Raw genomic sequence first — 115343 nt, 5'->3', positions numbered from 1 at the left:
GTCAAGGCCCTGGAGTGGATCGCCGGGCAACTGCCCTCGCTCGACACCGGGAACCGGGAGGAATACCGGACGATCAAGGAACTCGCCGGTCTGCTCGAAATGAACGACCGCGAAGCCGACGAGCTGATCGGGGTGCACTTCCCGGAACTCGCCGAGGTGCGTACCACCGACGCGGTCCGGTTGCAGACCCGGGAGCGGCTGGCGGAGCTCCTGATCCGCGCGCGGCTCAGCCAGCAGGTCGCGGCCGCCGTCGTCCGGCTGAGCCTGTTCGAAGAGCCGTACCGCAGGCTCGTCGCGATCATCGGGCCGACCTGGCTCACCCTCGACGAGACCGCCGGCCTCCGGGTGTCCGGCGATCCGCCGTCATCGCCGCGGATCCCGGCGGTCAAGAGCCACCAGAACGCCAAGCGCAAACAGATCGCCAAGGACCACCTCGCCCGCGCGTTCCACAGCCGCGGCGGGTACAACCTCGTCGAGTTCGACCCGATCGCCAACGGCGGGCAGAACGCGATAGCCGCTCAGGTCGCCCGGCTGTTCCTGGACTTCGAGGACGACGACGGGGACAACCCGGCCGGGAAGCTGGCCTGCGTGCACGGGGCCGGGACCGAATGCGAGCAGGTGGATCCCCAGTACGTCCTGACGGTGGTGGATTCCCTGCACCCCACCATCGACGCCGTCCGGGAGATCCACAACCGGTGCCGGAAGGTCATCGTCGTCCTGGCGCTGGGCACCGAGGTCACGCTCGACACCGGCCTTTCGGACCGGCTGGGCCCCCGGTACCTGCCGATCCCGCTGATCCCGTTCCAGCGGCAGCTCGAAGCGCAATCCACGATGTCCCGGATCGAGAACGACATGAGGAAGCGGGGAGTCCGTTGACCGGCCACCTGACCGAGAATTCCCTGAGCGAGGCCGGTGTGCGCTATCTGCCGTCGGACCGGCTGCGACTCGCCGTCAGGGTCGCTCGTGCCACCGAACGGCCGTTGCTGCTCTACGGCGATCCCGGTTCCGGGAAGTCCAGCCTGGCCCGGTACATCGCCGCGACGGGTGGTTACCGCTACTACGAACACGTGACGACCGCCCGCACCCAGGCGCGCGATCTCCTGTGGTCGTTCGACAGCGTCCGGCGGCTGGGCGACGCCCAGGCACGCGGCGGCCAGGACGGACTTCCGCCTGACAGCGACTACGTGGTGCCAGGCGTGTTCTGGTGGGCGTTCGACCGGACGTCGGCGCTGGAAGCCAAGCGGGCCAAGGAACCGGTGGGGGAGTGGAACGAGCGCCACCGGGACCGGCCCGCCGTGCTGCTGATCGACGAGATCGACAAGGCCGACCCCGACCTGCCCAACGGCCTGCTGTCGCCCTTGGCCGACCGCAGGTTCACCGTGTCCGATGTGACGGGCGGCCTCGAAGTGACCGAAAACCGGGCGGCCAGGACCCTCATCGTCGTCACGTCGAACCGCGAACGCGATCTGCCGCCCGCCTTCGAACGCCGTTGTGTGGTGCATTGCCTGCCGGGGCACGAAGAGGCCGACCTGCGTCGGATCGTCGATCGGCACCTCGACCAAGACGGCCTGGAGCGCGCGCCGGAGGAACTGATCAGCCTGCTGCTCGACCGGCTGACCACGGCGAAGGCGGCGGCCGGCGCCAAACACCGGCGGGCCCCGAGCACGGCCGAATTCCTCGACGCCGTCCGCGCCTGCGTCCGGCTGCCCGACGATGTCCGCGACGATTTCACCGGGCTGATCGGCATGATCTTCGACAAGGACCCGGACAGGCCCGCCGGGAACTCCCGGTGAGCGAGGTCTGGTGGGGTGACTTCGTCCGGGCGGTGCACCTGCTCGCACCGGAGCCCGCCGACGTGACGGGGATCAAGGAACTGTTGTGCCTGCCCACTTCCGGCCCGGCGCCCGGTTCGCCGGGGAGGGATCGGGAGGACGTCGCCACGGCCGCGGCGACCTGTCCGGCTCCCAGCGTCATCCCGCCCGCCGCCCAAGCCGAGGGCCCCGAACCCGCGCCTGTGCCCGCGCGGGATGCGAAGCACTCCCTCGCCGCACCGGAAGCCACGCCCTCACAGGGTTATGTGGCCAGGCTGCGCACGACCTACCGCGACCTCGGCGATCAGCCGCCGCCGTGGCATGACGCGGTCTGGCTCCAGCAGCCCGGATACGAACCGCCTCCGCCCTCGCTGCCGCACGAACCCCTTCTCGCGCACCGCACCGCGCGCGACATCCTCCAGGCCGCGCTGAGCAGGCCCGAACGCTGCGGGGACATCGATCTCCCCGCGCTGATCGACCGGATCTGCGCCAACCGGCCGGTCGGAGTGCTTCCGCGCCGTCCCGTGCCCACCACGCGGTTCGGCGTCCGGCTGCTGCTCGACAGGGGAGAGGCGATGGCGCCGTTCCACCGGGACCAGACCGACCTGATCGCCGCCGTCCGGGCGCTCACCGGCAGGACCACGGCGGTGACGTGGTTCTTCGCCGGCTCACCGGATCCCGCCCGCGAACTGCGCTGCCCGCCGGGAACCCGGATCCTGGTCGTCTCGGGGTTCGACGTCCTCCCGCACACGTTCTGCGATCGCCGGGCCTGGCGACGGCTCGTCGGACGGTGGCGTGAGCGGGACGTTTCGCCCGTGGCGTTGCTGCCTTTCCCGGAGAACCGGGTACCGGGCTGGCTGAGCGAGCTGATGCCCACCCTCTCGTGGGACCGCCCGACCACCGCGGCCGCCGTGCGCGGCGTCGTGGGTGCGGGGGTGCGATGACCGAGCTTTCGGACCTCCTCGCCGACGCGCTCGCGGAAGACCCTTGGTCCGGCGACGTGGAACTCGCGGTCGCCCTGAGCATCGCGACCACGATCGAACCGGAACTGGTCCGCGCCGTCCGGTTGGGCGTGCTGACCTCGCTCGACGTGGGGGCCGAGGCCGACTTCTGGTTCAGCGACTGGATCGGCCGGCGGCAGCCGGACACGGTACTGCTGGCCGAGGAACTGTTGCCGGATCTGCGCGAGGCGCTGGCGGGCCGCCTGAGGCGGGCTGCCCCGGGGGACCCGATCCGGCGGCTTCGCGGTGTCATCGCGGCGGTGCACCGCTCGCTGCCGTCCGCGCTGCGGCTGGAGGAAAGCGTCACCTGGCTGGCTTTCTCGGAGTCGGCAACCGCGCTGAACCGCGCGGCGAAGATGCTCTACCGGCCGCTGAGGTCCCTGGCCGAAGGGGAGAACGATCCGCTCGCGGACTGGGTGATCGAAGCCCGCCGCAGGCTGCCCGCGTCGATCCTCGAACGCGAAGAGGCGTGGCACCTCACGCTGATGGCGAAGGCCAAGCGGCCCTACGACGTGATTCCCGCGCCCTGCGTGGAAGACCTGCTGTCGGACAACGACAACGGCACCGACGTGGCGGGCCGCCGGGTGCGGACCCTCCTCGGACCGGTGGCCCGGGAGTTCCCGGAACGGCGGATCGCCCTGCGCTGGGACGGCGACGACCTGCTCGTCGGAGGCACGGTGAAGGACGCCGCCCTCTACATCGAAACGCACGACGTCACCCCCTTGATGCTGAAGATCAGCTCGCCCGGTCTCCCCGGCCGGTGGTACGACGTGAGCGGTGGCCCGCCCCTGCGGCATCGGTCGGCGGGCCGGGAGGTCGTCGTCCACACCGTCGACGGCGAGTGCTTCGAAATCCCCCGGCCGGTCGGCACGACCGTGCAGGCCTCCCCGGTGCTGGTGACCATCACGGTGGCCGAAGGGCGCAGCGGGTCCTACTGGCTCCAGCCCGTCAGCTTCCGGAACAGCCCTTCGCCGCGACGCGGACAGCCCTCGGTCCTGCTGAGCCGGGCGCTGCGGGCGGCGACGTCCCGGCCGTACGTCCACCAGGAACTGCGGACCTGGCAGCAGGGCACCACCCCGGCCGCGGTGATGTTGCTGAGCGGAGGCGACCACTCGACCCGGATCCAGCTCGCCGACCAGTTCGCCGCCGAATGCGAAGCCGGGGGCTGGACGGTCTTCCGCGCCCGGCAGGATCCCGAAACCGCGCCGTCGCTGATCGAACACCTGCCCTACGGCGGCCAGCGGGGCATCCTCGTCGTGGTGGACCGCGCCGACACCTGGCATCCGCAGCATCTGGTCAGCCTGGTCGAGGTGCTCCGCCGTCCCGGCGCGGGACCGGTCCGCGTGCTCACCATCGCCCCCACCGCGGGCGCCTGGTGGCAGGAGTGCCACACCCGGTGGGCCCAGCGCCGGATCTACGCGACGCGCAAGGTCATCGCCACGAGGGACGTCCTCGACCCGACGCCGGAAATGGTGTTCTCGCGCTGTTACGACGTCCTGCGGGAGGAACTGCCCGGTCCGCTTCCGCTCGCCACGGCGAGACGTGACATCAGAAATCTCAAGGTCGCGGAGGTCCCCGTGATCGCGGTCGCCGCCGTGCTCGCCCCGGCCGGAGCCCTGCCGGACGCCCGGCGGGCGACCGGCGCGGTCCTCGACCACGAGGCGCGATTCCGGGAAGGGGAGACGCCGGGCGAGGCCGACGTCGCCCTCTCCCGGCTGTGCTTCGTCACGGCACTGGTCGGGCCCTGCACGCATCAGGTGGCGCAGAAGCTCGCGCTGGACCACGGGCTCATCCGGGAACCCGCCGAGTGGACCGCGCTCTCCGACCGTTACCGCTCGTTCTATCCCGGCGAGAACGGGTTCCTGCCCCGGCCCGGTCCACCGCCGCTGGCCGACGCGCTCGTCCTGCACTCGCTGAGCGGGTTTCCGGAAGTGTCCGGCGAGCCGGATCCGGCCTGGGCGACCGGGTTGCTGCGCAGGCTGCCCGCCATGGGGCAGCGGAACGACGGCATGAGCACCGCGATGGCCAACGCGCTGGTGATGCTGGCCCGGCTCTCGACGGATTCCTACCCGTTCTACCTCGGCTGGGTGAAGCCGTTGCTCCAGGACGACCCGGGCTTCGCCTGCCGTCACGGCGGGGAAGGCCTGGGCGCGGTCGTCGGGCTCGCGGAGGACGAAGTCATGGATCTCGCCCTGCTCGACCGGATCCGCGCGGCCCTGCCCGCGCCGTCGGCCTGCGACGTCAGTCTCGACCAGGCCATCCTCCGGCTCGAAACACTGCTCGTGACCAGCGCGCTCCGGCGAACGGGGCGCACCGACCCGGCCCTTCAGCTACGGCTCGGCGTCGCCCAGCACCGCGCCGGGTATCTGCGGGCGGCACAGGCCGCCGTGACGCAGGCTGTCGAGGGTTACCAATGGCAGTACGCCGCCAAGGCGGCGGAACACGCCGACGCGCTCTGCGAGGCCCTCATCACCAGCAGCCGCATCCACGGCGAACTCGGTGAGACCGGGAAGGCCTACGCGCTCGCCGAAGAGGCCGAGCGACGCGTGCGGGAGCTCAAGGAGTCGACGGTCGGGGTCAACTCGGGGACGGCACTGGCCAACCTGGCGGCCAGGAAGATCGAGATCCGCGGCGAACACGGCGCCCCGGCGCTGGCCGACGCGCGCAAAGCCGTCGACATCCTGACCCGGCTGGTGGACAACGACCTGAACTACCGGCCCGACCTCGCCGCGGCGCTGCCGGTGCTCAGCGACGTCCTGGCCGCTTCCGGCGCTCATACCGAGGCACTGGCGCAGGCCGACGAGGCGGTGACCCACTGCCGTCAGCTGACGGAGGTGAATCCGTGGGCGCACCAGCACTTGCTGGCCAGCGCCCATGAATGCCGTTCCGCGCGGCTGGCCGAGACGGGCTACGTCCAGCAGGCTCTCGTCGATTCGCACCGGGCGGTGGAGCTGTTCGACCGGGTGGCCCAGGCGTCACCGGGCCGGTTCCGGCCCGCGGTGGCCGAGGCCCGGCTCCGGCACGCCGAACTCCTGTACCGGGCCGACAGCGACGAAGCGGATCGACGTGCCGCGGCCGAAGCGGCGGTGTCGGTGCTGCGGACGCTCTCGGAAGGCACCTCCACGGCGACCACACTCCAGCGGGAACGGGTCGCCGCTCTCGGCGTCGAATGGTGAGCGCGCCGGTAGGATTCCTTGCCGTGAAACGGATTTCCGTGGACAGCCTCGCCGAATTGCCCGCGGTGCCGAAGAAAGCCGGCTTCCAGCACGGCTCACGGGTCTTGGTGGTCGTCGGGGGCGCCGCCAAGATGTCGGCGGCCCACCGCGAAACGAGCGACGCGGCCTTGCGCAACGTCGTGATCCCGCTCGTGGCCGCGGCGGGGATCGCGGTCGTCGACGGCGGTACCGATTCCGGGGTGATGCGCGCGCTGGGGCTGGCCCGTGCCGCCGTCCGCGCGGAGTTCCCGCTCGTCGGCGTGGCGGCCGAGGGGACGCTGGCGGATTCCGATCCGCCCGCTCCCGGTTCGGCGCTCCCCGAACCGCGTCACACGCATCTGGTGTCGGTGCCGGGAACGCACTGGGGCGACGAATCGCCGTGGCTGTTCGGCGTGGCGGGCGCGATCGCGAAAGGGCTGCCCGTGGCGACGCTCGTCATCAACGGGGGAGAGGTGACGCTCGGCGACGTCCGGCACAGCCTTCGCCGCAGGATGCCGATCGTCGTGCTGAGCGGGACCGGTCGCGTCGCGGATCGGATCGCCGGCGCGCGAACCGGTTTGGCGGATCCTCCGGTCGCCTTGGTCGCCCGTTCCTCGTTGACGCATGTCGTGGACGTCAGGCGCCCGGACGAACTCCGGCGCGTGCTGCGCGGCGTGCTCGGGCTCGACTGAAGTCAGGCGGCCCATTCCGGCAGGGTGCGGGCGATCTCGTCGGGCGAAGGCATCCGTGCGATCTCCTCCGCGATCGCACGGGCCGCCTCGCGGTGTGCGGTGTTTCCGTGCCGCGGCAACAGCTTCCGGGTGTGCTCGGCGACGGCTTCCGCGCTCAGTCCTTCGGACCGGAGAGTCAGCCCGGCGCCCGCGGCGCCGAGGGCTTCGGCGTTGGCGAACTGGTCGGCCCCCTGGGGCAGGATCAGCTGCGGCACGCCCGCGCCCAGCGCGCCGAGCATCGTGCCGCTGCCGCCGTGATGCACGACCGCGTCGACGTGCGGCATCAGTTCCGCCTGCGGGAGCCACGCCCGCGCCGTGACGTCGTCCGGTAGCGCGCCGAGTTCCTCCGGGCGGACCCGGCCGGTGGCGACGACCACCCGTGCGTCCAAAGTGGACAATCCCTGGATCGCCGTGGCGAGGACTTCCGGCGTGCCGAACGCGGTGCCGAGCGTCAGGTAGATCAGCGGCCGCGAGGTCTTCTCCAGGCGCCACGGATCCGGTTCGGAATAGGGGACGGGTCGCAGTGCGATACGCGCCGCTGTCGCGATAAAGTGCTTGTCCTGCAACGAAGGCGGGCAGATGTCGAGATGGTGTCGGTCGGGCGTCGCAGGGCGCTGGAGCCCGATCCCCTCGGGGAACATGCGGCCGAAACCATGCCAGAGAGCGGGAATCCCGGCGCGCTCCGCGGCGACGGCCGCCCCGGGTTGTCCCCATTCGTGCACGACGAGGTCGGGCCGGAGCCTGGTCAGTTCCGGCTCGAGGTCCTCGGCATAGATCTCGTAGAACGCGTCCGCCGGGCGAAAGGGTCGCAGTCCGTTGCGGCGCAAGGGCGGATGGACGTGCTCGCCCGCGGCGAAACGCACTTCGTGACCGGCGTCCCGGGCGGCGACGGCGAGCGGGATCAGGGGATAGGTATGGCCGGCCGAGGCCAGGGCGGTGAAGAGTACTCGCATGGGATCCAGTTCCATCCGGAGCGCGGGTGCTTCAGATGTTTATATCAGATGTTCGGAACATCTGGATTCCGGCTGCTCGTGAACCCGACCGCGATGTGGTTATGATCGGCTCGTGGTGCGATTCCACGGTGTGGCCGTACAGCCGGCCGGTTCCGCCGACGGGGCGGAACGACCCGGTGCGATTCCGGGGCCAGGCGGTGAGACCCCGCGTCCCCTGTGTCCGGCGTGCGCCGGGCAGTGCCGGGGTACGGCGTCAAAACGGGGTGTCTATTCATGTTCACCGGACGAATCGGCGAGCTCGGTTCCATCGAACAGATCAAGGGCGACGTGCTGCGGGTGCGCGCGCCGAAGAGCGCGGATCACGTCGAGGACGGCGGATCGGCGTGTGTCAACGGAGTACGGCTGACGGTGCGGCCGGCCGACGGCGTCCTGGAGGCGGTGCTGTCCGCGGAGACCCGTCGCCGCTCGACGTTCGACGCGATCGAGGCCGGGGCCGCGGTCAACGTCGAAACGCCGCTTCAGGTCGGCGACCCGCTGGACGGCCACCTGGTCCAGGGGTATGTCGACGCGGTCGGCAAGGTGCTGCGGATCGACGACGAAGGCGGTGCCCGCCGGATCTGGATCCGGCCGCCGGAGCGCCTGCTGGACCGGCTGATCGCGAAGTCGCCGATCGCCCTCGACGGCGTCAGCGTGACCATCGCCGAGGTCCTGCGTGACCGGATTTCGGTGGTGCTGCTGCCGATGACCCGTTCGGCCACCACACTCGGCGGGCTGGCGACCGGCGACCGGGTCAACCTGGAACTCGACCTGGTCTGCCGCCTGGTGGAGAAGTCGCCGCCGTCGTCGGTGGGGAAGGTGCTGCCCCGGTTGCCGTGGGCCGGTCATGTCGAAGGACGCGTCGGCGTGGAGAAGGTGCTGCGCCAGCTCGCCGCGGGTGGCGGCGTCGTCGTCTGGGATCCGGAAACCGAGGGTGAGGGCGACGTGATCTTCGCCGGTGCCCGGCTCCGGCCCGAGTCGTTCACCTTCCTGCTGACCCGGGTCTGTGGTTTCCCGGCGGTACCGTGCGCGCCGGAAGTGTTGCGGCGGCTGGAGATCGCGCCGATGCCCGGCGAGGGCGACCGGCAGGGGACGGCCTGGTCGATACCGGTCGACCTGGCGGCGGGAACCGGGACGGGCGTGTCCGCGGCCGAACGTGCCGCCACCGTGAGGAAACTGGCCGATCCGGCCGCGACCGCGGAGGACTTTCTGCGCCCTGGTCACGTTTTCCCGCTCGCCGCGCGGCCGGGACTGCTCGCCGAACGGTCCGGGCACACCGAGGCGACGGTCGCGTTGTGCGCCGCCGCCGGGCTCCCGCCGGTCGGGGTGTGCTGCGAGGTGATGAATCCCGACGGCACGATGGCGGGCAGCGCCGACCTCGAGGTGGCGGCGCTGACGTGGGGGATGCCGGTGGTGGATCTGGCCGATCTGCAGGCGTGGCTCTGAGTCCGCACACGAAAACCGGCGGCCGGGTGATTCCCGGCCGCCGGCCTCCCGTGCGAGGGATCAGGGGTGGTAGATCTCCTTGACCGAGGCGATCCGGTCGTCACCGTTCACGCTGATCTGCGCGCGCACCGGGTTGCCCTCCGTCAGCTGCTGGATCAGCTTGTCCTGGCTGCACGGCCCGTTGCCGAGGCCCGCGTCGTCGATGGTGACCGTGCCCGACTCGCTCGGGCACAGGGTGGCCGCGCTGAACACCTTGCCGCCCGGCTGCAACGGGAGCCGGTAGGTCTTGCCGTCGACCGGCCTGGCGTCGCCGCCCTTGCCCGGGACGGTCAGCTGGAAGCGGGCCATCCGCACATCGGCGTCGTAGCCGGTGAACTGCACCGAGTGGGTCGAGTTCGGGAACTTGCGGACCTGCTTGTCGGGAGCCTGCCCGGTGCCGCCCGCAGGCCGGGTCTCCAGCTGCAGGGAGTCGTTGGGCACGCCGCAGACGACCGCGCCCTGGGCACCCGCGGCGTCCGCCTGGCGGGCGCAGGTCCAGCGGCCCCGGACATCGAGCACTCGCTCGCCCGGACCTTCGGCCTGCGGCAGCTTGTCGTAGTACTCGGCGATCACGGTGAACGCCTCGGTGCAGCCCGGCGTGGTGCCGTCGGTGGCGGCCACCGCGATCAGGTCCATCTTCTGCCTGCCGGGTGCGCCGACCTGGCCGCCGTGCTCGCTGCAGTTGACGTCACCGTTCGACGTGGCGCCGGATCCGCCGGTCCCGCCGGAGGCCGCCCCCTGGCCCGCGCCTTCCGGAACCTGCTCGGCAGCCGCCGCCGTCTCCGCCGCGTTCCGCACCGGAGAACCATTTCCCGCGACGCCGTTCCCACTGCATGCGGAAAGGAGTGCGGTGGCGGCGACCGCTCCGCCCACAACGGCCATTTTGATCGTCTTCTTCGCGGTGAATTTCATTTCTGCGCCCCTCTCGCGTCCTTTGTTGAAGCTTTGTCCGGAAGACGCGAGAACCGCGATCGGGTTGCTCTTGGAGGCCCGCGCGGCGCAGGGTTGCCCGAACGTCCCAGTCGTCCTGCCTCCACGGGCAGGTCTCGATCCGAGGAGCAACCTCCCAGGTCGGCGCTGCCGATAAGCCCTTTATGTCCGGCTTTCCGTGGCCGACCGGAGCCGGTGCGCCGCCTGGGCGACGCACCGGCGACCGTGGAGCTACGGAATGACGCGGTTACGCAGGTTGTTCGGGTACGGGCCTTCGCCGTGAATGTTCAGCTCGTTGCCCACCTCGAAACTGTAATAAGGATGCGAGGTGAAGTAGCTGTCCAGATTGGTGCCGCCGAAACAGATCAAATCCGCGCCGCCACCCGAATTCGGGCCGTTGCACAGACTCAACGTCGGATATCGGAACGAATCCAGCGGCCGGAATCCGGCGCCGCCGGGTCCGGGTACCGGCAGGTGCCCGATCAGCCCGCCCGGGTCACCCGGCCAGTTCGACTCGACCGGCTGCCGCCGCCCGTCGGCGAACAGCACGCCCTGGATGTTCCGCCCGGGCGGCTCGGTCTCCAGCACCGTGCCCGCGACGAGCGCCCCGAGGCTGAACCCGACGATGTACACCTTGGTGTCGAGGTCGCAGCCGTAGGTGACGTACAGGTTGTAGAGCGCGGTCCTGAGGTTGGCGACGCCGGCGTCGACGTCGGTGTAGAGGTTGATGTCCGCTTCGGCGTTCGGATACGGGATGCGCACCGGGTTGGCGCCGCCCGGCGCGAGCCCCGGGTCCAGGAGTTTCTGGGCCCCGCCGTCCCGATAGCCCGGGACGACGAACATGACCGGCCCGCACGCGCCGTCCGCCCGGGCGGGAGCCGCCTGCGCCGCGCCCGAACCGGCGATCGCGCCGGCCAAGGTGACGACGGACAGGACGGCGGTCGCGAGCAGGCGCGCCTTGAGTCTTCTCATCGGTCTCTCCCCACACTGTTGATCTTTCTTGTCGAACGGTAGGGAGAGGTGATGAAAAATCGATGAAACGCCGATTCTGGTTACCGGTTGACAGGTCGGCGGGCTCGGCGATGCCCGACGATCCGGTCGTATGTTCGTGGCTGAAAGGCGCTTCCGGAACGGAACGCGACGACTCCGGCGGCCAGCGATCCGGACTCCGCGAGCCGCGTCACCCGTTCGGGCAGGTCCCGGTCGCCGACGAGGTCGCTTCCGATCAGCAGCAACCCGACCCGCTGGGTGACCGCGAGCTGTTGCCACCGTTGAGGAAGGTCGACGTCGGCGTGGCTGAGCAACGGGCTGACGCGCGGCCAGTGCACGGTAAGGCGCGTCTGCCTGCCGCGACTCGTCTCCTCGGAGGTCACCTCGATCCGCCAGCCGGGAACGGGCGCCAGCGGAACGCGCCGGATGTCCGTGGTCAGCGGTAATCCGCGGGATCGCGCCGCCTGCGGCAAGGCGTCGGGTTCGTGCGGCGAGTGCCCGTCCATCAGCAGCGCCGCGAAGTCGCGCTCCCCGAATGTCCAGACAACGGCTTGGAAGCGGATCTGGGTCCCGTGCATCGACAACCCCCCGGTTTTCGAAAGTGACACGATCACCTGAGGGTAGGCCCGGATCGCCGGTGTCCCAGGGGGCCGGAGGGAAGATCACCTCAAGCGACCAAGGTGACTACCGAGTGGGTAGGGCAAATGCGGCGTATGCCTGGCTCGCTCACCAATCCGTGAAGGCCTCCTTCCCTACCTTGAAGGTAGGGAAGGAGGCCTTCACGGATTGCGCACCCGGGCTGCTTTGCCGGGTAGCGCGGTCTTTGGTCAGGGAAGGGTCTATACGGCTACGCGGTGGTCATCTGGATGATGGTCCATCGCTGGTTGATCGAGCTCGTGCCGTCGTACTGTGAGATTCCCGAGCCGTTGGCGGTTTGCCAGCCGGTGACGTCGGCGAATTTGCCGGTCAGCGCGCTGGCGAGGCCGAGGGTGTTGTTGTCGCCCTGGACGAACACCCACTGCTGGGCGCCACCGTAGTAACAGCCGAACTGGATCAGCGGCGTGCCGTTGGCGACCTCGGAGTGGCGGACGTCAAGGCACTTGCCGGAGTTCTTGTTCTTCAGGCCGTATTTCTTGTCGCCGAGCGGGACCAGTTCCCAGATTTGTTTGACTCCGCCTTGGCAGTCCCAGAGTTCCGTGCCGGCGAAATCCGCGTTGGCACCTTGGTTCGGTGTACCCCACAAGCCCGCCACCTGGATGCAGCGGCCCGAGTTGACGCCCTTGATCTGGATGGTGCCGGGAGTCATCTGGACGGTCCAGGAGACGTGGGTCGGGTCGATGAGGCGCCATCGCTGGTCGATCGAGTTGGTGTTGGTGTACTGCACGATCAAGGTCGCGTTGCCGGTGCCCGAGTCGGCCGCGGTGGCGAACCGGCCGGAACCGACGTTCTTCAGCTGGAACGTACCGTCGGCGTTCTCCAGGAACTCCCAACGCTGGTTCGGATGCTCGTTGCACGGGTTCTGGATCACGTTGTCGCCGCTGATGTCCAGGCACATCTTGGACGCGAGATTCAGCAGGCGGTATCCGCCGCCGGTGGCCTGCAGCTCCCAGACCTGTTTCGGGCTGCGGAAGCAGTCCCACAGTTCCGTCCTCGCGCCGTTGGCCAGCGCGCCCTCGCCCGGGGTGTCCCACTGGCCCGCGACCCCGAGGCAGCGGCCGGACTGGATGCCCTGGAGCTCGATGACCCGTTTGTCGGCGGGTTTGATCAGGTCGAGTTTGGCCGCGGCGTGCTGGCCGGTGAGCAGGAACTCGTTGCGCTGAGCGGTGGTGCCGGCGAGCGCGGCACGGGCGGCGGCGACCAGATTCGGCTGGTAGCCATCGCGTTCGGCCTTGTCCAGGATCACCCGGATCTGACGTTCGGTCTCGATCGCGTCGAGCCGTTCCTGCTCCTCGATGTCCGCCTTGTGTGCCTCGTGGACGCCGGTGAAGATGAACGTCTTCCACACCGCCGCGTCGCGGCTGTCGTAGGCGGCCTGGGCTGCGGCCTTGACCTTGGGGCCGACGGCGCGCTTGATCACCTCGTAGATGAATTCGTGATCAGGCAGATTCTTGAGCTCCTCGGTGGCCGTCGCTCTCGTCGCGGCGGCCCAGGCGAGTTCCTTGGCCTTACGGTTCGCCTCGCGTTCGAGACGTTCACGTTCGCGTTGCTCGGCTTCGTCGATCTTGCGCTTCTTGTCGGCGGCGGACGCGGTGTAGATGCCGGCGACCACGAACTCCTGGCGCTGGTCGTCCGTGGAACCCGTCTTCAGGACGGCCGCCGCACCCTTCTTGACGTCACTGCCCTCTTCGGCCACCTCCCACAGCTTGAAGACGAAGTTCTCCAGCGAGCCGTCGAGCAGCGCCTGCGGAACGTTCGTCCAGCCGATCTCGGCCGCGGCGGCGAGTCGCTGGCGGTCGCGCTCCGCCTTTTTCTCCAACTCGATCTGGTCGCGACGGACAGCCTCGAAGATGCCGGTCCTGATGAAGTTGTAGCAGGCGAGCTCATCGGTCGTGTCGGTGAACGCCTTGAGCGCGGCGGCCTTGACCTGGCTGCCCTCCCGGGCCTTCTGCCACAACGTGATCACGAAGTTCTTGTCGCTCATCACCGCCATCTCCGGGGTGAGGAGGAGGTTGAGCTCGCGCGCGGCCGCAGCTTTCTCGTCGGTGGTCGACTCCGGCGCTGCCTGCGTGGACGCCGCCGGGGTCGTGCCGGTCGTCTCCGCTTGCGCCGGTGTGGCTGCGAGGCCGCCCACCAAGGTGACAGCGACGGTCAGCGCGGCGATTCCGCGCACGCCGCGACCGACCAGACTGAATCTGGACAAAGAATTCTCCCCCTCTGGGACTAACGAAATGCGCCTTATGGAGTAGGCGGAAGCCAGTTTTTCGGCGCTATTAGTCGATGTTTCCCGAACTTTGGCATGGTCGCGCGAAGGCGGCAACCGCGAGTGGTCTAGATCACTCGTCGTCCACGCTCGGGCCGTGCTAAGAATTAGTCGGGCATTCGCCCGTCAGCCTGTTTGTTCGGGGGATTCATTCTAGGGGGAACAAATTGGTTCGTCATACACTCCTGTGTGCGGCAGTAGCTGTCGTGGTCGCGGCCGGAGGGATCGTTTCGGTCGGCTCATCCGCGGCTGCCGCCGAGGGTATCGTCGCCGCGGTCGACCCGGCTGAGCAGCAGGAACAGGCAGAACTTGCTCGCGTCAGGCGAATCGCGCTCAGGGATTACCGGCCCGAAGTAACGGCGGAGGCCTGGCACGCGATACTCAGTTCCAGAAGAGCCGAAGCGATCAGGGAATTCCTGGATTCCGGGTATCAGAAGGCGAAGAATCGAGCGGCAGACACGGTCGCCCGGAATACTCGATACATCGAGGATGTCAACCGGTTTTCGATTTCAGGTAGCGCGGTTCGCGCTACTTCTTCGCGTGTTCTGCGGGGCTCCGACAGCGAAAAGGGCGAGTACGTCCAGAGTGGTCTCACGAAAGCGCAGGAACTCGATCGGATCAACGACAACCGGTACGAGGAGAAGATCGCCGCGCAGACGCGCGCAGACCGCGATTACGTGGCCGAGCTGGCCGCCCACGATCCCGGCCCGCAGGTACGCGCGGCCGCAGAACGCGCGTTGTCGGTCGGTGACGACGTCGCGATCGGACTGTTCTTCAAGTACTACTGGGCGAGTGCCGCGAAGCTGGACGACGAGGCGTTCCGTCGTGACGCGGCCGATCTGAACGCTCTGTGGCAGAGCAAGATCCGCATGCTGACCGAGGCCGCACTGGCCGCCGAGAAGGCGGAACGCGAGTCGAGCGGTGAGCTCGCGCGGAAGGCACGTGCCGACGCGATCGCCGCGTGGCGTTCGATCGACGATCAGGCAAGCCAATCCTCCGTGGACTGGGCGGCGGAACGGGACAAGGCAGCCACTCAAGCCGCGGCCTGGGCCGAAGTCGCCGCGCACGCGCGCACCGCGACGACGGAACAGGACTGGGCGACGGTCATCGCCCGCGCGGAGCAGGGCAACACGTCGTGGGCCGATGAGGCCGAGTGGGCCGTCCAGCAGGCAGGCGCCTGGCAGGCGATCGCCGAACAAGCACGAGCGAACGCCGCCGCGGCCACCGATCGAGACAGAGGGGATCAGTAGTCGCATGAGCAACAGATCAGCGAGCGCCGCCGCGATGTGGCGCAGGTCCGTCGTGGCCGTGGTCCTCACGATGATCATGGCTTTGCTGGGTGGCCTCGTCCCCGCGGGTGCGGCCGCTAGGCCCGCTACGGCGCCCACACCCGCGGCCACCGTGTCGGAAGACCCGCCCGTCCTCGACGACGAGGATCAGTTCAACCGTGAGCTGGTCGAGGACATCGCCAAACACGCTCCCGACATCGAAGTCCGGGAGGCCGCGCAGGCGGCGCTGGACACGAACGACCCGGCGAGGATCATCTGGTTCCTCGACTACGGCGAGGCCGAGGCCAAGGCCAAAGCCGCGGAACGCAAACGCGTCACCGCGGCCAAGAACCGGGAACTGGTGCAGGGCTGGGCGCGAACCGGCGGCCCGCACGTGCGAGCCGGCGCGCAGGCCGCCCTCGATTCCGGCGACGACACGGTGATCGCCGACTTCGTGTCCTATGGCAAGGAAATCGCCGAGAAGCAGGACCAGAAGGACGCCGAAGACTCGAAGGCGGAACAGGATCGCATCATCGGCCGTGTCCAGGACATGGTCGCGCACGGCGGACCGCAGGTGCAGGTCGAAGGCGAAGCGATCCTACTCACCGGCGACTACGCCCGCATCCGAGAGTTCTACCTGACCGGTTACGCCGAAGCGAACCAGCGCGACCACGACTTCCAAGAGGTCATCGAGAAGGCGCTGGAAGATCGCAACAAGGCGATCACCGAGCTCAATGCCCTGGCACGACGCGCGGAAGCCGCCGCGAGCGCCCGGGCCGAGATCACGCGCGCGAACATCAACGCGGTCAAGGTCATGGAAGACGGCCTGTTCGCGATGCAGATGGCCGTGAAGGCGGCGCACAAGGCCGACAAGATCTTCCAGGAAGACAAACCCGGCCGCGCGAACGGCGCCAAGGGGCGAAACCAGGATATCGACGCGTTGCGCGCCGAGGCGACGGAGTACGCCTCACGCGGTGGCCGCATCGCCGAGGAGGCCCGGGGCATCAGCACCCAGGTCCACAACGCCGCGGCCCGCCTCGTCGAGACGGGTCTGACCAACGGTCTGGACTGGGCCAAGGTCACCATCGGCATCACTCACGCCGTCGAGGCGACCGCGCTCGCCGCGGAAACCTCACAGCACGCGATCGAGGCGACGCTCGCCGACAGCCGGGCACTCGACGCGGATCGCAACGCCCAGGAGCACGCGAACAACGCCCACAAGTACCGCGCGGAAGCCGAACGCCAGGCGCAGCAGGCGGTCGACTTGGCCGCGGCGGCCAGGGTCCAGCGTGACATCGCCGTCGAGGCCCGCGATCGCGCCGAACAGCAGAAGAACCTCGCCGCCCAGAAGGCGGTGCAGGCCAAGCAGCACGCCGCGAACGCCCGCACCGCCCGGGTGAACGCGCAGGGTGCGGCCAAGAACGCGATCTCCAAGTCCAAGGACGCCACCACCGCCTACAACAACGCGGTCAAGTACAAGTCCGACATGGACGCGACGGTCCAGAAGGCCGCACAGCTCGGGCAAGAGCTCGAGGTCGCCGAGAGCGTCCACGGTCAGAACGTCCAGCTCTACCAGCAGTACGAGGTACGACTGGTGGACGCGCGGAACGAGGCCGAGCGGCTCGGCGGCGAGGCGTGGGAGGCCTACCGGCGCATCGAGGGCGAGACCAATCAGGCCAAGGCCGCGGCCGCTCAGTCTGAAGCGTGGGCGAGCCGTGCCAGGGCCGCGGCGGCCACCGCTCGTGCAGAGGCTCAGAAGGCGACTAACGCGGCGAACGAGGCGCAGCAGGCGGCGCTGCGTGCGAACCAGGAGGCGGTGACGGCCCGCCGCGCCGCCGACGAGACGAACCGTCTCGCGGTGGAGGCCGCCAACGCGGCCGTCGCCTCCAACGCGGCGGCCGAAATGGTGCAGCGCGAGGCCGAGTCGGCGGTGCGTGAGGCCAACCAGTCCGTGTACCAGTCCATGATCGCGGACCGGGCGGCAGCCGCAGCGGCCGCTTCGGCCGAACTGGTCATCGACCCCGTGCGGGCGGCGGAGAGCATTCTCAAACCGCTCGCCGGGATCAACGCCGACGCACGAAGGGCGCTGGCAGGCGCTGCTGAAGCGCTGCTCATCAGCGAAGAGCAGTCCCGCCTCGCGCGGGAGAAGGCGGCCGAGGCGGCGGCGGCCGCGATTCGCGCGCAGAAGGCGGCGGACGAGGCCGTCGCCGACGTCAAGCCGGCGTACGAGGCGGCGGCTCGCGCCGTCGACGCGGCGAACGCCGCCGCGCAGGACGCACTCACCGCCAACGATGCGGCGAACACGGCGGCACAGCACGCGGACGCCGCGTCAGGTTCGGCGGCCACGGCCGCGCAGTGGGCGAACTCCGCTCGGTCGGACGCGACGCTGGCGACCCGGTCCGCCAACGCGGCGACCTCCGCAGCGGCGGCAGCGGGGCAAGCGGCGGGAGCGGCGGAAAGGCTCCGCAGCGCCGCACTGGAAGTCGCCAAGGGTTTCGACGCCTTCGAGAATTCGATCGTCGATCGCCTGAAGCAGGTCACCGACGTCCGCAAGCGGTACGACGAGGCCGTGAGTTTGGCCAAAGCCGAGGCCGAACGCAAGCGGCAGGAGCTGAACAAGCTGACGCTGGAAGGCCTGGCCGGCGCTTTCGTCTGCAAGGTGGCCACTTCCCTCCCGCCTTGCCAGCAGCAACTGCTCAAGATCAAGGACCAGCTCGGCCCGGCGCTCGAGGCTTTGGGCAACTATGTCGAGGACTGGTTCTGGTGCACCTCCGGTGTCGATGAAGGCGCCTGCCAGCGGTATCTGGACAAGTCGAAGAAGGTCTTCGAGTTCTCCTGGGAGGCGATCAAGGGGTTCGCCGCGGCCGCGGTCAGTCCGTTCGTCACCGTGTGGGAGGTCGGCGGCTGCGTCGTCTCGGGCGTGGACACAGGCAACTGGTCCAAGTGCAAGCAGATCCTCGACAACGCCATCTACGTCATCGAGAACCCCTACATGTGGATCAACCTGCCCGAGTGGCAGACCAACCCCGGCAAGGCGTTCGGCGGGCTTCTGTTCGATGCCACCGCCGCCGCGGCCACGATCTACGCGGGCGGCACCGGCGGCGCGGCGTGGAAGACCGTCCGGACGTTGTCCAAGAAGCTCGACGGAGGCTCAGGCCCGCTGTCGAAGATGGTGGCCGGCTTGGAGCGCTACGCGGTCAAGCTGCACGAGTCCGTCCGCGACAAGCTGCCGAACGCGGTCGGTGAGCTCCTCAACCTGAAAGCGCGTTTCGACAACGGCGACGCCAAGTTCGACGGTGCCATCGCGGTCGTCGACGAGCGGCTGTACCGGATGGAGTCGTTCACGATCCGGCCTGAGGGCACGCCGAACCTCGTCGACGGGGCGACCATCCGCCTTGAAGGCGGCACGCTGCGGATCGAGAACGGCCTGGCGAAACTCGACGGTGCCAAGCTGAAGGTCGAGCCGCCGAAACGCTGTCTCGTAGCGAGGGCGGCGGTGGCCGCGAATTGCGAACCGGCGAAAGACGAAGACAAGCCGAGGACCAATCCGGACAATTCCTACGAGCACGACATCGACCTCGGAATCACCAGCGACGGCAGGTCGCTCGGGCAGCTGAAGGTCCGGCTTTCACCGGCGGAGAACACCTGGGCCAACCGAAAGATGGACGAAGCCAAAGCGCGGGAACCGGCGATCACCCCCAAGGTCGAGGAGGTGGCGAAGAAGATCCCGACGGGGGAGCGTGTCGGGCAAGGGTTCGAGCTGAAGGACAAGGGAGTCTTTCCCTATCCGTCGTTCAAGCGCAAGCTGTTCGACGAGATGAACCCGAGGCCGGAGAAGCCCGGAGAGCCGACGCCGCCGAAGCGATCTCCGGACGAGGTCGCGGGCAAGATGAACGACCTGGTCCGGTACACGATCAACTTCCCGGAGGGCACTTACACCCTCGGCGTGCAGAACGCGCTGGCGGAGTTCGCCAAGATCTTCGATGTGATCGAAGTCAAGAACTTCTGGGCGAGGAAGGCAGCGGGCAAGGGCAACTACCCTGGTATCAACGTCACCTACAAGACGAAGGACGGGCAGCTGTTCGAGGTCCAGTTCCACACCCCGGAGAGCTTCCACGCCAAGGGTGACGTCGAACACTGGGGTTACGAACGGAAGCGTGCTCTCGAAGCGGTCGACTTCGACAAGATCCCGGAAGAGGAGCGGGATGCGTTGAGGGCCGAGATCCGTGCCGAGATCGATGAACTGAAGAGCCAGTCCGCGCTCATCTTCGGCGAGGTGAAGACGCCGGTGAGTGCGATCGACATCCCGTCCACCAAGCCTTAGCGGCAGCCACAATGGACGCGCCCCCGGAGCTCGCGGCCGGGGGTGCGTCCCTTTTGCGGAAGAGGAACCGATGAACCGTCAGTACCAGTACTTCGCGATCGTGACCAAGGCGTTCCCGCACGTGGAGGAACCCGCGCTGATGTCCCGTCGGTGGGTCGACGAGCACGGTGTCGTACGTCAGGAATCGTTCACCGACAAGCTCGTTTGGGAGCCGGAGGATGTGCTGAGCAGGATCGAGTCCGGAGAGTCGGCAGCCAAAGCGCATCCCGTCACGGAGGAGGCCGGGCTCCGGTTCGAGGCGATCAGGCATGCCCGTGTCCACATGTTCGACCCGGCCGATGGCAGGTACGAGTACTTCAAGCTCATCGAGCTCGGCAAGACGGTTCTGGCGATCCGGACGTGGATCAGTCCCCAGGGGTACGACCTGGAGGAGACGCACACGGCCTCGGGATGGCTGAGCAGCCATGTCCGCAGCAAGCTCGAACGCGACAGCATGGGCGGCGACCTCATCCCGATCACCAAGGAAGAAGCCGAGAGCCTGTGACCTCCCGGCCGTCACCTGGTCGGATAGGCGCCGCCGTTCACACCGAAGGTCTGCCCGGTGATGTGCCGGGCGCCGGCGGAAGCAAGGAAGTACACCGTTTCGGCGATGTCGGCGGGAATCCCGGCGCGGCCGGTGCTGGTCGCGTCGACCAGTTGCTCGGCTCGCTCGGCGGGGAGTTTGTCGCGGAAGAATTCGGTTTCGCGGATGTAGCCCGGTGACACCACGTTCGCGGTGATCTTGCGGGCGCCGAGTTGCTTGGCCAGGTCGACGTTCCACGACGCGAGCCCGGCCTTGGCCGCGCCGTACGATCCGGCGCCCTGATCCGCGGCGATGGAGCCGATGTGGATCACCGATCCGCCTTCGGCCAGGTCGTCCTCGACCGCGGTGGTGGTCAGCACCGCGCTGATCAGGTTGGCGTCCAGATTGGCCCGCCAGCGTGCGAGGACCCCGGCGAGCCCGTCCTGCTCGGGGAGATCGAAGTCGGTGTTGCCACCGGCGTTGTTGACCAGCACGTCGATCGGCCCGTCCAGTCCGGCCAGCGCGGCGGTCACCTGCTCGGGATCGGTGCTGTCGCAGACGAGCGGCCGGACCGACGGGCCCAGCTCGGCCGCCGCCGAGACCAGCACGTCCTTGCGACGTCCGGTGACGTACACGACCGCGCCGGACGTCGCGAATTTCGCCGCCACGGCCTTGCCGATGCCCGTGCCCCCACCGGTGACCAGGATCGTCCGAGTCATCCATCCTCCTTCGTACGCGTCGGTTCAGGCTCACGTTTAGACCTAAATGATAGGCTGAGCGCAGCGTGGACGACAACCACCGTGGAGGTCTGGGATGAGTGCAGCGTCCGAAAAGGACGCCGTGGACGAGATCGAGGCGGCGTGGCGGCGCGAACGGCCCGGCACCTCGACCGCGTCCATCGGCATCGTGACCCGGGTGTGGCAGCTGGCCAAGCTGTTCGGTGAGGACCGGCGCCGCGTCCTTGCCGACTCGGACGTCGATCCGGCCACCCTCGACCTGCTCAGCGTCCTTCGGCGCAGCTCGCCCCCGTACTCGCTGACGACCAGGGAACTGGCGAAGCTGACCTTGGTCACGGCGGGGGCGATCTCGCAGCGAGTGGCCCGCGCCGAACGCGACGGGCTGGTCGAGCGGCACTCCGAACCACCCAGTCGTACCGTGTACGTGACGCTGACCCCGGCCGGGCACGCGCTGGTGGAACAGACCGTCGATCGCGTGCTGGAGCGGGAATTCGGCCTGGTTTCCGGGCTGAGCGACGAGCAGCGGGACCAGCTCGCCTCACTGCTGCGGGTGCTCCTCGGCGAGGTCCAGAGCCGGTGCGGTGATCACAGCGTTTCGCAGGTCGGTGATGCCGGTACGGTGCTTTGACGAGCGTCGCGCGGCGCTACGAGCCACGGGGGAGAAACACATGAGCACACCATCCGCGCCGGACAGCGAGTCGGCGTTCGCCGCCGCCCGGCGCAGGTACCTGATCGCGATGTCGCTCGGCCCGATCGCCTTGGTGGCTCTGTGCGTCGTTTCCTTTGCAGGGAAACGGAACCGGGTCTCGATCCTGCCGGTTCTGGGGTTCCTCGCGTTCGCGTTGATCCTGCTGCTGTTCGGGTACGCACGGCGGAACTCGCCCGTGCGCTGGAGCCGGGTCGCGGCGATCAGCGGTGTCGTCGCCGGGGTCTACGGCGCGGTCGGGGTGCTGAGCTGGCGTGACGGGGAGAGTCGGCTGCTCATCGCCATCGCCGTGCTGGTCGTCCTCTCGCTCGTGCCGTGGCTCGCGGTCCGGAACGCGGCGGCCTCGGTGCTGGCCCGCCCCAAGGGTGACCTCGTCGGCGCGACGGCTGAATTGTCCTTCGCGCTCCGGGACGAGCCCGACGGCTGGTTCCTGATCCGCGAGGACGAGGTCGCCGTGCGGATCCGGCGCAAAGTCCGCCGCAACCTCGACGACGACCACGACGTCGCGGCCCCGTTCCCGGGCATCGCCGAGGTCGAGGTCATCGACCTGCCCGGCGGCGACGAAGTCGAAATCGGGCTGTCGTACGCGATCACGCCCAGCGCCGGGCCCGCCCTGCGCATCCGGGTCGACGACAGGTCGATCGACCTCCAGGACGAGTGGATCGTGCCGATCGACGAGGCCTGGCAAGCCGCCGAGGCTTTGCGGTCGCGGAAGGGTGTCGCATGAGGATCGTCATCGCCGGCGGCCACGGAAAGGTCGCCCTGCGGTTGACCCGGCTCCTCGCCGGACGTGGTGACTCCGTCGTCGGCATCGTGCGCGATCCCGGCCACGTCGACGACATCGAACGGGCAGGCGGCGAGGGCGCCGTCCTCGACCTCGAACACGCCACGGTCGACGAGGTGGCCGCGATCCTCGTCGGCGCGGACGCTGCCGTCTTCTCGGCAGGCTCGGGCAGCAGTGCCACCTCCGCACGCCGGGACAGCATGGACCGGGCCGCGGTCGTGCTGGTCATGGACGCGGCGGAACAGGCCGGTGTGCGACGGTTCCTGCACGTCAGCTCCATCAACGTGGGCAGTGCCGACGACCCCGGCATCGGTGACGGATACGCCACCTACCTGCGGGCCAAGCGGGCCGCCGAGGAACACATCTTCGCCCGCGACGGGCTCGACTGGACGGTACTGCGGCCCGGCGTGCTCACCGACGACGAGGGCGAAGGCACCGTCGAACTCACCGCAGGGGACAGGATCGGGCCGAAGGGCGCCAGGTTCGACCAAATCGCCAGGGAAGACGTCGCCGCGGTGCTCGCGGCGCTCCTCGACCGGCCCGGCACCGCCGGGCGGATCTATGTGGTGGTCGGCGGCGAAACCCCCATCGACAAGGCGATCGACGGCTAGCCGAAGCCGGCCGATCGCCCGCCGCGGCCTGACGTCCAGCCGCTGCTCGAAGAGGCCCAGGGGGCAAGTCCAGCATCGAAAGCGGGATCTCGAACTGGCGGGCTACTTCGACACGTCGACCGGCGAAGTACAGACCTACTTCCCCGTGATCGCACCCTGATCGCTCAGGCCTGCGGCGAGTTGAGCGGCGCACGCCTTCCGGACCTCTGCCTCGAGTTGGTGCGTGGTCCGGCCCCAGCTTTCACCCCACTCGTCAATGAGGTACCAGACCCCGCCGAGGGGAAGGTCGAGGAGGCTCTCGGGATACCCGGTCCGGATGAGGATGCCGTCGACTTCGTTGACGATCCATTTCTCACTGACCAAGCCGTCGGCGTGCAGGCGGGCGAGCTGGGTGAAGACGGTCTGTGCCGCGGCCGTAACCGATTCCGGGATCGACGTGTGGCACTCGGCGAGGGCGTCGCGCACGACGTCGTGCACTTCGTGGGAATCCGTTCCGCTCAAGCCTGCCAGCGTCCGGAGGCCCGGCCCGTCGTAGCCGTGCACGAGCCAATGCGCTGCCCAGAGAGGGATCCGCTCGGTAGGCGCCAAGCCCAGCGCTATCCAGGCGGCGACCAACTCCGGCGAGGGGATCTCACCGGTTCGGAGGGTAGGCCAATCACGCACGAGTCAATCTTTCCCTAGTTGTCGAGCAGAAAGGCAAGGTGTCCTGTCAGGTGCCAAGTCCGTGAAGGCCTCCTTGAGGGACCCAGAGTCCCTCAAGGAGGCCTTCACGGACCGGTGTTCGGTGGCGATCAGCGTTGCGAAAGCCACTTTCGCAACCTTCAACGTTGCGGAAGTGGCTTTCGCAACACCCGAGGTCGGTGTGCGGGCGAGCGACTGAACACGCCACCTTCGACTTACCCCTCAATAGAAGGCTTATCGCCGGAACCAGCGCCGCCGCTTCGACGGGATTTCCGCGGGGTCGGGTGGCTGTAGCCCCAGACTTCCGGTCAGGAAGAAGGTTCCGGACACGATGTTGCCGCGCACGGGTGGCTGCTCGAGGTCGGTGGCCGCGATGGCGACGTCGAGTTCGATAGCGGCGATGGTGCGGACCCGGACCCGATGAAATGCCTTGCCGGTAAAGGTATTCACGGGGGTGCCGGCCTCGATGACCTCGCCGGCGAACAGCGCGTGTGCTGAGGGCGTCCAGTCGGGCGAAGGTTCCGTGGGCGAGAAAACCCCGGAGGGGATGAAGAAGTCTTCGGCGAATTTCGGCTCGTCACCGTCCTGCGAGGCCGAGTAGACCTCGGCGTCGGCGTGCACGGTGACTTCTTCGGCCAGAGCCGCCAGCACCAGGGATCCCTTTTCGATTCGCCCGCCGGAGTGGGCGAGGACCGCTCGGTCTTCCAGCTCCACCGCGACAGGGCAGACCATCTCTCCCTCGACGCCGTCGAGGAGTTCGAGCATCACAGTCTCGTCGCCGACGAGGTGAACGTCGCGCACCGGTACCGCGGGCGTTGTGCCTGCCAGACACGGCAGGAGGAACTCGAGCTCACCTTTACGGACCTGCGCGACCAACCGGGCACCGGAAGAATCCGTCCACACGTGCTCGCTGACCTTCGGAGCGATCTGCCGGGCCGTGCCCGCGCTGATCAGCGAGACCACCCGCTCCGAGAACTCGTCCTGGTCGGCGACCTCGATCCCGATCGCCCCGAAATGGCTGGCCACGCTCACTCCTCCTGCTGCCTTGTCCACCGGAGACTATTGGCGAAGCCGAAACAAGGTCATCCCGTTTACGAGGACGACGCAGGCGACGGCACCAGGTCGGGTGGCATCGGCTACTCGGTGTACGTCAACTGACCGCGTGACGGCGGCCCCACTCCCGCCAGGGAGCGGGGCCGCCTGCGACTACGTTCCTTCGGCGTGACGACGCTGGTCGTAGCTCCGCTGGCAGTTCTGGATCTCGTCCGCGTGGGCGGTCGTCCAGTCGTACAAGCGACCGAAGGGTTCGCGCAGGGATTCGCCGAGCGGGGTAAGGGAGTACTCGACGCCGACCGGTGAGGTCGGCAGCACACGCCGTTCGATCATCCCGTTGCGTTCCAAGCGGCGCAGGGTCTGGGTCAGGACCCGCTGGGTCACGCCTTCGAGGTGGCGCTTGATGTCGTTGAACCGGCGGGGCCTGCCGAGGACGGTCATCACCATCATCGACCACTTGTCGGCGATCTGATCGAGGATCGGGCGACTGGGGCAGTCGGCCCGGTAGACGACGTCCGTGTCCGGAGTGGCCATATCGGTATCCTCCACGATCCTTACGATGCCGAAAGTGCGTTATTGACGCCGGTCTTCCGTCGCCGCAGTCTAGGTATACATCAGGAACTTAGCTGCCTGACAGGTACCGATCGGAGATTCTTTCGTGCACCACGACGCCTACTCGACCCTGCGAGTGAGCCATGAGGCCGGCATCGCCCGTGTCACCCTCGACAACCCACCCGTCAACGTCCTGGACGTCGCCCTCATGGCCGACCTGCGGCGGCTGTTGACCGGGCTGCGGGACGACGACTCGGTCCGGGTGATCGTGTTCGACAGCGCTGATCCGGACTTCTTCATCGCCCACGTCGACATGGCACTCGTTGACGCGCCGGACGCCTTCGACGAACTCGCGGCCGACACACCCGACGGTGTCAACGTCTTCCAGGCCCTCGGGGAGTTGCTCCGGCATCAGCCCCAGGTGACGATCGTCAAGCTCGCGGGCCTGGCCCGTGGCGGAGGGGCGGAGTTCGTGACGGCGGCGGACATGGCGTTCGCGGCGATCGGACGCGCCGGGATCGGCCAAGTCGAGGCCCTCATGGGCATCGTCCCCGGGGGCGGCGGCACTCAGTACCTCGCCGATCGGATCGGCCGCAACCGCGCTTTGGAGGTGGTGCTCGGCGCCGACCTGCTCGACGCGCGGACCGCGGAACGCTACGGCTGGATCAACCGGGCCATAGCCGCCGATGAACTCGACGACTTCGTCGACCGCCTCGCCCGCGACATCGCCGCACTGCCCGAGGGCGTGGTCGCCGCGGCCAAACGTGCCATCGTTCCCGCTGATCTGGCCGAGGGCCTCCTGCGTGAACACGACGCGTGGGCGGGCCAGTTCGTCCGGCCCGCGGCCGAACAGTTGATCCGAGGCGGACTGGCCCACGGCGCCCAGACCCGCGACGGCGAACGCGATCTGGAGAGCCTGCTCCGCAGGCTGGCCGGCTGATCATCCGGCCTCTGCCGACTCCGGTAGGCCGCGACGCTGACCGGGTGCGCACCGTCTCGAGCGCGTCCTCGCCCTTGATCGGCTTCAATAGCTTTTTCGTGTCACGCCATGCTGTGGAAGGAAGCACCGCTATGGCCGCAGAGCCGTTTAAGGTCAGCATCACCGAAGCCGAGATCGCGGATCTGCGTGAACGGTTGCGACGGACGCGGTGGCCCGAGCCCGAGCCGGTGGACGACTGGTCGCAGGGGTTGCCGCTGGCTTACGCGCAGGAGCTGTGCCGCAGCTGGGCCGAGGACTACGACTTCGGGTTCGCCGAGCGGCTGAACGCCTTCCCGCAGTACCGCGACACAGTCGACGGGCTGGGCATTCACTTCCTGCACCTCCGATCGCCGGAGCCGGACGCGTTTCCGCTCGTGCTCACACACGGCTGGCCGGGTTCGGTGCTGGAGTTCCTGGACGTCCTCGGTCCGCTGACCGATCCGTGCGCGCACGGCGGTGACCCGGCTGACGCGTTCCACGTGGTCGCGCCGTCGTTGCCCGGGTACGGCTGGAGTGACAAACCGTCGACGACCGGGTGGGGAGTCACTCGCACCGCGCGCGCCTGGGACGCGTTGATGGTTTCGCTGGGTTACCAGCGATACGGCGCGCAGGGTGGTGACTGGGGCTCGGCGGTGTCCGGCGCGCTGGGCGAGGTGGCACCCGAGCGAGTCGCCGGCGTGCACCTGAACCTGGGATCCGTGGCGGCAGGCACCTTCGACGACCTGACGCCCGCGGAGCTGGCGAACCTCCAGGCCGAGAAGGAGTTCCAGCGCACCGGCCGGGGGTACTCGGCGATCCAGGCGACCCGCCCGCAGACCCTCGGCTACGGCCTCACCGACTCCCCGGCGGGGCAGGCCGCCTGGATCGCCGAGAAATTCTGGGCGTGGACGGACAACGACGGCCATCCCGAGAACGCGTTGTCGCGGCAGAAGATCCTCGACGAGATCTCGGTCTATTGGTTCACCGCGTCGGCCACGTCGTCGGCGCGTTTGTATTGGGAGAGCTTCGCCAACTTCCGGGACAAGGTGACCGCGCCATCCGGGCTGTCGGTCTACCCACGCGACATAACCCGTCCATCGCGGCGGGAGGCCGAACTGCGGTTCACCGACCTACGCTGGTTCGAGGAACTGCCGCGAGGCGGCCACTTCGCCGCCCTGGAGCAGCCGGAGTCGCTGATCGAGCAGGTGCGCGGGTTCTTCCGCCTCTTCCGCTGACCGTGGTTCGAGGACCACACGGAGTTCGTCGATAGCGAGGAACCCGGCTTCGTGTTCTTCGCCGGGAAGGGAATGGTCGTGACGTACGATCGCGGTGGGCGAAGCGCCAGGCCGAGATTCCGGCACCGGGGTGAGTGAGGGGTCGGGATGTTCGGTTCGAAGAAGAAGCTCAACGATCTGATGGCGCAGCTCAGACCCGACCTGAGTCGGGAATCGCTCGGCGTCGGGCCCGCCTTCCCGGGCGTCGCCCCGAACCCGCTGTTGAGCGGTGAGGCACGGAAGCGCACTGTGGAACTGCGTATGGGGGCGCTTGCGCTCGGCGTTCTCGTCGACTGGCGGGAGGTCAGCAGCGACGGCAGTCCACGCGTGGTCCTGATGTTCGACGTGGAGACCGCCGGCGGTATCTCGTTCCGCGGTATCGCAGATGAAGACCTCACGATCACCGAGCTCACCCGGCTCGCCCCAGGACAGACGTTGCCTGTGCGCTACCGACCGGCCGTCATGGACCATTACGTCGCCCTTGCCCGGGACGCGGACCCCGCTCACGTGCAGCGGCTCTCCGACGAGATCGCGAGCCGCAAGCGAACCTGACCCGAAGCCATCGGCCGTCCGCCGGAACTCGCGTGTTCCTTAGCAGTTGTTGTCTGCTCGATGCGGTTCGACGTCGTCGCGTGCAGCTGTAACCGACGGCGTGCTCCAGATCTGCTCCAGGAAATCAGTGTGAGAAGTCGGTCTGTCGGGGACAGCCGTGAGTGAATGCCGTGGACGCCCGGCCCGGCCGATCGGGCTTACCCAGCACAGAACCACTTTTCTGGCGGGAAGCGGCTGCCGCTCACGGCGTGTTTGCGCTACGGTACTCGCTGCTGATGACGTCCTTCGATCCCCGATGCCGTGGAGCTGCCGCATGATCCCCGGCTCGGCCCAGGCGTCCTTGCCCTGTCGAGCGTGAGGATTTCATGGAGTACCCCCTGCTGACGGCAGCGCTGATCTGTGTCTCGCTGCTCGCCGCGGCCTTCGCGCTGCTGCTGGTGCGCCAGCGCCGGGTCACCGTCAACACCGGCCGTCGTGGTGAGCAGCTGCTGGCCGAACTCCGCGCCCGTGAGGAGGAGAACTGGCACCTGTTGCACCGGCGATTGCCCGCGATCGTCGAGGCGCAGGCCAATCAGGCCGTGACCGTGCCCGGCCCCTTGCGTGCCGTCAACGGCGAGGACCCCCACCGCGAACTGCTCGCGGTGATCAGCGAGCTGACCGGCCAGACCCGCCGCGACGCCGCCGAATCCGCCGCCGCCACCCTGCGCGCGATGATGCGCACGGTGCAGAACCTCGCGGGGGAGCAGCAGGTGCTGATCTCGGCGATGGAGGAGCAGCACGACAATCCCGACGTGCTCGACGGCCTGCTCGGACTGGACCACGCGAACTCGCAGCTGGGCCGCCGCGCCCAGGCGACCGCCGTGCTCTGCGGTTCGTGGCCGGGCCTGCAGCGCTCCGCCGCGACCCTGACCGACGTGGTGCGCGGGGCCACCGGCCGCATCCGCGACTACGCGCGCGTGCAGATCCCGGCGCCTTCGGACACCGCGGTGGTCAGCCAGGCCGTGGAACCGGTGGTGCTCGCGGTGGCGGAGCTGATGGACAACGGCGCCCGCCACTCGCAGCCCGGCTCACCCGTGCAGGTCAGCTTCCAGCAGGCACACAACGGGCTGGCGATCGTCATCGACGACGCCGGGGTCGGCATGACGGTGGAAGCGGTGCAGCGCGCGGGGTGGCTACTGGAAGGCCACGGCGGTCAGGACATCGCCGCGCTCGGTGTGCCGCCGCGGATCGGTTTCGCCGTCATCGGCGTGCTTTCCCAACGCTACGGCTTCCGCGTCTCGGTGGACATGCGCTCGCCCTTCGGCGGGGTGCGCGCGGTGCTGTTCCTGCCGAGCGAGCTGCTCACCCGCGCTGCCGTCCCGGCGCCGGCACCGCAGGAAGTCCCGTCGCTGGCCGCGCCTGCCAGCCCTGCCGCGATCACTCCCAGCCCGACCCCGCACGTGCGCGTTCCCGCGCCGGAACCGCAGCCGGCCGAACCGGCCGAGGAACTGGGCACGACCGCGCACGGCCTGCCTCGCCGTCGTCGACGTGCCCCGGTGTCCGGGGCGGCCACCACCACGTTGTCGGTTCAGGTGCCGCCGTCCGCCGCGCCGGAAGGGACCGAGTCCCCGGTGAACAACAGCCCGGTCGCCACGGCCACGGCCTGGCAGCGCGGCACCCGCCAGGGCCGCGCTTCTTCCACCGATGTCGAAAGGGATTTCCAGTGAGCAGCTCCGTCACCACCAACAACCGGTTGGGCTGGATGCTCGATCAGGCCCTGCAGATGCCGGAGACCATCTCCGCGGTGCTGCTCTCGGCCGACGGCCTGCTGATGGCCCATTCGCAGGGAATCACCGTGGAGGACGCCGAGCGCACCGCCGCCGCGGTCTCCGGGCTCCAGTCGCTCGCCCGCGCCACCGGCGAGTTCTGCCGTCAGCCGCCGGAGCAGTGGCGGCAGACGCTGATCGAATTCGACGGCGGGTTCGTCTTCCTGACCTCCGCCGGACAGGGCGCCTACGTCGCGGTGTCCACCACCGGCCGGGTGGACATCGAGGGCGTTTCCTCGCGATTGCAAGAGCTGGTGCAAAGACTCGGCCAGGAACTCACCGCGCCGCCGCGCTTTCCGGCCGAGGGACCCGGCAACCCGGCATGAGCTGGCAGCGGCGGGAACGGGCGCTGGTTCGGCCGCACGTGGTCACCGAGGGCCGGGCCCATCCGACCCGCAACACCCTGGACGTGGCCACCGTGGTGCTGGCCACCTGGGCGCCGATGACCGGGCTGAGCCCGGAAAAACGGCGGGTGATGGAGCTGTGCAGGGGCGGCGCGCTGGCCGTCGCGGAGGTGGCCGCGCATCTCAAGCTGCCCACCAGCGTCACCAAGGTGCTGTTGTCGGACCTGCTCGACAGCGGGCACATCGAATCACGGGCCGCGGTGCGCGAGACCGAAGTCCCCGACCAGCAACTCCTGCAGAAGGTACTCGATGGCCTCCGTGCTCTCACCTGACCGATACGTTCCCGCCTCGGTCCGGACCTCGGTGAAGATCCTCATCGTCGGCCCGTTCGCGGTGGGGAAGACCACCTTTGTCGGCACGCTCTCGGAGATCCGCCCGCTGCGCACCGAGGAGCGGATGACCCAGGCGGGCGCACTGGTCGACGACCTGTCCGGCGTGCGCGGCAAGGACACCACCACGGTGGCCATGGACTTCGGACGCCTGACACTGAGCGACGAGGTGGTGCTCTACCTCTTCGGCGCCCCGGGCCAGCAGCGGTTCACGCAGATGTGGAAGGACCTGGCCCACGGCGCGCTCGGGGCACTGGTGCTGGTCGATCCCAGCCGCCTGCAGGACTCCTTCGACGTGATGGGCCTGCTGGAGGAACTGGACCTGCCCTACGCGGTGGCGGTCAACCAGTTCGACGGCGCGCCACGTTTCCCCGAGGCCGAGCTGCGCGAGGCGCTCGATCTGCTACCCGAGACCCGGCTGGTCACTTGTGACGCCCGCGATCGCGCGTCCGCCGCCTCGGCGCTGATCAGCCTGGTCGACTACCTGTTCACTCCCGTCCGCCAGGAGCATCCGTGACCGTTCCCGCCACCCCACCCCCCGGTTGTCCCGCTCACGCCACGCGAACCCCGCTCTACGACGAGGAGTTCGCCGCGAACCCGGCTGTGGTCTACGCGCGGATGCGCAAGGAACACGGCCACGTCGCGCCGGTCGAGCTGGCGCCAGGGGTGAACGCGAGCCTGGTACTGAGCTACGAGGCCGCGCTGGACGTGCTGCGCTCCCCGCAGACCTATCCGCGGGACCCGCGCCGCTGGCAGGCCAGTCAGCCGCCGGACAACCCGGTGATGCCGATGATGGGCTACCGGCCGAACTGCCTGTTCACCGACGGCGCGGTGCACGCGCGCTACCGCAGCGCGGTCACCGACAGCATCTCGCGGGTGAACCCGCACGCCCTTCTGGGCTACGTGGAGAAGACCGCGCGGGAGCTGATCGCGAAGTTCTCCAGGAACGGCCGGGCGGACCTGCTCACCGAGTACGCCGGAACCCTTTCCCTCCAGGTGTTCAACCACCTCTTCGGCTGCCCGCCGGAATTGGGCGAGCGGCTCACCGCGGGGATGCGCGGGATCTTCGACATGGTGGATCCGGAGCGCGCCAACGCCGAGCTGACCGCGGCCATGCTGGACCTGCTGGCGCTCAAGCGGCGGCAGCCGAGCCAGGACGTGCCCTCGTGGATGATGGCGCATCCCTCAAGGCTGACCGACGAGGAGATGCTTCACCAGCTGGTGCTGCTGATGGGCGCGGGCACCGAACCGCAGCAGAACCTGATCGCCAACGGGGTTCGGTTGCTGCTGGTGGACGAGCGTTTCGCCGGGGACCTGGCAGGCGGCAGCCTGCACGTGGAGGACGCGCTGGAGGAGATCCTCTGGAGCGACCCGCCGATGGCCAACTACTCCGCCGGTTACCCCTATCCGGCGGCCGACCTGATGGGCACGCGCCTGCCTGCCGACGAGCCCGTGGTGATCAGTTTCGCCGCCGCCAACACCGATCCCGAGCTGGGCGACGCCCAGCGGGCCGGTAACCGGGCGCACGTCGCCTGGAGCGCCGGGGTGCACTCCTGCCCGGCGCAGGGCCCGGCGCGGCTGATCGCCACCACCGCCATCGAGACCCTGCTCGACGCGCTGCCGGATGTGCGCCTGGCCGTGCCGGACGCCGAATTGCGCTGGCGGCCGGGCCCGTTCCACCGCGCGCTGGCCGGTCTCCCGGTCCTGTTCACCCCCGTCGTCGCACCGGCCAGTCCCGTTCCCGACCCGACAGGAGAGCACCCATGGCACCAGCCCGCCCGTTCGTCCTCGATCCCAACGGCCGTGACATCCACACCGAAGGCGCCGAACTCCGCGCCCGCGGAGCCGCGACGCTGGTGGAACTCCCTGGCGAAGTGGTGGCGTGGTCAGTAACCCAGCCGGAGCTGCTGCGGAAACTGCTGTCCGACCCGCGGGTGTCGAAGAACCCGAACCTGCACTGGGCGGCCTACCGCGACGGTGAGATCCCCGAGGACTGGCCGCTGCGGATCTGGGTCTCGGTGCAGAACATGTTCACCGCCTACGGTGGCGACCACCGGCGGCTCCGTTCGCTGGTGTCGAAGGCGTTCACCCCGCGCCGCGTGGAAGCACTGCGGCCGTGGGTCGAGCAGCTGACCACCGGCCTGCTGGACCGGCTCGCCGCCGGGCCGGACTCGGTGGACCTGAGGGAGAACTTCGCCTATCCGCTGCCGATCGAGGTGATCTGCCAGCTGTTCGGCGTGCCCGAGGAGCACCGGCCGGATCTGCGGCGCGCGGTGGACGGGGTGTTCAACACCTCGCTCAGCGCCGAGGAGGCGCAGGCGAACGGCGTGCTGATGTACGGGATTCTCGGGCAACTGGTGGCGAGCGGACGGGAGAACCCCGGCGACGACCTCGCCAGCGGTCTGATCGCCGCGCGGGACGAGGACGGTTCGGTGCTCGAGGAGGCCGAGCTGATCGACACGCTGATCCTGATGATCTCGGCCGGGCACGAGACCACGGTGAATCTGTTGCACCACGCGATCCTGGCGCTGCTGACGCATCCGGAGGAGCTGGCGAAGGTGCGCTCCGGGGAGCACACCTGGGCCGAGGTGATCGACGAGACCATGCGGTGGCAGGCGCCGATCGCGAACCTTCCGCTGCGGTACGCGGTGGAGGACATCGAGATCGACGGGGTGCACATCAAGGCGGGCGAGGCGATCCTGGCTTCGTACGCGGCGGCGGGTCGCTCGCCCGAGGCGCACGGTTCCGACTCGGACGAGTTCCGGCTTTCGCGGGAGTCGAAGAGCCAGCACCTGTCGTTCGGGCACGGCGTGCACTACTGTCTCGGCGCGCCCTTGGCGCGGCTGGAGGCGGAACTCGCACTACCGGCTCTGTTCGAGCGGTTCCCCGATCTGGCCCTGGCGGCGGAGGTTTCCGAGCTGGAGAAGATGCCGTCGTTCATTTCGAACGGGCACACGAGTCTTCCGGTACGCCTCAAGTGAATGCGGTGAGTGTGGCTTTCACCGCGGATCCGCGGTGAAAGCCACACTCACCGAGCCATCAATGCCGGGTGTTCCCAGTTTGAACATTCGCCCAGAAAGCACAGTTGTGTTCGGCGGCCAGGCCAACCGTCCGCGGTGCACCCGGGACGAGAGACAAAGTCGTGCCACCGCCGAAGCGTGGCCACGCCGGGGTGCCCGGCCCGTTCGGGTCGCCGGTGCGGGCGAAGGTCGTCCAGTAGCGGATCATTCGGTCGGACAAGGCCCGCTGCTCGGCGTTCAGCTGCGTGGGCACGCCGTTGAGGTCGAACAAGTACCCCATCTCCGCACCGTGGTAGGCGCCGGACGGGAGGCCCTTCGGGAACGGGAACGGCGCGGGCGCGGTCCGGTCGGCGAACTCATAGCTGTACGTAGGCACGGAGCGGGCGAGGGTGCGCTGGTCGGTCACCTGCGTGCAGGACCAGACGCGGTCGGTCGCCACCGTGGCCCACGCGACGGCCGGGGACTCGTACGCGCTCGACGGGTACTTCGCCGCGACTTCGGGTGCCGTGGTGCCGAACGCGTCGACGAGCAGCTGCTGGTAGCCGACCTCGGTGAAGGCCTGGGGCAGGAACGCTGTCGCGAGGCGCTGTTCGTCGAGGTTGGTCCCGGAGATCACCGGGATCTTGGCGTAGTGCCCGTCGGCCAGTGCCCGGTCGGGGCGCCGCGGCAGCACGCGGTTGCCGTACGCCACCGCCGGCAGCGCGGCGCTCTGTGTCGCGGTCAGCAGCCGCGGCACCGGGATCCCGCGTAGACAGTCCACTTGGGACGGTCCGGCAGGGCAGCCGAGTGACGCCGCCAGCGTGGCACCCTGTGCGTCCGCCGAAGCCTGCGGCTGCCACGGCGAGCCGGCCGGGATGCCCGGGTTGACGCCGTTCCGCGGCCAGGTCATCGAGCACGACCCGCTCTCCATGATCGCCCGCTGGAACAGCCCGCGTGCCGACGGCGAAGTGAGCTGCCCGCAGATGTCGTACGAGCCGCCGGACTGGCCGAACAGCGTGACGTTGCCCGGGTTCCCGCCGAACGCCACCGCGTTGCGCTGCACCCAGCGCAGCGCCGCCTGCTGGTCCTGCAGCCCGAACGTGCCGCCGCCGTCGAGCTGGGGCAGGCCGAGGAAACCGAAGACGCCGAGCCGGTAGTTCAGCGTGACCACGACGACGTCGCCGCCGACGGCCAAGCGCCGCGCGTCGTAGTCGCCGCCCGCGCCGAAGGCGTTGCCGCCGCCGTGCAGCCACACCATGACCGGCTTGAGCCCGGCCGTCCTCGGCGTGGTGACGTTGACGTACAGGCAGTCCTCGATCTCGCTGGCCGGACCGATGCTCTGGGGCTGGGCGCACGGCGACGCCGGCCTCGTCGCGTCTCTCGGCGCGGTCCAGCGTGGCGCCGGCCGGGGTGGTTGCCAGCGCAGGTTGCCGACGGGCGGGGCCGCGTAGGGCACGCCCAGGAATGTTCTGGTGTCCGGCGCGACCGTGCCACGCACCGGACCGGCGTCGGTCCGCACCACCGCGGCGTCCTGTCCGAACGGCTGTGCCTGCGCGGTGGCGACACCCCCGGTCCCCAGTAAAGCCGCGATCACCACTGCCGCGATGCGCCTGCCCATGTCGTCCTCCGTTTGCTCGTTGTCGCTGACGAGCAGAGCCTCACACCGACAAGAAAATTTGTCAAGGAAGATCTAGTTTTCCAGCCGGGCGCTCGCGCCGGCGCCTGTCGCGCGGGCAAGCCGGTCATCAGAGTCAACCGGGCCGGCGTTGCCTGGTCGTCGTCCATGGGGAACGCCTGAGGTTTCTGAGGCGATCCGCAGTGGATCTCCAGGTAATCACCGAAGATCATCGGACAAGCTGGCGCAGTTGTGCTCAGTTCGATGCGGTCCGGTGTCGTTGAGCGCTGTTGTAGGTGGTGTTCTGCTCCAGATTTGCTCCAGAAAAATTGGTGTGAGAACTGGGCCATCGCTCGCAATGTTTTTCTTGCTGTGGCGTGGGGCGGCTGGTTTCGAGCTCGAGGACCCGTAGGGCGTGTGCGCTCGCTCAGCCGCAGAGGGCGGTGACGACGAGTTTGACCTCGGCCCTCTCGATCTTCGTCTGCTGGGCTTCGTCCTGGTAGTCGAGTGCGCCCTGGGTCGTGGAGATCTCTAGGCGCCGGCTGCCGTCCGGTGTGCTGAGCAGGTAGGTCTTGTAGCCGGGGATCTCGCCGATGTGGCCGACCGCGACGCAGTCCGGTCCGAGCTGGTATCGGGCGAGCCCGAGGCCATACTGCCGGGTCGGGCTGCCTGCTTCCGTCATCCGGCCCATTTCCGCGTAGAGCCGTGGGGGCAGGAGCTTCCCGGTGGTCAGCGCGGTGATGAAGCGGTCGAGGTCTTTGGTGGTCGTGACGATTTCACCGGCGGCCCATGCCCAGGTGGCGCTCTGCCGGGTGACGTCGACGGTGGTCAGTCGTCCGTTGTCGCGGTAGGCCTGGTAGGCGTGGGCGTGGTCGCCGGGGATGGTCGTCCGGGTGCCGGGGAGACTGGTGTCGTGCATCCGCAGGGGCTGGAGGATGCGGCGCTGGACCTGCGTGGCGTAGGGGGTGCCGGTCGCTTGTTCGACGAGGAGTCCGGCCAGGATGTAGTTGGTGTTGGAGTAGCGCCACTGGGTGCCGGGTTCGAAGCGTGCCGGTTTGGCCAGCGACAGCCGGACCAGCTCGTCCGGCCGGTAGTGGTGGAAGCGGTTCGCCGCACCTTCCTTGCCTACCAAGGGAATACCGGGCTCGAAGGTCGAGCCGTCCGGACTTCTGTCGCCGATGTAGTCGAACAGGCCACTGGTGTGCTGCAGCAGCATCCGGACGGTGATTCGGCGGTCCAGGCCGAACCTCGGCAAGTAGCGGTCGACCGGGGCGTCGAGGTCCACCTTGCCCTCGCCGACGAGCTGGAGCACGACCGTGGCCACGAAGGTCTTGGTAGTACTGCCCGCGCGGAACTTCCCATCGGTCGACGGCGCACCGTGCCGGCCGCTCACCGGCGCTGCCGGTTCAGTCGCTCCGGTCATCGTGCAGCCGCACCTGGACACCGGCCGTGCCGGTCGCCACCAGCCCGGCCATGGCCTCCTGTACCGCGCCGCGCCCACTGTCCGCCACCGCGGACGCGTTTGCCTGCCCCTGCCCGGCCAACCCCGCCAGAATCGCCGCGGACAGCACGACGGCACCAGTCCGTCGAATACTCGATCGCACGAAAAACACTCCCTTGTTCCGGGAAGCCGATCCCGGCCGCCCGGAGCAATGCTCGCCCGGCCTGCCCGTCCAGCACATCGGGGACAGCCCCGACCGTGGCCCTGAAACACCTTTACCGGCTCAGGGGTCCCACCCGGCGAACACGAGTATTCGTGAACGCGACAGTGTCTCGGTGGCGGCGGGGGATGACCGCCCTCGCGCCACCGGCGGCGGAAAGCCTCGGCGCTTTCGACGAGCTGGGTCAAGGGCGGTGTCACAAGTGTCCTATCGGACCTCAGCGGGATACGAGGCCCGGTTCTCAGACCGGGTCGCGCGGTTCCGCTCCCGTCGCGTTCCTCGCCCGGCTGCACGGTTCCGTCGAGCACCGCCTCTGGAACGACGCAGAGCATGTTCCCCGACGTCCCGGACCCCTGTCTTCAACCACGTTGGTGCTCGCCAGTTTGTGTAACACGAGAAAGAGCGAATGCGGACAATTCTCGACAACCGGGAAAGTACCGGAAAACTGGCCCCTCCCGGCGAGGTCCCGGCTCTCGGATAATTGTGTTTTCAACGCCGACAAAAGCTGAAAGGAAAATCCCGTGCGACGAATTCTGGGCGCCTCAGTCGTATTTGCGATTCTGGCGATGGGTATGGCGGGCGGTGTCGCGAACGCTGCCGGTGAGACCGAGGGGACCGAGGTCGCGCCGCTCGTCTCGTCCACCGTGGTCGTCAACGAGGTTTCGACCCGCGGCCTGAACGGTCAGCTCGACGAGTTCATCGAGCTGCACAACATGTCGAGCCAGCCTCTGGACATCAGCGGCTACCAGGTTCGCATCTACTCGCCCGCGGGCGTCGTGACCGACACGATCGTCGTGCCGGCGGGCACGGTCCTGCAGTCGAAGGGTAACTCCGGTCAGTACGTGGTTTTGGTCGGACAGAACTTCTCCGGCACCATCGCCGACCAGACGAACGTCATCCCGTTCACGCTGACCACCGCCGAGGGCATCCCGACCGCCGGTGGTGTCACGGTGCAGAACCTGGCCGGCACGAAGCTCGACGGTGTGGCCTTCAGCAACGCGGTCACGCAGGCCCGTGAAGGCCAGGCCGCGGTTCCGGAGAGCGCCACCACCGACCAGCTCAACGCGTCGAACACCCGCAACATCCTGAGCACCGACACCGACAACAACCGGGTGGACTTCTCGCTGCAGCTGCGCAGCGCGGGTCAGTAAGAGCGATCCCTCTCGCCTTGGAAGGCCCGGGCCCTTCCAAGGCGAGATCTCGCCAACGAGCATTGTGGAGCAGATGATCTGACCCCAGTTGGTCGGCGAACTGAAGTTCGCCATGCCGATTCTCAAAGTGGGGCACAACGAAAAAACCGCCCTACCTGGACAAACCTGCCAGATGGGCGGTGTTTCGTACTGTGGAGCTAAGGGGACTCGAACCCCTGACCCCCTCACTGCCAGTGAGGTGCGCTACCAGCTGCGCCATAGCCCCGGAGCGAAGTTGTACTCCGCATCTCGTGTGTCCATACATTACACCGCCCGCGATGGCCGTTCGCGCGGGGGTCACTCTGTGCGCTCCCGATCGCTGGAACCGACGTTGACCTGCATCTTTGAGACTTATTTTTAGACGTGTATTGACTCCGCGTGTGACCGCCGTTACGTTTTCGACCATCGTGACGCCGAGGTCCCCGCCCGCTACGCCGCGTCTCCACTGGGCTCCGCCTCAGCTCGCCCTGCCCGAATGACGCGGAGGAGGTCCTGATGAGGGCCAGAGCAGCCCTGATATCCCTGTTGTCCCTGGTCGGAGCGCTGATCGTGGTGGCTCCGGCGGCGCAGGCGGCCATCGTTCCCGATACCTGGTACACGGTGACGACCACGAGCGGGAAGTGCGTGGACGCGCGTGCCGCCGGGTCGGCCAACGGGACGGTCGTCCAGCAGTACGCCTGCAACCAGACCTTTTCCCAGCAGTGGCAGTTCCAGCCGACGTCGGGTGGCTACTACCGGGTGAACACGCGCAACAATCCGGCGCAGGTGTGGGACGTCGCCGAGGTGTCGACGGCCGACGGCGGGCTCGTCCACCTGTGGGCCTACGGCGGCGGCAACAACCAGCAGTGGCAGCCGGTCGAGGAAGCGGGAGGGGCGTATCACTTCGTGAGCCGCAACAGCGGCAGGTGCCTCGACATCCCTGGCCTCTCGACCCAGGACAGCACCCAGCTCCAGCAGTATTCCTGCAACGGGTCCGGCGCCCAGTCCTTCCGGCTCACGCCGGTCACCGGCACCGCCAACCCCGACCTCGGGCCGAACGTGCTCGTCTTCGACCCGGGGATGTCGCAGTCGGCGATCCAGTCCCAGGTCAACAGCGTGTTCTCGCAGCAGGAGACCAACCAGTTCGGCACGAACCGGAAGGCGCTGCTGTTCAAGCCTGGCTCGTACAACGTCGACGTCAACGTCGGGTTCTACACGCAGGTGCTCGGGCTCGGCCTCTCGCCGGACAACGTGACGATCAACGGCGCGGTGCACGCGGAGGCCGACTGGTTCCAGGGCAACGCGACGCAGAACTTCTGGCGTGGCGCGGAAAACCTGTCCGTGAACCCCAACGGCGGCACCGACCGCTGGGCCGTTTCGCAGGCCGCGCCGTACCGCCGCATGCATGTCCGCGGCAACCTTCAGCTCGACGACGGCGGCTGGTCCAGCGGCGGCTGGATGTCCGACGTCAAGGTCGACGGGCAGGTGCGGTCCGGCTCGCAGCAGCAGTGGATCTCCCGCAACTCGCAGTTCGGCAGCTGGAGTGGCTCCAATTGGAACATGGTGTTCGCCGGAGTCAACGGCGCGCCGTCGACCAGTTTCCCGAATCCGCCGTACACCACGGTGAACACGACGCCGGTCGTGCGGGAGAAGCCGTTCCTCTACGTCGACAACGCGGGCGCGTACCAAGTCTTCGTGCCGTCCACGCGCACCAACGCTTCGGGCATCACGTGGGGCGGCAACCAGCCGGGTGCGTCGCTGCCGATCAGCCGGTTCTTCATCGCCAAGCCCGGTACGACGGCGTCGCAGATCAACGCGGCCCTCGCCGAGGGCAAGGACCTCCTGGTCACCCCAGGCGTCTATCACCTCAACGAGACGCTCCGCGTCACCCGGCCGGACACCGTCGTGCTCGGCCTCGGCCTGGCGACGCTGATCCCGGACAACGGCATCACCGCGATGACGGTGGCCGACGTCGACGGCGTCAAGGTCGCCGGCGTGCTGATCGACGCGGGCACCACGAACTCGACCACGTTGATGGAGGTCGGTCCGGCGAATTCCGCGCAGGATCACGCGACCAACCCGACCTCGCTGCACGACGTGTTCTTCCGCGTCGGCGGGGCGGGCGTCGGCAAGGCCACGAACAGCCTGGTGGTCAACAGTGACGACGTCATCGGCGACCACCTGTGGATCTGGCGCGCCGACCACGGCAGCGGCGTCGGCTGGAACACCAACACCGCCGACACCGGCCTGATCGTCAACGGCGACGACGTCACGATGTACGGCCTGTTCGTCGAGCATTACCAGAAGTACCAGACGCTCTGGAACGGAAACCGCGGCCGGACGTACTTCTACCAGAACGAAATGCCTTACGACCCACCGAATCAGGCCGCGTGGATGAACGGCTCGACGCGGGGTTACGCGGCCTACAAGGTGGCGAACTCGGTGACGAACCACGAGGCGTACGGGCTCGGGAGTTACTGCTTCTTCAACGTGAATCCGAGCGTGGTCGCGGATCGCGCGATCGAGGCACCGAACAATCCGAACGTCCGCTTCCGCAGCATGGTCGCCGTCTCCCTCGGCGGGAACGGGACCATCGGCCGGGTCGTCAACGACCGCGGCGGACCGGCGAATTCGGGTTCGAACGTGGCGAATCTGGTCGCCTATCCCTGATGGACCCCGGTGCGCGCCGTGATGGCGGTCGCGGCGCGCACCGGCCTTTCACCCCTACGGGTGGCATGCCGCGCGCTCGCCTCCGGGCGCTCCGATACTCGGGGCATGCCTCTCGTCGGTCTCACCGTCGTCGAACCCCGCCTCGCCTGGCCGCTGGCCGCCGTCCGCGGGGTTTTCGCCATCCTGTTCGGCGTGCTCGCGCTCATCTGGCCCGGCGCCACCGTCCTGGCCCTCGCGATCATCTACGGCATTTACGCGATCATCGACGGCATCGGCGGCCTGATGCAGGCCTTCCGGCCGGGTGACGCCGCCCATCGCGCCGCCTACGGAGTCCTCGGCGTGCTCGGTATCGCCGCCGGTGTCCTGGTCCTGCTCTGGCCGGGGATCACGGTGCTGGTGCTGGCCTTCCTCGTCGGGTTCTGGGCCATCTTCACCGGCATCGTCGAGATCGTCGCCGCGATCCGGCTGCGCAAGCAGATCGAGGGCGAGGCCTTCCTCATCGCGGCGGGCGCGCTGTCCCTGATCGCGGGCATCGTGATCGTGATCAACCCGATCGCCGGCGCCTACGGGATCGCGCTGCTGGTCGGGATCTACGCCCTGCTGTACGGCATCATGCTGCTCGTCCTGGCCTTCCGCCTGCGCAAACTCACCCAAGCCTGAAAGCCTGTCGCAAGTGGACCCGCGCCCCGGCGCGGCGCAGGTTCGACAGGCTCGGCGAGCCCTCCACAGCGGTCGCGACGGCGAAGCGGTGCCCTTCGCGGGCGGCCTCGGCGAGACCATGCGCCATCAGCCGCGCCTGCGCGCCTCGGCCGCGATGTTCCCGTGGCGTGGCCGAACCGCCGAGGAGGACGCCAGGGCCGTGCGAACTCATGGCCGCGGCGGAGATCGGCACGCCGTCCTCGACGAGCAGCGACCGCCGGATCCGCGGATCGCGGTGCTCGGCGGCGATGAACTCCGTCACGGCGCCGCCGCTTTCGTACCCGTCGAGCAGGATGCGGAGGAACACGTCGATGCCGGGTGAGTCGTCGATGTGCGAACCCGTCGGAGTCAGGTCGGTGAGCGGGAGGATCGCGATCGGGCGGACGCCGTCGGGCACGAGACCGGGCGGGTTCAAGCCCGGTGGCAGCACGAGCGTCGGCGGGGCGCCGTCCCAGCACGATGCGACGGCGAGCCGGAGAGCCGACGGCAGGTTCTCCTCGGTGACACCGGAGATCGTGCGCAGGAAGCTCAACTCCGGCGCGGTGGCCAGCACCGCGAGCAGCCCGTCTTCGCGCCACGCGGAGAAAGTGCCCGGTAAACCCGCGGCCGCTTCACACGCGAGGGCGGTACGGGCGTGGATCACTTCTTCGGCTTCGGTCAGCACGACCCGAACGTAATAGGGATTAGGCTGAACCGGTGAGCCAGCCGATCCTGTTGACCGTCGACGACGATCCCGCCGTGTCCCGTTCGGTCGCCCGCGACCTGCGCAAACGGTACGGGAAGGACTATCGGATCATCCGGGCCGATTCCGGTGCCGACGCCCTCGAAGCCCTGCGCGAGATCAAACTGCGCGGCGACGCCGTGGCCGCGATCCTCGCCGACTACCGGATGCCGCAGATGGACGGCATCGTCTTCCTGGAGAAGGCGATGGACCTGTTCCCGAACGCCCGTCGCGCGCTGCTGACCGCGTACGCCGACACCGACGCCGCCATCCAGGCGATCAACGTCGTCGATGTCGACCACTACCTCCTCAAGCCGTGGGACCCGCCGGAGGAGAAGCTCTACCCGGTCATCGACGCGCTGGTGGAGACCTGGCGCGCGGTGGGAGAGCGGCCGGTCGACGAGATCAAGCTCATCGGCCACCGGTACTCGTCGCCGTCGTTCCACCTGCGTGACTTCCTGGCGCGCAACGCCGTGCCGTACCGCTGGTACTCCGTTGACGACGACGAGGGACGCCGGATCCTAGACGCGGCGGACGCGGCGCCCCAGGACATCCCGGTGCTGGTCACGCCCGACGGCACGGTGCTGCGCCAGCCGTCCGGACCCGAACTCGCCGACGCCGTCGGCCTGTCCACGCGCCCGGCGCAGGAGTTCTACGACCTGATCGTCATCGGCGGCGGGCCCGCCGGGCTCGGGGCGGCCGTGTACGGCGCGTCGGAAGGCCTGCGGACGGTGATCGTCGAGCGCAAAGCCACCGGCGGCCAGGCGGGCACCAGCTCCCGCATCGAGAACTACCTCGGCTTCCCGGACGGCGTTTCCGGCGCGCAGCTCACCGACCGCGCACGGCGGCAGGCGCTCAAGTTCGGCGCCGAGGTGCTCACCGCCCGCGACGTCGTGGGCCTGGAGGCGCGCGGCTCCGCGCGGGTGGTCATGTTCGGCGACGGCACCGAGATCTCCGCGCATTCCGTGGTGCTGGCCAGCGGCGTCAACTACCGCGCACTGGAGGCTCCCGGCGTCGCCGAGCTCGCCGGCCGCGGCGTGTACTACGGCTCGGCCGCCACCGAGGCGCCCGAGTGCAAGGGCGAGCACGTCTACATCGTCGGCGGCGCGAACTCGGCGGGCCAGGCCGCGGTGTTCTTCTCCAAGCACGCCGCCGACGTCACCATCCTCGTCCGCGGCCAGTCGCTCGAAGCGTCGATGTCGCATTACCTGATCGAGCAGATCGCCGCGATCGAGAACATCCACGTCCGCACCCGGACCACGGTGGTCGAAGCACACGGCGACGACCACCTCGAACGGCTCACCCTGTGCGAGAACGGCGGCGCGACCGAGACCGTGCCGACAGGGCACCTGTTCATCTTCATCGGCGCCGCGCCGCGCACCGACTGGCTCGGCACGGAGATCCAGCGCGACGACCATGGCTTCGTGCGGACCGGCCCCGATCTGATCACCGAAGGCAGCCCGCCGCCGGGCTGGCCGCTGGACCGCGACCCGCACTACCTGGAGTCGTCCATCCCCGGCGTGTTCGTGGCGGGCGACGTCCGGGCCGCTTCGGTGAAGCGCGTCGCCTCGGCCGTCGGCGAAGGCGCCATGGCGGTCACTCTCGTTCACCGGTACTTGGAGGAGCAATGAGCGTCCTGCCCAGGGAGGAACTGCGCGGGCTCTTCCTTTTCGAGCACCTCAGCGAAGAACAGCTGGACTGGATCGACGAGCACGCCGTGCTCGAGCAGTACACCGGCGGCACCACGGTCATGCGCGAGGGCGAACCGGCCACCTGCTTCTACCTCCTGCTGTCCGGCGCGCTGCGGATGACGCGGCTCGTCGGCGGCACCGAGGTCGAGACGATCCGGTCCGACCAGCGCGGCGCGTACTGCGGTGCGACGCAGTTCTTCGTGCACCAGGAGACCGAACACACCTACGGCGCTTCGGTGCACGCGGTCAGCGATCTCACCTTCCTGACCCTGCCCGCGGCCGAGTTCGCCACCGAGTTCCGCCGCTGGTTCCCGATGGCGACGCATCTGCTGGAGGGCATGTACCTCGGCTGGCGCAACAGCGACACCGTGATCGGCTCGCGTCGGCGGCTGCTCGCGCTCGGCGAGCTTTCGGCCGGGCTGACCCACGAACTCAACAACCCGGCCGCCGCGGCCGTCCGCGCGACGGCGTCGCTGCGGGAGCGGGTCGCCGGTATGCGGCACAAACTCGCGATGCTGGCGAAGAAGAACGTCGATCCGACGCTGCTTGAGCAGTTGCTGGAGATCCAGGAACAGCTGGTCAAACAGGTCGCCTCGGCACCGAAGCTGACCGCGATGCAGCAGGCCGACCGCGAGGACGAGATCGGCGACTGGTTCGACGACCACGGCATCGACCAGGGCTGGGACCTCGCCGACATCTACGTCCGCGCCGGGCTGACCGTGCCCGATCTGGACCGGCTGCTCGACTCGGTCGGGGAGACCTTCCTCGACGGCGCCGTCCGCTGGCTCGCGTACGCGCTCGAAACCGAAATGCTGATGGGCGAGATCGAGGACTCCACGACCCGGATCTCGGTGCTGGTCGGCAAGGCCAAGCAGTACTCCCAGATGGACCGCGCGCCACACCAGTGGATCGACGTCCACGAAGGACTCGACTCCACCCTCGTCATGCTGGCGGGCAAGATCGCGCCGGGCATCCGCGTGGTGAAGGAGTACGACCACGCGGTGCCGAGGATCCCGGCGTACGCGGGCGAACTGAACCAGGTGTGGACGAACGTCATCGACAACGCGCTCGGCGCCATGGGCACCGAGGGGACGCTGACCCTGCGGACGTCCCGGGTGGACGATCACGTGCACGTCGAGATCGGCGACACCGGACCGGGCATCCCGGCGGAGGTGCGGCAGCGGATCTTCGAGCCGTTCTTCACCACGAAACCGGTGGGGCAGGGGACCGGGCTCGGCCTGGACATCTCCTGGCGCATCGTCGTCGAACGGCATCAGGGCGATCTGCGGGTCGACTCGGAGCCGGGTGACACGCGGTTCACCGTGTGCCTGCCGGTCTCGGAGCAGTCCGTGATCTGACGGGGGCCGGGTGGTCGTGTTCGGCGGAGTCCCGGAGCGTTGCGAAAGCCACTTTCGCAACGTTCAACGTTGCGAAAGTGGCTTTCGCGATACCCGAGGTCGGCGTGCGGGCGAGTGACCGAGCATCCCTCCGCGTCTGATTTCCCTTTCGCCCCAACGTTTCGCCAGAAACTGACGACTTCCTACGTTCATCGATCGTTCACTTCGAAATGGCTCGCCCGCGCGTCAAAAGAGTCGAACGGGCTGAAGGATCAAGCCTGTGAACGAGGGGGTGGGCCGGTGAAACGCCGTCTGTCGATCGGCCTGGCCGTGGTGCTGCTGCTGGCCGTGGTCGCCGTGATCGTCTGGGGCCGGGGCGGTGACGAGAACACCGCGCAGGGCACGGATCTGACCACGGTGCGCGGGGTCATCGGTTCGGAGAAGCTGGCGTTCTTCTCCGACAAGCGGGTGGCGGACGCGTTCGCCAAGCACGGCCTCAAGGTCGAAGTGGACACCGCGGGGTCGCGCCAGATCGCGAGCATGGACCTCGGGCAGTACGAGTTCGCGTTCCCGTCCTCGTCGCCCGCCGCGCAGCGGATCCAGCGCGACCACAAGGTGACCGGCGTGCACACGCCGTTCCAGTCGCCGATGGCGATCGCGACCTTCGAGCCGATCGTGAACCTCTTGAGCGCCAACGGGATCGTGCGTAAGGGCGCCGGGGACTACCAAGTGCTCGACGTCGCGAAGTACCTCGAACTCGCGCAAAAGGGCACCCGCTGGGACCAGTTGCCCGGCAACACCGCGTTCCCGGCCCGGAAGAACGTGCTGGTCACGACCACGGACCCGCGTGAATCGAATTCGGCGGCGATGTACCTGTCGATCGTTTCCTTCGTCGCCAACGGGAACAACGTGGTCAGCACACCCGAGGCCGAGGCGAAGGTGCTGCCCGGGGTGTCGAAGCTGTTCATCGACCAGGGCTACACGCAGAACAGCACCGAGGGCCCGTTCGAGGATTACCTCGCCGCGGGCATGGGCAAGACGCCGATGGCGCTGATCTACGAGTCGCAGTTCGTCGACAGGCTCGTCCGGGCCGACGGCTCGATCCGGCCGGACATGCGCCTGCTCTACACGGCGCCGACGGTGTACTCGAAGCACACGCTGGTCCCGCTGAAGCCGAACGGCGATCAGGTGGGCAGGCTGCTCGCGACCGACCCGGAGCTGGGGAAACTCGCCGCCACCTTCGGTTTCCGCACCGGGGACCCGCGGTTGTTCGCCGACGTCGTCGCCGCGGCCAAGGCGCCGGTGCCCGCGGATCTGGTGGACGCCGTCGAGCCGCCGTCGTACGAAACCCTCGAGCGCCTGCTCGATGCCGTCAAGAAGCAGTACTGATGGACGATTTCACGCTCACTCCACCGGAGCCGGTGGAGGCGATCCCGGCCGAGCGGGCGGCCGGTCTGGTCACCCTCGGCCCGGAGGTCCACGCCGAAGTCGCGAAGCGCGCGGAGAAGTTCGCCGAGCGGCTCGAAGCGCTCGACGTCCGATCGCCGGAGTTCACCCGGGTCCTGGACGAACTGCTCGCGGTGGGCGAGTCCGACATGCGCGCGGCGGCGACCGTCGCGGGCGCGCTGCTGGACCGGTCGGCCCGGGCACTGGCGGAAGTCGGGTCACCGCAACAACAAGCAACGGTGAGCCTGGCCGGGCTGCGGCGGACCGTGGCGGAGATCGACCCGGCGAAACTGCCGATCACCGGCCGCAAGCTGATGGGCCTGATCCCGGTCGCGGGCAGTGCGAAGAAGGCGCTGGACCGCTATCGCGCGGCCAACGAGCCGGTGAACGCGCTGGTCGTGGATCTGCGAGCACGGCAAGACGTCCTGCGCCGGGACAACGCCGCGCTCAAGGGCGAGCGGGAGCGGCTGTGGGGGACGCTCGGCAAACTGTCCGAAGCGGCCGCGTTCGCCGAGGCCGTCGACACGGCTGTCGACCGCCAGGCGGGAATCTTCGACTTCACCGATCCCGCGCGGGCCAAGGCATTGCGGGCCGACGCGCTGCACCCGATCCGGCAGCGGCACCAGGACCTGCTGACCCAGCTCGCGGTGAGCGCGCAGGGCTATCTCGCGCTGGATCTGGTGCGGCGCAACAACGACGAGCTGATCCGCGGGATCGAGCGGGCGGTGTCGACCACGGTCGCGGCGTTGCGGGTCGCGCTGCTGGTGAGCGGTGCGCTCGCCGGCCAGCGTGACGTCCTCGACGAGGTCCGGGCCGTGCAGGCCACCACCGACGGGCTGATCAGGACGAACGCCGAGATCCTGGAACTGCGCGGCGCCGAGATCCAGCGCGCGGGCAGCGATCCGGCCGTCGCGGTGGCGACGATCCGCGAGTCGTTCGACCGGATCTATCGCAGCATCGACGCGATCGACGAGTACAAGGCGGGGGCCGTCTCGACGATGGCGGCGACCGTGGAGGCGTTGTCGGGGGAGATCCGGCGGGCCGAAGACCATCTGCGCCGGTCTCACGAGACGGCGACGGCCGAGGGGGCATCGTGAAACGCTGGGCGGTCCTGGCGATCAGCGCGGTTTGCGCGCTGTCGCTGGTTTCCTGCGATTCGAGCAAGGGCGAGACACGCGGCCTGGGGGAGGCCGAACCGGGGACGCTGCGGGTGCTCGCGGGCAGTGAACTGGCGGATATGCAGCCGCTCCTGGAGCAGGAGGCGGCCGCGACCGGGGTCAAGGTCAAGTTCCAGTTCACCGGGACGCTGGAGGGCACCGAGTCGCTGGCGAACGGGAAGGTGGACGGTCAGTACGACGCCGTCTGGTTCTCGTCGAACCGGTACCCCGCGGCGGTTCCGGAGGCGGCGAAACGGCTGGGCGAGCAGGTGAAGATCATGAGCTCGCCGGTGGTGCTCGGCCTGTCCGCGTCGGCGGCGCAGCGGCTCGGCTGGACCGGGCGGCCGGTGGGCTGGGGCGAGATCGCCGAGCAGGCCGGGAAGAAGGCCTTCACCTACGGCATGACCGACCCGTCGGCGTCGAACTCCGGTTTCTCGGCACTCGTCGGGGTCGCGTCGGCGCTCGCGGGCGCGGGCAACGCCGTCGACGCGCAGCAGATCGCCTCCGTCACCCCGAAACTGACCGAGTTCTTCAGCGCGCAGGCGATGTCGGCGGGTTCGTCCGGCTGGCTCTCCGAGGCCTACCAACGGCGAGCGAGCGGACAGGACCCCGGCAAGAAGGTCGACGGCCTGATCAACTACGAGTCCGTCCTGCTGTCGATGAACGCGAGCGGAAAACTCCCCGAGCCGCTGACACTGGTGTATCCCTCCGACGGTGTCGTCACCGCCGACTATCCTCTGACGTTGGTGCAGGGCGCGAATTCCGACGCGCGGGACGCGCACCGCAAGCTGGCCGAGCGGCTGCGCACACCGGACGCGCAACGCAAGATCATGGAGACCACGCAGCGCCGCCCGGTCGTCCCTGGTGTCCAATTAGGACAGCAGTTCGCGCAGAAGGACCTGTTGGAGCTGCCGTTCCCCGCGACGCAGCAGGCTGTCGACGCGTTGCTGGGCGCCTACTTCGACAAGATCCGGCGTCCGTCGCGGACGCTGTACGTCCTCGACACCTCCGGTTCCATGGCGGGTGACCGGATCGAGTCGCTGCGCACCGCGCTGATCGGGCTGACCGGCGCCGACGGATCACTGACCGGCCGGTACCGCCGCTTCCGCAGCCGCGAAGAGGTCACGATGCTGCCGTTCGACACCGTGCCCGGCCGCCCGGAGACCTTCGCGGTGCCTGAAGGGGATCCGCAGCCCGCGCTGGACAAGATCAAGACTTTCGCCGAAGGCCTCGACGCGAACGGCGGCACGGCGATCTACGACAGCCTCCAGCGCGCGTACGACATCATGGGCCCGCTGGTCGCGCGCGATCCGGACCGGTTCACGTCGATCGTCCTGATGACCGACGGCGAGAACGCGAGCGGTTCCACCTTCGAGGACTTCCAGCGGAAGTTCCCGTCGCTGCCGGAGACGATGCGGCAGATCCCGGTGTTCACCGTGATCTTCGGCGAGGGCGATTCCGCCGAGCTCGGCGAGGTCGCGAAACGCACCGGCGGCAACGTGTTCGACGCACGCGGCGATGTGCTGCCCAAGGTGTTCCAGGAAATCCGCGGCTACCAATGATCCGGTACCTCGGCTCCACGAAGAACCTCGCCGGCTGCGTCGGCGGGCTGATCGGGCTCGCACTGTACCTGACAGGCGTCGTCGGCGGGCTGTGGCCGGTGGTGGTCGCCGGGCTGTACGCGGTGTTCGCCCTGCTCGCGCCGCCCGAACGCGTCCGGCTGGTACCGGTGGACACTGGGCATCTGCGCGCGGACCTCGTTTCGTTGGTGGAGAAGGTGACCGCGCAAGCACAGCGCATGCCGGAGTCCTCTGTGGACGGTGTTCGGCGGGTCGCCGAAGTCCTCGACGACCTGTTGTCGAGGCCGGAACGGCTGTCGGCCAACCCCGACGTCCAGCACGAGGTCACCCGGCTGGCGCGGACGGATCTCCCGCTGTCCGTGCAGACCTATCTCAACCTGCCGTGGTGGTTCGCCGCCAAGCGGCGGGCGAGCGGCGAGCCGAGCGCGGCCGAGGAACTCCTCGCGCAGTTGGAACTGCTGGAGACCGAGGCGCACCGTGTCGCGGAGCGGTTCTACGCCGGCGACGTCCATCAGCAGGCCGACCACACGCGCTATCTGCGCGAGCGGGGCGAGGCCTGAGGCCGTCCCGGTCACCGGTCAGCGGAAGAACAGTCTGCCGGTCGTTCTGCATGGGCAAGCCGGATTCCCCGTGGTGGACTGCGTATCGCCGGCCCGGTCCTGGTCGGCGTTCCTTTCTCCCAGGGAGTTCAGACGTGCGTAGATACAGACTCGGGGCGGCCGTCCTGGCCGCGTTCATGATGTGCCTCGCGGGCGGTGTCCCGGCGAACGCCGCGCAGCGCGGCGACCACTGCGTCGGCGACACGGCGACAGGCGTGATCAAGTGCTTCGACAGCGTCGGCGAGTCCCTCGCCGCGGCGTCGGCAGGCAAGGTCGGTGCCTCCGCGACGGTGATCAGCGTGCTGTACGAACACGGGAACTTCGGCGGCGCGAGCCTCGCCGTCACCGGCTCGCCGTGCACCGACGGCACCAGCCAGAACCTCGGCTTCCTCGCCGACTGGAACGACAAGATCTCCTCGTTCCAGACCTTCCAGAACTGCTACATCACGATGTACGAGCACGCCGAGTACCAGGGCGAAAGCCAGGAGTGGTACGCCAACGACAGCGGCAACTACGGGTCGAACATGAACGACCGCGGCAGTTCGGTGAAGTACACGCGCGGACCCTCCCGCGCCGAACTGCTCAAGGACTGCGGCCGCGCCACCAAGACCTGCAACGCCCACGTCGACCAGCGCGGACAGGACTTCTACGGCAGCTGGGGCCGCGTGGACACGGTCTACAACTGCAGCGCCAACAAGATCACCCAGGTGATCGGCAAACGCGACACCCGCAGCGGCAAGAACACGGTGTCGAACGAGATCAGCGTGAGCGCGGGCTTCGAGTTCCTCGTGGACTGGTCGGTCGCCTACAAGCGCACGTGGGGCCAGGAATGGGGCTGGGAGACCAGCGAAAGCGTCGAGACCCGGATCGAGGTGAACCCGGGCTACTGGGCGGGCCTGGACCGCTCGCCGGTGATGCGGGTGGCCAGCGGCTCGTACGACATGTGGTACGACAAGCGCCGGTGGGGTCACAACCAGTGGTACGTCTGGAACTTCAGCGGTGAAGGCCCGGCGCCGGGTGTCGTGGGCCAGACCAGGACGGTCGGCAAGAAGATGACCTCGGACGAGAAGAAGAAGGTGTGCGGCAAGGCGACCGGGCTCGTGCGGTCCTCCGCCGCCGCGCGGACGGAAAGCGCCGCGGCGACGCCGGCCGCGCCTCCGGTGCGTGTCGCCGAGGGACGTCTCCACAGCTGATCCAGCGATGGTTTGCGCGTGAAGGCCCCCTTCCCTCGGCTCAGCCGAGGGAAGGGGGCCTTCACGCGCCACGGCTAGCGGCCGCCGAGCCTGGGCAGGGTCAGGGTGGTCACCGCCGTCGTCACCCAGCCCAGCAGGTCACCGAGCGGGATGGTGGACAGCTTCTCCGGCCATTCCTCCGCCAGCGCGTGCAGGACCAGATGCCCGTCGTGCGCTTCGACCGCGGTGAGCCGGATCCCTTGCGGGAGTTCCGGCAGGGGCAGCACGATCGGCTTGAGCCGCGACGGCGGGCCGAACCTGCGCCGTCCGATGTGGACGGACATCGGCCGGAGCACGACGGCGTCGTCCTCCACGGTGGACTCCAGCGCCAGGTGTCCCCAGCGAGGACGCTTTTCCCAGCGGATGTGGAAATGCCCGTCTTCGCCAGGCGTCACGATGATGCCCGGCCGGGCATCGGCCACACGTGCCTGCAGGACCTCGGGAGACACCCGGATCGCCATCTTCACCTGCTCGGGGATGGCTGCCGGGGAGGGGAGTGAGCGGAGACGGACGTTCGACGCCAGGACGGTGATGCGCTCGAGCGGGGTTTCCGGCCAGTCGACGTCCTCGACGACGATGCGGACGTCGCCGATCCGGCCGGTGGCGGCCAGGCTGAGACTGTCGGCCTGGTAGTCGAGCCCGGTCAGGGTGAGCCCGACGTCGTGGCCGTCCACTTTGGCGGTCAGCCGTCGCCCCACCAGCTGTTCGGTCACGGTCTTCAGCACCGCGGCCGGGGTGACGGGCACGTTGGGCAACAGCGCCCGCCCGGCGGCGGCAAGGCCGAACAGCTCGGGAAGGGGGTTCAGCTCGAACCATCTGCCTTCGCTCATCCGACCAGTGTCGCCGAACGGGACGCCGGATGCCGCCGCAGGGGGTCAGCGGGCCGCGAAACGGGCGATCACGCCCGCCACGATCACCCAGAACGCCGCGGCCAGACCGTAGTCGAGGATGACCGCGAGATTCGGGTCACTCACCGGGAAGAGCCCCGGCCAGAACAACGCCAGCGGCCTCGCCAGCGCCTGGATGAAGATGAAGAAACCGTTGCCCGCGTTGGCTCCCGCGAGCACCATGACCATGTACAGCAGCTCGATGAAAGCGAACACGGCGCCGATGCCGGTGATGACCCGCACGGCGGTGTTGCTCCTACTGGTGGTTCGCCATCTGGACATGCCGCGAAAGTTCCCGAATTCCGCGGTGACAAACGCTTCAACGGCGAAATTGCGCCGATCGGCCGTATCCACGTACTCCTCGGTCAACCGGCCGGTGGGTCGTCCAAGGGGGCGCCTCGCCATTGCCAGCCGACGCGGGAGGGCCGTCCGGGAAGGTCCGTCCGGTCCGTCGCCCACAGCAACGCGGTCCAGGGGTCGACGTCACCGGCGTCGACCTCCGGGAACATCCGCGCGAGCACACGCGAACAGACGTCGCGTGGCGGATCGAGGCTGACGCCGAGCCCCCTGGCCATGTCCTCGCCGTGGACCAGGGCCTCGATACAGCCCATCCCGGCGAACCCTTCGAGGTCGGCGTTGCCGCTCCGGTGGGGCGCGCGGATGTCCGGGGCCGCCGTGCGGAGAACGGCGGCCAGGATGCCGCCGCCGACCGTGACGAACTCCAGCAGATCCGACGGCGTCGCGGTCTTGTCGGCGACGGCTTCGAAGCAGACGAAACGCGGCGTCGACGGCCGGGCGATCAGCTGCCCCGCGTAGGAGATGAGGCAGTCGCCGAGGTGCTCGGCGGTCTGCCAGGCGTCCAGGTCGCCGGTGCCCGGCGCCCGCGACCAATCGCTGTTCGCCGCCTGATGCAGCCCGGTGGTCACACTCCTGATCGCCGCGTCGAGGTCGTCGGGGGTGACTGTCATCGTGGCATCAGCTCAAGGGTGTCGGAAACGCGACCGGACCGCGGCGGCCGTTCTTCCCGACCGCGCGGACACCGAAGAACACGTTGTCCTTCGACAGATCCACCTTAGCCTCGGTCGTGTCGCCGACCCCGATGACGTGTGTCCAGTCGGCCGCCGTCGTCTCCCGCCAGACGACCTCGTAACCGGCGAGATCCGGATCGGATCCACGCCGCCACACCAGATCCGTGTCGTTCGTCAGCTGATCGGTCCGGATCCGCACGTCTTCGGGGGTACCGGGCGCCGTCGCCAGCGACCACATCGTGGCGGCGTTCACCCGCGCGACCCTCGCGATGAACGGGAAGTCGCAGAACTCCGGCAGATCGCCGAACTGCTTCCCGTTCTCCACGCGGACGTCCTGGTGCTGATGCGCGTAGTCCTCGTGCGGCTCGGTGAACCGCGCGGCCGGGTATCCCTGCTCCAGGAACGGGATGTGGTCGCCACCCCGGAGATACCGGTCGCGGCGGTAGATCACCCGCACGGACATACCGGTCGCGTCGTTCTCGGCGACCGAGCGCGCGAACCGGGCCAGCTGACGGGACGGCGAATCGTTCTCGCCGCCGACCGCGCGCCGGATCTCCGCCTGTGCCGGGGTTTCCGACGTCGGAACGCCTTCGGCGAACAGGCGGATCGTGCGCGGGTCCCGCGTCCCGTCGTCCGCCCGGCTCGAACCGACGATGTCGTTGGTGAACATCGCCTGCACGTTCGTGCCCGCCGTCTTGAACCGCGTGGCCATGTGCCGCGCGCCGAACAGGCCCTGTTCCTCGCCCGCGACCGCCGCGAACACGATGGTCGCCGCCGGGCGGCGAGTGGCCAGCACCCGGGCGAGTTCCATCGCGACGGCCACTCCGGAGGCGTCGTCGTCGGCGCCGGGAGCGTCCTTCGTCGCGTCGAGCGGATCCGAACACCGCGAGTCGTAGTGGCCCGAAACGACGTAAACCCGTTCCGGCGTGGTGGATCCACGCAAGGTGGCGACGACGTTGGTGATCGTGGTGGCGACGGGGATCCGGGGCGGGGCGGGCGGCTGGACGTAGGACTGCAGCTCGACCGTCATCCGGCCGCCCGACCTTTCCGCGGATTTCCGCAGCTCCGCGAAGATCCAGTCGCGGGCGGCGCCGATGCCCCGGACGGGATCGGTCTGCGAGGACAACGTGTGCCGCGTCCCGAACGCGGCGAGCCTGCGCACGGTGGCTTCGATGCGGTTTTCGTCGATCTCCCGCAGGATCGCGCGCAGTTCCGCGTCAGGTCGTTGCGGTGAAAGAGAAACGCCGGGGCCTCGATCGCCCAATTCCTCCGCACCGGCCGGGACTCCGGTGAGTGCGACCGCCGAGAGCGCGGCCGACGTGGACAGGAAAACTCGTCTGGACTTTTCCGCAGCCATTCTTCGTTCCTACGCGCCCGTTCTCCGGGCGTCTACCCGCGAACGGATGGGTGCGGCGGAGTGTCAGAGCCCGTCGGTGGAGTGGCGGCCGAGGCGGATCGCCGAGACGAGGAAGAACAAGCCGCCGAGGGCGGCGTATCCGGCCAGGTTGACCAGTGACGCGTCCGGCTGCGTGGCTTGCAGGATGAAGGACGTCCCGGCGACGGTGGAGATGGCCCCGCTGGCGATCATCGCCCCTTGGCCGCCCAGTTTGCGGCGGCCGATGCCGACGGCGAGCTGGACGAGGCCCGAGACGATCGCCCAGGCTCCCCACACGCGTAGGACCGCCGGGATGCCGGAGCCGGCGGCGATCGCGAGGCCGATGCCCGCGATCCCGCTGATCGCGATGTTCACGTATAGGCCCAGCGTGTCCTTTGACGAGCGAAGGTCGACGAGGGCGGCGGCGACGTCGAAAAGCGGGTACAGCACGAGCAGCGCGACACTGATCGGCCCGAGCGTCGACGCGGTCGTGAACAGCAGGCCCGCCCAGACGAGGGCGAAGCCGAAACGAACGAAGTACAAGCGTCGCAGGGCGGGCGCGATGGTGGGCGCGGTGACGGCGTGGCTGCTCACGAGAGCTCCTTAAGCTTTAAAAGAGGAGAACGTTCGGTCTACTTGGACAGTGGCAGCCCGCCGTCGTCCCGTCAAGACCGAACGTTCTATCCCGTAAGATGCCGGTAATGACGAACGTCCGCGGCAAGGCCTCCGAAGCGCGGTCCAAGCTGCTCACCACGGCGACCAGGCTCTTCTACACGGAGGGCATCCACTCCGTCGGCATCGACCGGATCGTGGTCGAGGCGAAGGTGACCCGCGCGACCCTGTATCGGCACTTCCCCGGCAAGGACGACCTGATCGTCTACTACCTGCAGGAGGCCGACCAGGCCATCCGCGACCAGGTGGGCGCCATCCTGGCCAAGGAGTCGCCGGCGCTCGACACCCTCCGGGCGATCGCCGAATCCATCGCTGCGGGCATCCGGTCGCCCGGCTTCCGCGGGTGTGCCTTCCTCAACGCCGCCGCGGAGTACCCTGACCCGGCCCACCCCGTGCACCAAGCCGTCCTCGCGCACCGCGAATGGTTCTCGCGTGTGATCACCGAAGCGCTGGCCAATGCCGGGGACGCGCCGGCCGAATCGGCCGCCCGGCGCTTCGTCCTGATGCGGGACGGAGCGATGGCCACCGGTTGCCTGTCCGACCCGGAACCGATCTGCGAAACCTTCCTCCAGGACGTCGAGGACCTGCTACAGCGTCATGTCGCGGTCAGCCGAGGAGAGCCTGGGTGATTTGGCGGGTGGTCTGCGCGGCGAAGCGAGGACTGACGGCGGCGTCCACGTCGAGCGCGGCGCGGAAGGTAGCTCGTGTTCCGGCCGACATGAGCGTGAAGGGCCAAGGGTGTCTTAGGTACCTACTGGCCCCTGGCTGCTGCTGTTGACAGGTCCGGTCCGTGAAGGCCTCCTTCACTCGGCTCAGCCGAGGAAACTCGACCTTCACCCCCTCTGCCGAGCGCCGATGCCGAGCCGGTGCAGGTGGTCGTAGGTGGCGATTCGGGTTAGAACACGAATCGCCACTCACGACCGGTATTTCGCTGGCGCGATCTACCCGTGCCGGGGTCCAATCGGGGCGTGAACAGCGACTTCGCGCCACCCGCGGACCTGGCTGACCGTGTCAGCCGGGTGTGGCGTCGCGCCGGGGAACTGCCGCCCGCGTTGCCGCAGCCGTCCGTGGACCTGCTGGTGTTCGCGGACGGTTCGCTGTGGTTGAGCGGGCCGGAGACCGAGGCCAGGACCGGGAGCCTGACCGAGCCGTTGACGGGGGTGCGGTTGCGGCCGGGGACGTGTGCCTCGGTGCTGGGGATCGCCGCGGACGAGGTGCCGTTGGCCGGGATGCCGTTTCCGGGGGAGGGGCTCGACACCGGGCTGCGGGCGTTGCGGGCGCCGGCCCGGCCTGCCGACCCGGCGGTGGCGCACGTTCTCAAAGCCATGCACGCGGCTCCCGGGGCGCCGGTGTCCCGCCACGCGGCCGAGGCCGGGCTGTCCGAGCGGCAGTTGCGGCGGCGGTTCCTGGTGGCGGTCGGGTTGAGTCCCAAGGCGTACGCGCGGGTGGCGCGGCTGCACCGGGCGATGGCGTCGGCGCGGTCGTCGCCGGTGCCGGACTGGGCGGAAATCGCCGTCCGCAGCGGTTTCTACGACCAGCCGCACATGATCGCGGAGTTCCGGCGCGCGGTCGGATCGTCCTGTGTCCGTTTCTTCCAAGCGTCGGCCGCCGGCGGGTAGCACCCTGTCGAGTATGTCCGTCGAGGAGATTTTCGCTTTCCACCGCCAAGAAGCAGGCCCGGTGCGGTTCGTCGAGTCGTTCGGCGGCTGGGTGGTCACCCGGTACTCCGAAGTGGACAGAGTGCTCACCGAGCACGCGGTGTTCTCCTCCGACGAGCTGCGGCACAGCACCCAGCCGATCCCGCACAGCTCGAACCCGTTGCTGCGTGGCCTCCAGGCGATGGATCCACCCCGCCATCACGTCCTGCGCCGGATCGTCAGCCAGGTCTTCACTCCCCGGGCCGTGTCGGCGCTGGAGCCGGTGATCACGGCGAGGGTCCACGCGCTGCTCGCCGACGCCGGGGAAAGTTTCGACCTGATCGGTGAAGTGGCTTATCCCTTGGCCGTACACACGATCGCGGGTCTCCTCGGGGTACAGCCGTCGCGATGGCCGGACTTCGCCCGCTGGACGGAGGCCATCACGTCGTTCTTCGGCACCTTCGCCGCGGACGAGGCCCGCCGGACCGCCTTCCACCAGGCGACGACGGAAATGGGCGACTACTTCCGCGAGGAGTTCGAGCGACCGGCAGGCGTCATCGCGACCCTGATGGCGTCAGGCCTCACCGAGGACGAGCTGATCGACTTCTGCGCGCTGCTGCTGATCAACGGCCACGAGACGACCAAGACCCTGCTCGCGAACGCCGTCCTTTGCCTTGTCTCGCAACCGAAACCGGCCGACCTGCGCCTCGCCGTCGAGGAGGTCCTGCGCTACCTGCCGCCCACCGGCGGAACGGATCGGTTCGTCACCCGGCCCACCACCCTCGGCGGCCACGAACTCCGCCCGGGCCAGCGAGTCGTCGCGATGATCACGGCGGCCAACCGGGACCCCGAGGTCTTCCCCGACCCGCATACCTTCGATCCGGACCGGGCGCCCAACCCTCACCTGTCCTTCGGCCACGGCATCCACTTCTGCCTGGGTGCCCACCTCGCCAGGATGGAGGTCCGCATCGCCCTCGCCGCCCTGTTCGAGCGGTCTTGGCGGATCACGGACCTGGATACCCGGCGGACCCCGGTCGGCATCGACGTCCTGGAAGTCACCCTTGCGGCTCGCCCGCGGGAAGCAGTTCCCGCAGCATGGCCAGCAGTTCCCGCCGGTCCCCGGCACCGAGTTTCCCCCGGATCCGGGCCATGTGATGCTCCACGGTCTTCCCCGAGATGAACAGTTTGCTCCCGGCCTGCTTGTACGTCAGCCCGTCGACGACCAGCCGGGCGACCTCCAGTTCCCGTTCGCTCAACGCGCTCAATCCGGTGGCCGCGACGGGTTCCGGGGCGCGCCCCTGGAACTGCCGGGCCGCTTCGAGCAGCTGGACCATCGCCTTCCGGTCCGAGGTCCGGATCGCCGCCTGCCCGGCCAGCCGGGACGCGTCCCAGCCGAGCCCCAGTTCGTGCAGTTCCGACGCGGCCGCGGTGATCGCTTCGGGATCGAAGGATCCGGTGAGGACCGCGAGCCAGCAGGTCGCGGCGTCGGCGAGTGCCGCCGGATAGCGGCCACAGGGCGCGAAAGCGTTCAGCGCGGCCAGATGTTCGCCTGCCGAAGCATGATCCTCGATCGTGATGGCGGCGTGCAGTTCGTGCCAGCGCAGCGTCGCCGTCCACAATGGAGGGTTGCCGAGCGAGTCGAGCACGGCGTGCGCGCGCTCCAGCTGACCGGCGAGTTTGGCGCTCGCGCCGCCCCGTGCGGCCGCGATCGCGAGTTCTCCCAGCGGCAGCAACGAGTACAGGTCCGGCTGCTGCCGCATCGACGCCTGATACGCGCGGTCCCAGGATCGTTGCAGGCCGGGAATATCGCTCGCCCGGCGCGCCAGACCCAGTTGAAGGGTGGCGGCGAAGAGTTCGTCGCGCGCTTCGAGACCGTCCGGCGGCATCAGGGACTCGGCGGCCGTCTTGAGGTCGCCCGCGGTCATCGCGACCCAGCCGAGCAGCAGCCGGTGCCGTTTCGCGAGCAGGTCGCCGCCGATCCGCCCGGCCACCGCGCGGCTCAGCACCGACTCGGCCAGCGCGAGTTCGCCGGAATGCAGACCCACCAACGCCGCGAGGGCGGCAGGGCTGTCGGGGAGCGGTGCGGGCGCTCCCGCCGATTCCAGCATCGACGCAGCACCCAGCAGGGCCGACAGCGTTTCGGCGCCGCATCCGGACACCGAGCCGGTGATCGCGCGCGCCGTCCGTGAAGCGGCGCCCGCGAACAGGGTCGGGACCTCCGGGGTCTCCAACACGCCACGTGCGGCTTCGAGTTTTCCGGTGCCCAGCAAGGCGATCGCGGCGAACGCCTTCGAGCCGGCCCGGCCAGACCATTGGTATAGCTCGGCGCTGTGCGCCAGTTCACCGCGATGCGCCAGCACCGTCGCGGCCACTTCGGCGCCCGCGGCCCTGGCGTCGGCGGCATCAGGATCGTCAGTACTGCCGAGCATCCCGTCGCCGAGCCGGAGCGCGGTGTCGAGGTCCCCGGCCAGCGCCGCGGCGTGCGCCCAGCCGACGGTGAGCGCCGCGCCGCGCCCACCGGCCTCGGACGCGGCTTCGTAGAACCGCGCCGCGAGTTTCGTGTCGTCGGGCATCGCCTCGCGCGCGGCCGCCTCGAAGGCCGCCGCCGCGCTGGCGCCCGAACTTCCCGTGCCCAGCAGGGATCGGGCGAGGTCGAGCACCGGAAGCCCGTCACGCAGCTGGAGTTCCACCAGCCGTTGCAGCACCGTCAGCCGCCGCCCCGGCGAACCCCAGCCCCGGACGGCTTCGGCGGCGATCGGCAGCAGGACGTCGTCCTCGCCGAGGAGCCCGGTCGCCCTGGCGCCGTCGAAGACCTCGGGCAACCCTTCGCGATCGCGGTTGAGCAGGGCCGCCAGGAGATCGAGGTTCCGGCCCGCACCCGCTTCCGCCGCGATCAGGTAGCGGTGCACGTCGTCGTCCAGCTGTTCCAGCTCACCGCGGAAGTCCGCGAGCCTGCCGGTGACCGCGCGGAGCACGAGCCCAGGCACGCCGCCGGTCCGGGCGTGGACGTCTTCGGCCGTGGCCGCGTCGCCACCGGCGTGCTCGACGAGCCGACGGACATCGTCGACGCCGAAAGCGCCCAAAGCCACTGACCTGCCGAAGGAATCGGCGAGCGCGCGCAGGGTGGTCGTCCGCGCGGCGGGCCGAAAGGCGAGGACGACGGGCGCAGTCGTTTCCTCCGCCAGCGCTTTGATCTTCGCGATCTCGTCGTCACCGAGCTGATCGGCGTCGTCGACCAGCATCGCTTCGACCCCGGCGCCCGCGTAGTGGCGCCCGAGCAGGCCGAGCAGATGGGTCTTCCCGTGCCCTCCGGGGGCGACGACGGTGACCCGCACCGGGAGTTCCGGGGCGGCGGTCACCTCGTCGAGCAGGGGCCGGGCACCCGGATGGATGATGCCGGGCTTGTCGAGCAGTGCGTTCAACAGCGACCTTCGGGGGACGGAGCCGCGGCGCCGGGGGTGGACGGCGCGCACGAGCTCGAGGTGGCGGGAGGGGCTTCGGGACCCTTGTCTGCGGTGGCTTCCCGAGTGGTCAGGGTGAGGAACAGCGTGGTCGCGGCCAGCACCACGACCGCGGCTCCGGCGACGATGGGCTTGCGTCGGCTGAGCAGTTTCGCCGCCCCGGTGCGTTCTGGCAAGGGGAACGGGGTGATGTCGACCGGCGGCCGTTCGGGCCGTTCGGTGAGCTCTTCGAGTGCGTCGACCCGGGGGAGAAGGGTGGTTTCGACGGTTTCCACCGCGGCCAAGGCGTTCGACCGGGGGCCGCCGGGTTGGGGAACGTCGCGTCGCGCGGCGATGTTGGCCGCGCCGGTCGCCACCGTGAGCACCGGGTCGCTCGAAGCGAAGACGGGGCACGGCGTCCGGCCGGAGACCGGCGGCGCCTCGCCGCAGAGCACGATGCCCGCCAGCGCCTGCGGCGGGACCCCGGCGCCGTGCGCGAGTTCGAAGACCTTGCCGACGGCCTCGCCGGGATCGACGCCTTCCACCGTTTTGACCGGTTGCCAGCCGTTGACGCCGGCCGCGGCGATCGTGACCACCGCGCCGTCCGGGCCGAACTCGCAGACGCCGGCGGTGACGTCGCCGCGCGGGGCGAGATACGCGTGCAGTGCGGCGACGGGCGCCGGAACCAGTGCGGCGCGGGGGAATCCGGCTTCGGCCAGCGCCCGGCGCAGCAGGTCACGGCGGTACGAGCCCCAGCCGACCGGATGCGTGAGCACGAGGTGCCGCGGTTTCTCGCCGAAACGCTCGGCGGCCTGATCCACCGCGGCGTCCACGAGGACCGCGCTGAGGGATTCGGGCGGGAACCGCTCACCGCCGACGATCACGGGGACGTCGTCGCCGACCCGCTCGTGGAACCCGGTCAGCAGCCGGGCGGGCGCGGACTGTCCCGCTTCGACGGCGGCGTCCCCGGTGAGCAGGTAGCCGTCGTCGTCGAGGAACACCGCGGACGCCGCCGACGGGCCGCGCGCGCCGAGCCACGACGGCTCGGGCACGCCCCAGCCGTCGCCTTGGTTCACGCAGGTGGCGGCGGTGGTGCGGGTCGAGGCGATATCGATGCCGAGGACGTAGGGCAACGAGCATCCTCCTTCGCTTGACCAAGCCCCTAAGGACCCAATAGGGCCACTCACCTGAATGGCTTGACCCATCCGGGTGAGGGTTGGCATTAAACCCAACCGGATGCGTCTCGGTTAAGCCCCTAACGCCCTAACGATGTCATACCGATCCCCTATTGGCTGAGTGAGAGACGACCAGGAGTGATCCCCGATGTGCCGGGGGTACCGCCTCACTAACTTCGGTGACCTGCGCTCAGCCGTGCCCTCCGGCCGCTGAGCAGGCCCCACCGACCTAGACCCCCAGGAGAGTCCTTTCATGGGTTCCGTCCAGACCCTGCACGACTTCACGCTGAACCTGCTGAACGACACCGCCGCTCGCGCCGCGTTCGCCAACGACCCGCAGCAGATCCTGGCCGAGGCCGGCCTCGGTGACATCAACGCCGCCGACGTGCACGAGGTCGTCCCGCTGGTGCTCGACTTCGTCCCGGTCGGCACCGTCACGGACGCCACCGGAACCGCCGCGGCCACCGCCGACAACCTGGCCGGCTTCGGCGGCGTCACGAACGTCGTCGACGGCACCGACGGCGAGTGCGCCGACGGTGTCCAGGGCGCGATCGACCAGCTCACCGCGCTGACCGCCGGCCTCCCGGTCGCGGTCCCCGGTGTCGACGGCCTCCCCACCCTGCCCTCGGTCCCGAGCCTCCCCGGCGCCGGGCTTCCGGGTGTTCCGGCTCTGCCGGAGCTGGGCGCGCTGCCGGAGCTGGGCGACCTGCCCGCCGTCCCGGCCGTTCCCGCCGTCGGCGACCTGCCGATCGACGTCCCGGGTGTGCCCGCCGTCCCGGCCGTCTCCGACGTGACCGACGTGTCGAACGCCGCCGCCGGCGTGACCGCCCTGGCGCAGAACACCGTCGGCAGCTTCGGCCTGACCGACGACCTTTCGCGTGGCCTCGACGCCGGTTCCGTCGCCCAGGCCGGTGACGTCGCCACCGGCGCCGTCGACACCGCGACCGACCTCGCCCACGCCGTCCCGGCCGTGGACACCGCCGGGCTCCCGGCCGTCGACTCGGTTCCGGCCGTCGGCGACCTGGCAGGCGACCTGCCGCGCGCCGACGGTGTCGCGGGCGGTGCCCCGGACTTCCTGTCGACCGTCGGTGACCTGACCAGCGTCATCGGCCAGACCGGCGTCGCCGACGTCACCACCAAGGTGCACGACGTCGCCAACAACCTGGGCAACGGTGACATCGCCAACAACATCGGCGGCAACCACGGCGACGTGACCGGCAACGTGGCCAACGAGGTCGCCAACGTCGCGAACCACGCGGGCGTCTCCGACGTCCACGACGTGGTCTCCGAGGTCGGCAACAACGTCACCCACAACATCGGCAACATCGGTGACATCCACGTCGGCGATATCGGCTCGGGCAACGACATCCACATCGGCTGAGCTGAATATCTTTCATTTCTTGTCGTGTGCACGGGCCCCGCGATCGCACCAGGTCGCGGGGCCCTCGCGGAATGTTGGCCCATGCCACATTGATTCCGCGCTTGGTTAAGGGAACACTGCATCCCCGTGACAGCCCCCGCCTGGCTCGACGTGCTCAACGAGACCTTGGACGCCTGTGCCGCCCACGGACGCGCCGACCTGGCCGAACGCCTCCGGCGCAGACGGGACCAGCGGACCCCGGGCACCCGGATCGCGGTGGTCGGTTTTCCCAAGCAGGGCAAGGGATACCTGCTGAACGCGCTGCTGAACGCCCCGGTCTGCGCGGTCGGCGACGCGAGCACGCCCGCCGTCCCCACGGAGATCGGGTACGCCGCCGATCCGGCCGCCACACTGGTCGGGCACGGCAGGGAAAGCGTGCCGGTCGGTGAGCTGGCCAAAGAACTCGAGGTCCGGCCGCCCGGCTCACTGCGCCGGGTCGAGGTCGGTCTGCCGCGCGAACTGCTCGGCACGGGACTGGTGCTGGTGGACACCCCGGCGATAGGGGATCCCCGATCGCCGCGCACGGCGGCCACCCTCGACGTCCTCGCCGACGCGCACGCGGTGATCCTCGTCTCCGACGCGACACAGGAACTCCAGCCCGCCGAACTCGCGCTGGCGCGCCACATCCGGACCTGGTGCCCGGCACTGGTGCTGGCGCTGACCAAGATCGACGTCAGCCCGGACTGGCGGGAACTCGCCGCCCGCAGCCGCACCGCGCTTTCCGAGACCGGTGTAGTCGCCGACGTCTTCCCCGTGTCCGCGACGGTGCGCCAGGCCGCCGCGAAGGCCGGTGACACCGTCCTCAACGGACAGTCCGGCTTCCCGGAACTCCTGAACTGGGTGGGAGAACAGGCCGCGCGCCCGATCGAACGCACCCGGGCGCTCGCCGCCGCGGTGAGCGTCCGCGCGGCGGCGGTCGAACTGGTCGAGACGTTGCAGACGCGGCTCGACGCCGTCTCGCGGGACGACGGGATCGACCAGGTCACCCTGCTGCACCAGGCACAACGGCGCACCGAGGAACTGCGGAGGCAGAACGTCCGCTGGCAGAACATGTTGTCGGACGAGATCACCGATCTGGTGTCCGACGCCGAATACGATCTGCGCGAACGGACGCGGCTGATCGTGCGGCACATCGACCGCACCTTCGACGAAGGCGATCCGGTGCAGATCTGGCCGGATTTCCAGACCTGGCTGGAGGACAACCTCGCCGAGGCCGTCGAAACGAACTACAACTGGGTTTCCGACCGGTCGACCTGGATCGCGCACGCGGTCGCCACGAGTTTCGGGCCGCACTACGGTCAGGCGCCCGACCTGCCGCTGACCGGATCCGGGGTGGACTCGATCCCCGAGGTCGGCGCCCCCAAGATCGAGCGGTTCAAGATCGGGCAGAAGCTGTTCACCGGACTGCGCGGTTCCTACGGCGGTGTGCTGATGTTCGGTCTGGTCACCAGTCTCGCCGGGCTGCCGCTGATCAACCCGGTGTCCCTCGGCGCCGGTGTCGCGTTCGCCACCAAGAGCGTGCGCGACGAGGGTGGGATGCGGCTCCAGCGACGCCAGGCGCTGGCTAAGGCAGCGGCACAACGGCACGTCGACGACGTGTTCATCCGGTTCAGCAAGGAGATCAAGGACGAGGTCCGCCAGGTGCAACGGCGCCTGCGCGATCATTTCACCGCGCTGTCGGACCAGCTCGCCGAAGACCTGACCCGCCAACGGGAACTGATCATCGCCGGATCCGCCGAACGCGAGCGGCGCACCCAGCGGGTCAAGAAGGAGATCGACCGGCTCGCCGCCCTGCATCGGAAGGCAGGGGCGCTCGGCAGCGGCGCCGCGCCGCGCCGGGAGCTCTCCGCGTGATCGCCCTGGACGTCCGAGAGCTGCTGAACGAGGCCGCCGCGCAGTACCGGGACCGCCCGCACGCGGTCGCGATGCTGCGGGAATGCCTGGAACGGCTGGAAGAACCGCTGCGGGTCGGCTTCGTCGGCACACCGGGGACCGGGAAGTCCACTTTGGTCTCCGCGCTGTCGGAGTGGCCGACGCGGGCCTTGCGGGAGATCGATCTGTTCGACACCCCGGCGCCCGCCGAACACGTCGACGCGACGGTGCGCCTGGTGCGCCATCTCGAACCCGACGAGCTGGCCGGTACCCGGCAGGTGGGCGGTTCGGTGTTCGCCCGGCAGACCGCGGTGAACACGGTGCTGGTGCTCGGCCGGGCCGACGAGGTCGGCGCCGGCCGGATCGACGCCTTGCTCACCGCGAAACAGCTGGCGCGCCGGGCCTGGCGGGAGGATCCGGACTGCGCGGGATTCCAGGGAGTCATCGCGGTCGCCGGGCAACTCGGTTACGCCGGAAGGGCGTTGCGGGACGACGAGTTCGAGGTGTTGCGTGCCCTGGCGTCGGTCTCCCGTCCGGACCTGGAGCGCCATCTCCTGTCCGTGGATTCCTTTGTGGACGACCCCTTCCCGATCCGGGTCTCGCCGGAGTCGCGGAAACATCTGGTGTCGCGGTTCGGGCTCTACGGCGTCCGGCTGGCGATCACCCTGATCCGCACCGGTTGCGAGAGCAGGCTCAAGCTTTCGGCGGAACTCGTGCACCGCAGCGGTCTCGGCGACCTCAGGGACACGCTCGCCGGATGCTTCGTCGCCAGGGCTGAAGCGCTGAAGGCGCGCACGGCGGTGCTGCGGCTGGAGGGACTGCTCGCCGCCGAACCGCTCCCGCACGGCGACCGGCTGGCCGCTCGCGTGGAGCGGTTCGCCGCCGCCGCGCACGACTTCCGGGAACTGCGGCTCATCGCCGGCATCCGCGGCGGCCGCACGGCGTTGTCCGGGGAGATCGCCGAGGAGGCCGTCCGGTTGCTCGGCGCGCAGGGCCTCGCGCCGACCGAGCGGCTCGGTCTCGAACCCGACGCGGACCCGGCCGAGATCCACGCGGGCGCCGAAAGCGCGCTCGTCCGCTGGCGGCACGAGGCGGAACGGGCCGACGCCGCCCACGCCGAACGCGCCGCCGCACGCGTGATCGTGCGTTCGGTGGAAGGGCTGCTCAGCCTGTTCGTCGGGTGAGGGGGTCAGGCGTTGCCGAGGACCCGGCTCACGGCGATCTCGATGACCACGCGTTCCGGGTTCGGCTTGGGCTGCCGGTAGCGCGCGGCGTAGCGGTTCTCGGCGTCGCGCACCGACTCCGGGTCTTCGCGCAGCACCGCGTGTCCCTCCAAAGTGGACCAGCGCGGTCCGTCGATCTGGCAGGCGGCGACCGGAATGCCCTTTTCGCCCGCTTCCTTGATCATCCTGGCCTTCTTGGACGAGCGGAACGTGATCACGCGGGCGATCCCGGCCTCGAAGTCCACAGTGACCCCGACCGCGACGACATGCGGGGTCCCGTCGGGGCGGACGGTGGTCAGGGTGGCGAGGTGGCGCTCGGTCCAGAAGTCCCGGAAGGACTCGTCGCGCGCACTCAAGTCGATCTTCATGGTGTCAACGCTAGGGCACTGTCACGCAGACGTCATCTGCGGTAATAGTAAGGAAACTTTCTTAACTCTCTTGTTTTTGGCCGATTCGGCTGTCACTCTCGAAACGCGCCGCCGCCACCAACGACGTTTCCGGAGGAGCCATGAGAAAGACCGTTCGGACAGTGCTGGCCGCGGCCGCGCTGACCGCCGGGCTGGTCGCGACGACCGCCCCCGCCACCGCGGCCACCGCTCAAGGAACCCCATACCTGCCGGGCGTTCTGCGCCCGTCGGTGTCGCAGGCGACGCAGGACGCGGCGCTCGCCAAGTACTACGACTTCTGGAAGAAGAACTTCCTGACCACCAAGTGCGGGACTGGCACTTACGCGGTCAAGGCGCCGGACGCCGACCACGCCTTCGTGGCCGAGGGCCAGGGCTACGGGATGACCATCGCGGCCATGATGGGCGACAAGGACTCGCAGGCCCGCACCATCTTCGACGGCATCCTGAAGTTCGTGAAGGCGCACCCGTCGTCGATCGACAAGGACCTGCACGCCGCCGAGCAGAACGAGAGCTGCAAGAGCGTCAACGGCGTCGACTCGGCGACCGACGGCGACCTCGAAATCGCCTACGGCCTGCTCATCGCCGACAAGGTCTGGGGCAGCTCCGGTTCGGTGAACTACAAGTCCGAGGCGCTGCGGATCATCAAGGCGATCAAGCGCAGCGAGGTCAACTCCAGCACCAAGTTCATGCGGCTCGCCGACTGGGCGGACGACGCCGAGTACACCAACAGCTCGCGCTCGTCCGACTGGATGCCGGGCCACCTGCGCGCGTTCGAAAAGGCCACCGGCGACTCGTTCTGGGGACAGGTCCGGACCCGGCAGGAGCAGGCCGTCACCCAGCTCCAGCAGAAGTACTCGCCGAAGACCGGGCTGATCCCGGACTTCGTCGTCAACACCAACTCCACGCCGAAGCCCGCTCCGGACGGCTTCCTCGAGGACCACGACCCGCACTTCGCGTGGAACGCCTGCCGTGACCCGTGGCGGCTTGGCGTCGACGGCATCACCGTGTCGGGCAGCCCGGCGCAGGGTCAGGTGAAGAAGATGAACACCTGGATCCAGCAGACGACCGGCGGCGACCCGGCCAAGATCACCACCGGCTACACGCTGGCGGGCGGCAAGCTCGCGGGCGAGACGGGTCAGCACCCCTGCTTCACCGCGTCGTTCGCCATCGCGGCGATGAACGATTCGGGCAGCCAGGCCTGGCTGGACAAGCTGTGGACCAAGGTCACCACCTGGACGCCGAACGCCACCGACTACTACGGCACCGGCATCACCGTGCAGGTCCTGCTCATCCTGTCGGGGAACTACATCGCGGTCTGACCGCCATCCGGCCGCTTCCCTCGTGAAGGCCCCCTTCCCTCGGTTCAGCCGAGGGAAGGGGGCCTTCACGCGCTCGCCCCGCCCCCTCGCCGCGCTGCGTTTAGTCCTCTGGATGCGGTACTTGCGTGTGCAAGGACCGCACCCAGAGGACTAAACGCGACAAGGCGGACATCCACCGGACAAGATTTCAACTGTCAGTTGACCTCTTCAACAGGCAGTTGTAGCGTCGGCGACCACCCGAGGCACCGTGGAGGACCGTCATGCCGTCGACGCCGCACACCCTGACCCGAACCTGGCGCTTGGCCGTGCTCACCGGCCTGGCCGCGCTCGTCACCGCGGCCTGCGGAGGCGGGCCCGACGGGGCAGGCGGCCAGGAACCCGCGGCCTCCGGGGCGCCGTCCGCGATCCCGGACACGGCCGCACTGATCGAGGCCGTCCAAAAGGACACCGCCGTCGCCGGCACGCTGCCCGCGAAGTACGCGCAGGCCGGGATGCTGCACCTGGCGTCGAACCTGCAGTCCGCGCCCAACAACTTCTACGCCGCCGACGGCAAGACCCCGATCGGCTACGAGGTCGACCTCGCCAAGGCCATCGGCAAGAAGCTGGGCGTCACCGTGCACCACCAGGACATGGCGTTCGGCTCGCTCATCACGAGCCTCCAGTCCGGCCGCGTCGACCTCACGATGGCCGCGATGAACGACACCAAGACCCGCCAGGCGCAGATCGACTTCGTCGACTACTTCTCCTCCGGCATCACGATCATGGTCCGCAAGGGCAATCCCGACCAGATCTCCGGCCCGGACACGCTGTGCGGCAAGAACGTCGCGGTCGTGCAGGGCACGAGCCACCAGAAGTTCGCCGAAGAGCAGAACGGCAAGTGCACGCAGGCGGGCAAGCCCGCGCTGACCGTGACCGCGACCGATTCCGACACCCAGAACCAGAACCAGCTCCGCACCGGCCGGGTCGCCGCCATCCTCAACGACCTGCCCAGTGCGGTCTACATCTCCCGCACCGCCGGCGAGGGCAAGTTCTTCGAGGTCGTCCCGGGCGAGCCGATCAACGGCGGGCCGTACGGGATCGGCGTCAACAAGGAGAACAAGCCGCTCGCCGAGTCGATCCAAAAGGCGTTGCAGTCCCTGATCGTCGACGGCGGCTACGGCAAGATCCTCCAGGCCTGGGGTGTCGAGCAGGGCGCGCTCAAGGAGGCGAAGCTCAATGGCGGAAGTTGAGCGGGCGCCCCTTGAGCCGCTGCCCATCGTCCGGCTGAAGCACTGGGGCCGCTGGGTCAGCGGTGTGATCATCCTGGTGCTGCTGGTCCTGCTCGGGATCGCACTCGGGAACGCGCAGATCCAGTGGGATTCGGTCCCGGAGTTCCTGTGGTACCGGGTGATGGCGGTCGGCCTGCTCAACACCGTGCTGCTCGCGGTGATCGCGCAGGGGTCGGCGATCGTCATCGGCATCGTGATCGCCCTGATGCGCCGCTCGGCGAATCCGGTGGCGCGCTGGTTCGCGGCAGGCTACATCTGGCTGTTCCGCGGGCTTCCGGTGCTGTTGCAGATCCTCATCTGGTACAACCTCGCGCTGGTCTTCGAGTTCATCTCGATCCCGCTGCCGTTCGGCGGCTACCTGCTGCACGAGCAGACCAACGTGCTGATCACCGCGTTCACCGCCGCGCTGCTCGGGCTGGCGCTCAACGAAAGCGCGTACATGGCGGAGATCGTCCGCGCCGGGTTGAACAGTGTCGACAGTGGACAGACCGAAGCGGCGAAGTCGATCGGGATGTCGCCGGGCGCGACGCTGCGCCGGGTGGTGCTGCCGCAGGCGATGCGGGTGATCATCCCGCCGACCGGCAACGACTTCATCAACATGCTCAAGGGGACGTCGATGGCTTCGGTGATCGGGGTGACCGAACTGATCCACGCCGCCAACAACATCTCGTCCAACAACCTGCTGGTGATGGAGACCCTGCTGGCGGCCGCGGTCTGGTACATGGTCGTGGTGACCGTCGCCGGGGTCGGGCAGCACTATCTGGAGCGCGCCTTCGATTCCGAAGACCGGTCGCGGAGCCCGTTCTCCCGCGCCGCCAAGGCCTTGCGCACCGCGCCGCTGGTGAGGAGTGAACGTGGCTGAGGCACTGCTGAAGGCCGTCGGCGTCCGCAAGAGCTACGGCCACACCGAAGTACTGAGCGGGATCGACCTCGAAGTCCACAAAGGACAGGTGGTCTGCCTGCTCGGCCCGTCCGGCGCGGGGAAGAGCACGTTCCTGCGCTGCGTCAACCATCTGGAGACGATCGACGCCGGACAGGTCTGGGTCGACGGCGAACCGATCGGCTTCCGGCTGCGGGGCGGCAAGCTGTACGAGCTGAAGGAACGCGAGGTCGCCCGGCAGCGGCGTGACATCGGCATGGTGTTCCAGCGGTTCAACCTGTTCGGCCACCGGACGGCGTTGCAGAACGTCGTCGAGGGGCCGGTGCGGGTACTCGGTGTCCCCTTGGACGAAGCCCGGGAGCAGGCGCTCGAACTGCTCGACAGGGTCGGCCTCGCGCACCGCGCCGACGCCTATCCGGCGCAGCTCTCGGGCGGGCAGCAGCAGCGGGTCGCGATCGCCCGGTCGCTCGCGATGAAGCCGAAGCTGATGCTGTTCGACGAGCCGACGTCGGCGCTCGACCCGGAACTCGTGGGCGAGGTGCTGGCGGTGATGGGTACGTTGGCCGCGGAGGGGATGACGATGGTCGTGGTGACGCACGAGATGGGGTTCGCGGCCGAGGCCGCGGACGAGGTGGTGTTCATGGCCGACGGCGCGGTCGTCGAGACCGGCCCGCCGGGGGAGATCCTGAGCGATCCGAAGCACGAGCGGACCCAGCAGTTCCTGGCCAGGGTCCTCGCATGACGCGGATCGCCCCGCGGTACCTGCTGCAGTTCGACGAACCGGCCGGGTACCTCGACTTCGCCCGGTTCGGTCCGCCGTCGCACGCCGTGCTCGACACGACGGCGAGCCTGCTCGACGCCTCGACCAAGGCCGGTCCGTCCACTGTGGACGACCTGATGCGGCAGGAGACCCGCGCCAAGGCCGCCGCCGCGCGGCTTTCCGGCAGCGACACCGACCACACGGTGCTGCTTCCGCATACCAGTCTCGGACTGTTCCAGGCCGCGTTCAACGCCCCCAGCGGTGAAGCGCTGGTGTCGGCGGCGGAGTTCCCGGCCAACACCTATCCGTGGGCACGGGCCGAACAGGCGGGACGGCTGACCGTGCGGCGGCTGCCGCTCGGGAACGTCACGGCGGACGCGGTCAAGGCGGCGCTGACGCCGGAGACGTCGCTGGTCAGCGTGAGCGCGGTCGACTTCCGCACCGGGTATCGCGCCGACCTGGCGGCGATCCGCGAGGTGGCAGGGGACAGGCTGCTCGTCGTCGACGGCATCCAGGGCTTCGGCGTGACCGAGGCGCCCTGGGAGGTCGCGGACGTGCTCGTCGTCGGCGGTCAGAAATGGCTTCGGGCGGGCTGGGGCACCGGATTCGCCGTGCTGTCCGACCGCGCGTTGGAGCGGATGGAACCGATCCTGTCCGGCTGGACCGGCGCCCGTGACCCGGGTCTGTTCGACGACGAGATCCATCCGGCCGACGACACCGCGGCCGCGTGGTCGATCTCGAACCTCAGCCCGATCACCTCGGGCGCGTTCGCGGCCGCGTTGGAGCTGGTCGAGGAGGCGGGTGTCGCGGCCATCGCCGGACGGATCACCGAACGCGTAGGCGAACTCGAAGAAGTCGTGAAATCCCTGGGAGGAGAGGTGGTTTCGGCCGTCGAGCGACGGGCCGGGATCCTCGCCTTCACCCTGCCGGGGCACGCCGCCGAACAGGTGGGTTCCGCGCTGGCGGACGCCGGGATCGCCGCGACCGTGCGGCCGGAACACGTCCGGCTGTCCCCGCACGCCTCGACCCCGGCGAGCGCGGCGGAACTGGTGCGCTCGGCGTTGGTTCGCTTGACGAAACCGGCCCGTGTCTTCGAGGTTCCCGCCGTCGCGTCGGCGGCCTCGGGGGACCTGCTCACGGCGCTCGTCCCGGCGGTGCACGCGCTCGCGGCGATGCTGGGGCCGGGCAATGAAGTCCTGCTGCACGATCTGAGCAGGCTGCCGGACTCGATCGTCGCCATCGCGGGCGACCTCACCGGCCGGACGGTCGGCGGGCCGATGACGGATCTCCTGCTGGGCCTTGTCCGTCGCGGCACCACGCAGGACCTGACGAACTACGAGACCCACGGCCCCGACGGGCGCGCGATCCGCTCCTCGACCCTGTTCCTGCGGGACGCCGACGGGGTCGCGATCGGCTGCCTGTGCGTCAACCGGCTGTCCGACGGCGCGCCCAAGGCCAACGGGCACGAACCCGAGACGTTCCCGCCGGACGTCGACAGCCTGCAACGGTTCCTGATCGGGCGCGCGGTGACGAAGGCCGGGATCCCGGTGGACCTGATGAAGAAGCGGCACAAGGCGGCCGTGGTCCGGGAGCTGGACGAGGCCGGGTTCTTCCTCATCAAGGACTCCGTGGACCACCTCGCCGGGGAACTCGACGTCACGCGGTACACGATCTACAACTACCTGAACGAGATCCGGGGCACCTGAACGCTCGTGAGTGGTGAGGACGGTTCTAACCGTCCTCACCACTCACGAGGCTTACCGCAGGAAGGACTCCACGGCGTCCGCCGCCCGGTCGATCCCGCCGTTCCCCCTGGTCTCGGTCTGAACCTCGGCGAGACGCGCTGCCACCTCAGGTGACCCGGCGACCCGCTCGACAGCCGCCCGCAACGTCGACGCCGTCACGTCGGCGGCCGCGAGTTCCTCACCCACGCCCAGTTCCGCCAGCTTCGCCGCGTTGCCGAAACCGTCGGTGGCCAGCGGGATCGCGACGGTCGGCACGCCGTACCACAGCGATTCGGTGCTGCCGCCCATGCCGGCGTGCGTGATGAACGCCGACGCGGCCTCCAGCACCGCGAGCTGCGGGACGAACTGGTGTACCTCGATGTGCCCGGGCAGCGGACCGAGCTCGGTCGCGTCGGTCTGCCCGATCGAGATGACCACGTGCCAGTCGGAGTCGCGGAACCCGTCCACGCACGCGCGGAACAGGTCGAGCTGGTCGGTGAACGCCGTGCCGAGCGACATCAGCAGGACCTTCTTGCCGTTGGCGGGCGGGGTCCAGCTCCGGTCGGCGAGCCGTTCCGGGTCGAGCGCCGGGCCGACGAACCGGACCGACGACGGCACCCGCTCGACGTTGGGCTGCATCGCCCTCGGCAGCAGCGCGAGCACCTGCTCCGGATGGGAGATCCAGTCCCAGGCGTCCGCCTCGATCCCGTTTTCGTTCAGCCACCGGGTGAAAGTGGCGAAGTAGTCCTTTCCGGTCGGCGAGGACCGGATCGAGGTCAGGATCTCCGCCATGTCCTCTTCGTAGCCTTCCCAAGCGACATACGTCGGGGAAAGCTGCACCGCCGGAACGTCGTAGCGCCTGGCGAGCAGCGGCGCCGGAAGCCCACCGATGTCGTACAGCAGCAGGTCCGGGCGGTCGTCGTCGTAGAACCCGGTCAGCACCGGCATCGCCTGGATGCCCTCGTCGAGGAAGACCCGCATCTGCGACGCCGGGTCCTCGGGCCACGCCGACTGGTCGCCGAGCGGGAGGATCGAGGGATGCGGGACGATCTCGGCCCCGGTCGGTTCGATCAGCCCGGTGAGCGGCTCGCCCACGACGTAGCTGACGCGGTGCCCGCGAGCGACCAGCTCACGGATGACCGCCAGCGAGGGGTAGATGTGGCTCGGCGCGGTGCAGCCGATCATGGCGATGTGCTTCTGCATGATGTCCTGTCTGGATCCGTGAAGAGACGTCAGACGGCGCGCAGAAGAAGGGGCCTCCCGATCGCGGGGGCCCTGCGGTCACGCCGTCTCAGGCGGTGCGGATGCGCACGTGATAGATCATGATCCGCACCCTAGCGCGCCCCGCATGGCCTCCCAACCGATTAACCGGCTGCCCGGTTTGCCGCGATCGGGACCCGCCGTTGGTAGGGATCTTCTCGGGAGGGCTTTCGCAGGTCACGCACGTGGATAGGGTTTCGGGGCTTTCACCTTTGGAGGGAAAGGGAGAAACCTTGAGACGTGTTCTCACCACCGCGCTGGCCGTGGCCACGCTCGCCTCGGTCGCGGTGACCGCGCCCGCCGGTGCGGCTGAGGCGGCACAGCCCGCCGAGACGATCACCTGGGGGGCGTGCACCGACCCGGCGTTGATCAGCGCCGGAGCCGAATGCGGCTTCCTGCCGGTCCCGTTGGACTACTCGCGGCCACGCGGCGAGAAGATCCAGCTCGCGCTCAGCCGCGTCAAGCACAAGACGTCCGAAGCGCAGTATCAGGGCGTCATGCTCACGAACCCGGGCGGCCCCGGCGGTTCCGGGCTGCTGCTCGCGACCCGCGGACCGCGCGTGCCGAACCACGCCGGCGACGCCTACGACTGGGTCGGCTTCGACCCGCGCGGCGTCGGCTCCAGCAAGCCCGCGCTTTCGTGCATCCCGAACTACATGGACTACAACCGGCCGAACTACGTGCCGACGACGCGGGAGCTGGAGAAGACCTGGCTTCAGCGCTCGAAGTCCTACGCCGACGCGTGCGCGGAGAAGAACAGCCGCGCGCTGCTCGACAACATCAAGACGACCGACACGGTCAAGGACATGGACGGCATCCGCAGGGCGCTCGGCGCGGAGCAGCTGAACTTCTACGGGTATTCCTACGGCACCTACCTCGGCCAGGTCTACGGGACGCTGTTCCCGCAGCACGTCCGCCGGATGGTCCTCGATTCCACTGTGGACCCCCGCAACGTCTGGTACCAGGCCAACCTGAACCAGGACCTCGCCTACGACGTCAACCTCAACATCTGGTTCGGCTGGGTCGCGTCGCACGACGACGTCTACCACCTCGGCAAGACCCAGGCCGCGGTGAAACAGGTCTTCGACGAACAGCTGAAGAAGCTGGCCGCGGTTCCGGCGGGCGGCTACATCGGCCCGGACGAGTTGCTCGACGTGTTCAATCAGGCCTCCTACTACCAGCTGCGCTGGACGCTGCTCGGTGACGCGCTGGCGAAGTTCGTCAACAAGGGCGACTGGCAGACGATGAAGGGCCTGTTCGAGAGCTTCGGCGGCCGCGGTGACGACAACAGCTACGCCGTCTACCTCGCCGTCCAGTGCACCGACGTGAAGTGGCCGCAGAGCTGGCAGCAGTGGAAGCACGACAACTGGCGGACCTACCAGAAGGCCCCGTACTTCACGTGGCAGAACGCCTGGTTCAACGGGCCCTGCCTGTTCTGGCCCGCGAAGCCCGGCAAGCCGGTCAAGGTCGACGGCAAGAAGGTGCCGAGCGTGCTGATGATCGGCGAGACGCTCGACGCGGCGACGCCGTACGAAGGCAGCCTCGAAGTGCGTAGTCGCTTCCCCGGCGCTCGCCTGATCGGTGAGCCGGGTGGCACGAGCCACGCGATCACCCCGCGCGGCAACGCGTGCGTCGACAACCGGATCGCCGACTATCTGGCGACCGGGGCGCTGCCCGACCGCAAGCCAGGGCGGACGGCCGACGTCGAATGCGCGCCGCTGCCGCTTCCCGTACCTCCGCCCACCCCGCCCGCGGCCGCCGCACTCTCCCGGGTGCCCGCCTAGTCCCCAAGTGCATGAAGGCCCCCTTCCTTGCGCCTAGGTACAGGAAGGGGGCCTTCATGTACCTCCGGGGTTTCCACCGCAGGGGGCTTTGTGTTACAAAGTGCGGAGTGAGCTTTGTTGTTCAGAGTGCTCGAAGGGGGAAAGTCATGGCGGACGCGTTCAGCCTCGAAGGGCTGGTGAAGCGCTTCGGTGACGTCCTGGCCGTCGACGACGTCAGCGTGCGGGTCGCACCGGGGGAGGTGGTGGCGCTGCTCGGACCGAACGGGGCGGGCAAATCCACCACGATCGACATGCTGCTGGGCCTGACCAGGCCGGACGTGGGGCAGGTCCGGGTCGCCGGGGTCAGCGCGGCCGAGGCGATGGACCGGGGGACGGTCGGCGCGATGGCCCAGAACGGGACGTTGCTCAGGGACGCCACGGTCGCCGAACTCGTCGGCCTGTTCGCCTCGCTGCACCGGAACCCGCTGCCGACCCGCGAGGTGCTCAAGCGCGCCGGCGTCGCCGAGTACGCGAACCGCCGCTGCGGGAAGCTCTCCGGCGGGGAGCAGCAGCGAGTGCGGTTCGCGCTCGCGCTGGTCGGCGATCCGGATCTGCTGGTGCTCGACGAACCGACCGCGGCGATGGACGTCGACGGGCGGCGCCGGTTCTGGGCGTCGATGCGGGAGTACACCGAGACGGGCCGGACGGTCGTATTCGCGACGCATTACCTCGCCGAGGCCGAGGACTACGCGGACCGCGTCGTGCTCATGCGGCACGGCCGGGTCGTCGCGGACGGGCCGGTCGGCGAGGTCCGGGCCGCGGTCGCCGGGCGGGTGCTGCGCGCCGTCGTCCCGAATGCCACCCACGACACCGAAGCGGCCCTCGCCGCGCTGCCCGGGGTGTCGCGCGCGGTGCTGCGGGCCGGGCGCGCGGAGTTGAGTTGTGCGGATTCCGACCTCGCCATCCGCGGTCTGCTGCGCGAGTTCCCGGACGCCGCGAACATCGAAATCACCGCCGTGGGGCTGGAAGAAGCCTTCATCGCGCTGACCGCCGACGTAACCGAGGGAGTGTCGCGATGAACCTGAGCTACCTCGCGCTGGAGATCAAGCGCATCGTCCGTAGCCCGCAGTTCGCGCTGTTCACCATCGGCATGCCGCTGGCGATGTTCCTGTTGTTCGGCGGGATCTTCGGCGCCCAGGAGATCGCGCCCGGCATCTCGACCGCGACGGTGACCATGGTGAACATGGCCGCGTACGGCGCCATGACCGCCGCGCTCTTCACCGGTACCCGCGTCGCCACCGAGCGCACCGACGGCTGGCAGCGCACCCTGCGGCTGACGCCGATGCGGGCGCCGGGCTATCTCATGGTCAAGGTGTCGGCGGGTTTGTTCGTCGCGCTGCCCGTGCTGCTGGTGATCTTCGCGGCCGGGATGATCCGCGGTATCCGGCTGGAAACCGGCCAGTGGCTGACGATCTTCGGTTCGCTGTGGCTCGGCGCGCTGCCCTTCGCGGTGCTGGGCCTGATGATCGGGCTGTTCGGCAAGGGCGACACCGTCCAGGCCGTGACCGGCGCGCTGATGCTGCCGCTGGGCATGTTCGGCGGGCTGTGGATCCCGTTGCAGATCCTGCCCGGCTGGATGAACACCGCCGGGCACCTCATGCCGACGTACTGGCTCGGCGAGATCGGCCGCGCGCCGGTGCTCGGCGGTTCGGGGACGCTGATCGCCGTCGGGGTGCTCGCGGCCTGGCTGGTGGTGCCCGCGCTCGTGGTGATGGCGAGGTTCCGGCTTGACACGGCCAGGCTGTGAGCCCGTGTTAGTTTTCCGAGGTGGTGGAGGATGAACGCGACGACGACGCGCGGCCGATGACGCCTGAGGAATCGCTCGCGCTCATCGCCAGTCAGTCGGAGAAGACCCGGCGCGAGATCGGGCCGAATCCCTCCGTGCTGCTCGCCGTCTGGGGTCTGGTGTGGCTGTTCGGTTTCGGGCTCGTCTACGTCTCCGCCCCGCCCACCGCCCTGATGCCGATGTGGGTCGCCGGGGTGATCACCGTCGCCGGGTTCGCCGGCGCGATGGCGTACTCGGCGATCTACGGCATCCGCGCGGGCCGCGGCGTGCGCGGGCCGTCCCGGCTCGTCGGGGCGATGTACGGCTGGAGCTGGATGATCGCGTTCGGCGGGCTGACGGTGGTGAACACCGCGCTGATCCGCCTCGGCCTCGACGCCGACCTGATCCCGTTGCTGTGGTCCGGGACCTCGCTCATGCTGACCGGCCTGATGTACCTCGCGGGCGGGATGCTGTGGCAGAGCAAGCTGCAATACGGCCTCGGCGTGTGGATCATCGCGTGCGGCGCGGCGAGCGTGCTGGCCGGGGGACCGCACAACTTCCTCGTGCTGAGTCTCGCGGGCGGCGGTGGCTTCCTGGTGGCGTCGCTGGTCTTCCTGGTGCGGTCGCGATGAGCGAAGACGGGCTGCCGCAGCTCGATCCGGTGATCCACGCGCAGGCGCGGCTGCGGGTCACCGTGGCGCTGTCGAGCCTGGGGCCGGGGGACCGCATCACCTTCCCGCGGTTGCAGCAGCTGCTGGACATGACGCCGGGCAACCTGTCGACGCATCTGCGCAAACTCGAGGACGCCGGCTACGTCGAGATCACCAAGGCCTTCGAACACCGCACACCGGTGACGCTGGTCGAGCTGACCACCCGAGGCCGGGCCGCGTTCGAGGACTACACGAAGGCCCTGCATCGTCTTCTCGAGGTACCGGGCGATGGGCGGGCATGACCGGTGGGTCATCCACCTCGACATGGACGCGTTCTACGCCTCCTGTGAACAGCTGACCCGGCCGACGCTGGCGAAGCGTCCCGTCCTGGTCGGCGGCGCGGGCCCGCGCGGCGTGGTCGCCGGGGCGAGCTATCAGGCGCGCGAACACGGGATCAAGTCGGCGATGCCGATGTCGCAGGCGCGACGGTTGTTGCCGCCCAACGGGGTCATCCTGCCGCCGCGGTTCAAACTGTACGAACTGCTGAGCACGCGGGTGTTCGAGCTCGTCGCCACGTACGCGCCCGTGCTGGAGCGGATCTCCCTCGACGAGGCCTTCGCGGAACCGCCGTCGCTGGCCGGGGCCTCCTCGGCCGAGGTGAAGGACTTCGGTGCCCGCCTGCGGGAGCACATCCGGTCCGAGATCGGCCTGGTGGCGTCGATCGGGGCGGCGTCGGGCAAGCAGGTCGCGAAGGTCGCCTCGGATCTGGCGAAACCGGACGGGCTGCTCGTCGTCGACCAGGGCACCGAACGCGACTTCCTCGCCCCGCTGCCGACCAGGGTGCTGTGGGGGATCGGGCCGGTGGCGGAAGGGAAACTGCGGGCGATCGGCGTCCGGACGCTGGGCCAGCTGACCGCGCTCTCCGACGCCGACGCGGTGTCCACTTTGGGCAGTGTGGTCGGCCGGGACCTGCGGCGCCTCGCCACCGGCGTCGACGACCGGCCGGTGTCCGACCGTGCGGAACTCAAGCAGGTCAGCGCGGAGACCACCTTCGACCGGGACCTGATCGACCTGCCGAGCCTGCGGCGCGAGGTTCGCGATCTGGCCGTCCACGCGCACCGGCGGCTGATCAACGCCGGCCGGGTCGCGCGGACGGTGGTGGTGAAGCTGCGGCACACCGACTTCAGCACGGTGACGCGGTCGGAGACGATGGCTTCGCCCACCGACGAGTTCGACCAGCTCGCGTCGATGGCGGAACGGCTGCTGATCGACCCGACCGAGTTCGGCGGGGTGCGGCTGGCCGGGGTCGCGCTCTCCGGGCTTTCGGTGCCGCATCAGGATCCGCTGTTCACCCTGTCCGTCCCGGTTCCGGACGTGCCCGTGGTCGAGCGGGCGCCCGCGCCGGCGGTCGCGGTCCCGTCGTCGAGCTGGCGGCCCGGGGACGACGTCGTGCACGAAGAGCACGGGAGCGGCTGGGTGCAGGGCGCCGGGCACGGGCGGGTGACCGTCCGGTTCGAGACGCGGTCCAGCGGGCCGGGCGTGGCCCGGACCTTCCTCCAGGACGACCCGGCCCTCCGGCGAGGTGAACCCGGCGACTGCCTGGCCTGACCTTCGCGTTTCACGTGCCGGACAGCGTTGTGAAAGCCACTTTCGCAACCTTCAACGTTGCGAAAGTGGCTTTCGCGACACCCGAAGCCGGCAAGTGCGAGCAGTCGAGCACTTCACGAGGTCCGGCCTCGTCTCCGCCCGGCTGACGTCCACCCGATCACGCGTGTCGTCCATCCAATCACGCGCGTTCGCCATCTGATCACGTGAGTTCGGCCTTCAAGCACGCGCGTTCGCCGATGCCGCAAGCCGGGCCGACGTGACTGGATGGACGACACGCGTGATCAGACGGACGACACGCGTGATTGAGCGGGGAAACGGAACCTGGAATGGTGTGTACCACTCAAGATGCCGATGAGCGGTACGGCACAACGGTTTCCAGCAGGCACCGGGTCGCCGATTCCGCTCCGTCGGCGTCCTTTCCGAGCACCATCGCCACCACGAGCGAATGCGCCGCGAGCACTTCGTCACCGGGGACCTCTTCGAGCGCCGCGACGACCGGGACGTGCAACTGCGCGATCAAGGGATTGCCGGACGCGCGAAGCAGGGCCGCGTGGAAAGCGCTGTCGGCCGCCCGAAAAGCCTGGAGGTCGACAGCGCCGGTGGCGTCCGCCATCAGCCCGTACGTCGCGACGAGGACCGCGAGTTCGTCCGGGCGACGGTGCCACGCCGCCATTCTCGCCGCCTGCGGTTCGATCGCCAGCCGCAGTTCGTGCAGGTCCGCCAGATGCCGGGAGCGTTCGGGCCCGGCGACCCGCCAGGCGATGACGTCCGGATCGATCGCGTCCCAGTGCTCCGGCGGCCGCGTCCAGGTGCCGACCCGCGGCCGCGCCGTCACCATGCCCTTGGATTCCAGCACCCGCAACGCTTCCCGCACCACCGTGCGCGACGCGGAGAACCTGCGGCCGAGGTCTTCCGGCACGATCGGCTGCCCGGTCCCGAAAGCTCCGGAAGCGATCAGCCTGCCCAGTTCGTCGACGATCCGGGCATGCCGGGTCATACGGGCAGGCCGACCCGGCGTTCCCCGCCGCGGACCTGCTGGAGCACGACGGCGATGACGAGCAGGGACCCGGTCGCCATGTTCTGCCAGAAGGGGTTGACGCCGAGTCCGGACATCCCGTTGTTGAGCACGCCCAGGATGATCACCGCCAGCACGGTGCTGATGATGGAGCCCTTGCCGCCCTTGAGCATCGTGCCGCCGAGCGCGGCGCCGGTGACGGCCAGCAGTTCGAGCCCTTCGGAACCGGACGTCGGCTGCCCGGACCCCGTGCGCGCGGTGATCAGCAGACCTGCGATCGCCGCGACCACGCCGACGAGGGCGTACACGCCGATGATGTAGCGGTTGATGTTGATCCCGGCCAGCCGCGCGGCCGTGTCGTTGCCGCCGATCGCGTAGATGTTGCGGCCGATGTCGGTGTAGCGCAACAGGAAGTGCAGCACCGCAGCGACGATCAGGAACACCCACACCAGCGTCGGCAGCCCGGCGATGGATCCCTTGGCCAGGAAGATGAACAGGTCGTCGGCGCCGGTGTAGCCCTGCGCCTTGCCGTCCGAGATCACCTGCGCGATGCCCTTGTACGTCGCGAGCATCGCCAGCGTCGCGACCACCGGGTTGACCCGGCCGAAGATGATGATCATGCCGTTGACCAGGCCGCACACCACGCCGACGCCGATCGCGGCGAGTGTCCCGACCGCGGAACTCCCGGTCGAGGTGAACACCATCGCCGAAACCACCGACGCGAGTCCGGCCATCGAGCCGACCGAGATGTCGAGCGCGCCGAGGATGATCACCAGGGTCTGCACCAGCGACAGCAGGCCCATGATGGTGATCGCGCTGCCGATCAGCAGCAGGTTGTTGGTACGGAGGAAGTTCTCGTTCAGCGAGCTCATCAGGATCACGAGCGCGATCAGGGTGAGCAGCAGGCTCGAGTTCTGCACGCCGATCGCGGTCAGCACCCGCCGGGCGGGGGAGACCCGCTCGGTCTCCCCGGCGGGAGCCCGTTCTTCGGATTCGGTGCGCGTGGGGGTGCTCACGAGGCGATCTCCTGGTCTTCTTCGACGGCGGGTTCGGTGGCGGGGATGGCCAGGGTCAGCACGGCTTCCTCGGTCGCGTCGTCGCGGTCGAGTTCCCCGGCGACCCGGCCCGCGCGCAGGACGACGATCCGGTCGGCGAGGCTCAGCACCTCGGGCAGATCGGACGAGATCACCAGCAGCGCGATGCCTTCGGCGGCGAGACCGTCGATGATCCGGTAGATCTCGGCCTTCGCGCCGACGTCGACGCCGCGCGTCGGTTCGTCGAGGATCAGCAGTTTCGGCCGCCGCGCGAGCCAGCGCGCGAGGACGGTCTTCTGCTGGTTGCCGCCGGAGAGCTTGCGGACCTCCTGCTCCATCGACGGCGTCCGCACCCGCAGTTCGCGCACGTACTCGGCGACGAGTTCGCGTTCCTTGGCGCGGCGCACCACCCGGAAGCGGCGCAGCCGGTCGAGCACGGCGATGGAGACGTTGTCCCGCACGGACCGCTGCATCAGCAACGCGTCGGTCTTGCGTTCCTCCGGCGCGAACCCGATCCCCGCCTTGACCGCGTCGCCGGGAGTGCGGGCACGCAACGGTTTCCCGTCCAGTTCGACGGTGCCCGAGCGCACCGGCAGGTCGCCGACGATCGCGTGCGCGAGTTCCGAACGACCGGCGCCGACCAGACCGGCGAGACAGACGACCTCGCCCGCGCGGACCTCCAGGGAGATGCCGGTGACGTCGTCGGTGGTGACCTGGTCGAGCCGCAGCACGACCCGGCCGGTCTCCTGGGTGACCCGGCGCTCCAAAGTGGACAGATCGCGGCCGATCATCATGCGCACCAACTGGTTCTCGTCGGTGGCTGTCGCGTCCTCCACGCCGATCAGCCTGCCGTCGCGCAGCACCGCCACCCGGTCCGCGAGCTGGAAGATCTCCTTCATCCGGTGGGAGACGTAGACGACCGCCACGCCGCTGTCGCGCAGCCTCCGGATCAGCGCGAACAGCGCGTCGACCTCGTGCTCGGACAGCGACGACGTCGGCTCGTCGAACGCGATCACCTTCGGCGGGGTCGCGGCGGTGAGCACCCGCAGGATCTCGACCAGCTGCCGCTGCGCGGCGGACAGCCTGCTCCCGAGCGTCTCCGGCCGCAGGACGCCCTCGAACCCATACTCCCGCAACGCTTCCTGTGTCATCCGGTGCAGGGTCCGCCGGTTGACCAGCCGTCCCCGCGCGGGCAGTTCGCCGACGAAGACGTTCTCCGCCACCGAAACGTGCGGGATGATCTCCGGCTCCTGGTAGATCACCCGGATCCCGGCGGCCATCGCGGCCCGCGGGCTGTCGAAGCTCACGGGGGCGCCGTCGATCAGCAGGTGCCCGTCGTCGGGACCGTGGTCGCCGGACAGCACCCGCAGCAGGGTGGACTTCCCGGCGCCGTTCTCGCCCATCAGCGCGAGCACCTCGCCGGGCCGGAAGTCCAGGGTGACGCCGTCGAGCGCCGTCACCCCGGAGAACCGTTTGCTGATCCCTTCGGCGGTCAGCGCCGCCGCGGGTTCGGATGTGGCCATGGAAACGCCTCCACGCGGGATCAGATGCAGTTGACGCCGGCCTGCTTGTAGTTGTCCTTGGTGACGATCTGGGTCTTCGCGATCGTCTCCGGGGGCAGTTCCTTGGAGTTCTTCACCTTGTCCACGAGCAGCTGGATCGCGGTGCGGCCGACCTCGGCGCCGGAGATGAACAGCGCCGACTTGTTGCCGGTGTCCTTGCCCGCGGCCCAGTCCTTGCAGGTCAGGTACGCGCCGAGGCCGACGCCGATGATGTCGTTCGCGGCGACGCCCGAGTTCGCCAGCGCGGTCACCGCACCGGTCTCGTTCTCGTCGTTGCAGCCCCAGACCACCCAGTGCTTGACGCCCGGGTTCGAGCCGATCACCGCGCCGGTGCGGTTCTGCGCGTCCACCGGGGTGTTGTCGGTGCCGACCTCGATCACCGGCACCTGGGCACCAGCGTCTTTGTCGAACGAGGCCTTCGCGGCGGAGACACGGTCCGAGCACACGGTCAGGTCCTGCTTGTAGGCACTGATGATCTTCGTGTCGGCCGCGGTCCATCCCGCCGCCTTGAACAGCTTCGCGGCTTCCTTGCCCACCGAGTCGCCCATCTGCGAGCCGTTGAAGCCCACGAACGGCGACTTCGCCCCGCCGCCGTCCTTGATCACGTCGTCGGAGGCGATGATCGGGATACCGGCGCTCTTGGCCTTGTCGAGCACCTGCGGGCCGATGGCCTGATCCGGGACGACGATCGCGATGCCGTTGGCGCCCTGGGCGAGCGCGGCGTCGAGTTCGGTGATCGCCTTGTTGGCGTCCTGCCCGAGGTTGACGACCTTGAGCTCGACGCCCAGTTCTTTCGCCTTCTCCTGCGCGCCCTGCGCCTGCTCGACGAAGTACTGCTGATCGCCCTGTTTCTGCAGGTAGAAGAGAGTGACCTTGCCGCTCGCGGGGGCCTGCTGCTGCGGCGCGGCGGTCTCCTTCCCGGAGGAGCAGCCGGTCAATACGAGACCGGCAATCAAACAAGAACCAACAATGCGCCAGGGCAGGGACCTGTGCGAAGCTGTGGACATCGAATGCTCCCAGGACGAAGCGGAAGAGTGTGACTCGTATTACTAAACACTCTTCCGGGTGACGTCAAGGCGCGATTGAGTCACGGAAGGCGGCTGTGGTCGTACAAATCCCACGTAGGAACCGGGTATCTCGGCGAGTAGTCATGGGGAACTTGTCCGATGTTTGTCCGATCGTTCTTGTTGACTTTGGTTGAGTGTCGTACCCATTCGGCGTAAGGCAGGATGAAAGGGACTTGTCACCCGATCGAGGGAACCGATGTTCAGCTCCCGCGTCAGTCAGACCAGCGTTCGTCAAAGCGCCGCTCTCCTCAGCGCCGCCTTGCTGCTCGCCGCGTGCAGCTCCACCCCTGAGCCGCAGCAGCCTCCCGCCGCCTCCGAGCCGCAGACGCAAGCGAGCCAGGCGCCGGACGGGTCTTTCACCGTGGTCGCCACCGGTGACGTGCTGATCCACCCCGCCCTGACCGACCAGGCCAAGGAGGACGGCAAGGGCGAGATCGACTACCGGCCGCTGCTGGCCGGGATCAAACCGCTGATCTCCGGGGCCGACCTCGGCATCTGCCATCTCGAAACCCCGCTCGCGCCGAAGGGCGGGCCGTACAGCGGCTATCCGTCGTTCAGCGCGCCGCCCGAGATCGTCGACGCGCTCAAGGACACCGGGTACGACAACTGCTCGACGGCGTCCAACCACACGATCGACCAGGGCGTGGAGGGCGCGACGCGGACACTCGACAAACTCGACGAAGCGGGGATCAAGCACACCGGCTCGGCGCGTTCGGCCGAGGAGGCGAAGAAGCCGCTGATCGTCGACGTCAAGGGCGTCAAGGTCGCCCAGATCTCCTTCGCCTACGGGTTCAACGGGATCAAGGTGCCCGCGGGGAAACCCTGGCTGGTCAACCAGATCGACGCCGAAGACGTGATCGCCCAGGCCAAGGCCGCGCGGAAGGCGGGCGCCCAGGTCGTCGTCGCGAGCCTGCACTGGGGCACCGAGTACCAGCACGACGCGACCGCAGAACAGCGCTCACTGGCGAAGAAACTCCTCGGCGACGACTCGATCGACCTCATCATCGGCCACCACGCGCACGTCGTTCAGCCCTTCGAACAGATCAACGGCAAGTGGGTCGCCTACGGCCTCGGCAACAGCGTCGCCCGGCATTCGGAGCCGAAGGGCTCGACCGAACAGGGCGCGGCCGCGCGGTTCCGGTTCGTGCGCGACGGCGAACGCTGGAAGGTCGACAAGGCCGAGTACGTCCCGACCCTGGTCCAGCTCGGACCGCCGATCCGGTTGCTCGACCTGACCGCCGGGCAGAGCGGGGACGCCGGCGCGGAAGCGCTCAAGGCCACCGACGAAGTCGTCCTCAGCCGGGGAGCCGGTGATCAGGGGCTGACCCGCCCCGGGCGCTGATCCCTGGGTCGACAGCGGTGGGCCGGGCCGCTTCGACCGGCCCACCCCTGCCTTTCCGCGCCCGGTCTTCAATAACGTCGTCGCACCACCAGTTTCGCGAGGGCCGCGAGCTCGGCGCCTGGGCGGGGCACCGGGTTCGAGACGGCGAGATGGTGCAGCGCGCCGGTCAGGAGCGCGTCGGCCTGCTCCTGGCTCCATGACCGGCCGCCCGCCCGTTCCACCAGCTCCGCCGCGTGGGGCAACTCCGTGGCGTCGAGGTTTTCCTTGCGGTACAAGGCGTCCAGCTCTCGCCCGGCTTCGGTCCCGGAGTGGAGCGCGGCCACCACCGGCAGGGACTTCTTCCGGTTGGAAAGATCCGAGTGGACCGGTTTCCCGGTCACCTCCGGATCGCCCCAGATCCCGAGGAGATCGTCGATGTGCTGGAACGCCAGCCCGAGTGCCCTCCCGTACTCGGTCAGCCGGTCGATCTGATCCTGCCTCCCTTCCCCGGCGAGTGCCCCGAGCGTGCAGGACGCCCCGAGCAACGCGCCGGTCTTCCCCTCGGCCATGCGTACGCATTCGGCGGTGTCGACGTCACCGCGTTCCTCGAACTTCAGGTCGGCGCTCTGTCCTTCCAGGAGATCGATCACGGCGGTGCTCAGCACCCGCAGCGCGGTCTGCCCGAACGGCGCCAGCACCTCGAAGGCCCGGCACAGCAGGGCGTCCCCGGCGAGGATCGCGGCGCCCGTGCCGAAGATCGTCCAGGCCGTCGGGCGGTGCCGTCGCGTGGTGTCGGCGTCCATTACGTCGTCGTGCAGCAGTGAGAAGTTGTGCACCAGTTCGACCGCGACCCCCACCGGGACGGCGACCTCGGCGTCCCCGCCGACCGCTTGCGCCGACAACAGCGCTAGCGCGGGCCGCAAGGCCTTCCCACCGTCCGAAGTGGAGGGCCTGCCGCGTTCGTCCCACCAGCCGAAGTGGTAGCCGGCGATGAGCCGCATCGATTCGGGCAGTCCGTCGACGGCTTCGCGCAGCGCAGGGTCGAGCAGATTCCGGCTCCAGGTCAGGACTTCGGCGGCGGGCCGGGTACCGGTTCGGGTGTCGATGGTCGTCAACGGACTCCCTTTCAGTCTCGTAGTCGACGGTTTGCTCAACCGGCCGGTGGCCCGGTGAACTGCTGTTCTCACAATTCGCGGATACCCATTCGAGTGGGGTGAGTGCAAAGTCAACATAGCAAGCGGTAATGCCCGGACAAACAACTCGATCGGGTCACAGGGGAGGTTCACCTGTTTGCCGGATTGGACCGGACGCGGTGGCTACCGGCGGCCGTTCGGGCTACAAAACTGCTCGAAAAGTCGGTATCGACGGGTATCGGTGACGTCTTGTGGCCGGTTCTCACTCGGTCGTGAAGCGGTGCTCTCCGACCGGTGACGGGACTTTCCGGCGCGTGGCGGAATTCGTTTCGCGATATGAGAAATTGGGCCGAGCCGGTGATGATCGACAAGGGTTGTTCCACCGCAGGAATGAATTGATTCACTCGCTCTTTTCCGTGTGCCGAAGCGTGAACTAGTTTCAGCAGTCATCGCACGGAGGGAGTCGAATGGGTATTTACCTGACCGGCATCGCCTGGGTCGTCGGCGCGGCGGCACTCGCGGGATTCGTCGGCTACCTCGTCCGCAAGTTCGGCTGGGACGAAGGGCGGCCGGACAACAACGACGCCGCCGGCCAGGTGTTCACCATCGTCGGCGGGCTGCACGCCGTCCTCGTCGCGTTCATCCTGATCTCCCTGTTCGACTCCGCGAGCGCGGCGCGCGAAGGCTCGTACCACGAGGCGGACAGCCTGGTCGCCGCCGTCTGGGCCGCCGATTCCCTGGGAGACGGGGTCAAGGCCGAGGTCCGGAAGCTGAGCGCGGACTACATCTCCACGGTCGAGAAGAAGGAGTGGCCGCAGATGGCGGGCGGCCGGGACTTCGTCTCCGACGCCGGCTGGACGCAGCTCGACCAGTTGCGCAAGGCGGTCGACAAGGCCCCTTCGGACGACGACTGGTTCCGCGAACGCAAGACCGAGGCGTCCACCCAGCTCTGGCAGGTCTACGAAGCCCGGCAGGCCCGGCTCAACGCGGTCGAGGGCGGCAAGGTCGGCGGTGTCGTCTGGTTCGCGCTCATCCTCGGCAGCCTCATCTCGGTCCTGCTGCCCAACCTGTTCGGTGGCACCCGGCTGGCCGCGCATCTGGTGATCGTGTCCACCCTGGCCGGGACGGTCACGCTGCTGTTGTTCGCCATCTACCAGCTGCAGAACCCGTTCGGCGGCGGAGTGCGGATCCCGCCCGACGCGTTCACCGCCGCGCTGACAAGGCTCACCTGAACCGGTGAGCACTGTGGACGGGGTGACGCGGGCGGCGGCGACGGCGGCCGTCGCCGGGCTGGTCGGCGCGTCGGCGCTGCTGGCCCCGATGACCGCGCGAGCCGCCGAGTCCTGCCTGGTGGTGCAGGCGGAGACCGGTTCGTACGGGAAGTCGAAGCTGCGGTGGCTCGACGTCGGCTCGGGGACCACTTCGCGGGTCACCGAACCGGGGTACCGGCTCAACGCGCTCGGCTACTCCGCGACGCGGGATCTGGTCTTCGGTGTCGCCGAAGGTCTCAGCCGCGGCGCGCACGCGGTGACGATCGACCGCGACGGGCGCACCCAGGACCTCGGCCCGATCACCCGCGCCGGGAACCGGCTGCCGGTGTGGAGCCCCGTCGCCGGGGTGACCGCGGGCGCGATCGGCGGGAATTCCTGGTACCTGCTGAGGAACGGCACGCTATACACAGTGGACCTGACGCCGGGGGAGCGGTACCTGCGGGTGATCAAGACGGTGTTCCTGCGGCCGATCACGCTCGCCCACGACGTCAACGATTTCGCCTACCACAACGGACTGCTCTACGGCGTTTCCACGACCTGGCGCGGAAAAGGCGCCGTGATCACCATCGACCCGGCGTCCGGAAAGGTCCGTGAGGCCGAAGACGCCCGGTTCCCGCCCGCCGACATCTACGGCTCAGTCGTGCTGGCCCGCGACGGTGCCCTGTACGCCATGGCGAACCGGATCGGCGGGCGCAGCGTGCTGTACCGGCTGGATCGCGGTGGGCAGGTGACGCAGGTGCTTTCGGGTCCGCCGCTGGCGGGTTCGGACGCCGCGGGCTGTCTCACCGCGCCTCCCGAACCGCCGAAACCGGAACCACCCAAGCCGACCCCGATACCCACCCCGACTCCGACGCCTACTTCGTCTCCCAGTCCCACCCCGACGCCCACGCCTACCCCGACTCAGACGCCGACCCTGTCGCCCAGCTCGACGCCGTCGCCTAAGCCGAGTCCCACCCCGACGTCCTCCCCGAGTCCGACATCGACACCGCCGTCACCGACGCCTTCGCCTTCGCCCAAGGTGGTTCCACCGCCCGCGCCGATACCGGCGAAGCCGTCTCGCGGGGCCGCGCCCAAGGAGCGGAAGGCTTCGGCGCAGTCCGACCCGCACGCCCGTACGAAGGAGAAGCGGCGGTGGGGGTTGACCGCGCTGGTGCTGATCCTCGGCGGGGGAGCGGCGGCGGGTGCCGTCCGGCGGGCCCGGTGAGTCAGTACTTGAACTGGTCGACGTTCTCGCGCGTGATCAGCAGCGGGTCGCCCAGCAGCACGGTCTTCTTGTCGTCCTCGTACTTGATCGCCGGGAGTTCGAGGTTGACCTTGTTCGACGGGGTGAGCCGCTTGCCTTCGGCGATCTGCTTGCCGGCCCAGGCGGTGAGATAGCCGAGCGATTCGACGTTCCACAGCACCGAAAGCGACGAGGAACCGTCCAGGAGGTACGGCTTGATCGCCTGCGGCGTCCCGACGCCGACGGTGAAGACGCGGCCGATCTTCTGCTGGGACCGGACCGCCTCGGCGACCCCGGGCGCGGACGTCGTGCACTCGCCGACCAGGCCGGTGAGGTCCGGGTACTTCGTCATCAGGCCCTTGGCCAGGCTGGTGGCGTTCTCCTTGTCCTCGCCGGCGTAGACCGTCTCGACGAGCTGCGCCTGGGGATACTCCATGGCGGTATACGCGCGCTGGACGGCGATCCAGGCGTTGAGGTTCTCGGCGGTCTCGCCGCAGGAGACGATCGCGTACTTGCCCGCGCCGCCCATCTTCTTCATCAGGGCGTCGGTGAGCGCCTTGCCGATGCCGTCCGGGGTCGCCTGGTTGACGAAGAGTTCGCGATCGGTGCCGGGCGCGTCGGTGTCCGAAGTGATCACATGGACACCCTTGGCCCGGGCGTCGGTGATCGCCGGCGCGATCGCCCTCGGATCGTTCGGCGCGATCGCGATGACGTCGACCCGCTGGTCGACGAGGCCTCGCACGATGGAGACCTGGGCCGCGGGGTCCACCGTGGCGGGTCCGGTCGAGCTCCACTCGACACCGAGCTGCTTGGCCGCGGCGTTCCCGCCGGCGTTCATCGCCTCGAAGTACGGGATGCCCGCGACCTTCGGCACGAACGCGATCCGGATCGGCTTCGCCGCCATCCCCGCGGGTTCTTCACCGCCGCAGCCGGTCAGCCCGAACACCATGCCCAAAGCGAGCACAGTGCCCACGACGAGCGTCTTCGTCGGCCCTCGCATCTCCACCCCAAAGTCACGGAACTACCTGAAAAACAGCCGATCGGTCTGCGCGCGGTGGAGACCTCCGGCGAAACTAAGGTCTTCGGTTACCCCGGTCAACCGGATGAGCGCAAAGGGTTACGGAAGTGAGTTCATCGACCTGGGCCGATTACCGACCCGGCCATCGGGGGTGACGCTGAGCGATCGGGAGACGGGGATCACCGCGCGGCATATACGGGTGGGGGGTATATTTCCCCGCATGAACGAGACACGGCACGGAGCAAGCTGGTCGATGGCGGCGTCGGCGACCCTGCACTGCCTCACCGGCTGTGCGATCGGTGAGGTCCTCGGCATGGTGATCGGCACGGCGCTCGGCCTGCACAACGCGGGGACGATCGTGCTTTCGGTCGCGCTCGCCTTCGTCTTCGGTTACGCGCTGACCATGCGCGGCGTGCTGAAGTCGGGCCTCGCGTTCGGCGCCGCGCTCAAGGTGGCGCTGGCCGCCGACACTGTGTCGATCGCGGTCATGGAGATCGTCGACAACGGGGTCATGGTCGTGGTGCCGGGCGCCATGGACGCCGGGCTCGGGAGCTTCCTCTTCTGGGGCGCGCTGGCGTTCTCGCTGGCCGTCGCGTTCGTACTGACGGTGCCGGTGAACAAGTGGATGATCGGGCGCGGCCTGGGCCACGCGAAAGTCCACGCGCACCACGGCGGCCACGCGCACTGAGCCGGGGTGGGGCTAGCAAGGTTCCCAATGTCGCATTTGGGTCGCTCAGCGACCCAAATGCGACATTGGGAACCTCTGAGAGGGACCGGAGTCGGTACGTGGGGCGAGTGAGCGACCACGCCGTCTCCTGCCTCGCAAGTAGTCACCTGGTTGCGATCCTTGATCAGGTGGCGAGAGCAGTGTTGTGAAAGTGGCTTTCACAACCCGCCCGTGAGGCCGCGGCCTGGGTCATGCGCGTTGAGCCGGGCTGCCCCGAGCGCCACGCCCGGGACGCTCAACGTCTCAAGCGTGGCGCTCGGGGCGCGCTCGCGAGCGGGAGTCAGCCGGTCGAGAGGTCGATCGCCTTGTCGATCTCCTTCGGCATCAGCACCCGCAGGATTCCCTCGAGCAGGTAGTAGTCGCCGTAGGGCAGCGAAACTTCGACGCCGTCCTCGGCGGGACGGTTGCGCGTGCCCCGTGCCACGATCGCCTCGGCGCGAGTGGACTTCGTGGTCAGACAGGTGTCGCACAGCGCGGTGAGAATCCGGATCGCCGCCTCGCGGTACTGCGGCCGGTTCGCGACCTTCGCCAGGTCGAGCAGTCCGCACGCCATCACGGCGCCGGCGGAAGAGTCCTTGATGTCGTGCGGTGCCTGCGGCGCGAGGTAGTCCCACACCGGGACGTTGTCCGGTGTCAGCGCGCGGAGCGCGAAGTCGGCCAGGTGCTGCGCGGTCCGCAGGAACAGCGGGTCGCCGGAGCGCCGGTACATCGTGGTGAAACCGTAGATCGCCCAGGCCTGACCACGCGACCAGCACGACGTCGGGCTGTAGCCCTGCACGGAGTTCGGGCCGATCTCGGCGCCCGTGTCCGGGTCGAAGTCGAACACGTGCGGGGTCGAACCGTCCGGGCGCACGAAGACCCGTTCGGTGGTCTTCGCGTGCGTGACGGCGATGTCGAGGTACTTCCGGTCACCGGTCTGCTTACTCGCGAAGGTCAGCAGGTCCAGGTTCATCATCGTGTCGACGATGACCCGCCCGGCGTTGCCCGGCGTGCCGAGCGCGCCCCACGCCCGGATGAACTTGCCTTTTTCGTTGTACCGCTGGATGAGCGACGCGGCGGCGGTGAGCGCGCCCGTGCGCCATTTGTCGTCGCCGGTGAGCCGCCAGCCGGTCACCCAGGACGGGTAGAACAGGAATCCGAGATCGTGATCGCTCGTCTCGTGCTGACGCGGCGCGAGCTTTTCCGCGGACGCCTCCGCGAGGGTCCGGAATCGCGGATCGCCGCTGTAGATCGAGGCGAGCCACAAGGTCCCCGGCCAGAATCCGCCGATCCAGCCGCCTTTCGCGGAATAGGTCCATTTCTCGAACCGGGTGATCTCCGGAAAGGACGTCACACCGGGCGCGACGGCTCGTAGCTTGGTCACCGCGTAGTCGGCCGCCCGGCGGAAAGTCCTTAGCCCGTCGGCTTCTTCCGTCGCCGTGGTGGTCGCGTCGGCGGCCGGGGTGATCGCCGTCGCCGCGACGGCGGCACCGGCAGCGGTGGTCAACAGAGTTCGCCGGGAAACGCTCACAATGCCCGCCATTCGTCAGTGGGAAATGCGTCACGGGAGTTTCGCACGACGATTACGCGCTTGTGAAGACCATTCATGGTTGTGAATAAAAGCGCCGTTCAGTGGGACATTTAGGGGGTGAGGCGAACCTGTCATGCCAGCTCGCTGGCGTGCCGGCTTCGGATGGTGCGAAAACCACTTTCGCAACGTTGAAGGTTGCGAAAGTGGCTTTCGCAACGCCGCTGACTCACCAGGGGTCGAGCCGGACCAAGCGGTCGTGAGCGGTAAGTCGCGTTGAGGAGGAAGCCGAACACGACACGCCATTTTGCCTTCCCCTGAAAGGGCGAAGGCCCGGCGTTATGGGGTACGCCGGGCCTTCGCGATCAGGGGGTGGTGACTAGCACTTGGGCGCCACCGGCAGATCCGATCCGGTCTGCAGGTAGGTGTCGGAGATGTAGTGTCCCGGGCCGATCCGGTCCCAGATGTTGCTGGTGCCGAACTTGCCGGTGACGGTGTCACCCTCGACGTAGCATTCGATGTTGACCTTCGCGTAGTTCGCCGCGAGGCCCTTGATCGCCGCGCTGGTGCTCGCCGACGCCCGGACGTTCATCGGGTCGCCCGCGGTGCTGACCACGCCGGTCGGGCCGGAGCCGGTCCACAGGTAGGAGACGTTGACCCAGCCGTTGTCGGTCATCTTCAGGCCGTCCCAGAAGGTGCCGTCCGCGAGGTCGATGCCCGCCGGGTTCGCGGGCTTGCGGCCGAACTCGTCCTTGCCGCCGTTGTAGCCGTCCTGGTACGCGGCCTGCGCCTCGGGCTTGCCCTGCGGCAGGTTCTTCCACATCTGACGGGTGGCCGACGGGTTCCAGTAGTCGTCCTTGGTGTTCCACGGGCCGACGTCCCACACCGGCGCGTACTCGCAGCGGCTGTTGTCGGTGCGGCAGATCCGCACGGTGTAGTTGCCGGTGTTCTTCGGCGCGAGACCGCGGCCCGAGGGCAGGGCGACGAAGTGGTCGCGGGACTTGATCACGTGCCCGTTGGCGGTGGTGCCGCCGACGAGACCCTCACGGGTGCCGAAGACCTTGTAGGTCAGCGGGGCGGCGGCCGCGCCGATCGCGTTCGCCTGCGGGCCGAGCTCACCCTGGAGGGTGACGTCGCTGACCTTCGCGGTCACGCCGTCGGTCAGGGTGCGGAGTCCGATGCGGACCTGGACGGTGGAGACCGAAGTGGACAGCTGGGCGGCGCCGGCCTCGGCGGGCGTCCACTCCGTCCAGTCGTTGGAGTTGAGCTTGCCTCGGACGTCGACCTCGACCTCGGTGCCCTTCGGCGCGTCGGCGGTCACCTGGGCGGTGACGCGGTTGACCGGCTTCCCGAGCTTCTGCTCGGCCAGCAGCAGGTAACCCTGGCTGCCGATGGAGTCGGGTTTTCTGTGCCAGGCGGAGTTTTCCAGGCTGAGCACGCCGCCGTCGCTGCGGACGTTGACGTCGTCGCCGTCCACAGTGGACAGATCGGCGCGCCAGCTTCCTTCGGGCGCCGCGTTCGCGGGGCTGGCGGCCAGCGCGGTGACCGCCCCCATGGCCAGCACGGCCGCCATCACACGGCGGGCCTTCACGGTCCGGACCATTCCGGTCTCCCTTCGAGCACTCTCGGTTGCTACGAAGGAGCTTCGCCGGGACCTGTACACGATCGATACAAACGCAAGTCGGCACCTGGTTGCGGTGGGTGAACCGCAATCAGGTGCCGACTTGCGAAAAGGTCAGGCGCTCGCGGAGTCGTCGTAGGACGCCTCGGCGGACTCCTGCAGGCGCGAGGCGAGCGCGGATTCCTGTGGCCGCGCGGAAAGCTCCCGCCACAACGCCAACGCGCGTTCCGAGTACGTCCGCGATCGCTCGGGCTGGCTCAGCGCTTCGTGCAGTTCCCCGAGCAACTGCGACACTTCCGCCTCGGAGCGGCGGTCCCCGTTGCGCCGATGCACGCTCAGCGAATTGACCAGCAGCAGCTGCGCGTGGGCGAGGTCGCCGCTGTGCAGATACAGCTCGCCCAGGTTCTGGTTCGCGTAGCCGACGCAGTGGTCGTCGCCGAGTTCGTTGAAGATCGCGATGGCGCGGTCGACCCGTTCCCGCGCGCCCGCGAGATTGCCCTGATGCTGGCGCAGCATCGCGAGCCGCTTCAACGCGTGCGCCTCACGATGCCGGTCACCGATGCGCGCGGACTGTTCGAGCGCCTCGGTGAACCAGCGTTCCGCTTCGGGGAACCGGCGCCGCGCCAGCCACACCGCGCCGATCGCGATCCGCGAAACGGCCTCGCCGTGCGGATCCCCGGCCGCCGAGAACTGGTCGAGCGCCTCGTGACAGTGCTCCAGCGCGACGGTGTCCTCGCCCTTGATCCGCAGCACGGTCCCGAGCCCGGCGAGCGCGATCGCCGCTCCCCGCGCCTCGCCGACCTTGTCGAACAGCAGCTGCGACTGCTCGAACGCGATCAGGGCCTCGGCGTAACTGTCCTGGTACAGCTGGACCTGGCCGAGGTTGCGCTGGATGATCGCCTCCCCGCGGAGCTCGCCGGACCGGCGGGCGGCGGCCAGCGCGACCGCGTGCGTGTGCAGCCAATCGTCCTGGTGGCCGCGCTGGTCGAAGTACGGCGCCAGCGCGGCGGCGAGGCGCCAGGCCAGCCCGTCGAAGCCGAGGTCGGCGGCCAGCGAGATGGCGGCGACGCAGGTGTGCCGCTCGGCGGCGAACCACGCGGCCGGATCCTCGATCAGCTGCCCGGCCCCCGGCGGGAGCGCGGGCTGGACGACCGTGTCGTCGCGGTAGAGCCCGAAGAAGTGGATCGGCAGCCGGTCCGCGGCCTCGAGCGCGAGCGCCAGATAGCCCTCCAGCACCCGCTTCGTCGCGTCGTGCGCCTTCGCCGGGATGTCGTGCGTACGCAGTTCGGCGGCGTAACACCGCAGCAGGTCGTGCAGGCGATAACGAGGCTCGCCGGTACCGTCCGAGCCGCAGAGCTCGACCAGATGGGCGTCGACCAGCACGTCGAGGACGTCGTCCGCGTGCGCGCGGCCGAGCAGCGCCGCGACCACCCAGGCGGGGAACTGGACCGAACCGAGCCCGCCGAGGCCGCGGAACGCGCTCGCCGCCGACATCGGCAGGAGGTCGTAGCTGAGCGTGACACTGGCCCGGACGGCCAGATCACCGACGCGGAGTTCGTCGAGTCTTCGTCTTTCGTCCCGCAGTCGGTCGGCCAGCACGCGCAGCGTCCAGCCCGGCCGATGGGTCAGTTTCGCCCCGGCGACCCGGATCGCCAGCGGCAGATACCCGCAGTGACGCAGGATCGCGGTCGCGGACTCCGGCTCCAGGGCGACCCGTTCGGTGCCGACGATGCCTTCGAGCAGCTTCGCGGCTTCGGCCTCGGTCAGGAGGTCGACGTCGACCGGGGTGGCCCCGGCCAGATCCGGCATCCGCACCCGGCTGGTGATCAGCACCGCGCAGGCGCCCGCGCCGGGCAGGAGCGGCCGGACCTGCGCCGCGCTGCCGGCGTCGTCGAGGACGACGCACATCCGCAAGGTCGCCAGCCGGGACCGCAGCAGCGCCGCGCGTTCGGGAAGATCACGCGGCAGTCCCGCGTCGGGCACCCCCAACGCGCGGAGCAACTCGGCGAGCACGGTCATCGGAGGCCGGGGTGAGGACGACGTCCCGGCGAGATCGACGTGCAGCTGACCGTCCGGGAAGTCCTCCCGGACCGCGTGCGCGACCCGGATCGCGACCGACGACTTGCCGATCCCCGGGGCTCCCGAAAGCACCGCTATCGCGGGTTTCCCCTGCTCACGACGATTGCGGAAGAGGTCGACGAGTTCGCCGACCACCTCGTCGCGGCCGGTGAAGTCCGGCAGGTCCAGCGGCAGCTGGCAGACCGGCGCGGACGGCCGGGCGAGGGTCATGGCGACGGCTTCCGCGGTCGTCGAGGGAGCCAGGACCAGGGAGGCCCGAAGCTCCCGCAGCCGCGGCCCGGGTTCGGTGCCGAGTTCTTCGGCCAGCACCTTCTCCGCCGTTTCGTAGGCCTCGATCGCGTCGGCCGTGCGGCCGTCGGCCCGTAACGCGACGATCAGCTGCTGCCAGAGTTCCTCGCGCAGTGGATGTTCGGTGACCAGGCCGCGCAGTTCGGCGACGGCTTCGGCGGTGCGACCGAGTTCGATCCTCGCCCGCAGCCGCTGTTCCTGGACCGCGAGCCGCAATTCCGTCAGCCGGGCCACCGTCGCGCCCCAGCCGTGGTCGTGGGGGAGCCCTTCGAGGACTTCCCCGCGCCACAGCGCTTCGGCTTGGTCCAGCAGGTCGAGGGCGGATTCGGCTTCCCCGTGGCCGAGCGCGTCCTGGGCGCGCGCGGCCAATTCGCCGAACCTGATGTGGTCGATCTCCCCAGGGGTGGTCTTGAGGATGTAGCCGGATGCCCGGCTGCCGATGCGTTCCCCCAGCTCGGGATCGTGATCGGCGAGACGTTTGCGGAGTGAATGGACGTAGGTGCGGATGTTCGCCGCCGCGGAACGGGGAGCCGAGGAGGGCCACAGGACCTCGATCAGCAGTTCCGTGGAGACGACGACGTTGGGTTGAAGCAGGAGAGCGGCGAGCAGAAGACGGGGTTTGGGACCGCCGAGCGGCACCACCTGCCCGTCCACCGCCACTTCGAGCGGACCGAGAACGCGAAACCCGAGAATAGTCACCTAAACCGCCAATACGGCAGGAGCCCCATATCTGCCGATAATATTGCCGTCCCGCCATGGTTGGCTAGATCCATTCGCATGCATGTGCAGACAGCCGGTCGGCGTTTGTACGTGATGTGTACGACGCCGGTCGACGCTGAAGTCATGAAGCGTTCAAGTGTCCGGCGGCTCGCCGGTTTCTTTCTCGTGCTGGCGACGGCGGGTGCCCTGGGCCTCGCCGGAGCCACTCCCGCACTGGCCGCGGCCACCGGGACCGTGAAGACGGCGGGTGATCCGCTGAACGTGCGCCGCGCCCCGAGCACTTCCTCGTCCGCGGTGCGCACGGTGGCCAACGGCGCCTCGGTGACCATCGACTGCCAGACGATCGGGACCGAGGTCACCGGTCCTTTGGGCAAGACGACGTTGTGGGATTACGTCCCCGCGCTCGGCGGCTACATCTCGGACGGTTACGTCTACACCGGTTCCGATCAGCGGATCGCCCCCGACTGCGGGGTCGGTTCCGGCAGCGCCGAATGCTCCACCGGCGTCTGCGCCGGCGAGGGGCAGTTCCGTTCATCGGACGCTCATTTCCTGGTCTACGACAAGGACGCCGACGGCAAGTCCGCCGTGGTCGCCTACTGGCTGAAGGGTGGCGCCGGCCCGTTCTACGTCTGGGCTTCCGGCGGCAACGGAACCCACGTCGACAAGGCCGTCCCGGTCGCGAAGGGGTCGTGGGTCTATTACAAGGTCTGCGTCGCCAACGCCGCCGCGAATCCGACGCTCGAAGCGTGCAGTGGCGGCATCACCGATTACGCCGCGTGAAATCCCTCCCCGTTCTTTCCCCACTTCGAAAGGTTGAATTTTCATGGGCCAGGTGAATCGGCGGGCGGTACTCCTCGGTGGAGCCGCGGCGGTTTCGGCGGCGGCGTTATCGTCGACGGTGCCTTCGTGGGCGAACGCGAGAACCTTGGCGGCGGCACCCGCCATCCGCGACCCGTTCCAGCTCGGGGTCGCCTCGGGTGACCCGCTGCCGGACAGTGTCGTGCTGTGGACGCGGCTCGCGCCCGCCCCGCTGAATCCCGACGGTTTCGGCGGTATGCCGGACGCTTCGTACACAGTGGACTGGGAAATCGCGAACGACCAGGCGTTCTCCTCGATCGCGCAGAAGGGCGCCGCGACCGCGGCCCGCGCCTCCGGGCACAGCGTGCACATCGAACCGGTCGGACTCGAACCGGGACGTGAATACTTTTACCGTTTCAAGACCAGTGGCTACATTTCGCCGGTCGGCCGGACCAGGACCGCCCCCGCCGCCGGCGCGGCGGTCAATCAGCTGAAGTACTGCTTCTCCTCCTGCCAGCACTGGGAGGAGGGCTGGTACCACTCGTACAAGGGCATGGTCGCCGACAACCCGGAACTGGTGCTGTTCCTCGGCGACTACATGTACGAGAAGAAGTCCGGCCGCGCCGCCGCCGAACGGAATCCGCGCAAACTGGCCTTCACCGACGACGTGACGACGCTGGCCCAGTACCGCGCCCGGCACGCCCAGCACAAGACCGACGCCGACCTCCAGAACGCGCACGCGATGGCGCCGTGGATCGTGGTCTTCGACGACCACGAGGTGATGAACAACTGGAACGGCACCACCAGCCCGGCCACCGCGGACCGCAAGGCCAACGGATTCCAGGCGTTCTACGAGAACATGCCGATCCGGTCCACCGCGAAGCCCAGCGGCGCGACGATCCGCCTGTACCGGCAGTTCGGCTGGGGCAACCTCGCCCGGTTCCACATGCTCGACACCCGCCAGTACCGCAACGCGCAGGTGCCCGACCCCTCCGGTTCGGCGGGCCCGTCGTGCACCGACATGCGGTCGACGTCGCGCAGCATCCTGGGCACCGCGCAGGAAGCGTGGCTGCTGAAGGCGTTGGAAACGCAGCCCGCGAAGTGGGACTTCCTCGGCCAGCAGGTCTTCTTCGCCACCCGTGACGGCGACGGCAACAAGGCGACCTGTGAGAGTCCCGATTCCTGGCAGGGTTACGAGGCCTCCCGCGACCGGATCGCGAAGGGCATCGTGGACCGCAAGGTGCCGAACCCGATCGTGCTGACCGGCGACGTCCACCGGCACTGGGCGGCCGATCTGCGCCGCGACTACTTCAACCACAGCGACCCGGTGTTCGGCTCGGAGCTGGTGACGACGTCGGTCACGAGCAACAGCGACACCGCGACCGACCCGTCGTCGGCGTGGCTGTCGAACAACCCGCATATCAAGTACTGCCGGGGAAAACGCGGTTACGTGCGGGTGACGGCGTCGCAAACACAGCTGCGGGCGGATTTCATGACGGTCTCGGACACCACCGAGTACGACTTCTCGAAGGTGACCCTGGCCGCGGACCGCAGCTACGTCGTGGAAGCCGGGAAGCCGGGGCTCCAGAAGGTCTAGGGGTCGCGGGGGTCGTGAGTGATGAGTGTCGTTAGAACGACCCAAAACACTCACGACACGTCCAGACCACGCGGACGAGGTGTGTGGCCGGCGCGCTCGCTCGCGCATCCACGCCGGGCGTCGCGAAAGCCACTTTCGGGACACCAGACGTCGCGAAAGTGGCTTTCGCGACGTTGCGCAGCCACTCACGACACCGCCGCGCCGGTCATGAGAGCAGGTCCACCAAAGCGTCACCGCGGGGTGTCCGGACCACCAGGACGACCTGACCCTCGCGGTGCCGCTGGATCAGCCCCGCCGAGACGAGCTGCTCGCAGTGGTACGTCGCGGTGCTCGCGGCACACGACAGGAGATTCGCGATCTCCCCCATCCGGGCGGGTTTCCCGAGGTGCCGCAACAGTTTCGCGCGGTGGGCGCCGACCACGAGGTCGAGCCCGTCGACACCGGAGGTCGTTTCGTGCCTGCCGTTCTCGATCAGGCCGTCGAGCCCCGGCAGGGGATAGCCGATCCAGATGGCGTCCTCTTCGTCGAAGTTCGACACCGCCGACCGGCAGCCCGCGAGCATCGGGACGAGGATCAGCTTGCGGCCGCGGGTGGTGTACCGCGCCGGTTCGGCGTCGGGCAGCAGCAGGGAACCGTTGCTGAACCGGAAATGGGGCCGGAGCAGGCCGAGTACCGCGTCGGTGCCGCCGCGGACGGAGGCGACCCCGATCCGTTCGATCTCGCGGTCGAGCAGTGGCCGGGCCTTGGTCCACAGGTTCTCGGTCGCCAGCCGGGTCGCGGTGAACGCGTCCGCGAGCGAGGCGACCCACCGTCTCGGATGGTCGGCGGCCTGCCGCCACTGCGCGGGCAACCGGTCCCCGAAGACCTCTTCCAGGCCCTTCAGGACGTCGGCTTCCGTCAGCTCGCGCAGCATCTCCGCCTGCGCCGCGGCGGAGGAGTCCTCGCCGGGGCTGATCGGGACGATGAAATCCGGCTGCACCGAAGTGCCCCGCCTGGCGAGCGCGCTCGCCGCACGGTATCCCTGCTCGGGGATCGCCGAGCCGACCTGGCGGCGCCAGGCGGCGGGAAGGCCGCGGTCGTACCCGCCGACCACCTCGACGAGCATCGAAACCAAGGAGATGTGCGGGGAAACCGTCACACCTACCGGGATCGTGCTGGTGTCACCGAGTTCGAGCCGGGTATAAGAAGCCTGGGTTGGCGTCTCGCGCATCCGGTCGTCCCTCCTGGGAGTGAGCGTCGCAGCGTGCGATGTTAGCGCCTCCCGTCAATACCCGGCACTGCCCCCGAAAACGACCGAAGGACACTTTCCCCAGGTCGAGCGCGGGGAAGGTGTCCTTCGGCCGGTGCGGCGACCTCAGAAGGCGAGTTGCTCATTCATGATGAGGAACGCGCCGAGACCGTGGAAATCGTTGGTGTTGCGTTTACGCCCGTAGTAATACGCGGTGTCGCCGACATTGGTGCCCTCGGAGATGTTCGCGATGTCGGTCAATCCGTCGGAACCGGTCGAAATCTGGGACAAGACCCCGCGATAGCCCTTCGCGGCCACAGGCCCGTACTCCGCCCCGAGGTGGCCCCGTTCCACCCCTCTGGAGAGCAGGAACGTGTACATCGCCGAGGCCGAGGTCTCCAGCCAGTTGTCCTTGTCGCCGCCCCGATCGACGATCTGGAACCAGCGGCCCGAAGCCCGGTCCTGCCAGCGGGTGTAGCCCGCCGCGAGGAACCGGACGATGTCGGCGAGACGTCCTCGCCGCGGATGCCCGGCGGGCAGGATCTCGAGGAGGTCGATCGCCGTCATCCCGAGCCAGCCGATCGCACGGGCCCAGTGGTACTTCGAATGCCGCCCGGCGCCCGAAGCCCACGGTTCCGAGCCGTCCTCGTCGTAAGCGTGGTAGAGCAGGCCCTTGGCGGGCTCCTTGAGGCGATCGAAGTACACGGTGACGTTCTTCGCGGCTTCTTCGTAGCAGTAGCCGGTGTCGCCGAAGGTCTTGCCGTACAGCGCGAGGAACGGCTGCGCCATGTACACGCCGTCCGCCCACAGCTGTCCGGTCTTGCTCGTGGCGTGGAACATCCCGCCGTCGGACGTCCGGGGATAGGACGGGAACCGGCGGCGCAGCTGCTCCGCGGCGGTCTTGTACTTCGCCTGCCCGGTTTCGGTGTACAGCAAGGGGAACATCTGCCCGGAGCGCATCGCGTCCAGGTTGGTGAAACCGTTCGAGATCCCGCTTTCGGTGACGAACCGGTCGTACCAGGCGAGGATGTAGTCGAGGTAGGCCTTCTCGCCGGTGCGCCGGTACACCAGGTACTGGCCGTAGAGGTAGAGGCCGCGCGTGTAGCCCCAGCCGCCGAGGGTGGCCGGGGTGTAGCGCTTCATCGTCGAGTCGACGACGGCCCGCGACAGGTCCGCCGGCGCCGCGCTCGCGACGCCGGGCAGGGCGAGCGCGCCGAGGGCGCCCGCGGTTCCCGCCAGTACCGTGCGCCGCGAAAGGCGTGCCGCGCGAAGAGGATCCGATGACATTCGAGGCCCTTCCTGCGCCGGGACACCGGGGGAGTGGTGGCCGGGATGCCGATCCGCCGTCCGTCGACATCCCGACCAGCTGTGGGGGCGGCCGCGGCCGCCGGGCTGAATTTCCTTGCGGGACAACGTCTACTCGTCCTCTCGACGACGAGTCAAGAGAGATCCGATCTCTTGCGTCATATATCAGATATGCCACTCGAATGGCCGCTCCCGGTGTCCGGGACGGTCCCGATGGGCGGCATTCCCCCGCGAAAACGCCCGCTCGCCTACGATCGGTCCGTGAACGAGCTGACCTTCCGTGGGCGCCGTGTCGCCCGGGACCGCGCCCTGGTCATGGCGATCGTCAACCGAACCCCCGATTCCTTCTACGACAAGGGCGCGACCTTCTCCGATCCGGACGCGCTCGCGGCGGTCGACAGGGCCGTGGCGGAAGGTGCCGACATCGTCGACATCGGTGGCGTCAAGGCGGGCCCCGGCGCGGACGTCGACGTCGAGGAAGAGATCCGACGGGTGGTCCCGTTCGTCGAACGGATCCGCGAACTGCACCCCGACCTGGTGATCAGCGTCGACACCTGGCGTCACGAGGTGGGCAGGCGTTCGGCCGAGGCCGGCGCGGACCTGATCAACGACACCTGGGCGGGGGCCGATCCGAAGCTGGCCGAGGTCGCGGCGGAGTTCGGCACCGGCTACGTCTGCTCGCACACCGGGAACGCCGTTCCGCGCACCCGTCCGTTCCGGGTGCGCTACCCGGACATCGTCGGGGACGTCGTCGCGGAGACGTCGGCGCACGCCGAGGCGGTCGTCGCGCTCGGCGTCCCGCGCGAGGGGGTGCTGATCGACCCGACCCACGACTTCGGCAAGAACACCTGGCACAGCCTGGCGCTGCTGCGGCACGCGCGAGAGCTGGCCGACACCGGCTGGCCGGTGCTGATGGCGCTGTCCAACAAGGACTTCGTCGGCGAGACGCTCGGCGTGGAACTCGCGGAGCGGGTCGACGGGACCCTCGCGGCGACGGCCTGGGCGGTGGCCGAGGGGGCGAAGGTGTTCCGGGTCCACGAGGTGAAGCGCACCCGGCAGGTGCTGGAGATGATCGCGTCGATCCAGGGGGTGCGGCCGCCCGCGCGCGCGATCCGCGGGCTGGCCTGAGAGGCACCCCTAGGAGTTCTTCGGCTCCAGGTGCAGTGCGGTGATGCCGCACTCGAAGGTCTTGGACGACACCAGCCGCAGCTGCTGGTGCGCGTCCAGCGCGGGGAACACCGGCAGGTCGCCGCCCGCGACGGTGGCGTTCTCCCACGGTGACTCGGTGAGGCTGTTCGAGATCACCAACTTGGGCGTGTTGTTCATCATGTCGATCGTCTCCTGCGTCTCCCCCTCCGGGTTCGACCGCCAGACGGGGATGAAGCCCTCGGCCAGGTTCCGGCCGAGCGCGATGAGGTCGACCGGCTCCCAGAGCGGGCCGACGTAGGCGTTGACGTCGTCGGTCCACGGCATGGTCATCCAGTCCATCTCGCCTTCGGGGCCATGACAAGCCCCGAATGTCCGAAGCGGAGTGCACGATGGCGACCTCGACGGGAGCCGGCCCGGAACCCGGCGCCGGCAGCACCGACCTGCTCTGGGGGCTGTCCCAGCGCGAGCCGAAACGCGCTCGCCCGGTGCTCACGATCGAACGGATCGCCGACGCCGCGACCGCGATCGCCGACGTCGACGGCATCGCGGGCGTCTCCATGCAACTCGTCGCGAGCAAGCTCGACGTCACGAAGATGGCGCTGTACCGGCACGTGAAGAACAAGGCCGAACTGCCCGCGGTGATGACCGAACTGGCCATCGGCCCCGCGCCGGACCTGATGGCCGTCCCCGGCGACTGGCGCTCCCGGCTCGAAGCGTGGACGCTCGGGATGCGCGAGACCTGGCAGCGGCATCCGTGGCTGCCCGACGCCACGGTCGGGGTGCGCCCGACCGGACCGCGGGAGATCGGCTGGACCGAGTCCGCGGTCGCCGCGCTCACGGGCACCGGGCTGACCGGCGCCGAGCGGATGGACGCGGTCTTCCTGATCAGCGGGCATCTGCGCAACACCCAGTCGACGAACAACGCCGGGACCCAGCCCTGGGAAGGCGACCGCGGCCTGCGCGGGCACGTCACGGCGAATCCGGACATGTTCCCGGCGCTGCTCGAAGCGGCGAAATCGGTCGACGGCGCGCCGGCCGACAGCGGTTTCGAGTTCGGTCTGCAGCGGATCCTCGACGGCCTGGCCGCGCTGATCGACAGCAGGCGCTAGTCGTCCAGGGGGATGACAGCGGAAACCGTGGTGCCCGAGCCGGGTTCGCTCGCGACGGTCAGTTCGCCGCCGAGCGCGCGGACCCGGTCGCGCAGGCCGTGCAGCCCGGAGCCGCCGTCGATGTCGGCGGTGCCGGTGCCGTCGTCGTGGACGTCCACCCGCAGGCCGTCCTCCTCGACGCCGATGCGCACGCGGACCTCCTCCGCCCGAGCGTGCTTCAGGGAGTTCGTCACCGCCTCCGACACGACGAAGTAGGCCGTCGCCTCGACGGCGCCGCTGAGCCGGGGCACGTCCGCGGCCGTGAGGTCGACGGCGAGCGGGACCCGGTCCAGCAACGACCGGACCGCCGGGATCAGCCCGGCCTCGGTGAGGATCGCGGGCCGGAGCCCGCGCGCGAGTTCGCGCAATTCGGTGACGGTGGCCTGAAGTTCGTCGATGGTGCTGGTCAGCAGGGCGGCGACGGGCGGCGTGAGTTCGCTCCCGAGCCGTCGTTCGGCCATCCGTAGCAGCAATACGACGCTGACCAGCCGTTGCTGCGCGCCGTCGTGCAGATCCCGTTCGACGCGTCGCCGCTCGTCGTCGGCGGCGGCCACGATGCGGGCACGGGAGGCCTGGACCTCGACGAGGCGTTCCTCCAGTTCCGCGGCGAGCCGCTGGTTGTCCAGCACCAGCCCGGCGGCGGCGTCGAGCGCGTCGATCGACCGGCTGTCCTTCCACACCTCGTCGTCCTGCACCAGCGCGGCCAGCCCGGACCCGTCGCGTTCCAGCAGGAGCCGGATCATCTCCGCGTTGCCGACCCGCGCCCGCAGCACTCCGACCAGGAACGCCAGCGGCCACAGGCAGAACGAGATCCGGTAGACGTCCAGCAGCGGATCGGACACCGGATTCGCGGAGCCGAGCGCGCTGCCGACCGTGGTGCTCACCGCGCCGATCACGGCGATCGCGAGGACGGGGGAGAGCAGCCGCCGCTGCGGAAGCCGTCCGGCGAGCCAGCGGTACAGCAGCACCACCACGACCCCGCCGCCGATGAGCGCGCCGACCAGCTCCAGCAGCCGTTTGACCAGCTGTTCGGCTTCCGCGGACGCGGCGACCGCGGCGAGGTTCCCCGGATCGTCGTTGACCAGCAGGCCGAGAACGGCCGCCCCGAAGACCACGGCGTACGCGGAGAAGGCGAGCACGCGCTCCCAGCGGGAGCGGAGTTTCCCGTGCGGGAAGGCGAGGACGAGGTGCGCGATCACCGGGCTGGACGCGGCCGTCAGCGCCAGCCCGACGGTGTGCGCGGCGGGGTCCTTGGCGAACTGGAGGTCCTCGGCGAACAGCGCGAGCCCGGCCAGCGCGATGAGCAGGCCGATGGGGTTCGAGGCGCGGCGCACGTGCGCGACGGCGCCGGCGAGGAGGAAGAGGAACCCGGTCGTGGTGGACAGGGTGGTGTCGAGCGCGGTGTGCGTGCCGTCGGCGATTTTGAGCGTCGTCGCGACGACGCCCAGCCCGATCCCGGCGGTCAGCACGCCCGCCATGGCGACTGTCCGAGGGTGCTTCACCACTAAGCGTCATTCGCCCGTTCGGCGCGGACCGTTACACCGGGAGGACGCCCGATCGGGGAGGGTGATCATGGGACGCCTGTCCTGGCATGTGGAACAAGTGTCTCGCCTGGTGTCAAGGTTTCGCCGGATTAATCCCGTCATGCGGATGGCGATGCAGGTGTGCGGCCGAACATGCGACTCTCGCGGCCACCACCCGAGGCCGAGCTGTATCCCCCGAAAGGCGACATCTCCGTGAGTACCCATCACAGAACCCGGATCCTGGCCGCGGCTCTCGCCGCCCTGACCCTGGGCGGAGGAATCGCCGGGTGCTCACGCGCGGAGAACGCCGCCGCTCCGGCGGAGCAGAAGAGCCAGGGTGCCGCGGGCGAGGTGCGCGTCGGGTACTTCCCGAACGTGACGCACGCGCCCGCGCTGATCGGGGTCAAGAACGGCTACTTCGCCAAGGAACTCGGCTCGACGAAGCTCACCACCCAGACGTTCAACGCCGGACCCGAAGAGGTCAACGCGCTGCTCGGCAACTCGCTCGACATCGCCTTCATCGGCTCCGGCCCGGCGATCAACGCCTTCACCAAGTCCAAGGGCGCCATCCAGCTCGTCTCCGGCGCGGTTTCCGGCGGCGCGCAGCTCGTGGTGAAGCCCGAGATCGCCACCCCGGAGCAGCTCACCGGCAAGAACATCGCGACGCCGTCGCTGGCGAACACCCAGGACGTCGCGCTCAAGAAGTTCATCGCCGAGAAGAAGCTGCCCGACGTCAAGATCACCAACCTCGACAACCCGAAGACGTTCGACGCCTTCAAGAAGGGCGAACTCGACGGCGGCTGGCTGCCGGAGCCGTGGTCCTCGCGGCTCGTGCTGGACGCGGGCGCGAAGGTCCTGCTGGACGAAAAGACCTTGTGGCCGGAAGGCAAGTTCCCGACCACGGTCGTCATCGTCCGCAGCGAGTTCCTGCAGCAGCACCCGGAGACCGTCACCGCCATCCTGAAGGGCGAACTCGCCGCCATCGACTGGGCGAAGACCAACCCCGCCGAGGCCAAGAAGGTGGTCAACGGAGAACTCAAGGCGCTCGCGGGCAGCACACTGAGCGAGGCCGTCCTCGACCGCGCCTTCTCCGGCATCGACCTCGGCATCGACCCGGTGGCGTCCACCTTCACCCAGCTCGCGCAGGACTCGGTGACCGCGGGCGTGGTGAAGTCCGCGGTGGACCTCAAGGGGTTCGCCGATTTCGGCCCGCTCAACGCCGTGCTCAAGGAGCAGGGCAAGCCCGGCGTGAACGCGCCCGGGCTGACGAAGTGACCGGAGGGGAACAGCGATGACGACCACCTTGGAGCCTGGCTTGTCCACCGGTGTCGCCGTGCGGCTCGACGGGGTCCGGAAGGCGTTCGGGCCGACCGGCCGCGCCGTCGTGGCCCTCGACGGGATGGACCTGACGGTCGCCCCCGGCGAGTTCGTCTGCCTGCTCGGCGCGTCCGGCTGCGGCAAGAGCACGGTGCTGAACCTGGTCGCCGGCCTCGACCAGCCGACCTCCGGCTCGATCACACTCGAGACCTCCCGGCCCGCAGTGATGTTCCAGGAGGCCGCGCTGATGCCGTGGCTGACCGCGGCCCGCAACGTGGAACTGCCGCTGCGCCTCGCCGGGTTCAGCCGGACCGAACGCCGTGAGAAGGCGACCGAGCTGCTCGAACTCGTCCGCCTCGGCGGCGCGGGCGACAAGCGGCCGCACGAGCTGTCCGGCGGGATGCGGCAGCGCGTCGCGCTCGCCAGGGCGCTGGCCGCGACCCTGCGCGTCGGCGGCGACCCGGAGCAGTCGCTGCTGCTGATGGACGAGCCGTTCGCCGCGCTCGACGCCATCACCCGCGACGTCCTGCAGGGTGAGCTGCTGCGCGTCTACCGCAGCACCGGCACCTCGGTGCTGTTCGTGACCCACGACGTCCGCGAGGCCGTCCGGCTCGGTCAGCGGGTCGTGCTGCTCTCGTCGCGGCCGGGCCGGGTCGTGCGGGAATGGCGCGACGTCCAGGCCGCCGACGCCGAAGAGCTGACGCTGGAGATCACCGGGCATCTCCGGGAGGTGATCAGTACCCATGCCGCGGCTTGACCGCCCCGACACTTCAGCGGAAGACGCGGACGAGGCAGTCGGAGCGGGTCTCGACTCGCTCGACACCCCCACCGGGGAACGGCGGGAAAGCCGGGGGAAGCGATTCTTGCGCGGCTTCGTGCCGCCGGTCGTCTTCCTGGCCCTGCTGGTCGCGTTGTGGCAGGCCCTGTGGGCGGCCGCGTTCTGGCCGGAGTCGATGCTGCCCTCACCGCTCGCGGTGTGGGACGAACTCCTCGGCATCACGACCACCGGCGAAATCTTCGAGTTCGTGTGGACGTCGGTGCACCGGGCCGCGCTGGGCTTCCTGATCGGCGTGGTCATCGGGACGCCGCTCGGGCTGCTGGTGGCGAAGGTCCGGCTCGTCCGCTCGGCGGTCGGGCCGTTCCTGACCGGGCTGCAAAGCCTGCCGTCGGTGGCGTGGGTGCCGGCGGCGATCCTGTGGTTCGGGCTGAACGACGCGTCGATCTACTTCGTCGTCCTGCTCGGTTCCGTGCCTTCGATCGCGAACGGTCTCGTCGCGGGCATCGACCAGATCCCGCCGATCCTGCCGCGGGTCGGCCAGGTGATGGGCGCGAACCGGCTTTCGGCGGCGCGGCACATCCTGCTGCCGGCCGCGCTGCCCGGCTTCCTGGCCGGGCTCAAACAGGGCTGGGCGTTCTCGTGGCGTTCGCTGATGGCCGCCGAGCTGATCGCGCTGTCCCCGGCGCTGGGCAAGGGGCTCGGCGCTTATCTGAACGAAGGTTCGTCGTTCAACAGCATGGAAGCCGTGATCTCGGCGATCTTCCTGATCCTGCTGGTGGGCGTGGGTATCGAGCTGCTGGTGTTCCGGCCGCTGGAGCGTTCCGTCCTGCGTGCGCGGGGGCTGACGGCCTCGCTTTAGGCGTCGTGAGTGGAGGATCCGGGACCGCGGCCCCCGCTCGACCGGCCACTCACCGCCACTGTTCCTCGGGCTGAAGGGAGCTTTCCCCGCATGCGATGCGGTGAAAGCTCCCTTGATGTATCTGCGGTCATCGAGGGGTAGGGCAAGGTGACGGCTTGCTGTGGCCGACGAGGCGCGAAGCGTCGCTCAGAGTGAGGGTGTGTGGATTTCTGGTCATCTAACGCACCAAAATCCACACAGTCGACGCCGAAGAGCCTGGCGTCGCGCAGAGCCACTGACCCGGCCGCCCTGTCGCGTTGATCAAGCTCCGAAGCTGGGCGACACCGAGCGACGATGCGGGAGTGACGATGAAGGAATCGGGACGTTCAACGTCCCAATTCCTTCATCGTCGAGCCCGGCAACCGCCGAACCGTCACCCTCGCGCAGGTTAGGCGTGGGCAGGGAAACATCGGTCCGCTCCAGCGCGACTCACCACTCACGACCGACCCGAGCGTTCATCTCCCGGAGGTGGCCTACCTACGGCACCGTAAGTTACGGTGTCGTAAGGAGGCGTTTCCGTTATCCCGGAAGGACGAAACGCATGGCGACGGTCCCCGAAAGCACCCGGCTGATGCTCGAGCTCGAAGGGACGGTCGAGGAGAACCTCAACCGGCATCTCGGGGTCGCCAAGGAATGGATGCCGCACGAGTACGTCCCCTGGGACGAGGGCCGGAACTTCGCCGACCTCGGCGGGGAGGCGTGGGATCCCGAGCAGTCGCGGGTGTCGCCGATCGCGCGGACCTCGCTGGAGGTCAACCTCCTCACCGAGGACAACCTGCCGAGCTACCACCGCGAGATCGAGCGCGCGTTCGGCCGTGACGGCGCGTGGGGCACCTGGGTGCACCGCTGGACGGCCGAAGAAGGCCGCCACGGCATCTGCATCCGCGACTACCTGCTGGTGACGCGCGCGGTGGACCCGGTCGAGCTGGAGCGGGCCCGCATGCAGACCATGGAGGCCGGGTACGACAGCGGCGACAAGGCGCTGCTGAACGTCTTCGCGTACGTGTCGTTCCAGGAACTGGCGACGCGGATCTCGCACCGCAACACCGGGAAGTACACGCAGGATCCGTTGTGCGAGAAGCTGCTCGCGCGGGTCGCGATGGACGAGAACCTGCACATGCTCTTCTACCGGAACCTGGTGCAGGCGTCGCTGGAGCTTTCCCCCGACGCCATGATGCGGGCCATCACCGACGAGGTCGTCCAGTTCCAGATGCCGGGCGCGGTGATCCCGAGCTTTGTGCGGAAGGCAGCGCTGATCGCGAAGGCGGGCATCTACGACCTGCGGATCCACCACGACGAGGTGATCTGGCCGTTGCTGCGGCAGTGGAAGATCTTCGAGCTGGAAGGGCTCGGCGAGGTGGGGGAGAAGGCGCGCGACGAACTCGACCAGTTCCTGAAGGCGCTCGACACCCAGGCGTCGCGTTTCGAAGAGCGGCGCGCGGCCGCCGAAGCCCGCTCCGCCGCCCGAAAGTGATCGGGCGGCAGAGCGGAGACGACTAGCGAGAGCGGCGGGAGCCGGCGCGCGTTCCGGAAGAGAACGCGGCCGCACCGCCACGGCGGGCCGGGGCCCCACCGGACTGGCTACGTGAGGACTGCTGCGACTTGGCGGCACCGGAACCCCGGCGCGGCTGCGACTCGGCGGCGCTGTGGCGCCCCTGACGACCCTGGCCGCCCTTGGCCGCGCCTTCGCGACGTCCGGTGGCCTCGGCCCCGCGACGGCCCTGACCGGCGGAAGCACCGCCGCGACGGTCACCCTCGGTGCGAGGCTGACGCGAACGGCCGTCCGAGGACCCGCGACGGCCACCGGAAGCGCCACGGCCACCGGCGGAAGGACCGCGTCCGCGACCGGCGCGGCTGCCGCGTCCCCGACCGGCGGGACGGTCTTCGTCGGTGTCCGCACCCTTGGCCGGGATGGCCTCACCGGAGGCGGTGACCCGCTTCGGCCGGGTGTCCACGATCGGCCGCCGCGGCGACGCGGTGAACGAACGCTCGCCGGGCGCCAGCTCCGACAGCAGCGGGTGGCCGGGGCCGAGCTGCGTCGTGGTCGGCTTGATGCCCGCCTTGCGGGTGAGGTCGCGGACGTCGCCGACCTGCGCGTCGGTCATCAGCGTGACGACTGTGCCGGACGCCCCGGCCCGCGCCGTCCGGCCCGAGCGGTGCAGGTACGCCTTGTGCTCGACCGGCGGGTCGGCGTGGATGACCAGCGTGACGTCGTCGACGTGGATACCGCGGGCGGCGATGTCGGTCGCGACCAACGTCTTCGCCGCGCCGGAGGCGAACGCCTCCAGGTTGCGGGTGCGCGCGGTCTGGCCGAGGTTGCCGTGCAGTTCGACCGCCGGCACGCCGGAGGCCATGAGCTTGCGGGTCAGCTGCTTGGCGCGGTGCTTCGTGCGGGTGAACACCAGCGTGCGGCCCGGCGCGGCGGTGAGGTCGATCAGCACCGGCAGCCGGTGGGTCTCCTCCAGGTGCAGCACGTGGTGCGTCATGGTCGAGACCGGCGACTGCGCCGAGTCGACACTGTGCGTCACCGGGTCGTGCATGAAGCGCTTGACCAGCACGTCGACGCCCGCGTCGAGGGTCGCGGAGAACAGCAGCCGCTGCCCGCGCTCCGGCGTCTCGGCCATGATGCGCCGGACGTCGGGCAGGAAGCCGAGGTCGGCCATGTGGTCGGCCTCGTCCAGCACGGTGATCTCGACGTTGTCGAGCTTCGCCTCACCCGAGCGCATGTGGTCGGCGAGGCGGCCGGGGCAGGCGACGACGATGTCGACGCCGTCACGCAGCCGGGTGATCTGGGGGTTGGGGCTGACGCCGCCGAAGATCGTGGTGACCTTGAGGCCGAGCGGTTTGGCCAGCGGCAGGAAGGACGCCTCGATCTGGGTGGCCAGTTCGCGGGTCGGCGCCAGGACCAGCGCGCGCGGACGGCCCGGACGGCGCCGGGTCGGGCCGGCGGCGAGCCGGGCGAGGACGGGCAGCACGAAGCCGTAGGTCTTGCCGGAGCCGGTGCGGCCGCGGCCGAGGACGTCCCGGCCCGCCAGCGAATGCGGCAGCGTGGCGGCCTGGATCGGGAACGGGCTGGTGACGCCCTGTTCGGCGAGCGCGTCGACGAGCGTCTTGGGCAGGCCGAGTTCGGTGAAAGTAGGTGTGCTCATAAGCGTATGGGCGCGGGTGCGCCCTGGTATCTCCGTAAGGATAGAAACGGTTGTCCTGCCCGGCGCAGACCTCGGGGGGCCGCGGCGCGTGGTCTTCGACAACGAAACGCGGCCCGAGGCAGAACTGAGCGGACCGCAGGACCAGTGTACCCGGCCCGTGATCGCCCGGGCTACGTGATTTCCCCCGCACGCGGATCGCACCCGCCGACGAAGCGGGCGGCCGATGTTCGTCGGTTCCCACGATTCGCCCGCCGTGCCACGGTGAAACCCTGGCCGGACCAGGACGAAAGGGGTCACGAGTGTCGAACGTCGAGGAACTGCAAGGCCTGCTGGACGAGGGTGCCCGGAAGGCGGAGGTCCCCGGTGCGGTGGTGGGCGTCCGGCACGACGGCAAGGAGTCGGTGTTCGCCACCGGAGTGTCCAGTGTGGACACCGGACTGCCGGTCGATCCCGGGACGTTGTTCATGATCGGCTCCACCAGCAAGACCTTCGCCGGGGCGGCGTTGCTCGCCTTGGTCGAGGACGGTTCGCTGGAGCTGGACAAGCCCGTGGCCGAGTATCTGCCGGAACTTCGGCTGTCCGATCCGGTCGCGCAGAAGACGGTCACCACGCGGCATCTGCTCACTCACTCGGCGGGCTTCCTCGGCGACGTCGACCTCGACTCCGGCTGGGGTGACGACGCGCTCGCCCTCGCCGTCGAGCGGTTCGCCGAACTGCCGCAGATCTTCCCGGTCGGGGAGGTGTTCTCCTACTGCAACGCCGGTTTCCAGCTGGCAGGCCGGGTCGCGGAAGCAGTGTCGGGGAAGACGTTCGAGGACCTGGTCCGCACGCGGCTCCTGGAGCCGCTCGGCATGACCCGGTCGTATTACCTGCCGTGGGAGGTGCTCACCCGGCGTCACGCCGTCGGGCACATCGTCACCGACGGCGAGGCGGCGGTCGCGCACACCGTGGGCCTGACCCGGGCGGACAGCGCGAGCGGCGGCCTGTGGTCCACGGCGGGCGATCAGCTCAAATGGGCCCGGTTCTTCCTGACCGGCGAGAGCGAAGGTGAGGCGCCGCTGTCCGCCGCGACCAGGGACTTCATGCGGAAGCCGCAGCGCAAGGCGGCGTTGCGCTTCGAAGAGGTCGGGCTGAGCTGGCTGCACACGACCCACGGCGCCGCCCGGCTGGTCCGGCACGGCGGCAACGTGAGCAACCTCCAGCTGTCGGAGTTCGTCACACTGCCGGAGCACGACTTCGCCGTCACGGTGCTGACCAACAGCGCGGGCGGCGCGGCGCTGGGCAGGCAGGTCGTCGACTGGTGTCTGGAGAACCTCGTCGGGCTGCCCGAGGTCGCCAGTGCCCCGCCGCTGCCGTCCCCGGCCTTGGCCGAGTACACCGGCCGCTACGAGACGGGGCAGCTCGCGTACGAGTTCACCGACCGCGACGGCGTGCTCTGGGCCCAGATGGTGGCCGACGTCGAGGGCTTCCCGTCGCCGCCGCCGTTCGAAGCCGTTTTCGTGTCCGAGGACGCCATCGCCCCGGCCGCCGACACCCGCCGTCCCGCCGCCCGTTTCCTGCGGAACGACCACGGGGAGGTGACGCTGGTCGAGTTCGGTGGCCGGACGGCGAAGCGGCGCGCTACGGTTACCGGGTAGTAACTTCGGCTGACCAGGAGTGACCATGAGCGAAAAGGCGACCGCGTTGTTGCTGAACCCGGGTGGCTACGACCCACGGCAGTTCGACCCGGAGACGCGTCGCCTGCTGCGTGCCACCATCGAGTGGTTCGAACAGCGTGGCAAGCGCAAGCTCGTCGAGGACTACCACGACCGGACCTTCTATGCGGACTTCATCGAGTTCGCGGGCAAGGAAGGCCTGTTCTCCACGTTCCTCACTCCCGGTGCGAACGCCGACGGGGACCCCGACAAGCGCTGGGACACCGCGCGCGTCGCGGCCCTGTCGGAAATCCTCGGTTTCTACGGCTTGAACTACTGGTACCCGTGGCAGGTCACCATCCTCGGCCTGGGCCCGGTGTGGCAGAGCGCGAACGAGGCCGCCCGCAAACGCGCGGCGGACTCGCTCGCGGCCGGCGGCGTCGCCGCGTTCGGACTGTCCGAAAAGGAGCACGGCGCCGACATCTACTCGTCGGACCTCGTGCTCACCCCGGACGGCGAGGGCGGCTACCGCGCGAACGGGTCGAAGTACTACATCGGCAACGGGAACTGCGCGCGGACCGTGTCGGTGTTCGGCCGCATCGACGGTGTCGAAGGGCCGGACCAGTACGTGTTCTTCTACGCGGACGCGGAACACCCGAACTACCGCGTGGTGAAGAACGTGGTGCCGTCGCAGATGTACGTCGCGGAGTTCGAGCTCGACGACTACCCGGTGTCCGAAGAGGACATCCTGCACGTCGGCGCCGACGCGTTCTCCGCGGCGCTGAACACGGTCAACATCGGCAAGTTCAACCTGTGCTTCGGCGGCATCGGGATGTCGACGCACTCGCTGTACGAGGCGATCACCCACGCGCACAACCGGGTGCTCTACGGCAAGAAGGTCACCGATTTCCCGCACGTGCGCCGGGAATTCGTCGAGGCGTACGCGCGGCTCGTCGCGATGAAGCTGTTCTCCGACCGTGCCGTGGACTACTTCCGCAGCGCGAACGCGGACGACCGCCGGTACCTGCTGTTCAACCCGATCACCAAGATGAAGGTGACCACCGAGGCGCAGAAGGTCATCGGCCTGGTCGCGGACGTGGTGGCGGCCAAGGGTTTCGAGGCCGACACCTATCTCGCGATGTCGAAGAACGACATCGACGGCCTGCCGAAGCTGGAAGGCACGGTGGCGGTGAACCTCGCGCTGATCGCGAAGTTCGTGCCCGCGTACCTGTTCGCGCCGCAGGACTACGAGCCCGTGCCGACGCGGTCCGACGCGGCCGACGACGAGTTCCTGTTCCGCCAGGGCCCCGCGCGCGGGCTGTCGAAGGTGCGGTTCCACGACTGGCGCGAGGCCTACGCCAAGGCGTCCGCGATCCCGAACGTCGCGCGGTTCACCGAACAGGCCGAGGCACTGGTGAAGCTGTTCACCGACGCGGCCCCGGACGAGGCGCAGCAGCAGGACCTAGACTTCGGTCTCGCGCTGACCGAGCTGTTCACGCTGGTCGTCTACGGGCAGCTGGTGCTGGAGCAGGCGGAGATCACCGGGATCGAGACCGAGGTCGTCGACCAGATCTTCGGGACCCTGGTGCAGGACTTCAGCGTCGCGGCGATCGACCTGCACGGGAAGTCGTCCTCGACGGAGGCGCAGCAGGCGCTCGCGCTGGCATCGATCCGGAAGCCGGTCGTGGACGCGGCCCGCTTCGACCACGTGTGGTCGCTGGTCCGGGACCTCTCCGGTGCCTACGCGATGAACCCCTGAGCTGAAGGGGACTTTCCCCGCATCTGACGTAGCGAAGGGCGGGCGGTCTCAACTG

At 69.0% G+C, this 115343-nt stretch carries 97 protein-coding genes, 1 tRNA gene and 1 pseudogene (1 of these 99 running past the window's edge); 62 read left to right on the top strand and 37 right to left on the bottom strand.

Annotated features, from left to right (window positions below; all coding sequences use genetic code 11):
* The 5 genes in view from B0293_RS33090 to B0293_RS33070 are tightly spaced (at most 23 nt apart) and all read left to right on the top strand, a layout consistent with a single transcriptional unit that may run on beyond the window.
* Positions 1 to 876, top strand: partial view of a TIR domain-containing protein gene (locus B0293_RS33090; RefSeq protein WP_005160854.1) — the 3' portion only. The gene continues 420 nt to the left of window position 1, outside the view; only the last 876 of its 1296 coding nucleotides appear in the window; its start codon lies beyond the left edge, outside the window; the stop codon is at positions 874 to 876.
* The gene (locus B0293_RS33085; protein WP_005160852.1) at positions 873 to 1793 is read left to right on the top strand and encodes an AAA family ATPase; all 921 of its coding nucleotides are present in this window, start codon (positions 873 to 875) and stop codon (positions 1791 to 1793) included. The genes B0293_RS33090 and B0293_RS33085 overlap by 4 nt, the downstream gene beginning before the upstream one ends.
* Positions 1790 to 2755: a hypothetical protein gene (locus B0293_RS33080; protein WP_005160850.1), complete on the top strand. Its 966-nt coding sequence runs from the start codon at positions 1790 to 1792 to the stop codon at positions 2753 to 2755. The genes B0293_RS33085 and B0293_RS33080 overlap by 4 nt, the downstream gene beginning before the upstream one ends.
* Entirely contained in the window at positions 2752 to 5988 is a 3237-nt protein-coding gene (locus B0293_RS33075) for a hypothetical protein (RefSeq protein WP_005160848.1), read from the top strand. The genes B0293_RS33080 and B0293_RS33075 overlap by 4 nt, the downstream gene beginning before the upstream one ends.
* A gap of 23 nt (positions 5989 to 6011) precedes the next feature.
* Positions 6012 to 6698, top strand: coding sequence for a hypothetical protein (locus B0293_RS33070; protein ID WP_005160847.1), 687 nt, complete (start codon positions 6012 to 6014; stop codon positions 6696 to 6698).
* Between the two features lie 2 nt (positions 6699 to 6700).
* Here the strand turns inward: B0293_RS33070 and B0293_RS33065 are convergent, their stop codons facing one another.
* Complete coding sequence (locus tag B0293_RS33065; protein WP_005160845.1) at positions 6701 to 7690, bottom strand: glycosyltransferase; 990 nt, start codon at positions 7688 to 7690, stop codon at positions 6701 to 6703.
* 273 nt (positions 7691 to 7963) lie between these two features.
* Here B0293_RS33065 and B0293_RS33060 point away from each other — a divergent pair, with 273 nt between their 5' ends.
* On the top strand, positions 7964 to 9172 hold the full coding sequence (locus B0293_RS33060) for a 3,4-dihydroxy-2-butanone-4-phosphate synthase (protein ID WP_005160843.1): 1209 nt from the start codon (positions 7964 to 7966) through the stop codon (positions 9170 to 9172).
* A 60-nt stretch (positions 9173 to 9232) separates the two neighbouring features.
* Here B0293_RS33060 and B0293_RS33055 read toward each other — a convergent pair whose 3' ends face one another.
* The 4 genes from B0293_RS33055 to B0293_RS33040 form a co-directional block, all read right to left on the bottom strand.
* Positions 9233 to 10123: a hypothetical protein gene (locus tag B0293_RS33055; RefSeq protein ID WP_025584447.1), complete on the bottom strand. Its 891-nt coding sequence runs from the start codon at positions 10121 to 10123 to the stop codon at positions 9233 to 9235.
* 249 nt (positions 10124 to 10372) lie between these two features.
* Positions 10373 to 11113: a hypothetical protein gene (locus tag B0293_RS33050; RefSeq protein WP_005160839.1), complete on the bottom strand. Its 741-nt coding sequence runs from the start codon at positions 11111 to 11113 to the stop codon at positions 10373 to 10375.
* An 80-nt stretch (positions 11114 to 11193) separates the two neighbouring features.
* Positions 11194 to 11709 (bottom strand): hypothetical protein, encoded by a 516-nt coding sequence (locus tag B0293_RS33045; protein ID WP_005160837.1) that lies wholly within the window; start codon positions 11707 to 11709, stop codon positions 11194 to 11196.
* Positions 11710 to 11978: 269 nt separating this feature from the next.
* Positions 11979 to 13991: an RICIN domain-containing protein gene (locus B0293_RS33040; protein WP_039918925.1), complete on the bottom strand. Its 2013-nt coding sequence runs from the start codon at positions 13989 to 13991 to the stop codon at positions 11979 to 11981.
* 266 nt (positions 13992 to 14257) lie between these two features.
* Between B0293_RS33040 and B0293_RS33035 the strand changes: the two genes are divergently transcribed.
* From B0293_RS33035 to B0293_RS33025, 3 genes are all read left to right on the top strand, one after another.
* On the top strand, positions 14258 to 15301 hold the full coding sequence (locus B0293_RS33035; protein ID WP_005160829.1) for a hypothetical protein: 1044 nt from the start codon (positions 14258 to 14260) through the stop codon (positions 15299 to 15301).
* Between the two features lie 4 nt (positions 15302 to 15305).
* Entirely contained in the window at positions 15306 to 19643 is a 4338-nt protein-coding gene (locus B0293_RS33030) for an ALF repeat-containing protein (protein ID WP_005160826.1), read from the top strand.
* Between the two features lie 70 nt (positions 19644 to 19713).
* Entirely contained in the window at positions 19714 to 20187 is a 474-nt protein-coding gene (locus tag B0293_RS33025; protein ID WP_005160823.1) for a hypothetical protein, read from the top strand.
* Between the two features lie 11 nt (positions 20188 to 20198).
* Here the strand turns inward: B0293_RS33025 and B0293_RS33020 are convergent, their stop codons facing one another.
* Complete coding sequence (locus B0293_RS33020) at positions 20199 to 20924, bottom strand: SDR family NAD(P)-dependent oxidoreductase (RefSeq protein WP_005160819.1); 726 nt, start codon at positions 20922 to 20924, stop codon at positions 20199 to 20201.
* Between the two features lie 94 nt (positions 20925 to 21018).
* Between B0293_RS33020 and B0293_RS33015 the strand changes: the two genes are divergently transcribed.
* The 3 genes from B0293_RS33015 to B0293_RS33005 are packed head-to-tail and all read left to right on the top strand — an operon-like array spanning position 21019 to position 23043.
* Positions 21019 to 21570: a MarR family winged helix-turn-helix transcriptional regulator gene (locus B0293_RS33015; RefSeq protein ID WP_005160816.1), complete on the top strand. Its 552-nt coding sequence runs from the start codon at positions 21019 to 21021 to the stop codon at positions 21568 to 21570.
* Between the two features lie 40 nt (positions 21571 to 21610).
* On the top strand, positions 21611 to 22375 hold the full coding sequence (locus B0293_RS33010) for a hypothetical protein (protein WP_005160814.1): 765 nt from the start codon (positions 21611 to 21613) through the stop codon (positions 22373 to 22375).
* A complete protein-coding gene (locus B0293_RS33005; protein ID WP_005160810.1) occupies positions 22372 to 23043 on the top strand; it encodes an NAD(P)H-binding protein in 672 nt (223 codons plus the stop codon). The genes B0293_RS33010 and B0293_RS33005 overlap by 4 nt, the downstream gene beginning before the upstream one ends.
* Before the next feature lie 135 nt (positions 23044 to 23178).
* Here the strand turns inward: B0293_RS33005 and B0293_RS33000 are convergent, their stop codons facing one another.
* The 3 genes from B0293_RS33000 to B0293_RS32985 all read right to left on the bottom strand — a co-directional run bounded on the left by B0293_RS33000 (position 23179) and on the right by B0293_RS32985 (position 25311).
* Complete coding sequence (locus B0293_RS33000; RefSeq protein ID WP_052014512.1) at positions 23179 to 23706, bottom strand: hypothetical protein; 528 nt, start codon at positions 23704 to 23706, stop codon at positions 23179 to 23181.
* A 252-nt stretch (positions 23707 to 23958) separates the two neighbouring features.
* Positions 23959 to 24687, bottom strand: a complete 729-nt coding sequence (locus tag B0293_RS32990) for a hypothetical protein (protein WP_245191875.1) — start codon at positions 24685 to 24687, stop codon at positions 23959 to 23961.
* A gap of 243 nt (positions 24688 to 24930) precedes the next feature.
* The gene (locus tag B0293_RS32985; RefSeq protein WP_005153263.1) at positions 24931 to 25311 is read right to left on the bottom strand and encodes a winged helix-turn-helix transcriptional regulator; all 381 of its coding nucleotides are present in this window, start codon (positions 25309 to 25311) and stop codon (positions 24931 to 24933) included.
* 124 nt (positions 25312 to 25435) lie between these two features.
* Between B0293_RS32985 and B0293_RS32980 the strand changes: the two genes are divergently transcribed.
* The 9 genes from B0293_RS32980 (at position 25436) to B0293_RS32940 (ending at position 33632) form a co-directional block, all read left to right on the top strand.
* Complete coding sequence (locus B0293_RS32980; protein ID WP_005153262.1) at positions 25436 to 26269, top strand: enoyl-CoA hydratase/isomerase family protein; 834 nt, start codon at positions 25436 to 25438, stop codon at positions 26267 to 26269.
* A gap of 131 nt (positions 26270 to 26400) precedes the next feature.
* Positions 26401 to 27522, top strand: coding sequence for an epoxide hydrolase family protein (locus B0293_RS32975; RefSeq protein WP_005153260.1), 1122 nt, complete (start codon positions 26401 to 26403; stop codon positions 27520 to 27522).
* Between the two features lie 147 nt (positions 27523 to 27669).
* On the top strand, positions 27670 to 28113 hold the full coding sequence (locus B0293_RS32970; protein ID WP_005153258.1) for a hypothetical protein: 444 nt from the start codon (positions 27670 to 27672) through the stop codon (positions 28111 to 28113).
* A 365-nt stretch (positions 28114 to 28478) separates the two neighbouring features.
* Positions 28479 to 29819, top strand: coding sequence for an ATP-binding protein (locus B0293_RS32965; protein WP_005153257.1), 1341 nt, complete (start codon positions 28479 to 28481; stop codon positions 29817 to 29819).
* Positions 29816 to 30244, top strand: a complete 429-nt coding sequence (locus B0293_RS32960) for a roadblock/LC7 domain-containing protein (protein ID WP_005153253.1) — start codon at positions 29816 to 29818, stop codon at positions 30242 to 30244. The genes B0293_RS32965 and B0293_RS32960 overlap by 4 nt, the downstream gene beginning before the upstream one ends.
* A complete protein-coding gene (locus tag B0293_RS32955) occupies positions 30241 to 30594 on the top strand; it encodes a DUF742 domain-containing protein (protein WP_005153243.1) in 354 nt (117 codons plus the stop codon). The genes B0293_RS32960 and B0293_RS32955 overlap by 4 nt, the downstream gene beginning before the upstream one ends.
* A complete protein-coding gene (locus B0293_RS32950; RefSeq protein ID WP_005153241.1) occupies positions 30572 to 31168 on the top strand; it encodes a GTP-binding protein in 597 nt (198 codons plus the stop codon). Before B0293_RS32955 ends, B0293_RS32950 begins: the two co-directional genes overlap by 23 nt.
* On the top strand, positions 31165 to 32544 hold the full coding sequence (locus B0293_RS32945) for a cytochrome P450 (protein WP_005153239.1): 1380 nt from the start codon (positions 31165 to 31167) through the stop codon (positions 32542 to 32544). Before B0293_RS32950 ends, B0293_RS32945 begins: the two co-directional genes overlap by 4 nt.
* Positions 32526 to 33632 carry a cytochrome P450 family protein gene (locus B0293_RS32940; protein WP_005153237.1) on the top strand — a complete coding sequence of 369 codons (1107 nt, stop codon included), beginning with the start codon at positions 32526 to 32528 and terminating at the stop codon, positions 33630 to 33632. The genes B0293_RS32945 and B0293_RS32940 overlap by 19 nt, the downstream gene beginning before the upstream one ends.
* A 58-nt stretch (positions 33633 to 33690) precedes the next feature.
* Here B0293_RS32940 and B0293_RS32935 read toward each other — a convergent pair whose 3' ends face one another.
* The 3 genes from B0293_RS32935 to B0293_RS44425 all read right to left on the bottom strand — a co-directional run bounded on the left by B0293_RS32935 (position 33691) and on the right by B0293_RS44425 (position 36869).
* A complete protein-coding gene (locus B0293_RS32935) occupies positions 33691 to 35268 on the bottom strand; it encodes a carboxylesterase/lipase family protein (protein WP_005153236.1) in 1578 nt (525 codons plus the stop codon).
* A 424-nt stretch (positions 35269 to 35692) separates the two neighbouring features.
* Positions 35693 to 36688: a serine hydrolase domain-containing protein gene (locus tag B0293_RS32930; protein WP_005153234.1), complete on the bottom strand. Its 996-nt coding sequence runs from the start codon at positions 36686 to 36688 to the stop codon at positions 35693 to 35695.
* Complete coding sequence (locus B0293_RS44425) at positions 36672 to 36869, bottom strand: hypothetical protein (RefSeq protein WP_245191874.1); 198 nt, start codon at positions 36867 to 36869, stop codon at positions 36672 to 36674. The genes B0293_RS32930 and B0293_RS44425 overlap by 17 nt, the downstream gene beginning before the upstream one ends.
* 623 nt (positions 36870 to 37492) lie before the next feature.
* On the opposite strand from B0293_RS44425, the gene B0293_RS32925 reads away from it, so the two are divergent.
* On the top strand, positions 37493 to 38077 hold the full coding sequence (locus B0293_RS32925) for a lamin tail domain-containing protein (RefSeq protein WP_245191873.1): 585 nt from the start codon (positions 37493 to 37495) through the stop codon (positions 38075 to 38077).
* Positions 38078 to 38269: 192 nt separating this feature from the next.
* On the opposite strand, the gene B0293_RS32920 is transcribed toward B0293_RS32925, so the two are convergent.
* Positions 38270 to 38342, bottom strand: a tRNA-Ala gene (locus B0293_RS32920).
* 269 nt (positions 38343 to 38611) lie between these two features.
* Between B0293_RS32920 and B0293_RS32915 the strand changes: the two genes are divergently transcribed.
* A complete protein-coding gene (locus B0293_RS32915) occupies positions 38612 to 40765 on the top strand; it encodes an RICIN domain-containing protein (RefSeq protein ID WP_005153227.1) in 2154 nt (717 codons plus the stop codon).
* 105 nt (positions 40766 to 40870) lie between these two features.
* Entirely contained in the window at positions 40871 to 41425 is a 555-nt protein-coding gene (locus B0293_RS32910; protein ID WP_005153225.1) for an HdeD family acid-resistance protein, read from the top strand.
* Here the strand turns inward: B0293_RS32910 and B0293_RS32905 are convergent.
* On the bottom strand, positions 41412 to 42128 hold the full coding sequence (locus tag B0293_RS32905; RefSeq protein ID WP_005153221.1) for a GNAT family N-acetyltransferase: 717 nt from the start codon (positions 42126 to 42128) through the stop codon (positions 41412 to 41414). The genes B0293_RS32910 and B0293_RS32905 overlap by 14 nt on opposite strands.
* 32 nt (positions 42129 to 42160) lie before the next feature.
* On the opposite strand from B0293_RS32905, the gene B0293_RS32900 reads away from it, so the two are divergent.
* The 7 genes from B0293_RS32900 to B0293_RS32870 all read left to right on the top strand — a co-directional run bounded on the left by B0293_RS32900 (position 42161) and on the right by B0293_RS32870 (position 51188).
* Positions 42161 to 43816: an FAD-dependent oxidoreductase gene (locus B0293_RS32900; protein ID WP_005153219.1), complete on the top strand. Its 1656-nt coding sequence runs from the start codon at positions 42161 to 42163 to the stop codon at positions 43814 to 43816.
* On the top strand, positions 43813 to 45234 hold the full coding sequence (locus B0293_RS32895) for an ATP-binding protein (protein WP_005153216.1): 1422 nt from the start codon (positions 43813 to 43815) through the stop codon (positions 45232 to 45234). Before B0293_RS32900 ends, B0293_RS32895 begins: the two co-directional genes overlap by 4 nt.
* A gap of 279 nt (positions 45235 to 45513) precedes the next feature.
* Entirely contained in the window at positions 45514 to 46602 is a 1089-nt protein-coding gene (locus tag B0293_RS32890) for a hypothetical protein (RefSeq protein ID WP_005153213.1), read from the top strand.
* Positions 46602 to 47756 (top strand): toxic anion resistance protein, encoded by a 1155-nt coding sequence (locus tag B0293_RS32885; protein ID WP_005153211.1) that lies wholly within the window; start codon positions 46602 to 46604, stop codon positions 47754 to 47756. The genes B0293_RS32890 and B0293_RS32885 overlap by 1 nt, the downstream gene beginning before the upstream one ends.
* On the top strand, positions 47753 to 49378 hold the full coding sequence (locus B0293_RS32880; protein ID WP_005153208.1) for a VWA domain-containing protein: 1626 nt from the start codon (positions 47753 to 47755) through the stop codon (positions 49376 to 49378). The genes B0293_RS32885 and B0293_RS32880 overlap by 4 nt, the downstream gene beginning before the upstream one ends.
* A complete protein-coding gene (locus B0293_RS32875) occupies positions 49375 to 49956 on the top strand; it encodes a hypothetical protein (RefSeq protein WP_005153206.1) in 582 nt (193 codons plus the stop codon). Before B0293_RS32880 ends, B0293_RS32875 begins: the two co-directional genes overlap by 4 nt.
* 134 nt (positions 49957 to 50090) lie before the next feature.
* Complete coding sequence (locus B0293_RS32870) at positions 50091 to 51188, top strand: peptidase inhibitor family I36 protein (RefSeq protein WP_005153202.1); 1098 nt, start codon at positions 50091 to 50093, stop codon at positions 51186 to 51188.
* Between the two features lie 74 nt (positions 51189 to 51262).
* Here B0293_RS32870 and B0293_RS32865 read toward each other — a convergent pair whose 3' ends face one another.
* The 5 genes from B0293_RS32865 to B0293_RS32845 form a co-directional block, all read right to left on the bottom strand.
* Positions 51263 to 52057: an LmeA family phospholipid-binding protein gene (locus tag B0293_RS32865; protein WP_005153198.1), complete on the bottom strand. Its 795-nt coding sequence runs from the start codon at positions 52055 to 52057 to the stop codon at positions 51263 to 51265.
* 45 nt (positions 52058 to 52102) lie between these two features.
* Positions 52103 to 52357 (bottom strand): hypothetical protein, encoded by a 255-nt coding sequence (locus B0293_RS32860; protein ID WP_005153197.1) that lies wholly within the window; start codon positions 52355 to 52357, stop codon positions 52103 to 52105.
* A gap of 122 nt (positions 52358 to 52479) precedes the next feature.
* Positions 52480 to 53082, bottom strand: a complete 603-nt coding sequence (locus tag B0293_RS32855) for a maleylpyruvate isomerase mycothiol-dependent enzyme family protein (protein WP_005153196.1) — start codon at positions 53080 to 53082, stop codon at positions 52480 to 52482.
* Between the two features lie 7 nt (positions 53083 to 53089).
* Positions 53090 to 54499 (bottom strand): M28 family metallopeptidase, encoded by a 1410-nt coding sequence (locus B0293_RS32850; protein WP_005153195.1) that lies wholly within the window; start codon positions 54497 to 54499, stop codon positions 53090 to 53092.
* A 63-nt stretch (positions 54500 to 54562) separates the two neighbouring features.
* Positions 54563 to 55111, bottom strand: coding sequence for a hypothetical protein (locus B0293_RS32845; RefSeq protein ID WP_005153194.1), 549 nt, complete (start codon positions 55109 to 55111; stop codon positions 54563 to 54565).
* 107 nt (positions 55112 to 55218) lie between these two features.
* Here B0293_RS32845 and B0293_RS32840 point away from each other — a divergent pair, with 107 nt between their 5' ends.
* The 3 genes and pseudogenes from B0293_RS32840 to B0293_RS44800 all read left to right on the top strand — a co-directional run.
* Entirely contained in the window at positions 55219 to 55818 is a 600-nt protein-coding gene (locus tag B0293_RS32840; RefSeq protein ID WP_005153193.1) for a TetR/AcrR family transcriptional regulator, read from the top strand.
* A gap of 339 nt (positions 55819 to 56157) precedes the next feature.
* Complete coding sequence (locus B0293_RS32830) at positions 56158 to 56808, top strand: helix-turn-helix transcriptional regulator (RefSeq protein ID WP_005153190.1); 651 nt, start codon at positions 56158 to 56160, stop codon at positions 56806 to 56808.
* Between the two features lie 13 nt (positions 56809 to 56821).
* Positions 56822 to 57808: pseudogene (locus B0293_RS44800) on the top strand (cytochrome P450); the annotation flags it as partial.
* Positions 57809 to 57881: 73 nt separating this feature from the next.
* Here the strand turns inward: B0293_RS44800 and B0293_RS32820 are convergent.
* Together B0293_RS32820 and B0293_RS32815 are read right to left on the bottom strand one after the other, a co-directional pair.
* A complete protein-coding gene (locus tag B0293_RS32820; protein WP_005153189.1) occupies positions 57882 to 60248 on the bottom strand; it encodes a helix-turn-helix transcriptional regulator in 2367 nt (788 codons plus the stop codon).
* Complete coding sequence (locus B0293_RS32815; RefSeq protein ID WP_005153186.1) at positions 60245 to 61399, bottom strand: Hsp70 family protein; 1155 nt, start codon at positions 61397 to 61399, stop codon at positions 60245 to 60247. Before B0293_RS32815 ends, B0293_RS32820 begins: the two co-directional genes overlap by 4 nt.
* A gap of 295 nt (positions 61400 to 61694) precedes the next feature.
* On the opposite strand from B0293_RS32815, the gene B0293_RS32810 reads away from it, so the two are divergent.
* The 3 genes from B0293_RS32810 (at position 61695) to B0293_RS32800 (ending at position 65917) form a co-directional block, all read left to right on the top strand.
* Positions 61695 to 62822: an IniB N-terminal domain-containing protein gene (locus tag B0293_RS32810; RefSeq protein WP_005153181.1), complete on the top strand. Its 1128-nt coding sequence runs from the start codon at positions 61695 to 61697 to the stop codon at positions 62820 to 62822.
* A gap of 126 nt (positions 62823 to 62948) precedes the next feature.
* Complete coding sequence (locus tag B0293_RS32805; RefSeq protein ID WP_039916242.1) at positions 62949 to 64715, top strand: dynamin family protein; 1767 nt, start codon at positions 62949 to 62951, stop codon at positions 64713 to 64715.
* Positions 64712 to 65917 (top strand): isoniazid inducible protein IniC, encoded by a 1206-nt coding sequence (locus B0293_RS32800; protein WP_005153175.1) that lies wholly within the window; start codon positions 64712 to 64714, stop codon positions 65915 to 65917. Before B0293_RS32805 ends, B0293_RS32800 begins: the two co-directional genes overlap by 4 nt.
* A gap of 5 nt (positions 65918 to 65922) precedes the next feature.
* Here the strand turns inward: B0293_RS32800 and B0293_RS32795 are convergent, their stop codons facing one another.
* The gene (locus tag B0293_RS32795) at positions 65923 to 66324 is read right to left on the bottom strand and encodes a TIGR03618 family F420-dependent PPOX class oxidoreductase (RefSeq protein ID WP_005153174.1); all 402 of its coding nucleotides are present in this window, start codon (positions 66322 to 66324) and stop codon (positions 65923 to 65925) included.
* Between the two features lie 140 nt (positions 66325 to 66464).
* On the opposite strand from B0293_RS32795, the gene B0293_RS32790 reads away from it, so the two are divergent.
* The 5 genes from B0293_RS32790 to B0293_RS32770 all read left to right on the top strand — a co-directional run bounded on the left by B0293_RS32790 (position 66465) and on the right by B0293_RS32770 (position 72296).
* Positions 66465 to 67682, top strand: a complete 1218-nt coding sequence (locus tag B0293_RS32790; RefSeq protein WP_039916240.1) for a glycosyl hydrolase family 8 — start codon at positions 66465 to 66467, stop codon at positions 67680 to 67682.
* Positions 67683 to 67942: 260 nt separating this feature from the next.
* Positions 67943 to 68911, top strand: coding sequence for an ABC transporter substrate-binding protein (locus B0293_RS32785; RefSeq protein ID WP_005153172.1), 969 nt, complete (start codon positions 67943 to 67945; stop codon positions 68909 to 68911).
* A complete protein-coding gene (locus B0293_RS32780; RefSeq protein WP_005153171.1) occupies positions 68898 to 69812 on the top strand; it encodes an amino acid ABC transporter permease in 915 nt (304 codons plus the stop codon). The genes B0293_RS32785 and B0293_RS32780 overlap by 14 nt, the downstream gene beginning before the upstream one ends.
* Positions 69805 to 70572, top strand: coding sequence for an amino acid ABC transporter ATP-binding protein (locus B0293_RS32775; RefSeq protein ID WP_005153170.1), 768 nt, complete (start codon positions 69805 to 69807; stop codon positions 70570 to 70572). Before B0293_RS32780 ends, B0293_RS32775 begins: the two co-directional genes overlap by 8 nt.
* Complete coding sequence (locus B0293_RS32770) at positions 70569 to 72296, top strand: aminotransferase class V-fold PLP-dependent enzyme (RefSeq protein ID WP_005153169.1); 1728 nt, start codon at positions 70569 to 70571, stop codon at positions 72294 to 72296. Before B0293_RS32775 ends, B0293_RS32770 begins: the two co-directional genes overlap by 4 nt.
* 51 nt (positions 72297 to 72347) lie before the next feature.
* On the opposite strand, the gene B0293_RS32765 is transcribed toward B0293_RS32770, so the two are convergent.
* Positions 72348 to 73517, bottom strand: coding sequence for a macrolide family glycosyltransferase (locus B0293_RS32765; RefSeq protein ID WP_005153168.1), 1170 nt, complete (start codon positions 73515 to 73517; stop codon positions 72348 to 72350).
* Positions 73518 to 73807: 290 nt separating this feature from the next.
* On the opposite strand from B0293_RS32765, the gene B0293_RS32760 reads away from it, so the two are divergent.
* From B0293_RS32760 to B0293_RS32735, 6 genes are all read left to right on the top strand, one after another.
* Positions 73808 to 75358 (top strand): alpha/beta hydrolase, encoded by a 1551-nt coding sequence (locus B0293_RS32760; protein WP_005153157.1) that lies wholly within the window; start codon positions 73808 to 73810, stop codon positions 75356 to 75358.
* Between the two features lie 146 nt (positions 75359 to 75504).
* Complete coding sequence (locus tag B0293_RS32755) at positions 75505 to 76416, top strand: ABC transporter ATP-binding protein (protein WP_005153155.1); 912 nt, start codon at positions 75505 to 75507, stop codon at positions 76414 to 76416.
* The gene (locus tag B0293_RS32750; RefSeq protein ID WP_005153153.1) at positions 76413 to 77144 is read left to right on the top strand and encodes an ABC transporter permease; all 732 of its coding nucleotides are present in this window, start codon (positions 76413 to 76415) and stop codon (positions 77142 to 77144) included. Before B0293_RS32755 ends, B0293_RS32750 begins: the two co-directional genes overlap by 4 nt.
* 20 nt (positions 77145 to 77164) lie before the next feature.
* On the top strand, positions 77165 to 77794 hold the full coding sequence (locus tag B0293_RS32745) for a hypothetical protein (RefSeq protein ID WP_085939604.1): 630 nt from the start codon (positions 77165 to 77167) through the stop codon (positions 77792 to 77794).
* Entirely contained in the window at positions 77791 to 78114 is a 324-nt protein-coding gene (locus B0293_RS32740) for a winged helix-turn-helix domain-containing protein (RefSeq protein ID WP_005153148.1), read from the top strand. The genes B0293_RS32745 and B0293_RS32740 overlap by 4 nt, the downstream gene beginning before the upstream one ends.
* Positions 78101 to 79420, top strand: a complete 1320-nt coding sequence (locus tag B0293_RS32735) for a DNA polymerase IV (RefSeq protein ID WP_005153145.1) — start codon at positions 78101 to 78103, stop codon at positions 79418 to 79420. Before B0293_RS32740 ends, B0293_RS32735 begins: the two co-directional genes overlap by 14 nt.
* Positions 79421 to 79760: 340 nt before the next feature.
* On the opposite strand, the gene B0293_RS32730 is transcribed toward B0293_RS32735, so the two are convergent.
* From B0293_RS32730 to B0293_RS32715, 4 genes are read right to left on the bottom strand one after another with little or no spacing between them, the layout of a single operon-like run.
* Positions 79761 to 80417 (bottom strand): FadR/GntR family transcriptional regulator, encoded by a 657-nt coding sequence (locus B0293_RS32730; protein WP_005153142.1) that lies wholly within the window; start codon positions 80415 to 80417, stop codon positions 79761 to 79763.
* Positions 80414 to 81451 (bottom strand): ABC transporter permease, encoded by a 1038-nt coding sequence (locus B0293_RS32725; RefSeq protein ID WP_005153140.1) that lies wholly within the window; start codon positions 81449 to 81451, stop codon positions 80414 to 80416. Before B0293_RS32725 ends, B0293_RS32730 begins: the two co-directional genes overlap by 4 nt.
* Entirely contained in the window at positions 81448 to 82992 is a 1545-nt protein-coding gene (locus B0293_RS32720; protein WP_005153137.1) for a sugar ABC transporter ATP-binding protein, read from the bottom strand. Before B0293_RS32720 ends, B0293_RS32725 begins: the two co-directional genes overlap by 4 nt.
* A 20-nt stretch (positions 82993 to 83012) precedes the next feature.
* Positions 83013 to 83969 carry a substrate-binding domain-containing protein gene (locus B0293_RS32715; protein ID WP_005153135.1) on the bottom strand — a complete coding sequence of 319 codons (957 nt, stop codon included), beginning with the start codon at positions 83967 to 83969 and terminating at the stop codon, positions 83013 to 83015.
* Between the two features lie 325 nt (positions 83970 to 84294).
* Between B0293_RS32715 and B0293_RS32710 the strand changes: the two genes are divergently transcribed.
* Entirely contained in the window at positions 84295 to 85440 is a 1146-nt protein-coding gene (locus tag B0293_RS32710; RefSeq protein ID WP_039916236.1) for a CapA family protein, read from the top strand.
* Between the two features lie 68 nt (positions 85441 to 85508).
* Here B0293_RS32710 and B0293_RS32705 read toward each other — a convergent pair whose 3' ends face one another.
* A complete protein-coding gene (locus B0293_RS32705) occupies positions 85509 to 86534 on the bottom strand; it encodes a family 2 encapsulin nanocompartment cargo protein polyprenyl transferase (RefSeq protein WP_005153132.1) in 1026 nt (341 codons plus the stop codon).
* A 485-nt stretch (positions 86535 to 87019) separates the two neighbouring features.
* Here B0293_RS32705 and B0293_RS32700 point away from each other — a divergent pair, with 485 nt between their 5' ends.
* Both B0293_RS32700 and B0293_RS32695 read left to right on the top strand, forming a co-directional pair.
* On the top strand, positions 87020 to 87784 hold the full coding sequence (locus tag B0293_RS32700) for a bestrophin-like domain (protein WP_005153131.1): 765 nt from the start codon (positions 87020 to 87022) through the stop codon (positions 87782 to 87784).
* Positions 87785 to 87788: 4 nt separating this feature from the next.
* Entirely contained in the window at positions 87789 to 89027 is a 1239-nt protein-coding gene (locus tag B0293_RS32695; protein ID WP_052014337.1) for a DUF6923 family protein, read from the top strand.
* Between the two features lies 1 nt (position 89028).
* Here B0293_RS32695 and B0293_RS32690 read toward each other — a convergent pair whose 3' ends face one another.
* Positions 89029 to 90045 carry an autoinducer 2 ABC transporter substrate-binding protein gene (locus B0293_RS32690; protein ID WP_209437254.1) on the bottom strand — a complete coding sequence of 339 codons (1017 nt, stop codon included), beginning with the start codon at positions 90043 to 90045 and terminating at the stop codon, positions 89029 to 89031.
* A 271-nt stretch (positions 90046 to 90316) separates the two neighbouring features.
* On the opposite strand from B0293_RS32690, the gene B0293_RS32685 reads away from it, so the two are divergent.
* The gene (locus B0293_RS32685) at positions 90317 to 90751 is read left to right on the top strand and encodes a DUF4396 domain-containing protein (RefSeq protein ID WP_005153124.1); all 435 of its coding nucleotides are present in this window, start codon (positions 90317 to 90319) and stop codon (positions 90749 to 90751) included.
* A gap of 319 nt (positions 90752 to 91070) precedes the next feature.
* Here B0293_RS32685 and B0293_RS32680 read toward each other — a convergent pair whose 3' ends face one another.
* The 3 genes from B0293_RS32680 to B0293_RS32670 form a co-directional block, all read right to left on the bottom strand.
* The gene (locus tag B0293_RS32680; protein ID WP_005153123.1) at positions 91071 to 92300 is read right to left on the bottom strand and encodes a glycoside hydrolase family 88 protein; all 1230 of its coding nucleotides are present in this window, start codon (positions 92298 to 92300) and stop codon (positions 91071 to 91073) included.
* Between the two features lie 376 nt (positions 92301 to 92676).
* Entirely contained in the window at positions 92677 to 93900 is a 1224-nt protein-coding gene (locus B0293_RS32675) for a hypothetical protein (RefSeq protein WP_005153122.1), read from the bottom strand.
* A gap of 132 nt (positions 93901 to 94032) precedes the next feature.
* On the bottom strand, positions 94033 to 96984 hold the full coding sequence (locus tag B0293_RS32670; RefSeq protein WP_005153121.1) for an AfsR/SARP family transcriptional regulator: 2952 nt from the start codon (positions 96982 to 96984) through the stop codon (positions 94033 to 94035).
* Between the two features lie 144 nt (positions 96985 to 97128).
* Between B0293_RS32670 and B0293_RS32665 the strand changes: the two genes are divergently transcribed.
* Together B0293_RS32665 and B0293_RS32660 are read left to right on the top strand one after the other, a co-directional pair.
* On the top strand, positions 97129 to 97785 hold the full coding sequence (locus B0293_RS32665) for an SH3 domain-containing protein (protein WP_005153119.1): 657 nt from the start codon (positions 97129 to 97131) through the stop codon (positions 97783 to 97785).
* 43 nt (positions 97786 to 97828) lie between these two features.
* Positions 97829 to 99400 carry an alkaline phosphatase D family protein gene (locus B0293_RS32660; RefSeq protein ID WP_005153118.1) on the top strand — a complete coding sequence of 524 codons (1572 nt, stop codon included), beginning with the start codon at positions 97829 to 97831 and terminating at the stop codon, positions 99398 to 99400.
* Between the two features lie 205 nt (positions 99401 to 99605).
* On the opposite strand, the gene B0293_RS32655 is transcribed toward B0293_RS32660, so the two are convergent.
* Together B0293_RS32655 and B0293_RS32650 are read right to left on the bottom strand one after the other, a co-directional pair.
* Entirely contained in the window at positions 99606 to 100610 is a 1005-nt protein-coding gene (locus B0293_RS32655) for a winged helix-turn-helix domain-containing protein (RefSeq protein ID WP_005153117.1), read from the bottom strand.
* A gap of 144 nt (positions 100611 to 100754) precedes the next feature.
* Complete coding sequence (locus tag B0293_RS32650; RefSeq protein ID WP_005153116.1) at positions 100755 to 101915, bottom strand: glycoside hydrolase family 88/105 protein; 1161 nt, start codon at positions 101913 to 101915, stop codon at positions 100755 to 100757.
* A 279-nt stretch (positions 101916 to 102194) separates the two neighbouring features.
* On the opposite strand from B0293_RS32650, the gene folP reads away from it, so the two are divergent.
* Positions 102195 to 103061, top strand: coding sequence for a dihydropteroate synthase (gene folP, locus B0293_RS32645; RefSeq protein WP_039916266.1), 867 nt, complete (start codon positions 102195 to 102197; stop codon positions 103059 to 103061).
* Between the two features lie 9 nt (positions 103062 to 103070).
* Here the strand turns inward: folP and B0293_RS32640 are convergent, their stop codons facing one another.
* Positions 103071 to 103412: a hypothetical protein gene (locus B0293_RS32640; protein WP_245191871.1), complete on the bottom strand. Its 342-nt coding sequence runs from the start codon at positions 103410 to 103412 to the stop codon at positions 103071 to 103073.
* 59 nt (positions 103413 to 103471) lie between these two features.
* Between B0293_RS32640 and B0293_RS32635 the strand changes: the two genes are divergently transcribed.
* Positions 103472 to 104191, top strand: a complete 720-nt coding sequence (locus B0293_RS32635; RefSeq protein WP_052014338.1) for a TetR/AcrR family transcriptional regulator — start codon at positions 103472 to 103474, stop codon at positions 104189 to 104191.
* Here B0293_RS32635 and B0293_RS32630 read toward each other — a convergent pair.
* Entirely contained in the window at positions 104188 to 105708 is a 1521-nt protein-coding gene (locus tag B0293_RS32630; RefSeq protein ID WP_085939603.1) for a sensor histidine kinase, read from the bottom strand. The genes B0293_RS32635 and B0293_RS32630 overlap by 4 nt on opposite strands.
* 258 nt (positions 105709 to 105966) lie before the next feature.
* On the opposite strand from B0293_RS32630, the gene B0293_RS32625 reads away from it, so the two are divergent.
* The 4 genes from B0293_RS32625 to B0293_RS32610 all read left to right on the top strand — a co-directional run bounded on the left by B0293_RS32625 (position 105967) and on the right by B0293_RS32610 (position 110220).
* The gene (locus B0293_RS32625; RefSeq protein WP_005153104.1) at positions 105967 to 107028 is read left to right on the top strand and encodes an ABC transporter substrate-binding protein; all 1062 of its coding nucleotides are present in this window, start codon (positions 105967 to 105969) and stop codon (positions 107026 to 107028) included.
* Positions 107029 to 107044: 16 nt separating this feature from the next.
* Entirely contained in the window at positions 107045 to 107827 is a 783-nt protein-coding gene (locus B0293_RS32620) for an ABC transporter ATP-binding protein (RefSeq protein ID WP_005153101.1), read from the top strand.
* Positions 107814 to 108707: an ABC transporter permease gene (locus tag B0293_RS32615; protein WP_039916226.1), complete on the top strand. Its 894-nt coding sequence runs from the start codon at positions 107814 to 107816 to the stop codon at positions 108705 to 108707. Before B0293_RS32620 ends, B0293_RS32615 begins: the two co-directional genes overlap by 14 nt.
* A 580-nt stretch (positions 108708 to 109287) precedes the next feature.
* Positions 109288 to 110220, top strand: a complete 933-nt coding sequence (locus tag B0293_RS32610) for an acyl-ACP desaturase (protein WP_005153098.1) — start codon at positions 109288 to 109290, stop codon at positions 110218 to 110220.
* 22 nt (positions 110221 to 110242) lie between these two features.
* Here the strand turns inward: B0293_RS32610 and B0293_RS32605 are convergent, their stop codons facing one another.
* A complete protein-coding gene (locus tag B0293_RS32605; RefSeq protein ID WP_005153095.1) occupies positions 110243 to 111895 on the bottom strand; it encodes a DEAD/DEAH box helicase in 1653 nt (550 codons plus the stop codon).
* Between the two features lie 299 nt (positions 111896 to 112194).
* On the opposite strand from B0293_RS32605, the gene B0293_RS32600 reads away from it, so the two are divergent.
* Together B0293_RS32600 and B0293_RS32595 are read left to right on the top strand one after the other, a co-directional pair.
* On the top strand, positions 112195 to 113532 hold the full coding sequence (locus B0293_RS32600; RefSeq protein WP_005153093.1) for a serine hydrolase domain-containing protein: 1338 nt from the start codon (positions 112195 to 112197) through the stop codon (positions 113530 to 113532).
* A gap of 25 nt (positions 113533 to 113557) precedes the next feature.
* On the top strand, positions 113558 to 115288 hold the full coding sequence (locus B0293_RS32595) for an acyl-CoA dehydrogenase (RefSeq protein WP_005153088.1): 1731 nt from the start codon (positions 113558 to 113560) through the stop codon (positions 115286 to 115288).
* Positions 115289 to 115343 lie beyond the last annotated feature (55 nt).

This window comes from Amycolatopsis azurea DSM 43854 (assembly GCF_001995215.1).
Taxonomy (GTDB): domain Bacteria; phylum Actinomycetota; class Actinomycetes; order Mycobacteriales; family Pseudonocardiaceae; genus Amycolatopsis; species Amycolatopsis azurea.
Note: the sequence above shows the minus strand (reverse complement) of the source record. Positions and strands in the feature narration are given on the sequence as shown.

Coding starts and splice junctions, on each gene's coding strand:
- B0293_RS32875 (WP_005153206.1), top strand. CDS start 49,375: ATGATCCGGTACCTCGGCTCCACGAAGAACCTCGCCGGCTGCGTCGGC.
- B0293_RS33060 (WP_005160843.1), top strand. CDS start 7,964: ATGTTCACCGGACGAATCGGCGAGCTCGGTTCCATCGAACAGATCAAG.
- B0293_RS32750 (WP_005153153.1), top strand. CDS start 76,413: ATGAACCTGAGCTACCTCGCGCTGGAGATCAAGCGCATCGTCCGTAGC.
- B0293_RS32795 (WP_005153174.1), bottom strand. CDS start 66,324: ATGAAGATCGACTTGAGTGCGCGCGACGAGTCCTTCCGGGACTTCTGG.
- B0293_RS32985 (WP_005153263.1), bottom strand. CDS start 25,311: ATGGCCACTCCGGACACGGACGTCGTCTACCGGGCCGACTGCCCCAGT.
- B0293_RS33025 (WP_005160823.1), top strand. CDS start 19,714: ATGAACCGTCAGTACCAGTACTTCGCGATCGTGACCAAGGCGTTCCCG.
- B0293_RS32700 (WP_005153131.1), top strand. CDS start 87,020: ATGGGTATTTACCTGACCGGCATCGCCTGGGTCGTCGGCGCGGCGGCA.
- B0293_RS33075 (WP_005160848.1), top strand. CDS start 2,752: ATGACCGAGCTTTCGGACCTCCTCGCCGACGCGCTCGCGGAAGACCCT.
- B0293_RS32720 (WP_005153137.1), bottom strand. CDS start 82,992: ATGGCCACATCCGAACCCGCGGCGGCGCTGACCGCCGAAGGGATCAGC.
- B0293_RS33005 (WP_005160810.1), top strand. CDS start 22,372: ATGAGGATCGTCATCGCCGGCGGCCACGGAAAGGTCGCCCTGCGGTTG.
- B0293_RS32640 (WP_245191871.1), bottom strand. CDS start 103,412: ATGACCATGCCGTGGACCGACGACGTCAACGCCTACGTCGGCCCGCTC.
- B0293_RS32610 (WP_005153098.1), top strand. CDS start 109,288: ATGGCGACGGTCCCCGAAAGCACCCGGCTGATGCTCGAGCTCGAAGGG.
- B0293_RS32655 (WP_005153117.1), bottom strand. CDS start 100,610: ATGCGCGAGACGCCAACCCAGGCTTCTTATACCCGGCTCGAACTCGGT.
- B0293_RS32955 (WP_005153243.1), top strand. CDS start 30,241: ATGAGCTGGCAGCGGCGGGAACGGGCGCTGGTTCGGCCGCACGTGGTC.
- B0293_RS32935 (WP_005153236.1), bottom strand. CDS start 35,268: ATGGGCAGGCGCATCGCGGCAGTGGTGATCGCGGCTTTACTGGGGACC.
- B0293_RS32595 (WP_005153088.1), top strand. CDS start 113,558: ATGAGCGAAAAGGCGACCGCGTTGTTGCTGAACCCGGGTGGCTACGAC.
- B0293_RS32910 (WP_005153225.1), top strand. CDS start 40,871: ATGCCTCTCGTCGGTCTCACCGTCGTCGAACCCCGCCTCGCCTGGCCG.
- B0293_RS32970 (WP_005153258.1), top strand. CDS start 27,670: ATGTTCGGTTCGAAGAAGAAGCTCAACGATCTGATGGCGCAGCTCAGA.
- B0293_RS32965 (WP_005153257.1), top strand. CDS start 28,479: ATGGAGTACCCCCTGCTGACGGCAGCGCTGATCTGTGTCTCGCTGCTC.
- B0293_RS32770 (WP_005153169.1), top strand. CDS start 70,569: ATGACGCGGATCGCCCCGCGGTACCTGCTGCAGTTCGACGAACCGGCC.
- B0293_RS32740 (WP_005153148.1), top strand. CDS start 77,791: ATGAGCGAAGACGGGCTGCCGCAGCTCGATCCGGTGATCCACGCGCAG.
- B0293_RS32710 (WP_039916236.1), top strand. CDS start 84,295: ATGTTCAGCTCCCGCGTCAGTCAGACCAGCGTTCGTCAAAGCGCCGCT.
- B0293_RS32685 (WP_005153124.1), top strand. CDS start 90,317: ATGGCGGCGTCGGCGACCCTGCACTGCCTCACCGGCTGTGCGATCGGT.
- B0293_RS32730 (WP_005153142.1), bottom strand. CDS start 80,417: ATGACCCGGCATGCCCGGATCGTCGACGAACTGGGCAGGCTGATCGCT.
- B0293_RS32635 (WP_052014338.1), top strand. CDS start 103,472: ATGGCGACCTCGACGGGAGCCGGCCCGGAACCCGGCGCCGGCAGCACC.
- B0293_RS32810 (WP_005153181.1), top strand. CDS start 61,695: ATGGGTTCCGTCCAGACCCTGCACGACTTCACGCTGAACCTGCTGAAC.
- B0293_RS33015 (WP_005160816.1), top strand. CDS start 21,019: ATGAGTGCAGCGTCCGAAAAGGACGCCGTGGACGAGATCGAGGCGGCG.
- B0293_RS32925 (WP_245191873.1), top strand. CDS start 37,493: ATGGGTATGGCGGGCGGTGTCGCGAACGCTGCCGGTGAGACCGAGGGG.
- B0293_RS32950 (WP_005153241.1), top strand. CDS start 30,572: ATGGCCTCCGTGCTCTCACCTGACCGATACGTTCCCGCCTCGGTCCGG.
- B0293_RS32630 (WP_085939603.1), bottom strand. CDS start 105,708: ATGGCGGGCGTGCTGACCGCCGGGATCGGGCTGGGCGTCGTCGCGACG.
- B0293_RS32755 (WP_005153155.1), top strand. CDS start 75,505: ATGGCGGACGCGTTCAGCCTCGAAGGGCTGGTGAAGCGCTTCGGTGAC.
- B0293_RS32855 (WP_005153196.1), bottom strand. CDS start 53,082: ATGACAGTCACCCCCGACGACCTCGACGCGGCGATCAGGAGTGTGACC.
- B0293_RS32675 (WP_005153122.1), bottom strand. CDS start 93,900: ATGGTCCGGACCGTGAAGGCCCGCCGTGTGATGGCGGCCGTGCTGGCC.
- B0293_RS32785 (WP_005153172.1), top strand. CDS start 67,943: ATGCCGTCGACGCCGCACACCCTGACCCGAACCTGGCGCTTGGCCGTG.
- B0293_RS32665 (WP_005153119.1), top strand. CDS start 97,129: ATGAAGCGTTCAAGTGTCCGGCGGCTCGCCGGTTTCTTTCTCGTGCTG.
- B0293_RS32605 (WP_005153095.1), bottom strand. CDS start 111,895: ATGAGCACACCTACTTTCACCGAACTCGGCCTGCCCAAGACGCTCGTC.
- B0293_RS32930 (WP_005153234.1), bottom strand. CDS start 36,688: ATGACCGGAGCGACTGAACCGGCAGCGCCGGTGAGCGGCCGGCACGGT.
- B0293_RS33010 (WP_005160814.1), top strand. CDS start 21,611: ATGAGCACACCATCCGCGCCGGACAGCGAGTCGGCGTTCGCCGCCGCC.
- B0293_RS32915 (WP_005153227.1), top strand. CDS start 38,612: ATGAGGGCCAGAGCAGCCCTGATATCCCTGTTGTCCCTGGTCGGAGCG.
- B0293_RS32865 (WP_005153198.1), bottom strand. CDS start 52,057: ATGAGCGAAGGCAGATGGTTCGAGCTGAACCCCCTTCCCGAGCTGTTC.
- B0293_RS32765 (WP_005153168.1), bottom strand. CDS start 73,517: ATGCAGAAGCACATCGCCATGATCGGCTGCACCGCGCCGAGCCACATC.
- B0293_RS32975 (WP_005153260.1), top strand. CDS start 26,401: ATGGCCGCAGAGCCGTTTAAGGTCAGCATCACCGAAGCCGAGATCGCG.
- B0293_RS32615 (WP_039916226.1), top strand. CDS start 107,814: ATGCCGCGGCTTGACCGCCCCGACACTTCAGCGGAAGACGCGGACGAG.
- B0293_RS32620 (WP_005153101.1), top strand. CDS start 107,045: ATGACGACCACCTTGGAGCCTGGCTTGTCCACCGGTGTCGCCGTGCGG.
- B0293_RS32690 (WP_209437254.1), bottom strand. CDS start 90,045: ATGCGAGGGCCGACGAAGACGCTCGTCGTGGGCACTGTGCTCGCTTTG.
- B0293_RS32650 (WP_005153116.1), bottom strand. CDS start 101,915: ATGTCATCGGATCCTCTTCGCGCGGCACGCCTTTCGCGGCGCACGGTA.
- B0293_RS32790 (WP_039916240.1), top strand. CDS start 66,465: ATGAGAAAGACCGTTCGGACAGTGCTGGCCGCGGCCGCGCTGACCGCC.
- B0293_RS33045 (WP_005160837.1), bottom strand. CDS start 11,709: ATGCACGGGACCCAGATCCGCTTCCAAGCCGTTGTCTGGACATTCGGG.
- B0293_RS32850 (WP_005153195.1), bottom strand. CDS start 54,499: ATGGCTGCGGAAAAGTCCAGACGAGTTTTCCTGTCCACGTCGGCCGCG.
- B0293_RS32735 (WP_005153145.1), top strand. CDS start 78,101: ATGGGCGGGCATGACCGGTGGGTCATCCACCTCGACATGGACGCGTTC.
- B0293_RS33020 (WP_005160819.1), bottom strand. CDS start 20,924: ATGACTCGGACGATCCTGGTCACCGGTGGGGGCACGGGCATCGGCAAG.
- B0293_RS32840 (WP_005153193.1), top strand. CDS start 55,219: ATGACGAACGTCCGCGGCAAGGCCTCCGAAGCGCGGTCCAAGCTGCTC.
- B0293_RS32885 (WP_005153211.1), top strand. CDS start 46,602: ATGGACGATTTCACGCTCACTCCACCGGAGCCGGTGGAGGCGATCCCG.
- B0293_RS33055 (WP_025584447.1), bottom strand. CDS start 10,123: ATGAAATTCACCGCGAAGAAGACGATCAAAATGGCCGTTGTGGGCGGA.
- B0293_RS33030 (WP_005160826.1), top strand. CDS start 15,306: ATGAGCAACAGATCAGCGAGCGCCGCCGCGATGTGGCGCAGGTCCGTC.
- B0293_RS33065 (WP_005160845.1), bottom strand. CDS start 7,690: ATGCGAGTACTCTTCACCGCCCTGGCCTCGGCCGGCCATACCTATCCC.
- B0293_RS33050 (WP_005160839.1), bottom strand. CDS start 11,113: ATGAGAAGACTCAAGGCGCGCCTGCTCGCGACCGCCGTCCTGTCCGTC.
- B0293_RS32780 (WP_005153171.1), top strand. CDS start 68,898: ATGGCGGAAGTTGAGCGGGCGCCCCTTGAGCCGCTGCCCATCGTCCGG.
- B0293_RS32660 (WP_005153118.1), top strand. CDS start 97,829: ATGGGCCAGGTGAATCGGCGGGCGGTACTCCTCGGTGGAGCCGCGGCG.
- B0293_RS32895 (WP_005153216.1), top strand. CDS start 43,813: ATGAGCGTCCTGCCCAGGGAGGAACTGCGCGGGCTCTTCCTTTTCGAG.